At 65.3% G+C, this 111,603-nt stretch carries 104 protein-coding genes and 1 pseudogene (2 of these 105 only partly in view); 58 read left to right on the top strand and 47 right to left on the bottom strand.

Annotated elements, in window-relative coordinates; translation table 11 throughout:
• Positions 1-1,159 carry the 3' portion of an alpha-amylase family glycosyl hydrolase gene (locus BRSPCE3_RS31770; protein ID WP_244070408.1) on the top strand. It extends 449 nt beyond the left edge of the window, so the window shows 1,159 of its 1,608 coding nt (coding positions 450-1,608); the start codon falls outside the window, past its left edge; its stop codon occupies positions 1,157-1,159.
• On the opposite strand, the gene BRSPCE3_RS31765 is transcribed toward BRSPCE3_RS31770, so the two are convergent.
• Together BRSPCE3_RS31765 and BRSPCE3_RS31760 are read right to left on the bottom strand one after the other, a co-directional pair.
• Complete coding sequence (locus BRSPCE3_RS31765) at positions 1,156-2,844, bottom strand: alpha-amylase family protein (RefSeq protein WP_244070406.1); 1,689 nt, start codon at positions 2,842-2,844, stop codon at positions 1,156-1,158. The genes BRSPCE3_RS31770 and BRSPCE3_RS31765 overlap by 4 nt on opposite strands.
• Before the next feature lie 146 nt (positions 2,845-2,990).
• Complete coding sequence (locus BRSPCE3_RS31760; RefSeq protein WP_244070404.1) at positions 2,991-4,109, bottom strand: VWA domain-containing protein; 1,119 nt, start codon at positions 4,107-4,109, stop codon at positions 2,991-2,993.
• A gap of 145 nt (positions 4,110-4,254) precedes the next feature.
• Between BRSPCE3_RS31760 and BRSPCE3_RS31755 the strand changes: the two genes are divergently transcribed.
• Entirely contained in the window at positions 4,255-4,737 is a 483-nt protein-coding gene (locus BRSPCE3_RS31755) for an MmcB family DNA repair protein (protein ID WP_244070402.1), read from the top strand.
• 284 nt (positions 4,738-5,021) lie between these two features.
• Here BRSPCE3_RS31755 and BRSPCE3_RS31750 read toward each other — a convergent pair whose 3' ends face one another.
• Positions 5,022-5,576 (bottom strand): ActR/PrrA/RegA family redox response regulator transcription factor, encoded by a 555-nt coding sequence (locus BRSPCE3_RS31750; protein ID WP_016845514.1) that lies wholly within the window; start codon positions 5,574-5,576, stop codon positions 5,022-5,024.
• Between the two features lie 142 nt (positions 5,577-5,718).
• Entirely contained in the window at positions 5,719-7,032 is a 1,314-nt protein-coding gene (locus BRSPCE3_RS31745; protein ID WP_244070400.1) for an ActS/PrrB/RegB family redox-sensitive histidine kinase, read from the bottom strand.
• 105 nt (positions 7,033-7,137) lie between these two features.
• Here BRSPCE3_RS31745 and BRSPCE3_RS31740 point away from each other — a divergent pair, with 105 nt between their 5' ends.
• The 4 genes from BRSPCE3_RS31740 (at position 7,138) to BRSPCE3_RS31725 (ending at position 11,259) form a co-directional block, all read left to right on the top strand.
• Positions 7,138-7,944 (top strand): ABC transporter ATP-binding protein, encoded by an 807-nt coding sequence (locus BRSPCE3_RS31740; RefSeq protein ID WP_244070398.1) that lies wholly within the window; start codon positions 7,138-7,140, stop codon positions 7,942-7,944.
• Positions 7,941-8,765, top strand: coding sequence for an ABC transporter permease (locus BRSPCE3_RS31735; protein WP_244070396.1), 825 nt, complete (start codon positions 7,941-7,943; stop codon positions 8,763-8,765). The genes BRSPCE3_RS31740 and BRSPCE3_RS31735 overlap by 4 nt, the downstream gene beginning before the upstream one ends.
• Positions 8,766-8,892: 127 nt before the next feature.
• Positions 8,893-10,221, top strand: a complete 1,329-nt coding sequence (locus tag BRSPCE3_RS31730) for a polyhydroxyalkanoate depolymerase (RefSeq protein ID WP_244070394.1) — start codon at positions 8,893-8,895, stop codon at positions 10,219-10,221.
• 198 nt (positions 10,222-10,419) lie between these two features.
• Positions 10,420-11,259, top strand: a complete 840-nt coding sequence (locus tag BRSPCE3_RS31725) for a M48 family metallopeptidase (protein WP_244070392.1) — start codon at positions 10,420-10,422, stop codon at positions 11,257-11,259.
• A 306-nt stretch (positions 11,260-11,565) separates the two neighbouring features.
• On the opposite strand, the gene BRSPCE3_RS31720 is transcribed toward BRSPCE3_RS31725, so the two are convergent.
• Positions 11,566-13,833: a transglycosylase domain-containing protein gene (locus tag BRSPCE3_RS31720; RefSeq protein ID WP_244070391.1), complete on the bottom strand. Its 2,268-nt coding sequence runs from the start codon at positions 13,831-13,833 to the stop codon at positions 11,566-11,568.
• 139 nt (positions 13,834-13,972) lie between these two features.
• Here BRSPCE3_RS31720 and BRSPCE3_RS31715 point away from each other — a divergent pair, with 139 nt between their 5' ends.
• Positions 13,973-14,398 carry a DUF1330 domain-containing protein gene (locus BRSPCE3_RS31715; RefSeq protein ID WP_244070389.1) on the top strand — a complete coding sequence of 142 codons (426 nt, stop codon included), beginning with the start codon at positions 13,973-13,975 and terminating at the stop codon, positions 14,396-14,398.
• A gap of 203 nt (positions 14,399-14,601) precedes the next feature.
• Here BRSPCE3_RS31715 and BRSPCE3_RS31710 read toward each other — a convergent pair whose 3' ends face one another.
• The 3 genes from BRSPCE3_RS31710 to BRSPCE3_RS31700 all read right to left on the bottom strand — a co-directional run bounded on the left by BRSPCE3_RS31710 (position 14,602) and on the right by BRSPCE3_RS31700 (position 18,021).
• Positions 14,602-15,828, bottom strand: a complete 1,227-nt coding sequence (locus tag BRSPCE3_RS31710; RefSeq protein ID WP_244070387.1) for an ABC transporter substrate-binding protein — start codon at positions 15,826-15,828, stop codon at positions 14,602-14,604.
• 405 nt (positions 15,829-16,233) lie between these two features.
• Positions 16,234-17,454 carry an ABC transporter substrate-binding protein gene (locus tag BRSPCE3_RS31705; RefSeq protein WP_244070385.1) on the bottom strand — a complete coding sequence of 407 codons (1,221 nt, stop codon included), beginning with the start codon at positions 17,452-17,454 and terminating at the stop codon, positions 16,234-16,236.
• A gap of 204 nt (positions 17,455-17,658) precedes the next feature.
• On the bottom strand, positions 17,659-18,021 hold the full coding sequence (locus tag BRSPCE3_RS31700; protein WP_244070383.1) for a DUF1304 domain-containing protein: 363 nt from the start codon (positions 18,019-18,021) through the stop codon (positions 17,659-17,661).
• Positions 18,022-18,210: 189 nt separating this feature from the next.
• On the opposite strand from BRSPCE3_RS31700, the gene BRSPCE3_RS31695 reads away from it, so the two are divergent.
• Positions 18,211-18,735, top strand: coding sequence for a methylated-DNA--[protein]-cysteine S-methyltransferase (locus BRSPCE3_RS31695; protein WP_244070381.1), 525 nt, complete (start codon positions 18,211-18,213; stop codon positions 18,733-18,735).
• A gap of 352 nt (positions 18,736-19,087) precedes the next feature.
• Here the strand turns inward: BRSPCE3_RS31695 and BRSPCE3_RS31690 are convergent, their stop codons facing one another.
• The 4 genes from BRSPCE3_RS31690 to BRSPCE3_RS31675 all read right to left on the bottom strand — a co-directional run bounded on the left by BRSPCE3_RS31690 (position 19,088) and on the right by BRSPCE3_RS31675 (position 22,361).
• Positions 19,088-19,258 (bottom strand): hypothetical protein, encoded by a 171-nt coding sequence (locus BRSPCE3_RS31690; protein WP_244070379.1) that lies wholly within the window; start codon positions 19,256-19,258, stop codon positions 19,088-19,090.
• Between the two features lie 185 nt (positions 19,259-19,443).
• Positions 19,444-19,818 carry a response regulator transcription factor gene (locus BRSPCE3_RS31685; protein ID WP_244070377.1) on the bottom strand — a complete coding sequence of 125 codons (375 nt, stop codon included), beginning with the start codon at positions 19,816-19,818 and terminating at the stop codon, positions 19,444-19,446.
• A 108-nt stretch (positions 19,819-19,926) separates the two neighbouring features.
• On the bottom strand, positions 19,927-20,601 hold the full coding sequence (locus BRSPCE3_RS31680) for a response regulator transcription factor (protein ID WP_244070375.1): 675 nt from the start codon (positions 20,599-20,601) through the stop codon (positions 19,927-19,929).
• Positions 20,595-22,361, bottom strand: coding sequence for a PAS domain S-box protein (locus BRSPCE3_RS31675; protein WP_244070373.1), 1,767 nt, complete (start codon positions 22,359-22,361; stop codon positions 20,595-20,597). The genes BRSPCE3_RS31680 and BRSPCE3_RS31675 overlap by 7 nt, the downstream gene beginning before the upstream one ends.
• A gap of 414 nt (positions 22,362-22,775) precedes the next feature.
• On the opposite strand from BRSPCE3_RS31675, the gene BRSPCE3_RS31670 reads away from it, so the two are divergent.
• Positions 22,776-23,042 carry a hypothetical protein gene (locus tag BRSPCE3_RS31670; RefSeq protein WP_244070371.1) on the top strand — a complete coding sequence of 89 codons (267 nt, stop codon included), beginning with the start codon at positions 22,776-22,778 and terminating at the stop codon, positions 23,040-23,042.
• Between the two features lie 281 nt (positions 23,043-23,323).
• Here the strand turns inward: BRSPCE3_RS31670 and BRSPCE3_RS31665 are convergent, their stop codons facing one another.
• The gene (locus tag BRSPCE3_RS31665) at positions 23,324-26,116 is read right to left on the bottom strand and encodes a [protein-PII] uridylyltransferase (RefSeq protein ID WP_244070368.1); all 2,793 of its coding nucleotides are present in this window, start codon (positions 26,114-26,116) and stop codon (positions 23,324-23,326) included.
• 198 nt (positions 26,117-26,314) lie between these two features.
• Here BRSPCE3_RS31665 and BRSPCE3_RS31660 point away from each other — a divergent pair, with 198 nt between their 5' ends.
• From BRSPCE3_RS31660 to BRSPCE3_RS31640, 5 genes are all read left to right on the top strand, one after another.
• Positions 26,315-27,289 (top strand): aliphatic sulfonate ABC transporter substrate-binding protein, encoded by a 975-nt coding sequence (locus BRSPCE3_RS31660; RefSeq protein ID WP_244070366.1) that lies wholly within the window; start codon positions 26,315-26,317, stop codon positions 27,287-27,289.
• Between the two features lie 208 nt (positions 27,290-27,497).
• A complete protein-coding gene (locus BRSPCE3_RS31655; RefSeq protein WP_244070652.1) occupies positions 27,498-28,334 on the top strand; it encodes an ABC transporter permease in 837 nt (278 codons plus the stop codon).
• Positions 28,334-29,119 carry an ABC transporter ATP-binding protein gene (locus BRSPCE3_RS31650; RefSeq protein ID WP_244070364.1) on the top strand — a complete coding sequence of 262 codons (786 nt, stop codon included), beginning with the start codon at positions 28,334-28,336 and terminating at the stop codon, positions 29,117-29,119. The genes BRSPCE3_RS31655 and BRSPCE3_RS31650 overlap by 1 nt, the downstream gene beginning before the upstream one ends.
• 58 nt (positions 29,120-29,177) lie before the next feature.
• Complete coding sequence (locus BRSPCE3_RS31645; protein ID WP_100951020.1) at positions 29,178-29,687, top strand: OsmC family protein; 510 nt, start codon at positions 29,178-29,180, stop codon at positions 29,685-29,687.
• A 141-nt stretch (positions 29,688-29,828) separates the two neighbouring features.
• Positions 29,829-30,629 carry a hypothetical protein gene (locus BRSPCE3_RS31640; RefSeq protein WP_244070362.1) on the top strand — a complete coding sequence of 267 codons (801 nt, stop codon included), beginning with the start codon at positions 29,829-29,831 and terminating at the stop codon, positions 30,627-30,629.
• 191 nt (positions 30,630-30,820) lie between these two features.
• Here the strand turns inward: BRSPCE3_RS31640 and mutS are convergent, their stop codons facing one another.
• On the bottom strand, positions 30,821-33,547 hold the full coding sequence (gene mutS / locus BRSPCE3_RS31635; protein WP_244070361.1) for a DNA mismatch repair protein MutS: 2,727 nt from the start codon (positions 33,545-33,547) through the stop codon (positions 30,821-30,823).
• A gap of 314 nt (positions 33,548-33,861) precedes the next feature.
• Here mutS and pcaF point away from each other — a divergent pair, with 314 nt between their 5' ends.
• Positions 33,862-35,070, top strand: coding sequence for a 3-oxoadipyl-CoA thiolase (gene pcaF / locus BRSPCE3_RS31630; RefSeq protein ID WP_244070358.1), 1,209 nt, complete (start codon positions 33,862-33,864; stop codon positions 35,068-35,070).
• Between the two features lie 22 nt (positions 35,071-35,092).
• Here pcaF and BRSPCE3_RS31625 read toward each other — a convergent pair whose 3' ends face one another.
• Entirely contained in the window at positions 35,093-36,376 is a 1,284-nt protein-coding gene (locus BRSPCE3_RS31625; RefSeq protein WP_244070356.1) for an MFS transporter, read from the bottom strand.
• Between the two features lie 363 nt (positions 36,377-36,739).
• A complete protein-coding gene (locus BRSPCE3_RS31620; RefSeq protein WP_244070354.1) occupies positions 36,740-37,732 on the bottom strand; it encodes a LysR family transcriptional regulator in 993 nt (330 codons plus the stop codon).
• A 159-nt stretch (positions 37,733-37,891) separates the two neighbouring features.
• On the opposite strand from BRSPCE3_RS31620, the gene pcaH reads away from it, so the two are divergent.
• The 5 genes from pcaH (at position 37,892) to BRSPCE3_RS31595 (ending at position 41,023) form a co-directional block, all read left to right on the top strand.
• Positions 37,892-38,593 (top strand): protocatechuate 3,4-dioxygenase subunit beta, encoded by a 702-nt coding sequence (pcaH, locus tag BRSPCE3_RS31615; protein WP_244070352.1) that lies wholly within the window; start codon positions 37,892-37,894, stop codon positions 38,591-38,593.
• The gene (gene pcaG / locus BRSPCE3_RS31610; protein WP_244070350.1) at positions 38,594-39,193 is read left to right on the top strand and encodes a protocatechuate 3,4-dioxygenase subunit alpha; all 600 of its coding nucleotides are present in this window, start codon (positions 38,594-38,596) and stop codon (positions 39,191-39,193) included.
• A 154-nt stretch (positions 39,194-39,347) separates the two neighbouring features.
• Positions 39,348-39,671, top strand: coding sequence for a helix-turn-helix transcriptional regulator (locus BRSPCE3_RS31605; RefSeq protein ID WP_244070348.1), 324 nt, complete (start codon positions 39,348-39,350; stop codon positions 39,669-39,671).
• Positions 39,672-39,682: 11 nt separating this feature from the next.
• A complete protein-coding gene (locus BRSPCE3_RS31600; RefSeq protein ID WP_244070346.1) occupies positions 39,683-40,147 on the top strand; it encodes an SRPBCC domain-containing protein in 465 nt (154 codons plus the stop codon).
• Between the two features lie 21 nt (positions 40,148-40,168).
• The gene (locus BRSPCE3_RS31595; protein ID WP_244070343.1) at positions 40,169-41,023 is read left to right on the top strand and encodes a shikimate dehydrogenase; all 855 of its coding nucleotides are present in this window, start codon (positions 40,169-40,171) and stop codon (positions 41,021-41,023) included.
• Here BRSPCE3_RS31595 and BRSPCE3_RS31590 read toward each other — a convergent pair.
• On the bottom strand, positions 41,002-41,910 hold the full coding sequence (locus tag BRSPCE3_RS31590) for a LysR family transcriptional regulator (RefSeq protein ID WP_244070341.1): 909 nt from the start codon (positions 41,908-41,910) through the stop codon (positions 41,002-41,004). The genes BRSPCE3_RS31595 and BRSPCE3_RS31590 overlap by 22 nt on opposite strands.
• Before the next feature lie 99 nt (positions 41,911-42,009).
• On the opposite strand from BRSPCE3_RS31590, the gene BRSPCE3_RS31585 reads away from it, so the two are divergent.
• From BRSPCE3_RS31585 to BRSPCE3_RS31570, 4 genes are all read left to right on the top strand, one after another.
• The gene (locus tag BRSPCE3_RS31585) at positions 42,010-43,035 is read left to right on the top strand and encodes a polysaccharide deacetylase family protein (RefSeq protein WP_244070339.1); all 1,026 of its coding nucleotides are present in this window, start codon (positions 42,010-42,012) and stop codon (positions 43,033-43,035) included.
• Positions 43,036-43,050: 15 nt separating this feature from the next.
• Positions 43,051-43,440, top strand: a complete 390-nt coding sequence (locus tag BRSPCE3_RS31580; RefSeq protein WP_244070337.1) for a VOC family protein — start codon at positions 43,051-43,053, stop codon at positions 43,438-43,440.
• Positions 43,433-43,966 carry an ester cyclase gene (locus BRSPCE3_RS31575; protein ID WP_244070336.1) on the top strand — a complete coding sequence of 178 codons (534 nt, stop codon included), beginning with the start codon at positions 43,433-43,435 and terminating at the stop codon, positions 43,964-43,966. Before BRSPCE3_RS31580 ends, BRSPCE3_RS31575 begins: the two co-directional genes overlap by 8 nt.
• A gap of 100 nt (positions 43,967-44,066) precedes the next feature.
• Positions 44,067-45,236 (top strand): Gfo/Idh/MocA family protein, encoded by a 1,170-nt coding sequence (locus tag BRSPCE3_RS31570; protein WP_244070334.1) that lies wholly within the window; start codon positions 44,067-44,069, stop codon positions 45,234-45,236.
• Between the two features lie 271 nt (positions 45,237-45,507).
• Here the strand turns inward: BRSPCE3_RS31570 and BRSPCE3_RS31565 are convergent, their stop codons facing one another.
• The 4 genes from BRSPCE3_RS31565 to BRSPCE3_RS31550 form a co-directional block, all read right to left on the bottom strand.
• Positions 45,508-46,818, bottom strand: coding sequence for an ABC transporter substrate-binding protein (locus BRSPCE3_RS31565; protein ID WP_244070332.1), 1,311 nt, complete (start codon positions 46,816-46,818; stop codon positions 45,508-45,510).
• 191 nt (positions 46,819-47,009) lie between these two features.
• Complete coding sequence (locus BRSPCE3_RS31560) at positions 47,010-48,566, bottom strand: MDR family MFS transporter (protein ID WP_244070330.1); 1,557 nt, start codon at positions 48,564-48,566, stop codon at positions 47,010-47,012.
• A 6-nt stretch (positions 48,567-48,572) separates the two neighbouring features.
• Positions 48,573-49,739, bottom strand: a complete 1,167-nt coding sequence (locus BRSPCE3_RS31555; protein ID WP_244070328.1) for an HlyD family secretion protein — start codon at positions 49,737-49,739, stop codon at positions 48,573-48,575.
• Positions 49,732-50,211 (bottom strand): MarR family winged helix-turn-helix transcriptional regulator, encoded by a 480-nt coding sequence (locus BRSPCE3_RS31550; RefSeq protein WP_244070326.1) that lies wholly within the window; start codon positions 50,209-50,211, stop codon positions 49,732-49,734. Before BRSPCE3_RS31550 ends, BRSPCE3_RS31555 begins: the two co-directional genes overlap by 8 nt.
• A 169-nt stretch (positions 50,212-50,380) precedes the next feature.
• On the opposite strand from BRSPCE3_RS31550, the gene BRSPCE3_RS31545 reads away from it, so the two are divergent.
• From BRSPCE3_RS31545 to BRSPCE3_RS31535, 3 genes are all read left to right on the top strand, one after another.
• Complete coding sequence (locus BRSPCE3_RS31545) at positions 50,381-50,866, top strand: Fur family transcriptional regulator (RefSeq protein ID WP_028338147.1); 486 nt, start codon at positions 50,381-50,383, stop codon at positions 50,864-50,866.
• 322 nt (positions 50,867-51,188) lie between these two features.
• On the top strand, positions 51,189-52,145 hold the full coding sequence (locus tag BRSPCE3_RS31540; RefSeq protein WP_244070324.1) for a DMT family transporter: 957 nt from the start codon (positions 51,189-51,191) through the stop codon (positions 52,143-52,145).
• A gap of 106 nt (positions 52,146-52,251) precedes the next feature.
• On the top strand, positions 52,252-52,440 hold the full coding sequence (locus BRSPCE3_RS31535; protein WP_244070322.1) for a hypothetical protein: 189 nt from the start codon (positions 52,252-52,254) through the stop codon (positions 52,438-52,440).
• Between the two features lie 222 nt (positions 52,441-52,662).
• Here BRSPCE3_RS31535 and BRSPCE3_RS31530 read toward each other — a convergent pair whose 3' ends face one another.
• Positions 52,663-53,538: a sulfurtransferase gene (locus BRSPCE3_RS31530; protein ID WP_244070320.1), complete on the bottom strand. Its 876-nt coding sequence runs from the start codon at positions 53,536-53,538 to the stop codon at positions 52,663-52,665.
• A 259-nt stretch (positions 53,539-53,797) separates the two neighbouring features.
• Between BRSPCE3_RS31530 and ispG the strand changes: the two genes are divergently transcribed.
• The 7 genes from ispG to BRSPCE3_RS31495 all read left to right on the top strand — a co-directional run bounded on the left by ispG (position 53,798) and on the right by BRSPCE3_RS31495 (position 62,613).
• A complete protein-coding gene (gene ispG, locus BRSPCE3_RS31525) occupies positions 53,798-55,087 on the top strand; it encodes a flavodoxin-dependent (E)-4-hydroxy-3-methylbut-2-enyl-diphosphate synthase (RefSeq protein ID WP_244070318.1) in 1,290 nt (429 codons plus the stop codon).
• 242 nt (positions 55,088-55,329) lie between these two features.
• The gene (locus tag BRSPCE3_RS31520) at positions 55,330-56,223 is read left to right on the top strand and encodes a TauD/TfdA family dioxygenase (protein ID WP_244070316.1); all 894 of its coding nucleotides are present in this window, start codon (positions 55,330-55,332) and stop codon (positions 56,221-56,223) included.
• Between the two features lie 289 nt (positions 56,224-56,512).
• The gene (locus tag BRSPCE3_RS31515) at positions 56,513-58,759 is read left to right on the top strand and encodes a hypothetical protein (RefSeq protein WP_244070314.1); all 2,247 of its coding nucleotides are present in this window, start codon (positions 56,513-56,515) and stop codon (positions 58,757-58,759) included.
• A 73-nt stretch (positions 58,760-58,832) separates the two neighbouring features.
• On the top strand, positions 58,833-59,879 hold the full coding sequence (locus BRSPCE3_RS31510) for a TAXI family TRAP transporter solute-binding subunit (protein ID WP_244070312.1): 1,047 nt from the start codon (positions 58,833-58,835) through the stop codon (positions 59,877-59,879).
• The gene (locus tag BRSPCE3_RS31505; RefSeq protein WP_244070310.1) at positions 59,876-60,499 is read left to right on the top strand and encodes a hypothetical protein; all 624 of its coding nucleotides are present in this window, start codon (positions 59,876-59,878) and stop codon (positions 60,497-60,499) included. The genes BRSPCE3_RS31510 and BRSPCE3_RS31505 overlap by 4 nt, the downstream gene beginning before the upstream one ends.
• Before the next feature lie 38 nt (positions 60,500-60,537).
• On the top strand, positions 60,538-61,128 hold the full coding sequence (locus tag BRSPCE3_RS31500) for a hypothetical protein (RefSeq protein WP_375709988.1): 591 nt from the start codon (positions 60,538-60,540) through the stop codon (positions 61,126-61,128).
• A 144-nt stretch (positions 61,129-61,272) separates the two neighbouring features.
• Positions 61,273-62,613 carry a Rieske 2Fe-2S domain-containing protein gene (locus tag BRSPCE3_RS31495; protein ID WP_244070308.1) on the top strand — a complete coding sequence of 447 codons (1,341 nt, stop codon included), beginning with the start codon at positions 61,273-61,275 and terminating at the stop codon, positions 62,611-62,613.
• A 65-nt stretch (positions 62,614-62,678) separates the two neighbouring features.
• On the opposite strand, the gene BRSPCE3_RS31490 is transcribed toward BRSPCE3_RS31495, so the two are convergent.
• Together BRSPCE3_RS31490 and BRSPCE3_RS31485 are read right to left on the bottom strand one after the other, a co-directional pair.
• Complete coding sequence (locus BRSPCE3_RS31490; protein WP_244070306.1) at positions 62,679-64,286, bottom strand: Na+/H+ antiporter; 1,608 nt, start codon at positions 64,284-64,286, stop codon at positions 62,679-62,681.
• A 98-nt stretch (positions 64,287-64,384) separates the two neighbouring features.
• Positions 64,385-64,759 carry a nuclear transport factor 2 family protein gene (locus tag BRSPCE3_RS31485; protein WP_244070305.1) on the bottom strand — a complete coding sequence of 125 codons (375 nt, stop codon included), beginning with the start codon at positions 64,757-64,759 and terminating at the stop codon, positions 64,385-64,387.
• A 98-nt stretch (positions 64,760-64,857) separates the two neighbouring features.
• Here BRSPCE3_RS31485 and BRSPCE3_RS31480 point away from each other — a divergent pair, with 98 nt between their 5' ends.
• Positions 64,858-65,292, top strand: a complete 435-nt coding sequence (locus BRSPCE3_RS31480; RefSeq protein ID WP_244070303.1) for a GFA family protein — start codon at positions 64,858-64,860, stop codon at positions 65,290-65,292.
• 6 nt (positions 65,293-65,298) lie between these two features.
• Here the strand turns inward: BRSPCE3_RS31480 and BRSPCE3_RS31475 are convergent, their stop codons facing one another.
• Entirely contained in the window at positions 65,299-65,823 is a 525-nt protein-coding gene (locus tag BRSPCE3_RS31475) for a hypothetical protein (RefSeq protein ID WP_244070301.1), read from the bottom strand.
• A 120-nt stretch (positions 65,824-65,943) separates the two neighbouring features.
• On the opposite strand from BRSPCE3_RS31475, the gene BRSPCE3_RS31470 reads away from it, so the two are divergent.
• Positions 65,944-67,842 carry a caspase family protein gene (locus tag BRSPCE3_RS31470; protein WP_244070299.1) on the top strand — a complete coding sequence of 633 codons (1,899 nt, stop codon included), beginning with the start codon at positions 65,944-65,946 and terminating at the stop codon, positions 67,840-67,842.
• 10 nt (positions 67,843-67,852) lie between these two features.
• Here BRSPCE3_RS31470 and BRSPCE3_RS31465 read toward each other — a convergent pair whose 3' ends face one another.
• Together BRSPCE3_RS31465 and BRSPCE3_RS31460 are read right to left on the bottom strand one after the other, a co-directional pair.
• On the bottom strand, positions 67,853-68,533 hold the full coding sequence (locus BRSPCE3_RS31465) for a DUF1345 domain-containing protein (protein WP_244070297.1): 681 nt from the start codon (positions 68,531-68,533) through the stop codon (positions 67,853-67,855).
• A gap of 18 nt (positions 68,534-68,551) precedes the next feature.
• Positions 68,552-69,472: a polyprenyl synthetase family protein gene (locus BRSPCE3_RS31460; RefSeq protein ID WP_244070295.1), complete on the bottom strand. Its 921-nt coding sequence runs from the start codon at positions 69,470-69,472 to the stop codon at positions 68,552-68,554.
• Between the two features lie 200 nt (positions 69,473-69,672).
• On the opposite strand from BRSPCE3_RS31460, the gene mtgA reads away from it, so the two are divergent.
• The 4 genes from mtgA (at position 69,673) to BRSPCE3_RS31440 (ending at position 72,008) form a co-directional block, all read left to right on the top strand.
• A complete protein-coding gene (gene mtgA / locus BRSPCE3_RS31455) occupies positions 69,673-70,344 on the top strand; it encodes a monofunctional biosynthetic peptidoglycan transglycosylase (RefSeq protein ID WP_244070293.1) in 672 nt (223 codons plus the stop codon).
• A 157-nt stretch (positions 70,345-70,501) separates the two neighbouring features.
• Entirely contained in the window at positions 70,502-70,687 is a 186-nt protein-coding gene (gene rpmF, locus BRSPCE3_RS31450; RefSeq protein WP_021077536.1) for a 50S ribosomal protein L32, read from the top strand.
• Between the two features lie 201 nt (positions 70,688-70,888).
• A complete protein-coding gene (locus tag BRSPCE3_RS31445) occupies positions 70,889-71,518 on the top strand; it encodes a hypothetical protein (protein WP_244070291.1) in 630 nt (209 codons plus the stop codon).
• 19 nt (positions 71,519-71,537) lie between these two features.
• Positions 71,538-72,008, top strand: a complete 471-nt coding sequence (locus tag BRSPCE3_RS31440) for a nuclear transport factor 2 family protein (RefSeq protein WP_244070290.1) — start codon at positions 71,538-71,540, stop codon at positions 72,006-72,008.
• Between the two features lie 16 nt (positions 72,009-72,024).
• Here the strand turns inward: BRSPCE3_RS31440 and BRSPCE3_RS31435 are convergent, their stop codons facing one another.
• Positions 72,025-72,309: a hypothetical protein gene (locus BRSPCE3_RS31435; RefSeq protein WP_244070288.1), complete on the bottom strand. Its 285-nt coding sequence runs from the start codon at positions 72,307-72,309 to the stop codon at positions 72,025-72,027.
• A 219-nt stretch (positions 72,310-72,528) separates the two neighbouring features.
• Here BRSPCE3_RS31435 and BRSPCE3_RS31430 point away from each other — a divergent pair, with 219 nt between their 5' ends.
• From BRSPCE3_RS31430 to BRSPCE3_RS31405, 6 genes and pseudogenes are all read left to right on the top strand, one after another.
• The gene (locus BRSPCE3_RS31430; protein WP_244070287.1) at positions 72,529-74,220 is read left to right on the top strand and encodes a bifunctional diguanylate cyclase/phosphodiesterase; all 1,692 of its coding nucleotides are present in this window, start codon (positions 72,529-72,531) and stop codon (positions 74,218-74,220) included.
• Positions 74,221-74,557: 337 nt separating this feature from the next.
• Positions 74,558-75,451 (top strand): ABC transporter substrate-binding protein, encoded by an 894-nt coding sequence (locus BRSPCE3_RS31425; RefSeq protein ID WP_244070285.1) that lies wholly within the window; start codon positions 74,558-74,560, stop codon positions 75,449-75,451.
• 31 nt (positions 75,452-75,482) lie between these two features.
• Positions 75,483-77,093 carry an amino acid ABC transporter permease/ATP-binding protein gene (locus tag BRSPCE3_RS31420; RefSeq protein WP_244070283.1) on the top strand — a complete coding sequence of 537 codons (1,611 nt, stop codon included), beginning with the start codon at positions 75,483-75,485 and terminating at the stop codon, positions 77,091-77,093.
• Positions 77,094-77,133: 40 nt separating this feature from the next.
• Positions 77,134-78,375, top strand: a complete 1,242-nt coding sequence (locus BRSPCE3_RS31415) for an acetamidase/formamidase family protein (RefSeq protein WP_244070281.1) — start codon at positions 77,134-77,136, stop codon at positions 78,373-78,375.
• 82 nt (positions 78,376-78,457) lie between these two features.
• Positions 78,458-80,791 carry an acetamidase/formamidase family protein gene (locus BRSPCE3_RS31410; RefSeq protein ID WP_244070279.1) on the top strand — a complete coding sequence of 778 codons (2,334 nt, stop codon included), beginning with the start codon at positions 78,458-78,460 and terminating at the stop codon, positions 80,789-80,791.
• 31 nt (positions 80,792-80,822) lie between these two features.
• Positions 80,823-81,208, top strand: a pseudogene (locus BRSPCE3_RS31405) (RidA family protein).
• A 127-nt stretch (positions 81,209-81,335) separates the two neighbouring features.
• Here BRSPCE3_RS31405 and phaR read toward each other — a convergent pair.
• Complete coding sequence (gene phaR / locus BRSPCE3_RS31400) at positions 81,336-81,929, bottom strand: polyhydroxyalkanoate synthesis repressor PhaR (RefSeq protein WP_244070277.1); 594 nt, start codon at positions 81,927-81,929, stop codon at positions 81,336-81,338.
• A 313-nt stretch (positions 81,930-82,242) separates the two neighbouring features.
• Here phaR and BRSPCE3_RS31395 point away from each other — a divergent pair, with 313 nt between their 5' ends.
• From BRSPCE3_RS31395 to BRSPCE3_RS31385, 3 genes are all read left to right on the top strand, one after another.
• Positions 82,243-83,421: an acetyl-CoA C-acetyltransferase gene (locus BRSPCE3_RS31395; RefSeq protein WP_244070275.1), complete on the top strand. Its 1,179-nt coding sequence runs from the start codon at positions 82,243-82,245 to the stop codon at positions 83,419-83,421.
• A gap of 267 nt (positions 83,422-83,688) precedes the next feature.
• Complete coding sequence (gene phbB, locus BRSPCE3_RS31390; protein WP_050425845.1) at positions 83,689-84,414, top strand: acetoacetyl-CoA reductase; 726 nt, start codon at positions 83,689-83,691, stop codon at positions 84,412-84,414.
• 135 nt (positions 84,415-84,549) lie between these two features.
• Positions 84,550-85,416: a DMT family transporter gene (locus tag BRSPCE3_RS31385; RefSeq protein ID WP_244070273.1), complete on the top strand. Its 867-nt coding sequence runs from the start codon at positions 84,550-84,552 to the stop codon at positions 85,414-85,416.
• A 119-nt stretch (positions 85,417-85,535) separates the two neighbouring features.
• Here BRSPCE3_RS31385 and BRSPCE3_RS31380 read toward each other — a convergent pair whose 3' ends face one another.
• Together BRSPCE3_RS31380 and gloB are read right to left on the bottom strand one after the other, a co-directional pair.
• Positions 85,536-85,979: a cupin domain-containing protein gene (locus tag BRSPCE3_RS31380; RefSeq protein WP_244070271.1), complete on the bottom strand. Its 444-nt coding sequence runs from the start codon at positions 85,977-85,979 to the stop codon at positions 85,536-85,538.
• Positions 85,979-86,746, bottom strand: coding sequence for a hydroxyacylglutathione hydrolase (gene gloB / locus BRSPCE3_RS31375; protein ID WP_244070269.1), 768 nt, complete (start codon positions 86,744-86,746; stop codon positions 85,979-85,981). The genes BRSPCE3_RS31380 and gloB overlap by 1 nt, the downstream gene beginning before the upstream one ends.
• Positions 86,747-86,929: 183 nt before the next feature.
• Here gloB and BRSPCE3_RS31370 point away from each other — a divergent pair, with 183 nt between their 5' ends.
• Positions 86,930-87,679 carry a class I SAM-dependent methyltransferase gene (locus BRSPCE3_RS31370; RefSeq protein ID WP_244070267.1) on the top strand — a complete coding sequence of 250 codons (750 nt, stop codon included), beginning with the start codon at positions 86,930-86,932 and terminating at the stop codon, positions 87,677-87,679.
• Between the two features lie 45 nt (positions 87,680-87,724).
• On the opposite strand, the gene BRSPCE3_RS31365 is transcribed toward BRSPCE3_RS31370, so the two are convergent.
• Positions 87,725-88,504: a DUF4167 domain-containing protein gene (locus tag BRSPCE3_RS31365; RefSeq protein WP_244070265.1), complete on the bottom strand. Its 780-nt coding sequence runs from the start codon at positions 88,502-88,504 to the stop codon at positions 87,725-87,727.
• Positions 88,505-88,986: 482 nt separating this feature from the next.
• The gene (gene prmC, locus BRSPCE3_RS31360) at positions 88,987-89,874 is read right to left on the bottom strand and encodes a peptide chain release factor N(5)-glutamine methyltransferase (protein ID WP_244070263.1); all 888 of its coding nucleotides are present in this window, start codon (positions 89,872-89,874) and stop codon (positions 88,987-88,989) included.
• A gap of 104 nt (positions 89,875-89,978) precedes the next feature.
• Here prmC and BRSPCE3_RS31355 point away from each other — a divergent pair, with 104 nt between their 5' ends.
• On the top strand, positions 89,979-90,404 hold the full coding sequence (locus tag BRSPCE3_RS31355; RefSeq protein WP_244070647.1) for an HIT domain-containing protein: 426 nt from the start codon (positions 89,979-89,981) through the stop codon (positions 90,402-90,404).
• Here BRSPCE3_RS31355 and BRSPCE3_RS31350 read toward each other — a convergent pair.
• The 4 genes from BRSPCE3_RS31350 to BRSPCE3_RS31335 all read right to left on the bottom strand — a co-directional run bounded on the left by BRSPCE3_RS31350 (position 90,401) and on the right by BRSPCE3_RS31335 (position 95,302).
• Positions 90,401-91,099: an ABC transporter ATP-binding protein gene (locus BRSPCE3_RS31350; protein WP_244070261.1), complete on the bottom strand. Its 699-nt coding sequence runs from the start codon at positions 91,097-91,099 to the stop codon at positions 90,401-90,403. The genes BRSPCE3_RS31355 and BRSPCE3_RS31350 overlap by 4 nt on opposite strands.
• Positions 91,096-92,955, bottom strand: a complete 1,860-nt coding sequence (locus tag BRSPCE3_RS31345) for an ATP-binding cassette domain-containing protein (protein WP_244070259.1) — start codon at positions 92,953-92,955, stop codon at positions 91,096-91,098. Before BRSPCE3_RS31345 ends, BRSPCE3_RS31350 begins: the two co-directional genes overlap by 4 nt.
• Positions 92,956-92,968: 13 nt before the next feature.
• Positions 92,969-93,844, bottom strand: coding sequence for a branched-chain amino acid ABC transporter permease (locus BRSPCE3_RS31340; protein WP_244070257.1), 876 nt, complete (start codon positions 93,842-93,844; stop codon positions 92,969-92,971).
• A 102-nt stretch (positions 93,845-93,946) separates the two neighbouring features.
• Entirely contained in the window at positions 93,947-95,302 is a 1,356-nt protein-coding gene (locus tag BRSPCE3_RS31335) for a substrate-binding protein (protein ID WP_244070255.1), read from the bottom strand.
• A 292-nt stretch (positions 95,303-95,594) separates the two neighbouring features.
• On the opposite strand from BRSPCE3_RS31335, the gene BRSPCE3_RS31330 reads away from it, so the two are divergent.
• On the top strand, positions 95,595-96,035 hold the full coding sequence (locus BRSPCE3_RS31330) for a hypothetical protein (protein WP_244070253.1): 441 nt from the start codon (positions 95,595-95,597) through the stop codon (positions 96,033-96,035).
• Positions 96,036-96,176: 141 nt separating this feature from the next.
• Positions 96,177-96,644: a MarR family winged helix-turn-helix transcriptional regulator gene (locus tag BRSPCE3_RS31325; protein ID WP_244070251.1), complete on the top strand. Its 468-nt coding sequence runs from the start codon at positions 96,177-96,179 to the stop codon at positions 96,642-96,644.
• A gap of 32 nt (positions 96,645-96,676) precedes the next feature.
• On the opposite strand, the gene prfA is transcribed toward BRSPCE3_RS31325, so the two are convergent.
• The 3 genes from prfA to BRSPCE3_RS31310 form a co-directional block, all read right to left on the bottom strand.
• Positions 96,677-97,756: a peptide chain release factor 1 gene (prfA, locus tag BRSPCE3_RS31320; RefSeq protein ID WP_244070249.1), complete on the bottom strand. Its 1,080-nt coding sequence runs from the start codon at positions 97,754-97,756 to the stop codon at positions 96,677-96,679.
• A 56-nt stretch (positions 97,757-97,812) separates the two neighbouring features.
• On the bottom strand, positions 97,813-100,080 hold the full coding sequence (gene ptsP / locus BRSPCE3_RS31315; RefSeq protein WP_244070247.1) for a phosphoenolpyruvate--protein phosphotransferase: 2,268 nt from the start codon (positions 100,078-100,080) through the stop codon (positions 97,813-97,815).
• 422 nt (positions 100,081-100,502) lie between these two features.
• Positions 100,503-101,759, bottom strand: coding sequence for an aspartate kinase (locus tag BRSPCE3_RS31310; protein WP_244070245.1), 1,257 nt, complete (start codon positions 101,757-101,759; stop codon positions 100,503-100,505).
• Between the two features lie 222 nt (positions 101,760-101,981).
• On the opposite strand from BRSPCE3_RS31310, the gene BRSPCE3_RS31305 reads away from it, so the two are divergent.
• The 3 genes from BRSPCE3_RS31305 (at position 101,982) to BRSPCE3_RS31295 (ending at position 104,345) form a co-directional block, all read left to right on the top strand.
• A complete protein-coding gene (locus tag BRSPCE3_RS31305) occupies positions 101,982-102,449 on the top strand; it encodes a PH domain-containing protein (RefSeq protein ID WP_244070243.1) in 468 nt (155 codons plus the stop codon).
• 14 nt (positions 102,450-102,463) lie between these two features.
• Entirely contained in the window at positions 102,464-103,228 is a 765-nt protein-coding gene (ubiG, locus tag BRSPCE3_RS31300; RefSeq protein WP_244070241.1) for a bifunctional 2-polyprenyl-6-hydroxyphenol methylase/3-demethylubiquinol 3-O-methyltransferase UbiG, read from the top strand.
• 217 nt (positions 103,229-103,445) lie between these two features.
• Positions 103,446-104,345 carry a DMT family transporter gene (locus BRSPCE3_RS31295; protein ID WP_244070239.1) on the top strand — a complete coding sequence of 300 codons (900 nt, stop codon included), beginning with the start codon at positions 103,446-103,448 and terminating at the stop codon, positions 104,343-104,345.
• 59 nt (positions 104,346-104,404) lie between these two features.
• On the opposite strand, the gene BRSPCE3_RS31290 is transcribed toward BRSPCE3_RS31295, so the two are convergent.
• The 5 genes from BRSPCE3_RS31290 to BRSPCE3_RS31270 all read right to left on the bottom strand — a co-directional run bounded on the left by BRSPCE3_RS31290 (position 104,405) and on the right by BRSPCE3_RS31270 (position 107,424).
• Entirely contained in the window at positions 104,405-104,845 is a 441-nt protein-coding gene (locus BRSPCE3_RS31290; protein ID WP_244070237.1) for an EamA family transporter, read from the bottom strand.
• Between the two features lie 122 nt (positions 104,846-104,967).
• Positions 104,968-105,438 (bottom strand): DUF1178 family protein, encoded by a 471-nt coding sequence (locus tag BRSPCE3_RS31285; protein WP_244070235.1) that lies wholly within the window; start codon positions 105,436-105,438, stop codon positions 104,968-104,970.
• A complete protein-coding gene (locus BRSPCE3_RS31280; protein ID WP_244070233.1) occupies positions 105,435-106,313 on the bottom strand; it encodes a carbon-nitrogen hydrolase family protein in 879 nt (292 codons plus the stop codon). The genes BRSPCE3_RS31285 and BRSPCE3_RS31280 overlap by 4 nt, the downstream gene beginning before the upstream one ends.
• Complete coding sequence (gene grxC, locus BRSPCE3_RS31275) at positions 106,313-106,585, bottom strand: glutaredoxin 3 (protein WP_244070231.1); 273 nt, start codon at positions 106,583-106,585, stop codon at positions 106,313-106,315. The genes BRSPCE3_RS31280 and grxC overlap by 1 nt, the downstream gene beginning before the upstream one ends.
• Before the next feature lie 29 nt (positions 106,586-106,614).
• Positions 106,615-107,424 (bottom strand): ComF family protein, encoded by an 810-nt coding sequence (locus tag BRSPCE3_RS31270; RefSeq protein WP_244070229.1) that lies wholly within the window; start codon positions 107,422-107,424, stop codon positions 106,615-106,617.
• A gap of 77 nt (positions 107,425-107,501) precedes the next feature.
• Between BRSPCE3_RS31270 and BRSPCE3_RS31265 the strand changes: the two genes are divergently transcribed.
• Positions 107,502-108,374, top strand: coding sequence for a methyltransferase domain-containing protein (locus BRSPCE3_RS31265; RefSeq protein WP_244070227.1), 873 nt, complete (start codon positions 107,502-107,504; stop codon positions 108,372-108,374).
• 291 nt (positions 108,375-108,665) lie between these two features.
• Here the strand turns inward: BRSPCE3_RS31265 and BRSPCE3_RS31260 are convergent, their stop codons facing one another.
• On the bottom strand, positions 108,666-109,076 hold the full coding sequence (locus BRSPCE3_RS31260) for a (deoxy)nucleoside triphosphate pyrophosphohydrolase (RefSeq protein WP_244070225.1): 411 nt from the start codon (positions 109,074-109,076) through the stop codon (positions 108,666-108,668).
• Between the two features lie 170 nt (positions 109,077-109,246).
• Between BRSPCE3_RS31260 and BRSPCE3_RS31255 the strand changes: the two genes are divergently transcribed.
• Entirely contained in the window at positions 109,247-110,596 is a 1,350-nt protein-coding gene (locus BRSPCE3_RS31255) for a TadE/TadG family type IV pilus assembly protein (RefSeq protein ID WP_244070223.1), read from the top strand.
• A gap of 230 nt (positions 110,597-110,826) precedes the next feature.
• Here BRSPCE3_RS31255 and argJ read toward each other — a convergent pair whose 3' ends face one another.
• Positions 110,827-111,603 carry the 3' portion of a bifunctional glutamate N-acetyltransferase/amino-acid acetyltransferase ArgJ gene (gene argJ, locus BRSPCE3_RS31250; RefSeq protein WP_244070221.1) on the bottom strand. Its footprint extends 465 nt past the window's final position, so 777 of the gene's 1,242 nt are visible here — the last part of the coding sequence; the start codon falls outside the window, past its right edge — the gene reads right to left on this strand; its stop codon occupies positions 110,827-110,829.

The raw sequence follows: 111,603 nt of genomic DNA, 5'->3' as shown, positions 1-111,603 counted from the left end.
CAGCGCCTGGGCGTATGACGAGGCCTCAGGCCAATACTATTATCACGCCTTCCTCGCGCAGCAGCCCGATCTCAACTGGCGCAATCGCGAGGTCAGGGACGCGATCTACGACGTGATGCGTTTCTGGTTGCGCAAGGGCGTCGACGGCTTTCGTGTCGACGTGATCTGGCACCTGATCAAGGACGCCGAATTCCGCGACAACCCGCCGAACCCGCACTACCGCGAGGGTCGGCCGCCGCACGAGAAGGTGCTGACGCAGTATTCCACCGATCAGCTCGAGGTGCACGCCGTCATCACCGAGATGCGCGGAGTCACCGAGGAGTTCGACAACCGCGTGCTGATCGGCGAGATCTATCTGCCGCTGCACCGGCTGGTCGCCTATTACGGCAACGATCTGCGCGGCGCGCAGATGCCGTTCAACTTCGCACTGCTGTCGACCTTGTGGAGCGCGCGCGCCGTCGAGCAGATCATCGCCGACTATGAGAAGGCGCTGCCGCCGGGTGCGTGGCCGAACTGGGTGCTCGGCAACCACGACCGGCCGCGGGTGGCGAGCCGGGTGGGACCTGCGCAGGCGCCGGTCGCGGCGATGCTGCTGCTGACGTTGCGCGGCACGCCGACGCTCTATTACGGAGACGAGATCGGCATGCACCAGGTTGCGATCGCCCCTGGCGAGGTGCGCGATCCCTTCGAGAAAAATGTGCCTGGCATCGGCGTCGGCCGCGACGGCTGCCGCACCCCGATGCAATGGAGCGCCGAACGCTATGCCGGTTTCTCGACCGCGAAGCCGTGGCTGCCGCTGGCGCAGGATTTCGCACGCGACAATGTCGCAAGCCTCGAGGCAGATGGAGCGTCGATCCTCAACCTCTACAAGGCGCTGATCGCGTTGCGTCGAAAGTTGCCACAGCTCGTCCATGGCAGCTACGAGCCGGTGGCGGCGCACGGCGATGTGCTGCTCTACCGGCGGCGCAGCGTCGAGGGCGTCGCGGTGATCGCGCTGAATTTCGGCGCGGCGCCGGCCTCGGTCTCTTCCAGCGCGATCGGCTTCAGCAACGAGGTTCTGCTGTCGACCTTGATGGACCGGCAAGGCGAGAAGGTCGAAGGCGTGCTCGACCTGCGCGCCAATGAAGGCGTGATCCTCGGCCCGCATCAGGATGATTAGCGCGGCTTGCGGGGTTCGTTGGTATCGATATCGCTGCGCTTCAGCAGGTAGTCGAGCCCGCCGACCCTGTACCAGCGATAGCCGTAGGCCTCGATCAGAAGCTTGTGACGGCCATCGTCGGCGCGGCTGTGATCCTCGGTCAGGAGGTTGACCAGGAGATTGCCGGCGTCGTCAGGCAGCCCCACGTTGAACGATATCTCGAGCGGCTTTTCCGCGAAATTGTGCACGAACAGCACCGAGTTGTTGCGCCAGTCGTAACGAATGACCAGGACGGCCGGAGTTCGGCTGCTGATGACCTTGAAGTCTCCCCAGCCGATCTCGGGGACTTCCTTGCGCATGCGGATGATGCGTTCGGTCCAGTTCAGCATCGAATTCGGGTCGCGTCGCTGCTTGGCGGCGTTGACGTGTTGATAGCCATAGGGACCTTCGTCGATCACCGGCACACATGGCCGATCGCTCTCGGTGAAGCCACCATGCGGTTCGGTCGACCATTGCATCGGCGTGCGTGCGCAGGCGCGCTCGGGCAAGTCGAGATTGTCACCCATGCCGAGCTCGTCGCCGTAGCGGATCACGGGCGTGCCGGGCAGCGTGCACATCAGGCTGTAAGCGAGCTCCAGACGCCGGCGGTCGCCGCCCAGCATGGGCGCGAGGCGCCGACGGATGCCGCGGCCGTAGAGCTGCATGCTCTTGTCGGGACCGAACGCCTTGAACACCGTCTCGCGCTGCGCCTTGGTGAGGCGGCCGAGGTCGAGCTCGTCGTGGTTGCGCAGGAACAGGCCCCATTGCGCGGTCGGAGGCCGTGGCCTGGTCGCCGTCAATGCTTTCGCCAACGGCTTCGTATCGGCTGATGCCAGCGCGTAGAACAGATGCTGATTGACGTGGAAGTTGAACATCATCTGCATGCGGTCGCCGTCGCGCCCGAAATACTCCATGTCCGTCTCGGGCAGCACATTGGCTTCGGCGAGGATGATCGCGTTGCCCTGACGCCATTGCAGGAATTCGCGAAACGATCGCAGCATGTCATATTGCTCGACCGGCTTGCGCACCGAGCTGCCCTTGGTCGCGATCACGAAGGGCACGGCGTCCATGCGGAAGCCGGAGACGCCGAGCTGGATCCAGAATCCCATGATCTTGAGGATCTCGGCCTGCACGTGCGGGTTCGATGTGTTGAGGTCCGGCTGGAAATCGTAGAAGCGATGGAAGTACCAGGCACCGGCCTGCTTGTCGCGCGTCCAGGTCGATTTCTGGACGCCGGGAAACACCATGCCGGTGTTGGCGTTGGCGGGCTTCTTGTCGGACCAGACGTACCAGTCGCGGAAGGGCGAGTCCTTCGAGCTCCTCGCGGATTTGAACCAGGCGTGCTGATCCGAGGTGTGATTGACGACGAGGTCGATGATCACGCGGATGCCGCGTTGCCGGCAGCCATGGGTGAATTCGACAAAATCGCCCAGCGTGCCGTAGCGCGGATCGACGCCGTAATAGTCCGAAATGTCATAGCCGCCGTCCCTGTTGGGCGACGTCTGAAATGGCATCAGCCAGATCGTGGTGATGCCGAGCCCGTCCAGATAGTCCAGACGCCGCAGCAGGCCGCCGAAATCGCCAATGCCGTCGCCGTTGGCATCCATATAGGTGCCAACGGACAGGCAGTAGATCACGCCATTCTTGTACCAGAGGTCGTCGATCACCAGGCTGTCCTCTCCGGCGGGGCCGGGAGATAAGCGGCGAGGCGGCGACGGGTTCCTGCCCTGAGCGTCATCCCGCAAGCTGCGGGACGACGCGCGTGGGCCGCATTCCCGGGCCGTATTCCTGGGCCGTATTCCTGGACCGGCTGCTACCGCTTGATCTGCGCCTTCAACGTATCCTCGACCACGCGATCGAATGATGATGCCTTCGGTGCGCTCTTGCGGTGCTCGGCGACGTATTTGTCGCGCTTGGCGACCAGCGCGGCGAGCTTTTCGTTCAACGCCTTGCGCCGGGTGATCTGCTTGTCGACCTCGGCGCCGCGCGCCTCGGGCTTCATCGCGCGGAGATTGTCGGGCAGGTCCTCATCCCTGACCTTGGCGATCTCGTTGCGGCCGGCGGCGACGTCGGCGACCAGGTCGCCGTCGCCGGTGACTGCTTCCGACGTCGCCTTCGACCGCTTGTTGATGAAGCTTGCCATCTCCGAGGCGCGCGCCGGTGAAGCGGCGGCGACGCTTGCGAGCTGTTGGGTCTTGGATTCCGTGCGCTTCTGCAGCGCGCGCGGGCCGTAGGGAATCACGGTGCCGTTGATCTCGCGCTGCAGGATGATGATGTCATCGTCGAACGGCGTCTCGATCGTGACGATCTGGCCGCCATCCTGCGGGATCGGAATGAACTCGCCGTTGCCGTGTTGCGCGATATCGCGCCACACCCGCTCGGTATCCTGCGCGTTGCCGGCGAGCACGGCGTTGACGATGATGTCCTTCTGCTTGGCGACCGCGAGCGTGACCGGGTATTTGGTGTCCTGCGCATAGTCCATGTGCGGCGGGGCGTCGCCGACCAGGAACACGATGCGCGTGCCGTCGCGGCCCTGCGTCCACTGCATCTTGTTGACGGCGACATCGAGCGCCTCGTTGACGCTCTCCGGCCAGTCGCCGCCGCCGCGCGCCTTCAAGTCGAGCAGATTGCCGTAGAGATCCTGGATGTCGCGCGTCAGCTCGACTTTCTGGGTGACATAGTCGTCGCCGATGTCGCGATAGGCGACCAGGCCCATGCGGATATCGGCGTCGGGATTGGAATCGACGATCGCGGTCGCGATCGACCAGATCTTGCGCTTGGCGCCCTCGATCAATCCGCCCATCGAGCCCGTGGTGTCGAGCACGAACGCGACCTCGACCACGGGCTTGGCGATGGCGGAGGACAGTCCGGCTGTTAGCGGCAGGGTTGCGAGAGCGAAGACGAACGAGCGAAGTGTGATGCGTGACCGCATGGGTCTCTCCAGTGGTTTCGTCCCTCGGAACCAAAGTTCCACCGGCTTCGCGGTGGCTTGAGGCCGGAATCGCGGCGGCCTGGGTGCGAATTTGCGGCCGATTCCGGCGCTGCCGTTGGGTCATGGAATCGGATAATCTCCTTGGATGGAGTCGCCCGCCCGCCAGATCACGCTCGTGCCCGCGCCCGACCGACGCCAGTCGGAGACTGCGCTCGCGATCGCGCGCGGCACGGCGAGACTTCTGAGATCGCTGGGATTTTCCTGCATCAGCGAATTGCCGCTGCCGTCCGGCCGGCGGGCCGACCTGGTCGCGCTCAATGAACGCGGCGAGATCTGGATCGTCGAGATCAAGTCATCGATCGAGGATCTGCGCGCCGACCAGAAATGGCAGGACTACCGGATGCATTGCGATCGGCTGTTCTTCGCCTTCACGCAGGATCTGCCGTGCGAGATCTTCCCCGCCGACACCGGGCTGATCATCGCCGACGCCTATGGCGCGCATCTGCATTGCGAAGCGCCGGAGCATCGCCTGCCGGCCGCCACCCGCAAGGCGATGACGGTGCGGTTTGCGATGGCGGCAGCCCAGCGCATCAACCGCCTGGTCGATCCGCAGGGGCATGAGCTCTGAAGTGATCCGTCGTCCTGAGTGGAAGCGAGCCTCGAAGGATACACGCCCGGCCGGTGACCGACGACCGTTCGAGACGGCCGCTTCGCGACCTCCTCAGCGTGACGGTGTTTAAGTCGCAGAATGAGTCGAGCTACGTAGCCCGCATGAAGCGCAGCGCAATCCGGGTAAGCCTCCCCGCGGATGGTCCGTCCCGGATTTCGCTTCGTTTCATCCGGGCTACACGTATTTGCAAAAGCAAATGGCCGGGACGAGCCCGGCCATCGCGAAACCATATGAAACGTCGCTTAGCGCGGCGCGCGCTTGGCGAGGATGCGCTGCAGGGTGCGGCGGTGCATGTTGAGCCGGCGCGCGGTCTCCGAGACGTTGCGGTTGCACATCTCGTAGATGCGCTGGATGTGCTCCCAGCGTACGCGGTCCGCCGACATCGGGTTGGCCGGCAACTCGGACTTCTCGGTGCCGGTCGCGAGCAGCGCGGCGACGACGTCGTCGGCATCGGCGGGCTTCGAGAGATAGTCGACGGCGCCCATCTTCACCGCGGTCACGGCGGTGGCGATATTGCCGTAGCCGGTCAGCACGATCGCGCGCGCCTCGGGACGCTTGCGCTTCAACGCCGAGACGACGTCGAGGCCGTTGCCGTCGCCGAGCCGGAGGTCGACGACCGCGAAAGCGGGCGCGGCGCGGCCGATCTCGGCGAGACCATCGGACACTGTGTCGCATGACTTCACTGCGAAGCCGCGCGTCTCCATCGCGCGCGACAGGCGTTCCAGGAACGGCTTGTCGTCCTCGACAATGAGGAGCGAGCGGTCGGCATGGTCATTCAGTTCAGTGATGGCGTTCACGGTCCATTTTTCCCTGTGGCAGACACCCTATTATATGGGGGTCTACTGCGGCGCTGCCAAGGCAGCCGAAAGTCGCGTGCAACTCCAGGAAGAGCGATGCATCCGGTATGCCAGACTTGCGGTTAAGAACCATTCTTAGGAGTTAGGCTTCGTCGCCAGGTGCGGCTTCCTCGAAGCGTTCACGCGGCCAGACGATCTGCACCACGGCGCCGTGATCGGGGAACGGGCGATTGGTAAACGACACCTTGGCTCCGGTGCGTTCCAGCAGTGTCCTTGCGATGAAAACGCCCAAGCCCAGGCCGCCACGCGCGTTTTGGGCCTCATCCGCGCCCCGGCGGCGCGACAGATACGGCTCGCCGATCCGCTTCAGCATGTCAGGCGCGATGCCGGGGCCGTCGTCGGAGACCACGATCTCGATGGTTTCCGCGTTCCACCACGCGTTCACCTCGACGGTCTGGTGCGCGAAATCGACCGCATTTTCGAGAATGTTTCCGACGCCATAGAGGATCGCGGGATTGCGCGCGGCGACCGGTTCGTGCGTTGCTGCGACAGCAAGCCGCACCTTGATGTTGATGCCGAAATCGCGATGCGGTGCCACCGCCTCCTCGATCAGGGTCGACAGCTTCATGGTGTCGAACGGCGCACCGCTCGATGACAATTGCGCAATCTTGCTCAGGATGTCGCGGCAGCGCTGCGCCTGTTCGCGCACGGTCTTGAGGTCGCCGGTGATCGCCGGGTCATGCACCGTCTTCTCGAGCTCGCGCGAGATCAGGAAGATCGTCGACAGCGGCGTGCCGAGTTCGTGAGCCGCGGCGGCGGCGAGGCCGTCGAGCTGGGTCAGATGTTGCTCGCGCGTCAGCACCAGCTCGGTCGCAGCCAGCGCATCGGAGAGCTGGCGCGCCTCCTCGGTCACCTGGAATGCATAGAGGCTGGTGACGCCGATCGCGAGCAGGATCGAAAGCCAGACGCCGATCAGATAGATCGGCGGCAGCACCAAGGGATCGTCGGCGTCCCATGGCAGCGGCAGATGATAGAAGAACAGCGCCGAGGCGCAGGCGACCGCAAGGCAGCCGAGCGCAATCGTCAGCCGGATCGGCAACACCGTGGCCGAGATCAAGACCGGCGCCAGGAACAGGAACGAGAACGGGTTCTGCAAACCCCCGGTGAAATACAGGAGGCCACCGAGCTCGACGATGTTGAAGGCGAGCAGGGCCGCGGCGTAGGCCGGCTCCAGCCGCTGCATCGGGTTGAACGCGATCTGCAGCGCCAGATTGAGCAACGCCGAGAACGTCACGATGATGATGCAGGGCACGATCGGAACGTCGAATTCCAGCCCCTGGGCGACGATGAAGATCGCGACCAGCTGGCCGAGCGCGGCGAGCCAGCGCAGCCGCAGGATCGTATCCAGGCGGACATAGCGGCGAGGTTGGCTGAAATCGGAAGCGAAGTCGGTCATGTCTGGACTTTAGCTGTGCCGTGGGCGGCGCACAAATTCGCGACTTAGCGCATGGATGCGGGGCAAGCCTTGCGCTTATTGTCGCAATGGCTCAATGACGGCCATATGCAACAGCGCGGGACAGGTCAGGGACACGCGCCCGCGGCCGATCAGGACGGGTCGGCCGCGATCGACGTGGCGCACCTGGTCAAGGTCTACAAGACCACCCGCGCGATCGACGATATCTCGTTCCGCATCGCGCGCGGCAGCATCACCGGCCTGCTCGGCGGCAACGGCGCCGGCAAGACCACGACGATCGCGATGATCATGGGGCTGGTGCTGCCGACCTCGGGCAGCGTCAGCGTGCTGGGCGCGAAGATCCCCGAACAGCGTTATGACGTGCTCGGCCGGATGAATTTCGAGAGCCCCTATGTCGACATGCCGATGCGGCTCACCGTGCGGCAGAACCTGACGATTTTCGGCCGGCTCTATGCCGTGAAGCATCTGCGCGAGCGGATCGACCAGCTCGCGACCGATCTCGATCTCAAGGAATTTTTGGACCGCTCCAACGGCAAGCTCTCCGCGGGGCAGAAGACCCGCGTCGCGCTGGCGAAGGCGCTGATCAACGCGCCGGACCTGCTGCTGCTCGACGAGCCGACCGCGTCGCTCGATCCGGACACCGCAGACTGGGTCCGGCAGCATCTCGAAACATACCGAAAGACCCGTAACGCGACCATCCTGCTGGCCTCGCACAACATGCTGGAGGTCGAGCGGCTCTGCGACCGCGTCATCATCATGAAGCGCGGCAAGATCCAGGACGACGACAGCCCCGAGCGGATCATGGCGCGCTACAACCGCGACACGCTGGAGGAGGTGTTTCTCGATGTGGCGCGCGGCCGCCTCCGGGAGGGCGCGCCAGAGGGCACATCATGAGCGAGATCGTCAGCCATCACCAGCGCGGCATCTCACTGCATCGCATCAATGCGATGGTGCTGCGCTATTGGTATCTCCTGATGTCGTCATGGCCGCGGCTGCTGGAGCTGATCTACTGGCCGGCCTTGCAGATCATCACCTGGGGCTTCCTGCAGAATTACATCTCGCAGACATCCGGTTTCTTCGCCAGGGCGGGCGGCACGCTGATCGGCGCCGTGATCCTGTGGGACATCCTGTTCCGCGGCCAGCTCGGCTTCTCGATCTCGTTCCTCGAAGAGATGTGGGCGCGCAATCTCGGCAATCTGATGATGAGCCCGCTGAAGCCGATCGAATTCCTGCTTTCGCTGATGATCATGAGCCTGATCCGGCTCGCCATCGGCGTGATCCCGATGACGCTGCTGGCGCTGTTCTTTTTCGGCTTCAATTTCTACGCCATCGGGCTGCCGCTGATCGCGTTCTTCTGCAATCTGATCTTCACCAGCTGGTCGGTCGGCGTGTTCGCCTCGGGCCTCGTGCTGCGCAACGGGCTCGGCGCCGAGAGCATCGTCTGGACGCTGATGTTCGCGGTGATGCCGCTCGCCTGCATCTACTATCCGGTCGAGGTGCTGCCGGGCTGGCTGCAGATTGTCGCCTGGACGCTGCCGCCGACCTATGTGTTCGAGGGCATGCGGTCGCTGCTGATCGATCACGTGTTTCGCGCCGACCTGATGGCGTGGGCGCTGGCCATCAACGCTATCCTGTTCGCTGCCTCTTTTGCGGTCTTCCTTGCCCTTTTGCAGAGCGCCAAGCGCAACGGCTCACTGCTGTCAGGTGGTGAATAAATGTCACTTTCCCGTGGATTTTCGGCCTTTTAGCCCGATATCGACCCCACATTCAGCTCGCGGCGCATTGACGCATTGTTGCGCATTGGTCAGTATGCTGCGGCGCAAACAGGGGTCTGAGAATACAATGCCCATCGGTGAATTTGGCGGTGCCCCGCCACTAGCGGCGGAAGGCAGCCCGGCACTCACGACGCCGCTGTACTGGATGTATGAGATGGCGCATGCGTCGCTCAACCCCGCGCGCGCGGTGACCGACGCCACCAAGATCCTGTTTCAGAACCCGCTCAATCCGTGGTCGCACACCGAGTTCGGCAAATCGATTGCCGCCGGCTGCGAATTGTTCGAGCGCACCACGCGCCGCTACGGCAAGCCGGACTGGAACCTGCAGACCACCGAGGTCAACGGCATCCGCACCGCGGTCGAGGTGCGTACGGTCTGGGAGAAGCCGTTCTGCCGTCTGCTGCATTTCGATCGCAAGCTGACGCGCCCGCTGCGCTCGCCGCAGCCGCGCGTGCTGATCGTGGCGCCGATGTCCGGTCACTATGCGACGCTGCTGCGCGGCACGGTCGAGGCGTTCCTGCCGACGCATGAGGTCTACATCACCGATTGGGCCGATGCGCGCATGGTGCCGCTCGCGGCCGGCCGGTTCGATCTCGAGGACTACGTCGATTACCTGATCGAGATGCTGCACGCGCTCGGCGGCAACATGCACATCATCGCGGTGTGCCAGCCGTCGGTGCCTGTCGTCGCAGCGGTTTCCGTGATGGAAGCCAACAACGATCCGTTCGTGCCGCTGTCGATGACGCTGATGGGCGGCCCGATCGACACGAGGCGCAATCCCACCGCGGTCAACGATCTGGCTGCGGAGCGTGGTATCGATTGGTTCCGCAACAACGTCATCACCAAGGTGCCGTTTCCGCATCCGGGCGTGATGCGCGACGTCTATCCGGGCTTCCTGCAGCTCAACGGCTTCATCAGCATGAACCTGGATCGGCACATGGACGCGCACAAGGCGCTGTTCGCCAATCTGGTGAAGGGCGACGGCGATCTCGTCGACAAGCACCGTGAATTCTATGACGAATACCTCGCGGTGATGGATCTCACCGCCGAGTATTACCTGCAGACCGTCGACCTCGTGTTCGTCAAGCACGCGCTGCCGAAGGGCGAGATGATCCATCGCGGCAAGCCGGTCGATCCGTCGAAGATCCGCCGCGTCGCGCTGATGACGGTCGAAGGCGAGAAGGACGACATCTCCGGTCTCGGTCAGACCGAAGCGACGCATGCACTCTGCACCGCAATTCCGAACCATCGCCGCGTGCACTACGTGCAGAAGGGCGTCGGGCACTATGGCGTATTCAACGGCTCCCGGTTCCGCTCCGAAATCGTGCCGCGGATCTCCGATTTCATGGTCTCGGCGGCCAATACGCGGCTTTCCCTGGTCGCCGCGGCGGAATAGGTATCGCCCCGGCCGCGATTTTCGCGGTCGCACAAGCTGTTGATTTAGCTAAAAGAATCTCAAATCGGCCAAGGCTCAAGTGATGAATTTAATTTCATCTCTTGGGCCTTTTTCGCGACTTTGATTCATTAGAAAAATTCCGGTTCCGCCCCCTGCCGGTAGAGGTCAATTAACGGCCAACCCCTGTATATTGGGCAAATGATTTGTTTTTGCGCCGAGCGCTTTCCCTGGCGGCGGATATGGCAAAGTTCGGGCGAACTCCTGCTCCCCGGACTCTCAGAAATGGCTACTCGCGCGCTCCTCTATCGGCGGCCTGCCGAACCCGCGACCGTATTGGTCAGACACGGCTCCCAGTTTTTCACGGTCAGGTTGCGCCGGCACAGGCGCGCGCGCCGCTACACCCTCAGGATACATCCGACCGATCGTGAAGCGATCCTGACGATGCCGCCCCGCGGCACGATCATCGAGGCCAAGGAGTTCGCCAACGTCCATGGCGGCTGGATCGCCGCCCGTCTCGGCCGTTTGCCGAAGGCGGCACCGTTCCAGCCCGGCACCGTGGTGCCGCTGCGCGGCGTGCCGCATCGGCTGGTGCATCGCTCGGGCGAGCGCGGCACGGTGTGGACCGAGACGCGCGACAGCGGTGAGAAGATCCTTTGCGTCGCCGGCGGCGTCGAGCACATGGACCGCCGGGTGCATGACTTCCTCAAGCGCGAGGCGCGCAAGGACCTGCAGAAGGCGGCGCAGCTTCACGCCGCGGAACTCGGCGTGCGGGTGCGGCGGATCTCGATCCGCGACCAGTCCAGCCGCTGGGGTTCGTGCACCTCGGCCGGCTCGCTGTCGTTCTCGTGGCGGCTGATCCTGGCGCCGCCCTTCGTTCTTGATTACCTCGCTGCGCATGAGGTCGCCCATCTCGTCGAGATGAACCATTCGGCGCGGTTCTGGCGGGTGGTCGACAAGGTCTGCGCCTCGGTCACGCGCGCCAAGAACTGGCTCGACACCCACGGCAACGACCTGCACCGTTACGGGATCCAGGAGTAGGCGACGTTCTCGTCGCTCTGCCATCCCCGCGCACTTTCTCCGCCACCCATGCTGTCATCGCCCGCGAAAGCGGGCGATCCAGTCGTGTAGGATGGGTAGAGCGAGACGAAACCCATCAATTGATGTCCGCGGCACGAAGCTGAGGGGTTTCGCTGAGCTCTACCCAAGCTATGCCGCTGTCATCGTCCGCGCGGTACGTAGCCCGGATGGAGCGCAGCGTAATCCGGGGTAGCTTTCACCATTGCGCGAGTGGTCCCGGATTGCGCTGCGCTTCATCCGGGCTACGAGGCGGCGACGCGGCCGCGCCTACCGGAACAACCGATCCGCCAGCCAGCCATCCAGTCCCGCCGCGGCTTCCGGCCGCGCATTCGGGTTGGGCGGCGGCGCTGAGGCGCGGGCCGGCGTCGGAGGAGGCTGGCGATAATAGCCGCCGGATGGCACCGGCGCCGCTGGCGGCGCCTGCATCGGCGGTTGAATCTGCAGCGGTGCCGCCGGCGCTGACGGCGCCGATATCTGCGACGAGATCTGCATCAGGTTCGCTGGCCCCCAACTGCCCTGCGAGTTCGGGATTGCCGCCACCGGCACGCCCTGATGCGCTGATTTCATGAAACGGGTCCACACTTCCACCGGCAGGCCGCCGCCGGTCGCCTTCTTGGTCGGCGAGTTGTCGTCATTGCCGAGCCAGACGCCGGTGACGAGTTTTGCGGTATAGCCGATGAACCAGGCGTCGCGATAATCCTGGCTGGTGCCGGTCTTGCCGGCGGCGGTCCAGCCGGGGATCTCCGCCTTGCGCGCGGTGCCCGAGATCAGCGTCTCGCGCATCATCGTGTTCATCATCGCGTCGTAGCGCGGCTCGATCACCTGGTTGGGCGGATCGACCGGGCGATCGTAGAGCAGCTTGCCGGTACTGGTCTTGATCCTGGTCACCACATGCGGCGACACGGCGTAGCCGCCATTGGCAAACGGCGCATAGGCGCCGACCAGCTCGAGCACGGACACTTCCGAGGTGCCGAGCGCGATCGAGACGTTGGGCTCGAGTTTGGAGGAGATGCCGAGCCGGTGCGCGGTACGCACCACGTTCTTGGCGCCGACCTCGACGCCGAGCCGCACCGCGACCGTGTTCAGCGACATCGCCAGCGCCTGGGTCAGGGTCACCGAGCCGAAATATTCGTGGGTGTAGTTCTCCGGCTTCCAGCCCTTGATGTCGAGCGGCGCGTCGGTGCGGATGGTGTCCGGCGTCAGCCCGGCCTCGACCGCGGTGAGATAGACGAACGGCTTGAACGATGAGCCCGGCTGCCGCTTCGCGGTGACGGCGCGATTATACTGGCTCTCGGAATAGTTCCGGCCGCCGACCATCGCGCGCACTGCGCCGTCCGGCGTCATGGCCACCAGTGCGCCCTGGCTGACATTGAACTTCACGCTCTTGGCAGCGAGCTCGTCGATCACGGCGGCTTCGGCCACGTTTTGCAGCTTCGGATCGATCGTGGTCTGCACAATGATATCCTGATCGATCTGGCCGACCAGGTCGTCGAGCACTTCGCCGATCCAGTCGGCGACGTAGTTCACGGTGCCGGCACCGGCCGGCTTCACCGCGATCGACGGCTGGCCGATCGAGGCTTTTGCTTGGGCGTCGGTGATGAACTTGGCGTCGGCCATCGCAGCGAGCACGACCTGCGCGCGCTGCTCGGCGCCTTCGGGGTTGCGGTTCGGCGCCAGCCGCGACGGCGACTTGACGAGGCCCGCGAGCATCGCGGCTTCCGGCAAGGTCACGTTCTTCGCCGACTTGCCGAAATAGCGCTGCGCCGCGGCTTCGACGCCATAGGCGCCGGAGCCGAAATAGACCCGGTTGAGATAGAGCTCGAGGATCTCGTTCTTGGAATGCTTGCGCTCCAGCCACAGCGCGAGCTCGGCCTCCTGCAGCTTGCGCTGCATGGTGCGTTCCTGGGTCAGGAACAGGTTCTTGGCGAGCTGCTGGGTCAAGGTCGAGCCGCCCTGCGACACACCCCGATGCAGCAGGTTGGTCACCGCCGCCCGCAGGATGCCGACCGGGTCGACGCCGAAATGCGAATAGAAGCGGCGGTCCTCGATCGCGATGAAGGCCTTCGGCAGATAGGGCGGCAGATCCTTCAGCGCGATGTTGGCGCCGGCCATCTCGCCGCGCTGCGCCAGCACGCTGCCGTCGATGCCGACGATCTGGATCGTCGGCGGCCGCTTGGGAATTTCCAGCGACTGGATCGGTGGCAGATGCGCGCCGACCCACACCACGACACCGATCACGGCAATGCCGGCCCACAGGCCGAGCACCGCGGTCCAATAGAACAGCCGGCCGATGCCGAAGCCGCGCGACTTGCTGCGCCGCTTGCTGCCGCTGCGCGACGGGCGCGGCCTCTCGCTGCTGGACTCGCTGCCCTTGTCGATATTCTTGTCGATATTCTTGGGCTTCGATTTGGCAGGCTTGTCGTCGCCACCGCCGGGAACGCGATCGGAGGGCGATAGCCGGAGGTCGGCAAGCGCGGCCGGAAGCCCGAACAGCGGCTCCTTGCGCGCACCGCCTTTTTTACGTCCCCACGCCATCCGCAACGCTCACACCCTGACAGGGTCGCACGCTAGCGTTCCCGGTTTAAGGGGCGGTTACGCAAAGCTTAACGGGGGATTAGGAGGTGGGGCAGCGCGTGTTACATAGAGATGGAACAAGCGAAAAAAGGAGCACCGCATGGGCCATATCGATCCGACCAAGGACGTCTTCGCGCAATTCCGGGACAACAACCGGCCGGGCCCGATCCACATGCTCAACCTGGTGCGGTTGCGCGAATGGGCCGCCTATCCCGACGGCCGCAAGGCCACCGGCGCGGAGGCCTACGCCGCCTACGGCCGCGACAGCGGCCCGGTGTTCGAACGGCTCGGCGGCCGCATCGTCTGGCAAGGCCGCTTCGAGCTGATGCTGATCGGTCCGCAGGACGAGCGCTGGGATCACTGCTTCATCGCGGAGTATCCAAGCGTCGCCGCCTTCGTCGAGATGATCCGCGATCCCGCCTATCGCGAGGCGGTGAAGCATCGCCAGGCCGCGGTGGAGGATTCGCGGTTGATCCGCCACGCTGTGCTGCCGGTCGGCAAGAATTTCGGCGAGATTCCGGCGTGAGCGCGCAGCAAAGCGCGGTGGATATCGGTCATCCAGAGGAGCGCGCAGCGGCGTCTCGAAGGATGCACGGCCACAGTTGGGCCGTCGACCCTTCGAGACGCGCTGCGCGCTCCTCGGGGTGACGGTGACGGAGCTTCCATTGCCCCAAAAGCAAATCGGCGGCCCGGAGGCCGCCGATCGCAATTTCAAACCCGCGCGAACCGCTAGCCCGCCGGGCCGGCGTCCTCGAGGATCGGGCCGAACAGCTCCCAGCGCTCGCCGTTGAACTTCATCATCTGCAACTGCTTGTTGACGCGGTAGTCGTTCGGCGTGGTGTTGCCCTTGATGCCGGGCAGCGCCATGTCGAGGTCGACGTTCTTCAGATTGGTCGCCTGCTTCAGCACGTTGTCGCGGGTCAGCTCGTCGCCGCACTGCTTCAGCACATGCACCATCAGCTGGGCGGTCGAATAGCCGTAGGTGTTGAAGTTCGAGTTCTTGTCGCCGTCGGGATAATACTTGGCCATGAAGTCGAAATAGCGCTTCATGCCCGGATCGTCCTTCCACTGCGGATCGGCCGGATCCTTGCCGTAGTTGGTCGAGATCAGGCCCTTGGAGGCCTCCAGGCCCGCCGGCTGCAACACGGCGCCGACCGAGGTGGCGTTGATGTCGACGATGTGGATCGGATGCCAGCCGAGCTCGGCGATCTTCTTGATCGCCTGCGCCGCCTGCTTCGGCGTCGAGGCCGAGAAGAACAAGTCGGCGCCGGCATCCTTGATCTTGATGACCTGGGAATCGATGGTCGGGTCGGAGACCTCATAGGAGGCTTCGGCCACGATCATCTTGGCGGCCTTGTCGCCGAGGCCGGCCTTGATGCCGTTCAGGTAATCCTTGCCGAGGTCGTCGTTCTGATAGAGCACGCCGATCTTGGCGTTGGGATGCTCCTTGAGGATGTACTGGCCGTAGATGCGGCCTTCGACGAAGTAGTTCGGATTGAAGCCGAGCGTCCAGGGGAAGTTCTTCGGATCGGTGAATTTCGAGGCGCCGGTGGCGGCGAACAGCTGCGGCACCTTCTTGGCGTTGAGATATTTCTGCACGGCAGCGTTCGACGGCGTGCCGACGATCTGGAAGGTCAGGAGCACCTCGTCGCTCTCGACGAGCTTGCGCACCTGCTCGACCGCTTTCGGCGGCGAATAGGCGTCGTCATACTGGATCAAATTGATCTTGCGGCCGTTGATGCCGCCCTGATCGTTGATCATCTTGAAATAGGCCGCCTGGGTCTTGCCGATCGAGGCATAGGCGGAGGCCGGTCCGGAGAAGGGGACGGTCTGGCCGATCTTGATTTCGGTATCGCTCGCGCCGGGATCGTATTTCTTCTGCGCGGAGGCCGCCGTTGCTGACAGCGCGATCGCGAGCGCCGTTCCCGTGACCAGGTGGAAAATCCCGTTCCTCATAATGCTGTTTCCCTCACGTGACTGATGTTGGCCGATGATCTTGTCCGCGGGTTCAAGGTCCGCGGTCGCCATCGCTTGCGCCGGATACTGGAGGAACCGTTGCTGCGACGCAAGACGAGCGGTGCCGAAAAGGCGAGCAATTTCAGTCAACCAAAGTAGGGGGCGGTGCGAAAAGACGGGTGGGGCGAGGAGCGCCGAGTCCGCTTCACCTCGCCCCGCTCGCAGATGAGGGAGAGTCTCCGCGGCGGCAGCTGCTATCCAGCACTCTCAGCTGTCATCGCCCGCGAAGGCGGGCGATCCAGTATTCCAGAGGCATTAGTAATTGAGCCGATAGGCCGCTGCGTACTGGATCCCCGCATTCGCGGGGATGACAGCTGCGTGGGCGGCTTCGATGGGACGAAACCACTAACCCGCCGGGCCGGTGTCCTCGATGATCGGGCCGAACAGCTCCCAGCGCTCGCCGTTGAACTTCATCATCTGCATCTGCTTGTTGATGCGATAGTCGTTCGGCCCCGTGGTGATCGACATGCCCGGCAGCGCGAGCGACGGCACGAACTTCTTCAGGCTGGTCACCTGCTTCATCAGGTTCCCGCGGGTGAGGTCGTCGCCGCACTGCTTAAGCACCTGGATCAAGAGCTCGGCGGTCGAGTAGCCGTAGGTGTTGACCGTGTTGAGCTTGTCGCCTTCCGGATAATATTTGTCCATGAAGGCGAAATAGGCCTTCACGCCGGGATCGTCCTTCCATTGCGGGTCGGCGGGATCCTTGCCGTAATTGGTCGAGATGATGCCCTTGGAGATGTCGAGGCCGGCCGGCTTCAGCGTCGCCGACACCGGGCTCGCATTGATGTCGAGGATGTGCACCGGGTGCCAGTCGAGGTCCGCGACCTTGCGGATCGCCTGCGCCGCGAATTTCGGCGTCGACGCGTCGTAGAGCAGATCGACGCCGGCGGCCTTCAGCTTGACGATCTGGGAATCGACGGTCGGGTCGGTCAGTTCGTAGGACACTTCGGCGACGATCATGCTGGCGGCCTTGTCGCCGAGCCCGCTCTTCAGGCCGGCGATGTAGTCGCGGCCGAGATCGTCGTTCTGGTAGAAGATGCCGATCTTGGCGTTGGGGTGATTGGCCAGGATGTATTTGGCGTAGATGCGTCCCTCGGACTGGTAGTTCGGATTGAACGCGATGGTCCACGGCGCATTCTGCGGGTCGGAGAAGCGCGAGGCGCCGGTGGAGGCGAGCAGCTGCGGCACCTTCTTGGCATTCAGATATTTCTGCACGGCGGCATTTGATGGCGTGCCGATGATCTGGAAGGTGAACAGCACCTCGTCGCCCTCGACCAGCTTGCGCACCTGCTCGACCGCCTTGGGCGGCGAATAGGCGTCGTCATACTGGATCAGGTTCAGCTTGCGGCCGTTGATGCCGCCCTGATCGTTGATCATCTTCATGTAGGCCGCCTGGGTCTTGCCGATGCCGGCATAGGCGGATGCGGGGCCCGAGAACGGCACGGTCTGGCCGATCTTGATCTCGGTGTCGGTCGCGCCGATGTCGTATTTCTTCTGCGCGGCGGCCGATGTAACCGACAACGCGATGGCAAGCGCTGTCGCAGCGAGCAATTGCACGCTCCTCATGTCCGTGACCTCCCTGTTGCCGGTGATCTTGTCCGCAAGGCTCGGGCCGACGGATGTCACCGTTGCACGGGATGATGGAGGAACGGCAAGGGCATTGCAAGACGATGCCCCCTGCGCGCGATGTCGCGTTTGAGCATGATCCGGAAAAGTGCGAAGCGGTTTTCCGAGAGGATCATGCTCCAGAAAACAAAGCGCGCCCGCGCTTTAGGCCAGCCAGAGCAGCATCAGCGCGAGCGCAGCGGGAGCCGCCTGCACATAAAGGATGCGGCGGCTGACGGTGGCGGCGCCATAGGCACCGGCGACGATCACGCAGAGCAGGAAGAATGTCTTGATCTGGAACGCGAAGCCGGCATTGCCGTGCACCAGGCCCCAGATCAGTCCGGCGGCAAGGAAGCCGTTATAGAGCCCCTGATTGGCGGCGAGCACGGCGGACTCGGTTGCCTTCTCGATCGAGTTGCGGAAGGTCTTCAGCCCGAGCGGCTTGGTCCAGAGAAACATCTCGAGCACAAGGAAATAGATGTGCAGCGCGGCCACCACCGCGACCAGAACATTGGCAAGCAAAAGCATGATGCGGTCCCCCCAGAGCTTCGATTCTGATTGAATCAGAATCGAAGCTCAAGATTGTTGTTTTGACGCGTTTTCTTCACGCGAACCGGTGTCCACTTCGCTCGAAAACGCTCTAACCGGAATTCGGGTGGACGCTAGCACGCGGGCGGTCGATTGTATGCCGAGCGACCTGTTTCCAGAGCGACGACAATGGCCGACCGCAAGACCGCACAGACCTTCAACCTCGACCGCCTCGCGACCCCGATCGGCACGGCGCTGCTGGTGACCGATGACGGCGGCGTGCTGCGCGCGCTCGATTGGGACGACTATGAAGGGCGCATGCTCGACCTGCTGCGGCTGCACTATGGCACAGTGACCTTGCAAGACGGCGGCGCGCCGGCTGCGATGCGCAAGGCGCTCGGCGATTACTTCAAGGGCGATCTCGATCGGCTTGCGGATGTCGAGTGGCGCGTCGCCGGCACGCCGTTCCAGCAGAAGGTCTGGCACGCGCTGCCGACAATTCCACACGGCACCACCATGAGCTATGGCGCGCTGGCTGTGAGGCTGAAGTCGCCGAATGCGATGCGCGCGGTCGGCCACGCCAACGGCTCCAACCCGATCAGCGTCGTCGTGCCCTGCCACCGCCTGATCGGCGCCAATGGCTCGCTGGTCAAATATGGCGGTGGACTGGAACGCAAGCGCTGGCTGCTGCGCCACGAGGGCGTGGAGCTATAGCGGCGCATGTGAGCCGCGGTGCGGCGCTCAATCGAGATCCTCGCGAGGCATGTTGCGCAGATCACGCACGATATAGCAGAACACAATGAGCGAGGGCACCCACGCGAGGATCGCTCCTACCAGCATCGCATCGACTGTCGTCATGGGGACTCCCTTGGGTGTCGTCAGACCAGTTTTCGCGACGGGCCGCCGGTTCTGGAGGAAGGGTAGAGCCACTTCCAATAGGCCCTGTTGCGCTCCAGCTGCCGCTTGTAGATCTCCCGGCACTTGGTCGAGCAGAATTGCTCGAAATACCAGCTATGCCGGATCAACCCGAACGGTCGCTTGCATCCCGGATTCCCGCAACGGCCTGTCATGACGCGGCCTCCGCCTCCGCATTCGCGCGCCAAAGCCAGCGAATGAAGTTCTCCTGACCTTTGTAAAGGCAGAGGCGTCCGCAGTAGCGTTCACCGGCCGGATTGCGCAAACAGATGATCTTGGGCGCTTCGCCGTCACATTGGGCGCAGCGCGGTTCCGCACGCATGGCGACCTCCCTCCGAGAAATTGCCATTTGCCAGTCGAGAATGTTGGATGCTGTTTTCTGTCGTCGATCTTCCCGAGCGACGACGTGCGCGAAATCTCGCGCTCACGCCGCCGATCCGCAACCTGTCCAGATGTTTTGCGCCATCATCCTTGCGTATAGCCGGTCCGGTCATGGCTGGTCCGAACTCATTCGACGGGCGCCGTGCCGGGCTGAGCGAGGGCTACATCGAGGCATTTGATCAGCGCGTCGCCGTCGAAGGGCTTGATCAGAAAGCAGATCGCTCCTGCCTTCAGGGCCCGGACGCGATCGCTTTCGACGGAGAACGCCGTGACGAAGATGAACGGAAAGCGCCGTCCGCTGGCAATCAGGTGGCTCTGCAGGTCGAGCCCGCTCATGGCCGGCATCCTAACGTCGGCGATCACGCAGGATGTGTCATTCAGGTGCGGCGAGTGCAGGAATTCCTCAGCCGACGCGTAGGTCTCGACCGCGTAGCCCAGCGACCTGACGAGGTTGTCGGTCGCGGTGCGAACCGACAAGTCATCGTCGATGATCGATATCACTGGCGGGTTGGACAAGCGGGTTGTTCCTGGGGACGGGCGGCAAGTCCTGTGGTCCGTGCAATGCTGCAGGAGCACAGTGCGTCGCCAACCGGGCCCGGAGAATCATACTTAGGTTTGCGCCCCGCCGGATGCCGGCCCGACCCCGAGGATTTGCGCCATCCTGACCAGGTCAGGCAGCGATTTTGCCGCCATTTTCCGCATGATGTGCCCGCGGTGGATCTTGACCGTGATCTCGGCCACGCCGATCTCGGCGGCGACCTGCTTGTTCATCAGCCCCGCCGTGACGAGGGTCATCACCTGGCGCTCGCGCGGGGTCAGGGTCGCGAAGGCCGCCCGCAGGTTCGCCAGAACCTTGGCCTCACCGCGACGATTTCTGTCGCGCTCGATCGCCGTCGTGACCGCATCCAGCATGTCCTGGTCGCGGAACGGCTTGGTCAGGAAGTCGACAGCGCCGGCCTTCATCGCCCTGACCGTCATCGGGATATCGCCATGGCCGGTCATGAAGATGATCGGAATATGAATGTCGGCCCTCACCAGCTCCGCCTGAAAGTCGAGGCCGCTCACCCGGGGCAGCCTGATGTCCAGGATCAGGCAACTCGGGACGTTCGGCGGCTTGTGCTGCAGAAATTCGTGGGCCGATCCGAACGCCGCCGTGCGCAGGCCGACGGACCGGAACAGATTGCTCAATGCGTCCCGCACGGATGCGTCGTCGTCGACGACGAAGACGACCGGATCCTCGGCGTTTGCCAGCGCGGTTGGCGATGTCGCGCGTCCGGTCACCATGCCCGATCCTCTTGACCCAGCGGCAAGGTGAACTGGAACGTCGCGCCGTGACCGGTATTCGCGGCCACCGACAGACGGCCTCGATGGGCTTCGACGATCGAGCGGCAGATCGACAACCCCATTCCCATGCCGCTGGCCTTGGTGGTGTAGAAGGCATCGAACAGGCGTTCGGCGTTCTCGGTCGCGACCCCGACACCGCAGTCGGCGACCGTGACCACGATCTGCCCGGCCTCGTCATGGCGGGTCCGGATCACCAGCTCCCGCGGCCTGTCCGCGACCGGCTGCATCGCCTCGATGCCGTTGACGATCAGATTCAGGATGACTTGCTGCAGCTGGATGCGGTCGGCGACAACAGGGGGGAGTGCGGGCGCGAGGTCCAGCTGCAAGGACACATGGTGGCTCTGCAGCTGATGCTGCACCAGGCTGATGACCTCGTTGATCGCCTCATTGATATCGAGCGGCGCCCGCTGATCGGTGGTCTTGTTCGCCAGCGCGCGGACGCGCTGGATGATCTCGCCCGCCCGGTTGCCGTCGCTGATGATCGAGCGCACCGCTCCGCGGGCTTCGTTCAGATCGGGGGCTGCCCGGTTGAGCCACCGCAGGCAGGCCGCGGCGTTGGCGACCACGGCGGCAAGCGGCTGGTTCACCTCGTGGGCGATCGATGCGGCAAGCTCGCCGAGCGCCGTCACGCGCGTGACGTGCGCGAGGTTGGTCTGCGCTTCATGCAGTTCCGCTTCGGCCCGCTTGCGGGCGGTCACGTCGGTGACCGCTCCGATGAACTCGATGTCGCCCGCGAGGCTGGTCACCGCGTGCGCCCTGGCGTGGACATATTTGATCGTCCCATCCGGCATCAGCAATCGGTAGCCGTGCTCGAAGTCCTTGCCGTCGAGCGAGGCGCGGTCGATGGTCCGTTGCACGCGGCCGCGATCGTCCGGATGGATGCGCTGCAGGACCGTGTCATGCTTGAGGGACGGAACCCGGTCGAACGCGAAGATCCTGAACGTCTCTTCCGACCAGATGATCTCGCCGCTGGCGACGTGCCAGCCGAAGCTGCCGGTGTGGCTCAACCGCTGGGCTTCGGTCAGGTACATTTCACTCTGCTGCAGTGCATTTTCGGCCTGTTTGCGCTCGGTAATGTCCTCGCACGCGATCAGGACGATCAGTTGATCGTCCAGCCGCCGCACGGCCTTGGCATTTTCACGAACCCAGAGCCTCGAGCCGTCCTTGCGGACCTTGCGGATTTCCCAATTGTGGGTTTGGCCGATGTTGTCGAGGCACGCTGCGACGTTGCGCTGGACCATGGGGTGGTCTTCGGCGGCAAACACTCTCAGCACCGATTGTCCGAGCAGTTCGCTGACGGCGTAGCCGAGTTGCGCGGCGCCGAACGTGTTGACCGACAGCACGAGGCCCGTCGCGTCGACCATGAAGTACATGACCGGGTTGTGTTCGAACACCTCCTTCCACTGCGCTTCGCTATGGCGTAGGGCCTCCGTCGCGCGCTCTTCGCTGCCGGCGCGGCCGCGCAACATGGCTTCCAGCTGCCTGCTGGTGCGGCTCGCCACGCGCATCACCAGCAATGCGGCGGCGAGTGACGCGACGAGCAGCGCCAGGGCAATCAGATGGGCGGACGCCGCAGGCCGCGGGCCAAGCACCAGCCCAACGCAGGTTGCCGCCAAGGCCAGCACCATGCCGCCGAGCAGCCATTGCTCGGCGGACCAGGGCCTCGTGGTCGGGATGCGCATCATCGGCAGCACCAGCACTTGGCTATTCGGCACTTGGCTCCAGCACTCGGCTATTCAGCACTTGGCCGTCCAGCACTTCGCCGTCACGGGCGTGCGCTGCGTCGCTAGGTGACCGCTACCATCAGCGGCGACAACGTCGCCCTCCTAACAGGTTGCACATTAGCAGCTTTCTCGACGCCCGGACCGGATCATGCGGATCTTTTTGGCAGTCCACGCGCGGGGCATGGAGTCGCGCGGAAGGCGAATGCGCCGGACGTGCTCAGGTCCAGGTTGCGAATAAACCTAAGTATGTCGTTCCCATCCGAATGTAACGGCCGGATCAACCTCCGTTCAATGGCCCGTGCCATCGCGCTGACTACGCTTGCTGGGTAACTCGATGACGGTAGAGCTTTCCGGGGTTCAGCAATCGCCAATCAGCGACGGGAGATAGAAATGCCCAAGGCGCGCTTGCATTTGATCCTTTGCTCCGACGGCGTCGAGCACGAGGCAAGGGTTCACAGACGCGATCGCAGCTTCCAGCCTTCCGTCATCGATGGCGGCAAGCAAGCCGCCGATCCGCCGGCCGACACTTCCTGGATCGACCTGCTCGACGCCTTCGATTTGAGCGTGGTGCTCTGTCAGGCCAGCTACCTGGCCTTGCTCGGGGCGAGCCTGGCGGCGCTGCAGCTGCAACTGAACGTGCCGGATCCAGGATCGTAGCCCGCCCTGGATCTAGGTCCGGCAGGCTGCCGGGACCGGAAGCGCTGGCTGCTCACGCCTGGGTCGCGCAAAACGGGTCCGACAACAGCCTCCGTGAGAGCCCGGAATCCATTCCCCGTCTAGCCCCGGCCCTGATGGATTCCGGGCTCAGTTCCCTCCACGTCATTCCGGGGCTCGCGAAGCGAGAACCCGGAATCCATCGTGCCGCATGTGCTGCGGCTTGATGGATTCCCGGCTCGGCCCTGCGGGCCGCCCCGGAATGACGAGTGGAGGAGTCGGCCTCACGCCGCCGGCTTCGCCGCCTGGTCCTCGCTCGACAGCAGATGCAGCAGCGCGCTCTTGATCGCGGCCTGCCGGGTCGGCGCCGTGATCTGGGCGCCGAGCAGGTCGGTGACGTAGAACACGTCGCGGGCACGTTCGCCGAACGTCGCGACATGGGCGGATGCGATGTTGAGGTTGAGCTTCGAGATCGCGGTGGTGAGCTGGTAGAGCAGGCCGGGCCGGTCGAGGCCGGAGACCTCGATCACGGTGTAGCGGTCGGACCACTGGTTGTTGATCGTGACCTCGGGCTCGACGACGAACGGCCGCGCCTTGCTGCGCACCGCGCGCTTGGCCACCGCCTCGGGCAGCCTGAGCTTGCCCTCCAGCACGTGCTCGATCATCTCGCCGATTCTGGTGGCGCGGCGGCCCTCGTCTTCGTCGCGGTCGTATTCGCGCGAGATCGAGATGGTGTCGAGCGCGCGGCCGTCGGTCGTGGTGTAGATCTGCGCGTCGACGATGTTGGCGCCGGCCGACGCACAGGCGCCGGCGATGATCGACAGCAGCCAGGGATGGTCGGTCGCCAGGATCGTGAGCTCGGTGACGGCGCGGATCTCGTCGAAGCCGACATTGATCGCGAGCTTGTGGCCGGCCTGTTCGCTGGCTCGGATGAAGCGCGCCTGGCGGATCTTGCGCGGCAGCTCGACCTTGAGCCAGTAGGCCGGATAGTGCCGGCCGATATAGGCGTTGAGCTCGGTCTCCGGCCATTCGGTGAAGGCGCGGCGGAATTCGGCCTGCGCCACCGCGATGCGCTGGGCGCGATTGACCTCCGAGAAGCCGCCGGTCAGCACCGGCTCGGTCTCGTAATACAGCGTGCGCAGCAGCTGCGCCTTCCAGCCGTTCCAGACGCCGGGGCCGACGCCGCGGATGTCGGCGGTGGTCAGGATCGTGAGCAGCTTCATCTGCTCGACCGACTGCACCACGGCGGCGAAATTCTCGATCGTCTTGCGGTCCGACAGGTCGCGCGATTGCGCCACCGTCGACATCGTCAGGTGCTCCTCGATCAGCCACGCCACCAGTTCGGTGTCGGCGGCGGAGAAGCCGAGCCGCGGGCACAGCCGCCGCGCCACCTTGGCGCCGGCGATCGAATGGTCTTCCGGCCGGCCCTTGGCGATGTCGTGCAGCAGGGTGGCGATATAGATCACCGGGCGGTGCTCGGGACGGATCTTGCGGAACAGGTCGCTGGCGACCGTGAACTCCTCGTTGCCGCCGCGCTCGATGTCCTGCAGGAATCCGATGCAGCGGATCAGATGCTCGTCCACCGTATAATGGTGGTACATGTTGAACTGCATCATCGACACGATCTTGCCGAAGGCGCGGATGAAATGGCCGAGCACGCCGGTCTCGTTCATCCGACGCAGCACGGTTTCCGCGTTGTCAGAGGTCAGGATCTCCATGAACAGGCGGTTGGCTTCCTCGCTGTCGCGAAGCTGGGTGTTGATCAGCTTCAGCGAGCGCGTCACGGTGCGCATCGCGTCGGGATGGAAGGCGAGGTTGTTCTGCTGCGCGAGGCGGAAGATCCGGATCAGATTGACCGGGTCATGCTTGAAGACATCAGGCGCGGCGAGGTTGATGCGGTTGTTGTCGACGATGAAGTCGTCGCTGCCGTTAACCCGCCGCCGCTTGGTGCCGGGCCGCAGCCGCGCCACCATGCGGCTCAACACCGGCGCCGGCTTGTTGTGCTCCTCCTCGAGCTTGGCGCACAGGATCGCGGTGAGGTCGCCGACGTCTTTGGCGATCAGGAAGTAGTGCTTCATGAAGCGCTCGACGTCCTGCATGCCGGGATGCGACGTGTAGCCGAGCCGGACCGCGATCTCGCGCTGCATGTCGAACGAGAGCCGCTCCTCGGCGCGTCCGGCGAAGAAGTGCAGATTGCAGCGCACCGACCACAGGAAGTCGGCGCAGCGGCGGAAGGTGCGGTATTCCTGCGCGTCGAACACGCCGCGCTCCAGCAGCTCATCGGTCTCGCGCACGCGGTAGACGTATTTGGCGATCCAGAACAGCGTGTGCAGGTCGCGCAGGCCGCCCTTGCCGTCCTTGACGTTGGGCTCGACCAGATAGCGTGACTGGCCGGCGCGGCGATGCCGCTCCTCGCGCTCGGCGAGCTTTGCGGTGACGAACTCCGCCGCGGTGCCCTGCACCACCTCCTTGTCGAAGCGCTCGACCAGTTCGTCATAGAGCGGCTGGTCGCCGGTCAGGAACCGGGTCTCGAGGATCGCGGTGCGGATCGTCATGTCGCCGCGCGCCTGGCGGATCGATTCATCGACCGAGCGGGTGGCGTGGCCGACCTTCAACCCCATGTCCCACAGGCAATAGAGGATGGCTTCGGCGACCTGCTCGCCCCAGGCGGTCTGCTTGTAGGGCAGGATGAACAACAGATCGATGTCGGATTCCGGCGCCATCAGCCCGCGGCCATAGCCGCCGGTCGCGACCACGGCCATGCGCTCGGCGCCCGAGGGGATCGGCGAGTGGTAGAGATGCCGTGTCGCCGCCGCATAGAGGATGCGGATGATCTCGTCCTGCACGAAGCAGAGCCGTTCGGCGCAACGCCGGCCGTGGCGATCCTTCAGCAGCAGCGCCTGCGCGGTGGCGCGCGCCGCGATCAGCTCGGCCTTGAGCAGTTGCGCCATCGCGGCGCGGAACTGGTCCTCGCGGCCGGCATGCTGTTCGGCGAGTGCATTGACCGCCGCGGTGATCCGCTCGGTCTCGAAACGATCATCCGCTTCAGGGCGGACTTCGGCTACGACGCTGTCCATACGTTCATCCGATATCGGACGGAGCTGTTGCTGTCACGGACCAAAGTATAAGGACAGCAGCTCCATGCTCTCTCAATCGCGCTTTGCGCAAGATCGTTCTCGCGCCATCTCGTAAAGGGTAGAGATTTTCTCGTTGACCGCAAGGCTAACTCATTGAATTAAAAGACCGTTTATTAATCAACAGAAGGAGATCGACCAATGCAGAAATTTTCCCGGCGCGCTTTCGCGACGCTGCTCGCGGTCTCCACCTTGCTGCCCGGCGCGGCGCTTGCTGCGGACGCGCTGAAGGAGATCCGGATCGACTGGGCGACCTACAATCCGGTGTCGATGGTCCTGAAGCAGAAGGGCCTCTTGGAGAAGGAGTTCGCCAAGGACGGCATCAGCATCGTCTGGGTGCAGTCGGCCGGCTCCAACAAGGCGCTGGAATTCCTCAACGCCGGCTCGATCGATCTCGGCTCGACCGCGGGCTCGGCCGCTTTGGTCGCCCGGATCAACGGCAACCCGATCAAGTCGATCTATGTCTACTCGCGCCCGGAATGGACCGCGCTGGTCACCACCAAGGACTCCAAGATCGCCTCGGTCGCCGATCTCAAGGGCAAGCGCGTCGCGGTGACGCGCGGCACCGATCCGCACATCTTTCTGGTCCGCGCGCTGCTCGGCGCCGGCCTGACCGAGAAGGACATCACCCCGGTGCTGCTGCAGCACGCCGACGGCAAGACCGCGCTGATCCGCGGCGATGTCGACGCATGGGCCGGTCTCGACCCGATGATGGCGCAGGCCGAGGTCGAGGACGGTGCCAAGCTGTTCTACCGCAAGGCCGACGCCAACACCTGGGGCATCCTCAATGTCCGCGAGGCGTTTTTGAAAGCACATCCGGATATCGTTCGCCGCGTGCTCGCCACCTACGAGGAAGCGCGGAAATATTCGCTGGCCAATTATGACGAGCTGAAGAAGACCTTCATCGCGGTGACGAAACTGCCGGATGCCGTGGTCGACAAGCAGCTCAAGGAGCGCACCGAGCTGACCCACAGCCGGATCGGCACCCCGCAGCGGGAGTCGATTTTGGCCGCCGGCCTCGCGCTGCAGCAGGCCGGCGTGATGGATGCCAAGACCGACGTGAAGGCCGCGCTGGATTCGCTGATCGACGACCAGGTCCCGCTGCCGACCAACTAGCCACCGCTGCACCCTCTCCTCTTGTGGGAGAGGGTGGCTTCGCGCAGCGAAGCCGGGTGAGGGGTTTTCTCCACACGGCGCGATCTCGCAAGCCGAAAGAACCCCTCATCCGTCGCAAACTTCGTTTGCGACACCTTCTCCCACAAGGGGAGAAGGGAGGGGGCCCCCCACCTTGCATTCCCCGCGAAGAGTCGTTCTTGCTATGGCCATGACCGTTGACCTGCCCGCGCTGGAACAGACGGCCACGCCGGAGACCGCGTCGGCGCGGTGGTCGCGCCTTGCGCGGCCGGTGCTCGGGCTCGCGGTGCCGGTCACGCTCGCGCTGGGCTGGGAACTGGTGGTTGCATCAGGCTATTCCAACGGCCGCCTGGTGCCGCCGCCGTCGAAGGTGTTCGAGACCATCGTGGCGCTTGCCGGCAGCGGCGAGCTGTTGCGCCATATCCTGGCGACGCTGGGACGGGTCGGCGCGGGCTTTGCGCTCGGCGTCGTCGCCGGCACCATCATGGGTGCGATCTCCGGTTACTGGAATTTCGCGCGCCGGCTGCTCGATCCGACCGTACAGGCCTTGCGCGCGATCCCCTCGATTGCCTGGGTTCCGCTGTTCATCCTGTGGCTCGGCATTTTCGAGACCTCGAAGGTCGCGCTGATCGCGGTCGGCGTGTTCTTTCCGGTCTATCTCGGCGTGATGGGCGCGATCCTGTCGGTCGATCGCAAGGTGGTCGAGGTCGGCCGCGTGTTCCGCCTGTCCGGCTTTGCGATGATACGCCGTATCCTGCTGCCCGCGGTGCTGCCGGCCTATGTGGTGTCGCTGCGGGTCGGGCTCGGTTTGGGGTGGATGTTCGTGGTCGCCGCCGAATTCATGGGCGCCTCCGAGGGCCTCGGCTATCTCCTGACCGACGGCCAGCAGCTCGGCAAGCCGGCGCAGATCCTCGCCGCGATCGTGATCTTCGCGATCCTCGGCAAGACGACCGACTGGCTGATCGAGGTTGCCGCCGCGCCGCTGCTGCGCTGGCAGGACGCGTTCGGCGCGCGGGGAGGGCAGTGATGCTGGCGCTGAAAGAGGTCGGCAAGACCTATCCGAACGGTGTGCACGCGCTGGAGCGGTTCTCGGCCGAGATCGCGCCCGGCGAGATCATCGCGATCATCGGCGGCTCCGGGTGCGGCAAGTCGACCTTGCTGCGCGCCATCGCCGGCCTCGATCGCGCCTCTACCGGCAGCGTGACGCTCGACAATGCGCCGATCACATCGCCTCACGCCAAGATCGGCATCATCTTCCAGGAGCCGCGGCTGCTGCCCTGGCTCAGCGTCGCCGATAATATCGGCTTCGGCCTCGCCGATCTTCCGGCCGAGATCAGGCGCGAACGGGTGACGGCGGCGCTGGCCCGCGTCGGTCTCGCCGATAAGGCAGCCGCCTGGCCGCGCGAACTCTCCGGTGGACAGGCGCAGCGGGTCGCGATCGCCCGTGCGCTGGTGCCGCAGCCCGAAGTGCTGCTGCTCGACGAGCCGTTCTCGGCGCTCGATGCCTTCACGCGGCGCGATTTGCAGGACCATCTGCTCGATCTCTGGGCCGACGCGCGCCCGACCTTGATCCTGGTCACCCATGATGTCGACGAAGCCGTGGTGCTGGCCGATCGCGTCTTGGTGATGCGGCCGCGGCCGGGTCGGCTGTTCGAGGCGATCACCATCAATCTGGCGCGGCCGCGCGACCGCAAATCCGAGCTGTTCGACACCTTCAAGCGCCGCGTGCTAACCGCGCTCGACCGCTCGCTGGACCGGCAGGTGCGTGAGGTCACGGACAAATCCAGCGCCGGCGAGGCGATGTGGTGGTGACATCGGCGCGGTAAGGCCTTACATCGAGAGGCTAAGAAGAATAGCCGGGAGCAGACCCATGGACTCCGCCGAACTCCGCGCAATGCAGGCTCCGATCAAGGAGCGCTACAAAACCGACCCCCAGGCCGCCGTGATCACGTTGAAGGCCAAGGGCACGATCGACAACGAAAGCCTTTCCTGCAAGGTCGAAACCGGCCGCGCGCTCGCGGTCGCCGGCCTGCATCCCGCCACCGGCGGCTCCGGGCTCGAGCTCTGCTCCGGCGATATGCTGCTGGAAGCACTGGTCGCCTGCGCCGGCGTCACGCTGAAATCGGTCGCGACCGCCGTCGAGGTGCCGCTGAAGGTCGGCAACGTGTTCGCCGAGGGCGATCTCGATTTCCGCGGCACGCTCGGCGTCGACAAGGAGGCCCCGGTCGGCTTCCGCGAGATCCGTCTGCGCTTCGACGTCGGCACCGACGCGCCGCAGGACAAGCTCGATCTCTTGCTGAAACTCACCGAGCGCTATTGCGTGGTCTATCAGACCATCAAGAACGGCCCGAAGGTGTCGGTGACGATGCAGCGGGTCTAGCCGGATTTAATCGGTGTCGTCCCGGCGAAAGCCGGGACCCATACGCCGTGCCTTCTCGATTCAAGCTTCGCTGTCCAACGGCTTTCGCTCCCCACGAATAGTCGTTGTTATGGGTCCCGGCCTTCGCCGGGACGACACCCGATGTCCCCCGAACTCCACTTCATCCTGCTCCTCGTGCTGCGCATGGCGGTTGCGGCAGCGTTCGTGGTCAGCGCGTCGATCATCACGGAGCGGTCGGGGCCGGTGATCGGCGCATTGATCGCAACCCTGCCGATCTCGGCCGGGCCGTCCTATACCTTCCTCGCGCTCGACCATGACGCCGCCTTCATCGCCGAGGGCGCGCTGTCGAGCCTGCCGGTCAACGCCGCGACGATCTTCATGGGCCTCATTTATGCGGTGCTGGCGCAGCGTTTCAGCATGTGGATCAGCGCGGGGTCCGCGATCGCGTTGTGGCTCGTGCTCGGCACCATCATCCGTCAGTTCGCCTGGACGCTAACCGGCGGGCTGATCCTCAACGCCATCGCGTTTGCGATCTGCATTCCGCTGCTCAAGCCGTATCGGCACGTCGCCAAGATGCCGCTGATCGCGCGGCGCTGGTACGACATCCCGCTGCGCGCCGCGCTGGTGGCGAGCCTAGTCGGCACCGTCGTCACCGCGTCGACCTGGGTCGGTCCGCGCGTCACCGGCGTGATCGCGCTGTTTCCGATCGTGTTTTCCTCGATGATGCTGATCCTGCACCCGCGCATCGGCGGCCCCGCCACCGCCGCCGTGCTCGCCAACAGCGCCTGGGGCCTGCTCGGCTTCGGACTCGGCATCGCCGTGCTGCATGTCGCGGTCGCGCAATTCGGCTCAGCGATCGGGCTCTCGTGCGCGCTCGCCACCTGCATCGTGTGGAATCTGGCGCTGTGGCAACTCGGCCGGAGGAAAGCCGTGAAGGCGTAACCGCGTCATTGCGAGGAGCGCAGCGACGAAGCAATCCATCCTGCCGCGCATGTGGAGCGATGGATTGCTTCGCTTCGCTCGCAATGACGGGTGAGGCACCCGTAGCCCGGATGAAGCGCAGCGCAATCCGGGGGCAGTCGTGCAACGGAGAGAGTTTCCCGGATTTCGCTGCGCTGCATCCGGGCTACGGCCTACTGCTTCGGCAATTTCGCCCGCAACGCATACAGCGCGTCCAGCGCCTCGCGTGGCGACATCTCGTCGGGGTGCAGTGCTTTGACCGCTTCGATCAGCAGATCCGCTTCGCTCGGCGGCTTGTCCTCACTGGCGGCGCGGGAGGGGACGGCGAACAGCGGCAGGTCGTCGGCCAGAGCGCGCGCGGTCTGGCCGCGGTCCTGGGCCTCGAGTTTCGCCAGCACCGATTTGGCGCGCGTGATCACGGCGGGCGGCAGGCCGGCGAGCTTGGCGACCTGGATGCCGTAGGACCGGTCGGCGGAGCCCGGCAGCACCTCGTGCAGGAACACGACGTCGCCCTGCCACTCCTTGACCCGCACCGTGGCGTTGAACATCCGCGGCAGTTTCGCCGAGAGCGCCGTCAGCTCGTGGTAGTGGGTGGCAAAGAGGGTGCGGCAGCGATTGCTCTCGTGCAGGTGCTCGATCGCGGCCCAGGCAATCGACAGGCCGTCGAAGGTCGCGGTGCCGCGGCCGATCTCGTCGAGGATCACCAGCGACCGCTCGCTCGCCTGATTCAGGATCACGGCGGTCTCGACCATCTCGACCATGAAGGTCGAGCGTCCGCGCGCCAGATCGTCGGCGGCACCGACGCGCGAGAACAGCCGGTCGACGATGCCGAGCCGCGCCCGCGATGCCGGCACGTAGGAGCCGATCTGTGCCAAGAGTGCGATCAGCGCGTTCTGGCGCAGGAAGGTCGATTTACCCGCCATGTTCGGACCGGTGATCAGCCAGAGCTGGCCGGATTTCTGTCCCGGCGCCGGAGAGAGATCGCAGGCATTGGCGATGAACGGCTGGCCGTCGCGCTTCAGCGCTTGCTCGACCACCGGATGGCGGCCGCCCTCGATCGCGAAGCCGAGCGAGCCGTCGACATCGGGCCGCACGTAATTGTCGTCGATCGCAAGCTTCGCCAGCGAGGTCGCGACGTCGAGCATCGCAAAGGCATGCGCGGCGTTGCGCAGATCGTCGCTGGCGGCGAGCGCCATCGCACTGAGCCGCTCGAAGATCTCGAGCTCGAGATTGAGCGCGCGCTCGCCGGCATTGGCGATCTTGGCCTCGGTCTCGCCGAGCTCTGCCGTCGTGAATCGAACCTGTCCGGCCAGCGTCTGGCGATGGATGAAGGTCGCGTTCAGCGGCGGAGCGAACAGCTTGTCGCCGTGCTGCGCGGTGACCTCGACGAAATAGCCGAGCACGTTGTTGTGCCGGATCTTCAGCGTCTTGATGCCGGTATCCTCGGCGTAGCGCGCCTGCATCGCGGCGACGACCAGCCGCGAGGCGTCGCGCAGATTGCGGCTCTCGTCGAGCGCGGCTTCATAGCCTTCGCGGACGAAGCCGCCGTCGCGCTTGATCAGCGGCAGCTGCTCGGAGAGTGCGCGGGAAAACTCCTGTGCCAGATCGCGCGAGGGGCGCCGCAACGCCGCCATCACGGTCGACACCTCGGCCGGCGGATTGGCAAGCTGGGCCAGCAGCTCCAGCGCCTGGTCGGCGGCCAGGATGCCGTCGCGCAGGCTGGCGAGATCGCGCGGACCGCCGCGGCCGACCGAGAGCCGCGCCAGCGCGCGCGACATGTCGGGCGCCGCGCGCAGCACCGTCCTGACGTCCTCGCGCGCGGCGGAATCCGCGACGAAAGCCGAGACGGCATCGAGCCGTCGCGCGATCACGGCGACATCGGTGAGCGGTGCGGCAAGGCGCTGCGCCAACAGCCGCGAGCCGGCCGCGGTCACGGTGCAGTCGATCGCATCGAGCAGCGAGCCGCGGCGCTCGCCGCCGAGCGTGCGCGTCAGTTCGAGGTTGGCGCGGGTCGCCGGATCGATCGCCATCGTGGTGCCGGCGGCCTCGCGCGCCGGCGGCGACAGCGGTGGACGCTTGCCGACCTGGGTGCGGTCGATATAGGTGACGGCCGCCGCCGCCGCGGTCGCTTCCAGCCGCGACATCGCCGACAGGCCATCCATGGTCGCGACCGCGAAATAGTCGCACAGCCGCCGCTCCGCGGTGGCGCTGTCGAACACGTCGCGGGTCAGCGGCGTCACTGACGGCAGCTCGCGCAAGGTCGGCGCCAGTTCATTATCGCTGTACAGCGCATCGGTGACGATGGCCTCGTTCGGATTGATGCGCGCCAGCGTGGCCGCGAGCTCCGCGGTCGCGCACTCCGTCACCATGAATTCGGAGGTCGAGATGTCGATCCAGGCAAGGCCAAGGCGATCCGCGCCGGCCGAGCCGCGGGCGCGCGCGATCGCGATCAGGTAATTGTTGGTGCGGGCGTCGAGCAGATTGTCTTCAGTCAGGGTGCCCGGCGTCACCAACCGCACCACGCCGCGGCGGACCACGCTCTTGTTGCCGCGGGCTTTCGCCTCCGCGGGATTTTCGGTCTGCTCGCACACCGCGACGCGATGCCCGGCGCCGATCAGCCGATGCAGGTAGTCCTCGGAGCGCTCGACCGGCACGCCGCACATCGGGATGTCGATGCCCTGGTGCTTGCCGCGCTTGGTCAGCACGATGCCGAGCGTCTTCGAAGCGATCTCGGCGTCTTCGAAGAACAGCTCGTAGAAATCGCCCATCCGGTAGAACAGCAGCAGGCCGGGGTGGGCGGCCTTGATCTCCAGATACTGTTCCATCATCGGCGTGACGCGCGACGGCGCCTCGGCGGCGGTGGCTTCGGGCGGAACGGGGATCGGCTGCTGAATGGTCATCGAAGCGTTTTCAAGAGAAGTGGGCACCGGTTCGCGTGAAGAAAACGCGTCCAAAGAAGAATCTGGAGCCCGATTCTGATTTCATCAGAACCGTCAGGGCTCCAGGGGGCGAAAACTACAGAATTTCGCCATGCGGTCCTATCCGCGAAGGCGGAGTTTTCCACCCTGTCCACGGGGCCTTTATGACAGCCCTCACGGTAATGCGTGCAGGGCGCGCAGCCGCGTCAATTGACCTGCCGGGGGCACGCTCCTAAAACTCCCCCCAAGTTCCAGCCGATCCAGCGCCTAAGTCGCGGCATTCAGGGAGAGATTCAATGCGTGATGTGTTCATTTGCGATGCCGTCCGGACCCCGATCGGCCGTTTCGGCGGTTCGCTCGCCAAGGTGCGCGCCGACGATCTCGCCGCAGCCCCGATCAAGGCGCTGATGGCCAAGCACCCGACCATCAATTGGAACGAGGTCGACGAGGTCTATTTCGGCTGTGCCAACCAGGCCGGCGAGGACAACCGCAACGTGGCGCGCATGGCGCTCTTGCTCGCCGGTATGCCGGAGTCGGTTCCCGGCCAGACCCTGAACCGGCTCTGCGCCTCCGGCCTCGATGCGGTCGGCGCCGCGGGCCGTGCCATCCGCGCCGGCGAGATCGATTTCGCGATCGCTGGCGGCGTCGAATCGATGACGCGCGCGCCGTTCGTGATGGGCAAGGCCGCGGAAGCCTTCTCGCGCTCGTCCGATATCTACGACACCACGATCGGCTGGCGCTTCATCAATCCGCTGATGAAGGCGCAATACGGCGTCGATGCGATGCCGGAGACCGGCGAGAACGTCGCCGAGGAATTCCAGGTGTCGCGCGCCGATCAGGACGCAATGGCGATCCGCTCGCAGCAGCGCGCGGGCGCGGCGATCGCGTCGGGCTATTTCGCCGAGGAGATCGTGGCGGTCCAGGTGCCCGGCGGCAAGGCCGGTCCCATCACCGTCGACAAGGACGAGCATCCGCGTCCGGAGACCACGCTCGAAGGATTGGCAAAACTGAAGCCGATCGTACGCAATCCGGGCACGGTGACGGCGGGCAACGCGTCCGGCGTCAATGACGGCGCTGCCGCGATGATCCTTGCCTCGGAAGCCGCGGTGAAGAAGCACGGCCTGACGCCGCGTGCAAAAATCCTCGGCCTTGCCTCGGCCGCGGTGCCGCCGCGCATCATGGGCATCGGCCCGGTGCCGGCGACCAGGAAGCTGGTCGAGCGTCTCGGCATCAAGGTGTCGGACTTCGACCTGATTGAGCTCAATGAGGCCTTCGCCTCGCAGGGCATCGCCTGCCTGCGCCAGCTCGGCGTCAAGGAAGATGCCGATTTCGTCAATCCGCATGGCGGCGCGATCGCGCTCGGCCATCCGCTCGGCATGAGCGGCGCGCGGCTGGTGCTGACCGCCGTGCACGGCATGGAGAAGCGGGGCGGGAAGCTTGCCTTGGCCACCATGTGCGTCGGGGTCGGTCAGGGCGTTGCGGTCGCGATCGAGAAGCTGAACTAAAACGCGAAGCGGGTGGGCGCCATCAGGCGCCCACCTTGACCAGGTCGGTCTTCGTGACATCGGTCGCGACGAAGTCCGAGTAGGACGACAATTCGCGCCCCTTGGTTTCCGGAAGCAGCAGTGCCGCGAGCAGGACGATGCCGTAGGCGCCTGCGGCAAAGATGCCGATTGCGTTGCCCAGACCCAAAGCCGATGCGGCCATCCCGACCACCATCGGGAAGAAGGCGGCGAGCCCGCGGCCGACATTGTAGCAGAAGCCCTGCCCGGCAGCCCGCACCTCGGTCGGATACATCTCGGTCAGCAACGGGCCCATGCCGCTGAAAATCCCCGACGAGAAGAAGCCGAGCGGGAAGCCCAGCACCAGCATCATCGCATCCGACACCGGAAGGTGCGTGTAGGCGTAGACGACGGCGCCGGAGCCGATTGCAAATGCGATGAATCCGATCCGGCGGCCGAGCGCGTCATTAAGGTAGGCGCTGACGATGTAGCCGAAGAAGCTGCCGATCACGACCACCAGCAGATAGCTGAAGCTGCCGATCACCGTGATGTGGCGCTCGGCCTGCAGAAACGTCGGCAGCCATGTCGTGATCGCGTAGTAGCCGCCCTGCGCGCCGAGTGCGAGCAACGAGCAGCGCAGCGTGGTCCACCACAGATGGGGGCCGAAGATCGCCAGCGTGCCGGGCGTTGAGCCAACGTCCTTCCGGACCTTGGTGAAGGCTTCCGGCTCGTCGACATGGCGTCGAATGAAGAACGTCGAGATTGCCGGCAGGATTCCGATCAGGAACAGGCAGCGCCAGGCGTAGTCCTGGGGGAGCAAGGTCAGGATCAACGTCGCCAGAACGACGGCCAGTCCCCAGCCGGCTGCCCAGGAGCCCTGCACGAAGCCTACCACCTTGCCGCGATTGCGCGCGCTGACGACTTCACCGATCAGCACGGCGCCGGCGGCCCATTCGCCACCGAATCCCAATCCCTGAAGGCCACGGCAAACCAGCAGTCCCCAGAAGCCGGTGGTCAGACCGCACAGTGCGGTGAAGACGGCAAACCACAGCACGGTGATCTGCAGCGTTCTTACCCGCCCCAGCCTGTCTGCCATGATGCCGGCCAGCCAGCCGCCGACCGCCGAAAGCACCAGCGTGCTGGTCGCGATGGTGCCGGCCTCGGCTTTTGTAATGAACGAGATGCCGATCAGGACGGGTATCGCCATGCTGTAGATTTGGACATCGAGCGCGTCCAGTGCGTATCCGCCGAAGCAGGCCCAGAATGTGCGTCGGCCGTCCTTGCCGAGATCGGTGTACCATTCGAACATGTTGCCGTCCCCCATTGATGATTTGACCAAGAGCCTGAAATTCGCGCCCACCGGCCGGACGATTGCGTGCCGTTGGCGAGCAAGGGGATCAGCAAGCGTCGTCCGCGCCGAAAATGGCGCGTGGCCTGTCCGACAACAGATCCGGATTTCGTCAGCGAGTATCGAGGTGCGGCCGGCCGTCGCTCATTTGCGCGGAATTCGGCGGCACATCGTCGTGGTTTGAGCGTGCCGCCCCGATGGGAGGCTCTCGCTTCGATCAGCCCGCTCGAGGTGCCCCTGGCCATGCCAAATCTCCCTGGTGCAGAGAGACATCATCATGACCGGCTCGTGAAATTGGAAATCGTCTTTATGGATCACTGCTGATCAGCTTTCGTTATGACCCAGGATATCGCGGGCCAAAGCTGCAATTGCGCCGGGCAATCCCTCGCCGGAGGAGAGCCAGCAGGCAATGAAGTTCAGTTTCGGCAATTGGATGGTCGACGGCAGCAGTCGAAGCGTTCCGGATTCGATCTCGCTGCGGATCACCACGGCTGGAATGGCGGCGATCCCGATCCCGTGCTGCGCCAGGGAGACGATGGTTGCCAGCGAACTGTTGGGAAATATTCGCGCCACCGGCAAATGCGGATCCGCAAGCGCCGCAACCAGTTCGGCATAAGGCTGAGTGTTGTGGGCGTAAATCAGGATCGGCGTCGATCCGATGCTGGCGCGCGTCAGCGCCGCGCCGCCAACCTCGAGGCGAGGCGACGCGGCCCATGCCAGCTCGAGCGAGCAGATCGGGCGTTCCTGGGCAGTGATTTCTCCGCTCGGTCCGAGCATGAAGGCCAAGTCGATCTCGCCGCCACGCAGCGCTTCGCGCAGATTGGCGGACACATCGGTCTGCACGTTCGGGGTCACCCCGGGGTGCTCGACATGCAGACGGCGCAGCAGCTCCGGCAGCAGGATATGAACGATCGTCTCGGCGACGCCAATCCGTATCAGACCGCGCATGCCGTGTTGCTCGCTCAGCGTGGAGACGACATCGGCCTGCAGCGCCAGCATGCGCCGCGCCTGGTCGAACAAGGCTGCTCCGAGCGGCGTGAGTGCAGGCCGCAATCCGCGTTCGCGGACCAGAAGGCGGATGCCATACTCGGCCTCCAGCGTTGCGATCCGCGCCGATATCGCCGGCTGTGTCGTGTTCAATTTGGTCGCGGCACGCCCAAAGCCTCCGAGCTGCGCCACCCAGTAGAACGCCTCCAGCGTGCGGATATCGATCATGCGGGCAACACCCAATGCAGTGCGGAATAGAACACCACGTTGTTCCGGCAACGCAACATTCGTTCCAAGGGGCGGGACGCGGCCAGAAGCTTGCCTTGGCAACTATCGGCCCTGGCGGCTGCCGGTCGCCGCAGATCGCGTGTCGAAAAGTCCAATTAAGACAGCCTCTTGCGGGCATTAAAAACAGCCCTTCCCCGAATTGGTTGTGTCCGATAATGATCTGCGGCGAGGCGCGCTTGCGCGCCCGTGGAGGAATTCGCCATGACCTTGTTGTACCCGCTGCAATCGCTCGCAGCCCATCCGGCGCGGCTGTCGCCGGATTATCGCTCCACCGTGAAGCGCTCGCCGCAAAAGCCGTTGATCCCGATGCGGCACACGCTCTCGGAGTTGACCGGGCCGGTCTACGGCCATGAGACCGTGCGCGCGCACGACAACGATCTCACCATCCAGGCCAAGGGCGAGCCGCTCGGCGAGCGCATCATCGTGCACGGCCATGTGCGCGACGAGGACGGCCGCGGCGTGCCGAACACGCTGGTCGAGCTGTGGCAGGCCAATGCCTGCGGCCGCTACATCCATGTCGTCGACCAGCATCCGGCGCCGCTCGATCCCAACTTCACCGGCGCCGGCCGCACGCAGAGTGACGCCGACGGCTACTACAGGTTCATCACCATCAAGCCCGGCGCCTATCCATGGGGCAATCACCACAATGCATGGCGGCCCGCACATATCCACTTCTCCGTGTTCGGGCATTCCTTCGTCTCGCGTCTGGTCACGCAGATGTACTTCCCCGGCGATCCCTTGTTTCCGTTCGACCCGATCTTCAATTCGGTGACCGATGAGAAGGCGCGGGCGCGGATGATCTCGTCGTTCGATCTCGACAACACCAAGCCGGATTGGGCGCTGTGCTACCGCTTCGATATCGTGCTGCGCGGCCGCAACGCCACGCCGATGGAGACCAAATAAGTGTCGAACCAACGCCCTGATGGAGTTACCCCCTCGCAAACCGTCGGTCCCTATTTCAAGTACGGCCTGACGCCGAACGGCGAATACGAATGGAACGACGCCTTCACCAACAACCTGCTGACGCCTGATACATCCGGTGAGCGCATCCGGGTCGAGGGCAAGGTCTATGACGGCGACGGCGCCGTGATCCCGGATTGCATGCTGGAGATCTGGCAGGCCGACGCGCAGGGCCGCTTCTCTGATCCGCAGGATGCGCGCGCGCTGCCGAACTCCTCGTTCAAGGGTTTCGGCCGCGCCGGCACCGACAAGAGCGGCGCTTATTCGTTCGACACCATCAAGCCCGGCTCAGTGCCGGACGCCGACGGCAAGCCGCAGGCGCCGCACATCGTGCTCGCGGTGTTCGCGCGCGGCATGCTGCTGCATCTCTACACGCGGATCTATTTCGACGACGAAGCCGGCAACGCCGCCGATGCCGTGCTGGCGCTGGTGCCGGCCGATCGCCGCGCCACCCTGATCGCAAAGAAAGCCGGCGCCGGCGGCACCTACACCTTCGACGTCCATCTGCAGGGCGACAACGAGACGGTGTTCTTCGACGTCTAGCCGGCCACGACCGCGCGCCGTGAGCGGCGCGCAAACCCTGCATTGAAGAGACGACCGAAATCCGCTGCGCGCCTTCGCCGCAGCGGATTTCGTTTGACTATGCGCAGCTAGTTATATAACAATATAGTTATATAACTGAGACGAGATAAAAAGCATGGCCGACCTCGATGCCGCCTTCTCCGCACTCGCCGACCCGACCCGCCGGGCGATCCTGGCGCGTCTCGCGCTGGGCGAAGCGACTGTCATGGAGCTGGTCGAGCCGTTCGAGCTGACCCAGCCCGCGATCTCGCGCCATCTCAAGGTGCTCGAGGGCGCCGGCCTGATCGTGCGGCGCGTTGAAGGCACCAAGCGGCCGTGCCGGCTGGCGCCGACGGCGGTGGCCGAGATCGATCAATGGCTCGGCATGCTGCGCCGCGCGCTCGAAACCAACTACGACCGGCTGGACGGAGTGCTGGCCGCCATCAAGCCCGAGAAGTGAAAGGTATCTCCATGAGTAAGCTGACGCTGACGACCGAAGGCGACCGCTTTGTCGTCGTCACCAGGCGCTTCGCCGCGCCGCCCGAGGCGGTGTATCGCGCACACACCGAGCCGGAGCTGCTGCAGAAATGGCTGCTCGGTCCCGAAGGCTGGACCATGCCGGTGTGCGTCAGCGAGCTCAGGCCCGGCGGCAAGATCCGCTACGAATGGACCGACGGCAAGGGCGGCGGCTTTCATCTGACCGGAGAATACCTCGCGCTCGAACCGTTCAGCCGGATCGTGCATGTCGAGCGCATGCATCTGCCGGACCCGACGCCGGACAATCATGTCGAGACGCAGTTTGCGCCCGACGGCAGCGGCACGTTGATGACCATGCGGATGACATTGCCGGACGCCGAGACGCGCGCGGCGATGCTCGCGAGCGGCATGGAGCACGGCATGGAAGACAGCTATGCTCGGCTCGACCGCATGAGCTGAGCACCACTGACGTGAGGGACAATGCGCGATCGCTTCCTGACCGGTCTGATCGGGTATCCGATCGCGCATTCGGCGGCGCCTGCGATGCACGAAGCGGCTGGCGCTGCGCTCGGCGTCCACGTCCACTACCAGCTGATCGAGGTCAAGGGCGCCGGGCGCGACGAGCTGCGCGCGATGCTCGATGGCGTCAGGCGGCTCGGCTTCGCCGGCGTCAACGTCACCTTTCCCTACAAGGAAGCGGTCATCGATCTCATCGATGATCTCGCGCCGGATGCGCGCGCGATCAGCGCGGTCAACACCATCGTCGCCGATGGCGCGCGTCTGGTCGGGCACAACACCGATGCGACCGGCTTTGCGCGGGCGATCGAACCGCTGCTCGCGTCCGCGCCGCGCGGTCCGATCGCACTGATCGGTGCCGGCGGCGTCGGCAAGGCGATCGCCTTTGCGCTCGCCGGCCGCGGCGTCGCCGGGCTCAGGATCTTCGATGCCGACGCCGGCAAGGCCGCGCAGCTTGCGGCCCAATTGGCGGATCGCCACGCGGTCCACGCCAATAGCGTTGCGGCCGCGGTGGACGGTGCCACAGGTCTCGTCAATGCGACGCCGGTCGGCATGCTGCCGAACCGCGACATGCCGGTGCCGGATGCGCTGCTGCGCTCGTCGATGTGGGTCGCCGATGCGGTCTACACACCGCTCTGGACCCCGCTGCTGACCGCAGCCAAGGCGAAGGGCGCAAACGTGCTGACCGGACGCGACCTCGCGATCAACGCATCGGCCGATGCGTTCAAGCTGTTCACCGGATTGACGCCGCCGCATGAAGCGATGGCAAATGCGTTCGACGCCGTGATGGCTGCTCGCTACGCGCCGCCGGCCGCTTGAAACGCGGCCATGCGCTTCGAGATGGCGTCGAGGAACAGCCGCACGCGTGTCGGCATCTGCCGCCCTTGCGCGAACAGCGCGCAGACCGGCGCGGGATCGCTGCGCCAATCCGGCAGCACCTGCACCAGGCGTCCGGATGCGAGATCGGGCGCGACATCGACCCAGCTCTTCATGATCAGGCCGGCGCCATCGACGGCCCAGTCATGCGCGACCTCGCCATTGTCGCAACGCAGCCGCGACGACACGTCGATCTCGGCGATGCGGCCATCGCCGTGCGCCAGCCGCCACCGCGCCTCCGCGCCTCTGTTGTAGAGCAGGCAATTGTGCTGCGTGAGATCCGCGGGCGAGGCCGGCGCGCCGTGTCGCATGACATAGCCGGGTGAGGCCGCGATGATGCGGTGATTGTCGATCAGCTTGCGCATGATCAGGTCGGAATCGCGTGGCATGCCGATGCGGATCACGACGTCGATGCGCTCGTCGATCAGTTCGACCAGGCGGTCCGTGAGCATCAGCTCGACCGACATCTTCGGATGGGTCAGCGCGAGATCGCGGCAGACCGGACTGACATGGGCGCGGCCGAACGCAACCGTGGCGCTGACCCGCAGCACGCCCTGCGGCTCGACGCGGCCATGCGCCAGTGCGGCCTCCGCTTCATCGACCTCGGCGAGGATGCGCTGCGCCCGGTCGAACAGCCTTTGCCCCTCCTCGGTGAGCGCGAGGTGGCGCGTGCTGCGCACGATCAGGCTGGTGTCGGTCCGCCTTTCCAGCGTCGCGAGCCGCTTGCTGACGACGCTCAGCGCGATGCCCATCTCGCGCCCGGCGGCGGACAGGCTGCCGGTGGCGACGATCTTCACGAAGGTCCGAAGCTCGGTGATGTCGTCCAGCACGATTTATTTCCGAAAAGTGGAGAATATATCCATCTTGCGGAGGATAATACTCAAAACGGAAAGAGAATAGGTTGATTTCCATCAGCAAGGAGATCAGCCATGACCCAGTCTTCCTCCACCCACCTCAGCCGCCGCGAAACCCTCCAGGCCGTCACAGCCGCCGGAGCCCTCGCTGCCGCCGGGCTCACCGCGGCCCAGCCGGCGAAGGCCGCATCCGAGACCCAGACCTCACCCAACGCCGGCGGCTTCTGGCCCAACGGCGCGCGCCTCGCGGTCAGCCTGTCCCTGATGTTCGAAGGCGGCGGGCAGCCGATCTCCGGTGCCGGCGGCGTCATCCCTGATCCGATCGAGAAGGGTGTGCCTGACCTGCCGACCAATGCGTTCTTCGCCTACGGCCACTACGAGGGAATCCCGCGCCTGCTCGACCTGATGGACAAGCACGGCATCAAGCTGTCGTCCTTCATGATCGGCAAGGCGGTCGAGACCTCGCCCGACATCGCCAGGGAGATCGTGCGTCGCGGCCATGAGGCCGCCGCGCATGGCCGGATCTGGAGCAACTCGTACCAGTTGCCGAAGGATCAGGAGAAGCGCTTCATCGCCGACAGCGTCGAGACCATCCAGAAGATCACGGGACAGACGCCGATCGGCTGGAACGCGTACTGGATGCGCAACTCGGTTCACATCCTGGAGACGTTGCAGGATCTCGGCTTCCTCTATCACATCGACGAGCCGAGCCATGACGAACCGTTCATCGTGCCGGTGCGCGGCAAGGATTTCGTCACCGTGCCCTACACGATGCACATGAACGACATCGTCTCGTTCCCGTTCCAGGGCTGGAATCCGGCTGCCTACGAGCAGGCGCTGAAGGACGAATTCGACCAGCTTTACGAGGAAGGCGCGAAGCGGCGGCGAATGATGGTGATCAGCCTGCACGACCGCATCTCCGGCCATGCCGGCCGTGCCCGGGTGCTCGATCGCTTCCTGTCCTATGCCAAGAGCAAGGGCGACGTCTGGTTCGCGCGCAAGGACGAGATCGCCCGCTATGCGCTGGCCAATCGCGCCAACACGCCGGTGATCCAGCGCGCTTCGCCCAGCGTGACCGGCTTGCCCGGACCGACGGCCTGATCGCGGGAGGCATCGATGCTCGACCACGTCACCCTGCGCACCAGCGATCTGGAAGGCACCCGCGCCTTCCTCGAAAATCTCCTCGACGTGAAGCCGGGCTATCGCCCCGGCTTCGCCTTCCCCGGCTATTGGCTCTATGCCGACGGCGAGCCGGTGGTGCATCTGATCCCGGGCGAGGGCACGCGCAACGATCCGCGCGGCGAAACCATCGATCATGTCGGCTTCCGGCTCGAGGGCTATGAGGCCTACCGCCACAAGGTCGAGACGCTCGCCATTCCCTATTCCACGATGGACCTGCCGGAGCTCGGCGAGCGCCGGTTGTTCGTCCGCACACCGACAGGCATCCTGCTCGAACTGGTGTTTCGCGAGCGCGAGGCCGCAACGAGGAGCAAAGACCATGCGTAATGTTTTGGCCGCCACAGCGTTTGCCATGGCAGCGTTGCTCGCGGCGCCGGCAAGCGCCGACGAGGTGAAGATCGACGATCTCGTCGTCGCGACCACCGCCCCGGCGGCCGGGTCCGATGCCACGGTCGCAGCCGCGAAGGCGTTCTACCAATTCTGGAACAGTGGCGACGAGGCCGTGTTGAAGCGTGCGATCGCGGACAATTTCGTCGATCACACCCTGCCGGCCGGCCGCCCGCAGGGACCGCAAGGCCCGGCTTTCGCCTCGAAGAATTTCCGTGCCGCAGTGCCGGACCTCTCGGTCGAAGTGGTCAAGATGATCGTGGCCGGCGATTACGTCACCGTGCACATGCAGTTCCGCGGCCATTTCAGCGGCAGCTTCGGTGCGACCAAGGGCAGCGGCCAGGCAATCGATTTCATCGCCACCGATTTGATCAAGGTCACAGGCGGCCACGTCACCGACAACTGGCATATCGAGGACAATCTGACCCTGCTCTCCAAAATGGGCGTCGCCAAGCTTACGCAGTGATGCCGCGGCGGCAGACGATTTTCTGCCGCCGGATGCATCGACCGGCCGGACCGCTCCGCTATGATGGGTGCCTGTCCCCGCGACTTCAGAGGCATCCTTCATGACAAAAATCAGGATCGGTCTGGCCGGCTGCGGCTTCGTGTCGGAGCTGCATATGTATGCCTATCGGCGGGTCTATGGCATCGATGTCGAGGTGCGGGCGGTCGCGGCGCGCGGCGATCATGTGGTCGAGTTCGCGCGCAAGCATGGAATCCCGAACGCCTATCGCAGCTTCGTCGAGCTGGTCGCCGACGCTGATATCGACGTCATCGACATCTGCACGCCGCCGAACCTGCATGCCGCGATGATCGTCGAGGCCATGCAGGCCGGCAAGCACGTGATCTGCGAGAAGCCGTTCAGCGGCTATTTCGGCCGCGAGGGCGACAAGGCGCCGATCGGCAGGCACGTCCCGAAGGCCGTGATGTACCAGCGCGTGATGGAGGAGATGGAGACGACCCGCGCTGCGATTGCGAAAACCGGAAAGCTCTTCATGTATGCCGAGGACTGGATCTACGCGCCCGCGGTGGCCAAGACCGCGGAGATCATCCGCACCACGCGCGACAAGATCCTGTTCATGAAGGGCGAGGAGAGCCATTCCGGCTCGCATGCGGCGCATGCCGCCGAGTGGGCGATGACCGGCGGCGGCTCGCTGGTCCGGATGGGCTGCCATCCGCTGTCGGCGGTGCTTTATCTCAAGCAGGTCGAGGCCCGGGCGCGGGGGGAGACGATTGCGGTTGCGAGCGTCACCTGCGACGTCGGCAATGTCACGGCCGGCCTCAAGCCGGAGGAGCGCGCCTACATCAAGGCCAACCCGGTCGATGTCGAGGATTGGGGCACGCTGACCGTGACCTTCTCCGACGGCACCAAGGCCACGGTGTTTTCCGGCGACATGATCATGGGCGGCGTACGCAACCTGATCGAGACCTATACCTCAGGCGGCTCGCTGTTCGCCAACATCACGCCGAACACGCATCTGACGAGCTACCAGACCTCCGAGGAGAAGCTCGCCTCGGTCTACATCACCGAGAAGGTCGATCGTAAAACCGGCTGGCAATATGTCTGCCTCGAGGAGGAATGGACCCGCGGCTATCTGCAGGAGATCCAGGATTTCATGGAGTGCGTCGCGACCGGCCGGCAGCCGCTCGCCGATCTCGCGCTGGCCTATGAGACGACGAAAGTGAATTACGCCGGCTATTGGGCCGCGGACGAGGGGCGGCGGGTGGTGCTTTAGCCCGGCCTGCGTCTTCTCCCTTCTCCCCTTGTGGGAGAAAATGGCGCGCAGAGCGCGCCGGATGAGGGGTTGCTTCCGCGAACTCAATCGCTCGAAGAATTCGCGGAGAGAGACCCCGCACCCGGATCGCATCTTGCGATGCGATCCGACCTCTCCCACACGCAAGTCGGGCTTGCCCGACTTGCGCAGCTTCATGGTGCGCAACCGTGGTGAACCTCGGTTGCGTGGGAGAGGTGCACCGCCGCTGCGGCTCGATTACTTCGTCGTCGACCTACGCCCCGTACACCGAGCCCTTCGGCAGCGGAAACACCGGATCCTGCGTCCGGATGTTGGTCGGCCATACCACGGTGATCCGCTCGCCGGCGTTCTGCATCACGACCGGCGTCGAGCGCTCGTTCTGGCCGGACATCGGCGTATCCGGCGGATAGAATTTCACGCCATAGCCCTGGATGGTGCCGCCCGGCGGGATGTCGACGTCGAGTGCCGCCTTGCGGATCGCCTCGGGATCGAAGCCGCCGTACTTCTCCTTGGCGACCGGCAGCACGTTGTTGAGCAGCACCCAGGTCTGGTTGAAGCCCATCGAGCAGTGCGGCGGCACTTCGGTGGCGCTGGTCTTCTCGCGATAGCGCGCCACCATCACCTTGGTGAGGTCGCCGACCCCGGGCGCCAGCTTGGCGGGATCGAGCAGCTGCGCCGGAACCGGATCGATGTTGCAGAAATTGTCGATGTCGGCACCGAAGGTGGTGCGCAGCTTGTCGAGCTGGCTGTAGCCGGCGCCGGCGCCGAACAGCATCTTGAACTTCAGCCCGCTCTCGCGCGCCTGGCGCAGGAACAGCGTGATGTCGGGGTTGTAGCCGGCGTGCGAGATGATGTCGGCCTTGGCGCGTTTCAGCTTGGTCACCAGCACCGAGAGGTCGGGCGCGGAGGCCGAATAGCCCTCCTTGAGCACGACCTGCAGCCCGGCTTCCTTGGCGAAGGTCTCGTCCGCGGCGGCGACGCCGACGCCATAGGGGCCGTCCTCATGGATCAGCGCGACCTTGACGTCCTTCGGCTCCATGCCGAGCCTGGCCTTGGCGTGCTCGGCGAGGAAGCCGCCGAAGGCCTGGCCGTATTGGTCGGAATGGATCTGCGCGCGGAACACGTATCGCAGGTTCTTGTCCTTGAACACGGCGGTCGAGACCGCAGTCGTGATCCAGAGGATGCGCTTCTGCTGTTCGACCTTGGCGGCGAGCGGCACCGCGTGCGAGCTTGCGAACACGCCGTTGAGGATGTCGACCTTCTCCTGGTCGATCAGCCGATTGGCCTCGTTGATCGCCACGTCGGGCTTGCTCTGGGAATCGACGTTGACCGGCGCGATCTTGTACTTGCCGCCGACGCCGCCCTTCTCGTTGACGAGATCGATTGCGATCTGCGTGCCGATCGAGGAGGCGACCGAGCCGCCGGCGGCAAACGGACCGGTCAGGTCGTAGATCACACCGATCCGGACCGTCTCGGCCTGCGCCTGCGCGCGTGTCCAATCGAAGCTGAAAGCAGCGGCGGCAGCCGCTGAAGTCTTCAGCAGCGTCCTGCGTGAAGTCGGCATCGCGTCCTCCCCTGAAACCGCCAGTTGTGTGACGGGCATTTATTTTTCGCGGAGTATTGGGAGGCGAGGTCGGAAAGTCAACGCGATTGCGGCGGCGGCGTCTTGCGCTTTCGGAGGGGTGAGCGGAGTTCTCTCCCTCGTCATTCCGGGGCGCGCCTCTCGGCGCGAGCCCCGGAATGACGAAAGGAAACCTACTCCATCACCGCGGCATGATCCGGCGCCGCCGACTGCGAGCGCAGCGTGGCCTTGGTCGAGCCGATCATCAGCGCGAGCGGGATCGAGACCAGGATGAACAGCATCACCAGCTGGTAGTCGTGCGAGAACGCGATGATCTGCGACTGCGCCGCCACCATCCTGTCGGCCATCGCGCGGCCGGCATCGGTGTTGAGGTTGATCATGCCGGACACGTCGGGCATCTGCAGCGCATGGTTGAACGGGTTGATCTGCTCCGACAGCTTGGCGTAGATCCGCCGCCCGCCTTCGGTGAGCTGCGCGATCACGATCGAGATGCCGACCGAACTGGCGACGTTGCGGAACAGCGTCAGCATCGAGGTGCCGTCGGTGCGCAGATGGCCCGGCAGCGTCAGGAACGCCACCGTCGACAGCGGCACGAACACGAGGCCGAAGCCAAAGCCCTGGATCACGCTGACGACGATGATCTCGCTCGCCTGCGTCATGTCGGTCCAGCCGGTCATCTGGAACAGCGAGGCCGCGGTCAGTGCCAGTCCGGAGACGATCAGCGTGCGCGCCTCGATATAGCGCATCAGGCGGCCGACCAGCATCATCGCGACGAAGGTGCCGGCGCCCCGGGTTGCCAGCAACAGGCCCGCGGTAATGATCGGATAGCCGACCACGTTCTGCAGATAGGGCGATGACAGCGCCATGGTCGAGTACAGCACGAGGCCCATCACCGTCATGAACACCACGCCGCCGAGGAAGTTCCTGTCCTTGAAGATCGCGAACTGGATGAATGGTCGGTCCGTCGTCAGCGAATGGGCAAAGAAGAAGTAGGTGCCGACCGCAGCGATGATGAACTCGATCATGATTTCGTTGGATTCCAGCCAGCCGAGCTGTTCGCCGCGGTCGAGCGCGAGCTGCAGCGAGCCGATCGCGACCGCGAGCGCGCCGAAGCCGAACCAGTCGAAGCGCAGCTCGTGATCCTGCTTGGTTTCGTCCATGAACACCGCAAGGCCGAGCACGGTGATGGCGCCGAACGGCAAATTGACGAAGAACACCCAGTGCCAGGAATAGGTCTCGGTCAGCCAGGCGCCGAGCGAGGGTCCCATGATCGGGCCCATCATCACGCCCATGCCCCAGATCGACATCGCCTTGGCGCGCTCATGCAGCGCGTAGGAGTCGAGCATCACCGCCTGCGACAGCGGCACCAGCGCCGCGCCGAACACGCCCTGCAGCAGTCGGAACAGCACCATCTGGTTGATGTCCTGCGCCAGGCCGCACAGCACCGAGGCGAGGGTGAAGCCGGCCGAGCAGATGATGAAGATGCGCTTGCGGCCGTAGCGGTTGGCGATCCAGCCCACGGGCGCGGTCATGATCGCGGCCGCGACGATGTAGGAGGTCAGCACCCAGTTGATCTGGTCCTGCGAGGCCGACAGCGAGCCCTGCATATAGGGCAGTGCGACGTTGGCGATCGTGGTGTCGAGCGCCTGCATGATCGTCGCGGTCATCGCGCAAATCGTCACCATGTTCCGGCGCAGGCCGGGCACGGCGGATGGTGACGGTGCATTCATCGCGACTTAGTCCTGATGATCCGGATGCGCCGAGGCCGACGACAGCCCGAGCAGACTGGCCAGGCTGCGGCGGTGGTTGGTGTCGATCGTCGCGTAGACGCTCATGCCGGCCTTCAGCTTCTTCACGAACGGATCGTTCTCGTCGAAGTAGATCCGCACCGGCACGCGCTGCACCACCTTGACGAAATTGCCGGTGGCGTTCTGCGGCGGCAGGATCGCGAATTGCGCGCCGGTGCCCGGCGACAGCGAGCCGATCTTGCCCTTGAACCGATGGTTCGGGAACGCGTCGACATCGAGCTCGACCGGCTGGCCGACCGCGACATAGGTGAAGTCGCTTTCCTTCGGATTGGCGTCGACCCAGGGATGGTCGACGTCGATCACCGAGAACACCGGCGCGCCGGCGGTGACGAAGCGGCCGAGCTGGATCTGGTCGACCTGGGTCGCCACGCCGTCCATCGGCGCGCGCAGCACGGTGTGATCGAGATTGCGCTGGGCATCGTCGAGCTTGGCCTTGGCCTGGGCATAGGGCGGGAATTGCTCGATCGGCAGGTCGACGTCGCCGAGCAACTGGGTCTTGTCCTTCGAGATCTGCTGCTTGATGTACTGTGCCAGGCTCTCGGCGGTCACCTGCGCGTTGGCCGCATTGTCGAGGTCGAGCTGCGAGCCGAAATTCTGCTTTGCGAGCGTCGACTTGCGCTCGACGTCGCGCTTCTTCAATTCGATGCTCTGCTGGGCGAAGTCCAGCATCCTGGTGTTGATCTTGATGTTGTCGACCAGCGTGTCATAGGTGGTCTTGGTCTGGTCGAGCGCGGCCTTGGCCTGCGCGACCGCGAGGCGGAACGGCACCGGATCGATCTCGAACAGCTCGTCGCCCTTCCTGACGTGCTGGCCCTCCTTGACGACGATCTTGTCGATCTTGCCGGAGATCTCGGGCGTGATCAGCACCTTCTGGGCGCCGACATAGGCGTCGTCGGTGCCGACATAGCGGCCGCCGTTGAGATAGAACACGATGCCGCCGATCGCAGCGATGGTCGGCAGCACCACCAGCAGCAGCAGGCGGCGATAGCGCCGCAGGCCGGCCATCAGCCGACGGCGCGGCGCGCGGCTGGCCTTGCCCGCCGGCGCTGGCTCGCTCTTTAGCTCTGGCGCCAGCTTGAGGACGGGTTCAGCCATAGCGTTGTTCCTTTCGGGAGGGCTCGCCGGCTGGGCTTTGGATGGCATTGCGAACGTTTTCCTTGATCGATTCCAATTGGGTGAGCAGGCGATGCGCGTCAGCCGGGCTGATGCCCTCGAGCGCGGTCGCGGTGAGTTCGGAGCGCAGGCCGGCCAGCTTGCCGAGCAGCGGGCGCGCGGCCTTCTTCAGATAGAGGCGGTTGACGCGGCGGTCATTGTCGTCGCTGCGGCGCTCGATCCAGCCATTGTCGCAGAGCTTGTCGATCATCCGCGTCAGCGTGATCGGCTGCATCTCGAGCAGCTCGGCGAGCTCGGTCTGCTTCAGCCCTTCCTGGCGTTCGACTTTCGACAGCACCGCCCATTGCGCCCGGGTGATGCCGTAGCGCGCGGCCTCCTTGTCGGCATAGACGCGGATCAGCCGGAACAATTCGCCCAGCGTAAACATGAACTCCGTATCCACGGAACCGCGCATCGATGCTGCCTCCATAAGCTTGGCATATAATAAGCTTGCTTATGATTTCTGCATGCCGGGTTAACGGGAGGCTGCCCCGCACCGCGGACATGGCTGCAAGGCAGCGGACGACCGGGCATGACCGGGCCGGGCTATGGGAACGGGCGCAGAAATGCTACATATCCGGGCAATGAGCCTGGCCAAGCCGACATTTCCCGCCCCCGACCACGATCACGGCCGCTGCGCCGCGGACGCGATGGCGCATGCCGAGCAGGTGTGTGCGCGCCGTGGCCAGAAATTCACCCCGATCCGGCGTCAGGTGCTGCAGGCGCTGCTGTCGAGCCATCGCCCGCTCGGCGCCTATGAGGTGATCGACGAGCTGGCCAAGACCATGCCGCGGCCGGCACCGATTACCGTCTATCGCGCGCTCGACTTCCTGATGGAGAACGGCCTCGTGCATCGCATCGAGAGCCGCAACGCCTTCCTCGCCTGCGCCCACGACCATGACGAGACCTCGATGGTAGCGTTTTTGATCTGCGACCATTGCGGCTCGGTCGGCGAAATCCCCGCCGCCCCCGTCGCGCAAAGCCTGACCGCGGCGGCGCGGGCCTCGGGCTTCATCCCGAAGCTCTCCGTGGTCGAGATCGCCGGCACCTGCGCGCATTGCCAGAAATGATTGTTCTTGTCCGCGACACTTCTCCGTCAGTGCGCGGATCGAAGCGACGAAGCCATCAGCTCGCAATGATGTTGGAGGCAAGTTCCCCCTTACACCCTCCCCTGGAGGGGGAGGGTCGACACACGTTGAGCGCAGCGAAATGTGTGTCGGGGTGGGGTGACGGTCTATCGTATCGGAAGCCGTCCGTGAGGAGAGATCACCCCACCCCGGTGCACATTTCGCTGCGCTCCATGCGCACCGACCCTCCCCCTCCAGGGGAGGGTGGGCAGCAAATGAGCATCCGCTAGAACAACAACGGCAGCAAGCCGGTCCGCGAGGAAACATGTCGACCCAAGCGATCTCCGCCAGCGTTTCGAGGCCCGTCAGCGTCGGCCATGGGCTGCCGCCCGGCGCCATCGCATTGATGCTGATGCTGTGCGTGAGCTGGGGCTTCAACCAGCTCGCGGTCAAGCTCGCGCTGCCCGACGTGCCGCCGATGCTGCAGGCGTTGATCCGCTCCTCGGGCGCGCTGCCGGTGATGCTGCTCGTCGGCTGGCTGCGCGGCGTCAAGTTCTTCGAACGCGACGGCACGCTCGTCCCCGGCATCATCGCCGGCCTGATGTTCGGCTGCGAGTTCGTGCTGATCTTCACCGGCCTCGTCTTCACCTCGGCCTCGCGCGCCTCGGTCTTTCTCTACACCGCGCCGTTCTTCGTCGCGCTCGGCTCGCACCAGTTCCTCGGTGAGCGTCTCTCCACCGTGCAGTGGAGCGGACTGGCGCTGAGCTTCGCCGGCGTCGCGCTTGCGATCGGCGTGCCGCAGCCCAACGTCGATGCCAGGGTGCTGCTCGGCGACCTCATGGTGGTCGGCGGCGGCGCGCTATGGGCGGCAACCACGCTGGTCGCCAAGGGCACCAGCCTGCGCAAGGCGGCGCCGGAAAAGGCGCTCGGCTACCAGGTCGCGATCTCGATTCCGATCCTCGGCCTCGCTGCCTGGATCGCGGGCGAGCGCATCGAGCATGTGCCGAGCGCGCTGTCGATCTCGCTGCTCGCCTATCAGGCGGTCTGGGTGGTGGGCTGCACCTTCGTGATCTGGTTTGCGATGGTGAAGACCTATTCGGCGAGCAAGCTGTCGGCCTTCACCTTCGTCACGCCGCTGTTCGGCGTGGTCGCGGCCTATTTCATCATGCACGACACGCTGACCCCGGTATTCGGCGTCGCCGCGCTGTTCGTGATCGCGGGGCTCTATCTCGTCAACAAACCCGACCCGAAGGTGACGCCGGACCCGAACGTGCCGGCGTGAGCCACGCCCGCAAGGCGAAGCCCGCGGTCCGATATTGATCTACATCAACACGGTCACCAACGATCCGTGAAGCCTCCGACGCGAGAGATGCCGTGGAGGCGCGCTGATGCGAATCGATGCCACCGATGCAATCGAAGCCGGAATCCGGTCCGCATTCACCGCATATTCCAGAGAGGATGATCCGGACTGGCGCAGCTCGTGCTGGATCAAGCCGGATGAGTGCTCCCATCTGGCAAGGAGCATTTTGAAGGAATTGGCGGCCAGAGGATTTGAGATCGTCAAGAAGCCGGCTTGACCGTCTCGAGACCCGGACAATTCATTGTCGCGAGAATGCGGATGTTTGACTCACAAGTGGCGCAACGAATTCAGTGTCGTCCCGGCGCAGGCCGGGACCCATAGCCACCGTAGGTGATTGTTGCGCGACGCCGGGGCCACAGCTTTCCTCACCAATCCAATCCTGTGGTTATGGGTCCCGGCCTGCGCCGGGACGACGTGAGGAGAGAGCTGTCGTGGCCCACTACCCCGTCTCGATCGGCAACTCCGCGTCCTTCGCCCATTCGCCCATCGAGCCGTCATAGAGCGTGAGATTGTCGTAGCCGAGCCGGTGCAGCTGGAACAGGTCGATGGTCGCGGAGATGCCGCCGCCGCAATAGGCGACGACGCGCTTGTCCTTGGTGATGCCCTGCGCGGCGAAGGTGGCTTCGGCTTCATCCAGCGGCACGAACGTCTTGGCCTTCGGATCGATCAAGCTTGCCGCCGGCACGCTGACGCTGCCGGGGATGCGGCCGGGCCGGCCGTAGCGGCTTGGTTCGAGTCCCCTGTAGAACTGCGGACCGAGCGCATTGACGATGACGGTGTCGCCCTCGGTGGTCGCGGCGAGCACGTCATGCTTGTCGACGAACATCCCCTCTCGCGGCCGCGCCGGAAAGGTGGCCGGCGGATAGCCGCCGGCAAGCCCGGTCTCGATGTCGCGGGCCTCGGCGGTCCATTTGTCGATGCCACCGTCGAGCACCGCGGCACCCTCGAAGCCGAGCGAGCGCAGCATCCACCAGAACCGCGTCGCCCACATCGCAGTCCCGATCGAATACAGCACTACGCGGCTGTTGGCCGAGATGCCGTGGCGGCCGAACGCGGCCTCGAGCTGCGCCGTCGGCGGCATCATGAAGCGGAGGTCGGTATGGGGATCGGAGAATTCGGCCTGCAAATCCAGGAAATTGGCGCCCGGGATATGGCCGGCCTCGAAGGTCTGGCGGCCGGAGACGACGACATAGGGAATGTTGCTCCCCGCAGGGGCCGGCTCCAGATAGGTCGTGCAATCGAACAGGCGGAGATCCGGCCGGGTCAGGATGTCGGCGAGTTCCGCCGTGGTGATCAGCTCGCTATGGCCGGCCATGTCACGCCCTCCCGGTCTGTGTTTAACGGGATGCTAAGATGCGCCAAGTCACATGAAAAGCCGTCACTTTGCCCTTTGATTCACCCCAATTCGGCCCAATATAGCTGTCCATGCAGGACGCCGCTGCATGGCTTGCGTTTGGCCTCAATCGGCGCCATAAGCTGTTGAATTCACTCCGAAACATCACCGTTTGGCCCGCCTTGCGCGAGGCCCATCGCCCCCTTGGTGAATGTCACCAAAACCTGATATTCGAGACGCCATGAACAAGCCCGAGATTTTGCTGCAAGACGACGTCGCCGGTCCCGCAGCACGGCACAAAACCACGCAGGTCATGGTCGGCAACGTCGCCGTTGGCGGCGGCGCGCCGATCGTCGTGCAGTCGATGACCAACACCGACACCGCCGACGTCGATGGCACCATCGCCCAGGTCGCCGCGCTCTCCCGCGCCGGCTCCGAGATGGTGCGCATCACCGTCGACCGCGAGGAAGCCGCGGCCGCCGTGCCGCATATCCGTGACGGCCTGCGCAAGCGCGGCATCACGACGCCGCTGATCGGCGACTTCCATTATATCGGCCACAAGCTGCTCGCCGAGTATCCGGCCTGCGCCGAGGCGCTCGACAAGTACCGCATCAATCCCGGCAATGTCGGCTTCAAGAACAAGCGCGACACCCAGTTCGCCGACATCATCGAGATCGCCAACAAGAACAACAAGCCGGTGCGCATCGGCGCCAATTGGGGCTCGCTCGACCAGGAGCTGCTCACCAAGCTGATGGACGAGAACACGGCGTCGGCCAATCCGCGCGACGCGCGTGCGGTGACGCGCGAGGCGATGGTGCAGTCGGCGCTGCTGTCGGCGGCGCGCGCGCAAGAGCTCGGCATGCCGAAGAACAAGATCATCCTGTCGGCCAAGGTGTCGGCCGTGCAGGACCTGATCGCGGTCTATCAGGAAGTCGTGCGCCGCTCGGATTACGCGATCCATCTCGGCCTCACCGAGGCCGGCATGGGCTCGAAGGGCATCGTGGCCTCCTCGGCTGCGCTTGGCATCCTGCTGCAGCAGGGCATCGGCGATACCATCCGTATCTCGCTGACGCCAGAGCCCGGCGGCGATCGCACGCTGGAAGTGCAGGTCGCGCAGGAATTGCTGCAGACCATGGGCTTCCGGACCTTCGTGCCGCTGGTCGCGGCCTGCCCGGGCTGCGGCCGCACCACCTCGACCACGTTCCAGGAGCTGGCGCGCTCGATCCAGGATTTCATCCGCGACGAGATGCCGGCCTGGAAGACCAGGTATCCGGGCGTCGAAGAGCTCAACGTCGCGGTCATGGGCTGCATCGTCAACGGCCCCGGTGAATCCAAGCACGCCAATATCGGCATCTCGCTGCCCGGCACCGGCGAAGCACCGGCCGCGCCCGTGTTCGTCGACGGCAAGAAGTTCCGCACCCTGCGCGGTCCGGGCATCGCCGCCGACTTCAAGGCGCTGGTGATCGACTATATCGACCAGAAATACGGCGCCGGCGCCAAGGTGCCGGAGACGGCGGGCGCCGCGGAGTAACTGCACTCCGCTCGTCACCCACATTCAATCGTCGTCCCTGCGAAAGCAGGGACCCATAACCACCGGCGGTGGTTGTGGCGCGAGATGTGGGTGACCAGTCTTCGCAAAACAAAATCCTGTGGTTATGGGTCCCGGATCTGCGCTGCGCTTGTCCGGGACGACGGGTATGTTTGTGGCGCGGATTGCGCTTCTGCCGATGCGCGCTACCATGGCTCCAATCAAGAACGATCGGGAGACCGCCCATGAGCTCGCTGTCCGGCAAGCAGGGTCCGCGCTACCGCCACCTCGCCGACCAATCCGAGCCCTATGAGACCATCGCCGTCGAGAAGCTGACGCCGATCATCGGTGCGGAAATCTCCGGCGTCGATATCGGCAGGCTGGTCGGCGACGATGCGCGCTCCAACCGCCAGATGGACGAGATCCATCGCGCGCTCGCCGAAAACCTCGTCATCTTCTTCCGAGACCAGCACATCAGCCCGGACCAGCATCTCGCCTTCGGCCGCAAGTTCGGCGAGCTGCACGTGCACCCCGTCGCGCCCAATGAGGGCGATCCGGCGCTGATGAAGATCCATGCCGACAAGGACTCACCGCGCGCCAATGGCGAGGGCTGGCACACCGACGTGTCCTGCGACCTCGAGCCGCCGATGGGCTCGATCCTCTACATCAAGCAGTGCCCGCCGCGCGGCGGCGACACGCTGTTCGCCAACATGTACGCCGCCTATGAGGCGCTGTCGGATCGCATGAAGGCCTATCTCGACGGCATGACCGCGCTGCATGACGGCGAGCAGACTTATCGCGGCCTGTACGCCAATTACGGCGTCGCCGACAAACGCGAATATCCCCGCGCCGAGCATCCGGTGGTCCGCACCCATCCGGTGACCGGCAAGAAGTCGCTCTACGTCAATCGCGGCTTCACCCGCTTCATCGTCGGCATCCCGCGCGACGAGAGCGACGCGATGCTCGCCTATCTCTACCAGCATGCCGAGAACCCGCTGTTCCAGTGCCGCTTCCGCTGGAGCGAGAACGCGATCGCGTTCTGGGACAATCGCTGCGCCCAGCATCGCGCGATGTGGGATTACTGGCCGCACACCCGCTCCGGCACCCGCGTCACCGTGAAGGGCGAACGGCCGGTGTGAGTGCGGCTCGCGCCGTCGCGCCGGGCGCACCTGAGCCCGATCCCGTCAGCCTCGCCCCAAGCCTCGTCCCCAGACTCGTCCTAATGCCGCGCGGTTGGGGTAATCCATGCGGGGCATAGTATCCGTGAGCCGGTGAGCCCTATGATACCGCATCAGAATGGGCGTTATCACCATGCGACAGGTGATACTGGGCGCGCGGAGTGCCGGCTTGCGCGTCAAATCGGATCAGGTGCCATCTTCGCCGGGGACGATACGTCCGGCGGCTTCTCTATGGTTCGCAGCAACTCTTGTGCTGACGTGTCTTTCGGATACGGGCGACGGAGCGCGCGCGCAGTCCAGCGGCATTGCCGGCAATCCCCCGCAGCTTGCACAAGCCAAGACGATCGCTGCGGGTGACGCCGGTCCAGCCAAGGACCAGGCGCAAAGCGCGGAAGGGCTCGCCCGCGAACTCGCGACAGCGCGGCAAGATATCGAATTGCTGCAGGGCTTGCTGACCAAGGAACGCGAGAATTCGGTTCGGGTCGAGAATGCTCTGCAGAGCGAAGCCGAAAAACTCAGAAAGTCGCTGAAGGAGGTGCCGCAAGGCAGCGCCGGGGACTTGCAGCGGTCGCTGCGAGACGAGCGTGGGCGAGCCGCGCAGTTGGAGCAGGAGCTGGCGGTTGCTCGCCTCGATGTCGACAAGTTGGCCGCACTGCTGGTCAAGGCAAACGACGAGACGGCGAAGCTGAAGCAGGCGTCGCAAGGCGGCGCGGCGGACGTGCAGAAGTCGCTGGGGCAGGAACGCGAGCGGGCGGCGCAGCTGGAGAAGGACCTCGCGGCGTCGCGTCGCGACGTGGAAACGCAGACAGCGTTGGCGGCCAAGGCGGGCGATGAAGCGACGAAGCTGAAGCAGGCGTCGCAAGGCAGCGCGGCGGACCTGCAGAAGTCGCTGGGGCAAGAACGCGAGCGGGCGACGAAGTTGGAGAAGGACCTTGCGGCGGCGCGTCGTGACGTGGAGACGCAAACCGCGCTGGCGGCCAAAGCAGGCGATGAGGCGGCGAAGCTGAAGCAGGCCTCGCAAGGCGGCGCGGCGGACATGCAGAAGTCGCTGGGGCAGGAGCGGGAGCGCGCCGCGAAACTGGAGAAGGACCTCGCGGCGTCGCGTCGCGACGTGGAAACACAAACCGCGCTGGCGGCCAAGGCCAGCGATGAGGCGGCGAAGCTGAAGCAGGCGTCGCAAAGCGGCGCAGCGGACCTGCAGAAGTCGCTCACCCAGGAGCGCGAGCGGGCGGCGCGGCTGGAGAAGGACCTCGCGGCGGCACGTCGTGACGCGGAAACGCAAACCGCGCTGGCGGCCAAGGCCAGCGATGAAGCGGCGAAGCTGAAGCAGGCCTCGCAAGGCGGCGCGTCGGACGTGCAGAAGTCGCTGGCCCAGGAGCATGAGCGAGCCGCGAAACTGGAGAAGGACCTCGCGTCGGCGCATCGCGACGTGGAAACGCAAACCGCACTGGCGGCCAAGGCCAGCGATGAGACGGCGAAGCTGAAACAGGCCTCGCAAAGTGGCGTAGCGGACTCGCAGAAGTCGCTGGAGAAGGAGCACGAGCGGGCGGCGCGGCTGGAACTCGACATCGCGGCGGCGCGCCGGGACGTCGAAATACAGTCAGCGGCGACGGCCAAGGCGAGCGACGAATTGGCCAAGCTGAAGCAGGCAACGGACGCCGGCGCTGCGGAACTGCGTCGATCGATGCAGAAGGAGCGTGAGCGGGGCGAAGCACTGGCGCAGGATCTCGCAGCGGCGCGCAGCAAGGTCTACGCCTACGAGGCCCAGGCGGCAAAGGCCGGCGACGAGGCGGCACAGCGCAAGAAGGCGGAGTCAGCCGAAGCCGCCGAGTTGCGGCAATCGCTGCAGCGCGAGCAGCAGCGGGCCGAACAATTGGCGCGTGATCTTGCAACCAAGAGCCGCGAACTCGATGCGCAGGCCGAGCGGGTCGCCGCAGCGAACGCGCAAGCCGTCAACGCGAAACAAGCCGGGGAGAAGGTCGCGGCCGAGCAGCGCGGCCTGCTGCAGAAGGAGCACGGCAGGGCCGAACAGTTGGAGCGGGATCTTGCATTGGCACGCCGCGACGTCGCTGCGGCCGCCGCAAAAGTGCCGCCCGTCGCGGTGGCCACCACCGGCAACGCTGGCCGGGCCGTGCAGGAGGAGCCGGCCAGTGCGCCGGCGAAGCCAACCGAGGTCCGGGCTGCAGCGCCGCGAACCACGGGCAATGTCGAGGTCGTTCCCGACGACAGCGCGCAGGAGGCGAGACTGCTGGCGCGGGCGCGGCTGCTGCTGGAGCGGGGAGATATCGGTGGTGCGCGGAGCGTGCTGGAACGGGTCGCCGAGGCGGGCAGTGCCCAGGCCAGCTTCGCGCTCGCGGAAACCTACGATCCGCTGACCCTCTCGAACTGGGGAACGTATGGAACGCGCGGCGATGCAGCCAAGGCGCGCGATCTCTACGCCAGGGCGCAGGCCGGTGGAATCAAGGAGGCAAAGGCGCGGTTCGAGGCGCTGCGTTGATCGAACGATCCTTGCAGCCAGGATGGCAGCAAGAACGAACGTGCTGACGGATGTCGTGCAAAGGAGTTGCCCGATGAAAAGGTTGACTGGATTGTGCCGGCTGTTGCTGCTGGCGGCCCTGATGTCGTTGCTCCCGGCGCTACCGCCGCCCCCGGCGGACGCGCGGCCGCAACAAGACCGGCCGCACAAGGCTCATCTGATCCGGACCGTGCCGCCCCAGCCCAGGCCCGAGGCTCTGGCCATCAATGCCTGGACCGTGGGTCTCGCCGGCGGCCTGCTCGAGGGCGCGCCGATCCGCCTCGCCGCCGAGATGGCCCGCGTGGTCGATGACGGCGACAATCTGCACGTGCTGCCGGTGGTGACGCGCGGGCCCGTGGAGAACCTGAACTCGCTGCTGTATCTGCGCGGCATCGATGCTGCGATCATCAATTCCGACGCGCTGGAGGAATACAAGAGCCAGGTGCCGGACATCCAGCGGCGGATCACCTACGTGCTGAATCTGTTTCCGTCCGAGCTGCATGTCTTCGTCCGGCCGGAGATCAAGAGCCTGGCCGACCTCGCCGGCAAGAAGGTGAACTTCAACAGCCAGGGCACCGCCGCATCCTATTCGGGGCCGCTGATCTTCAGCCGGCTCGGTGTCGACGTTGAGAAGACGTTCATTCCGCACCAGGTCGCGCTCGAGCAGATGCGGAAGGGCGAAATGGCGGCCGTCGTCTTCATTACCTCGAAGCCGGTCGATGCCTTTGTCAAAGGCAAGTTTGACGCGGGCTTCAAGTTCCTGCCGGTCCCCTATGACAGCAAGTTCGAGGACTATTATCTGCCGTCAACGCTCGATGCCGCCGATTACCCGAATCTGATCAAGCAGGGTGATCGCGTGGCCACCCTCGCCGTGCCGACCGCTCTCGTCGCCTTCAACTGGCCGGCCAACTCCAACCGCTTCGAGCGTGTTGCGCGCTTCGTCGATCATCTGTTCTCGCGGATCGACAAGCTGCAGGCACCGGGCTTCGACCCGAAGTGGAAATCGATCAACCTCGGCGCAACGGTGCCCGGTCTCGCGCGCTTTCCTGCGGCACAGGCGTGGCTCGACCGCCAGTCGGCGACGGCACGGGCATCGCAATGACCAGGATCGCCGCCCCGCTTCTTGCGGCAAGCGCCGTCGTCAACGGCGTTGCCCTGGCGCAGGGGGTGGGAGATCCCATGGCGCAGCTGCGCGCCTGTTCGGAGCTGCAACGCGAAGCGCGTCTGGAGTGCCTCGACAGGCTGTCGCATGCCGGCGAACCGGCTCGCCGCGAAGCGTCGAAGGCGAATAACTGGACGATCAGCGAGACGATGTCTCCGGTCGACTATTCACCGATCGCCACCGCGACGACATCAGACTCGGTCGATTCGTCCATGAAGCTGTCGATCCGCTGTCGCGGCGGCCGGACCGAATTGTCCTTCGCCGGGCCCGCGATCTCGGGCCGGGGCGACAGCTATGTGATCTCCTATCGTGTCAACGACGGTCAGCCGGTGCAGGTCGCGGCAGCCGTGCCGGCGGCTGGTTCCGGCGTCGCCGTCGTTGGCGATGCGGTTCGCCTGTTGCAATCGCTTCCCGATAACGCGGTCCTCGCCGTGCACCTTTCGCGCGGTGCCGGGGCTGCCCAGGACGCAACATTCTCGCTCGCGGGGCTGGACGCGATGCGCGCGAAGATGGCCGCGGTCTGCAAATGGCCGCTGGCTGTGGCAAGGCCCGGCAATTGAAAAGGAAGTTCGCCGATTTTTCGAGATGGAGGTACCTGATGTTTAATTTCGAATCGATTGCGAAGTTTGTTGCGATTGGCGCCGTCGCCGTGCTGGCTTCCACGTCGTTGGCGGTGGCCCAGCACAAATACTGGGCGCCGAACGAGCAGTCCGCTACGGATGGGGCGAGTGCTCCGAAATCCCAGAGGTCGCGCGCCGCGGCCGAAATGCGCAAGCGCTCCGCCTATGCGCGCATGCATGATCCGGCGGAGCCGAAAGGGAAGGAGCATCGTCTGATCCTGCAGGTGAACAGCAATGATCCGGCCGCGATGAATCTCACGCTCAACAACGCAACGAACGTGGCCGAATACTACAAAGGCCTCGGCGAAAAGGTGAAGATCGAGGTGGTCACCTTCGGCCCGGGCCTGCACATGCTCCGCGAGGATACGTCGCCGGTGAAGGCTCGCATCGAGGAAATGGCCCTCAGTTCACCCGAGGTGTCGTTCAAGGCGTGCGGCAACACCCAGGAGAAGATGCAGAAGGCCGAGAACAAGTCGATCCCCATCATCAAGCAGGCGGATGTCGTGAAGTCCGGCGTCGTGCGCGTGATGGAACTGCAGGAGAAGGGATGGGCCTACGTGAAGCCGTGAGCCGGACGGCCGGTCTGGCTTGATTCCACTGCGCGGGCGCGGCTTGCGGGACAGCGCCGCCGGCCGCGCCGGCATTCGCATTGACGCCGCGCATCCGCTACGCCAAGCTCCGGGAAAATCAAAAACAACTCCCGGGGAAATGCCATGCTCCGCGCCGAAGACAACAAATTCCTCACCGAATCGGGTGCCGGAACGGGAATGGGCGAATTGCTGCGCCGGTTCTGGATCCCGGTGCTGCTGTCGGAGGAGTTGCCGGAACCCGACAGCGACCCCAAGAAGATCGTTGTCATGGGCGAGGAGCTGCTGGCCTTCCGCGACTCACGCGGCGTGGTCGGAATCATCGATCAATACTGCCCGCATCGCGGCGCCAATCTCTGGCTCGGCCGCAACGAGGAATGCGGCATCCGCTGCGTCTACCACGGCTGGAAGTTCGACACCGACGGCCGCTGCGTCGACATGCCGACGTCCTATCCGGACCTCAACGCCAAGGATCTGATCCGCATCAAGTCCTATCCGGTGCGCGAATGGGGCGAGATGATCTGGGCCTATATGGGCCCGGTCGAGGCGATACCGGAACTGCCGGCGCTGGAGATGGCGCTGCTGCCGGCCTCGCACCGCTTCGTCACCAAGAAGTGGCAGGACTGCAACTGGGTGCAGGCGGTGGAAGGCTCGATCGACACCGCGCATTTCACCTTCGCGCATCTCTCCTTCGAGAAGGAGGAGAACGAGATCCTCGACATCAAGAGGCATTTCGTCAACCCGCTGACCCGGGTCGCGACCGACCACATGCGCTGGATCGCCGAGGATCCGCGGCCGGTCATCAAGATCAATCCGCATGACGCCGGCCTGACGGTCGCCGGCGGACGGCTCACCGGCAGCGACAACATCTATTGGCGCATCGCCCAGTTCCTGATGCCGTTCCACAGCTACGCGCCGAGCTCGATGCCGGGCGAGAACATGTTCGGCCAGACCTTCGTGCCGGTCACCGACACCAATTGCTGGATCTACACCTATGCGTGGAATCCGGACCGGCCGCTGACCGATGCCGAGCGGGAGGGTTTCGCCAACGGCAATGGCGTGATGGCGGTGGTCGACGAGAACTACGTGCCGCTGCGCAACAAGGCGAACGACTATCTGATCGACCGCAAGCTGCAGCGGACCAAGAGCTACACCGGCATCAAGGGCGTCTCCGAGCAGGACGCCGCGGTGCAGGACAGCCAGGGCCCGATCGCCGACCGCACCCGCGAGCATCTCGGTCCGACGGATCTCGGCATCATGCACTTCCGCAAGCTGGTGATGGAGGCGGCCCGCGCACTGCAAAACGGCGAGGCGCCGCCGCACGTCAAGCACCAGGATCGCTACACCGTGCGCTCCGGCGCCTGCGTCACCAGCAAGACCAAGGACCTCACCGCCGTGATGATCGAACGGTTCGGCGACCCCGCGGGCTTCGTCGGCGGTCCCGGGCAGAACGCTGCGGCGGAGTGATCACCATTGTCGTCCCGGCCTTCGCCGGGACGACGTGTGGAGCGATACCGCGCGCTGCACGCGCGCTACAACGGTATCCTGCGATACTCGCGGTTGGAGAGGCTCGCTTCCTCCAGATCCAGGTCGCGCTCGATGCGCCGCCGCGTTTCGTCGGTGATCTTGCCGTCGCGCAGCAGCATATGGATGAACTTGCGCTCGGAGGAGATCAGCTCGCGCGTCAGCGCAGTGCCGGTGGCGGAGACGTCGTGCTTGTCGGGATCGAGCGCATCAGGCAGCTGGTTGATGCGGATCTCGTGCCGCGAACGCAGCAGCTTGACGACCTCGTCGGAGAGCTCGCGGTCGTCGGTGATGGCGTCGAGCGATTTCAGCGCCGCGTTCAGCGCGTCGCGCCGCGCGGTGATCTCCTGCTCGTGCTCGGCGATGTGCTCGCTGCGTCCGTCCTTGGCGAGGCCGAGCCAGCGCACCACCGGCGGCAGCGTGAGGCCGAGCCCGACCAGCGTTACGAAGATCACGCCGAAGGCGACGAACAGGATCAGGTCGCGATACGGGAAGGCGTCGCCGCTCGGGAGCGTCAGCGGCAGCGCCAGCGCCGCGGCGAGCGAGACCGCGCCGCGCACGCCGGTGAAGGCGACCACGAACACCGCCCGCCACGACGGCAGCGGATCGCGCTCGCGCACCCGGCGGCTGATCCAGCGCGGCAGATAGGTGCCGGGAAACACCCAGACGAAGCGCGCGACGATCACGATGACGGCGACCAGCACGGTCGCGGTCAGGATGTCGTGCAGCGGGAACGCCTTCGACTTCTCGTACAGCGAGCGCATCTGGAAGCCGGTCAGGAGGAACAGCAGGCCCTCGATCAGATAGATGATCAAGTCCCAGAAGAAGATGCCCTGCAGGCGCGTCGCGGCCGAGATCAGCAGCGGTCCGTTCCAGCTCATATAGAGCCCGCAGGCGACGGTTGAGATCACACCGCTGCCGCCGAAATGCTCGGGGATCCAGTAGGCGAGATAGGGCGTGATCAGCGACAGCGTGATCTCGACCTGCGGATCCCTGGCGCGGCGGCGCGCGCGCAGGCTGAGCCAGCCGACCGCGGTGCCGAACGCGATCTCGCCGGCCACGATGACGAAGAAGGTGCCGGTCGCCTTCGGCAGCGAGAACAGCCCGGTGGTGATGGCGGCCAGCGCGAAGCGATAGAGGATCAGCGCGGTCGCATCATTGGCAAGCCCCTCGCCCTCCAGCACCACCAGGATGCGGCGGGGCATGCCGAGCTTGCGCGCGATCGCCAGCGGCGCGACCACGTCCGGCGGTGCGACGATCGCCCCAAGCAGGAAGCCGATGCTCCATGGCAGCCCGATCAGATAGTGGGTCGCGGCCGCGACCATGAAGGCGGTGAAGATCACGCAGCCGACCGAGAGCAGGATGATCGGCCGCAGATTGGCCTTGAACTCGCGCCAGCTCATCGCGACGCTCGCCGAATAGATCAGCGGCGGCAGCACCACCAGCAGCACGAGCTCGGGCGGCAGTTCCAGCGACGGCATGCCCGGCACGAAGGCCAGCACGATGCCGACCAGCAGCAGCAGGATCGCCGGCGCGATATCGGTTCGCCGTGCAACCAGGGCGGTTCCCGCAAGCACGCCGAGCAAAGTGAGAAAGATCTGAAATTTGGCTTCCATGACGGGCTCAATTCGCCCGGAAACCAGCGCCAGTCAATGCGGTCCGGCCGGAGCCGGACCGCTGGGTCATGTCACAATGTGATCGCGGGGGCCGCCGGTCAGTCCCGCACGTCGTAGCGGTACGACTTCGAGACGATCTGCCAGCCATCGGCGAGCTTCATCGCCACCAGATAGTCGGTGAAGTAGCGCGGCGGCAGCTGGCAGCGCACCTTGATGAAGGCGGTGTGGTCGTCGGATCGGTCGATGGTGACGATGAAATCCTCGCGCGGCTTGCCTTCGGCCTTCGCCGACGGCCGCTTGCGCACCAAAGCGAGCCAGTCCGGCACGCTGAGGACCTTGAGCTCGCCCCTGTCCACCCAGCGCAGGTCGGCACTGGGGTGAAAGGCGGTCGCAAGCTTGTCGGCGTTGCTCTCGTAGAGGCCGTCGAAATAGGTTTGCACGACGTTTTCGACGCTGGATCGTTCCTGACTCATTGGTTAGTCCTCCCGGCAGGATTTGACTGCTAGGATTTAGCCATGAACCGCCGGATTGCGCCATGGCCGGTGGCAAAATTCCGCGTGAGGAGTGAGTTGTGACCGCATCTGCAAATTCGAACGAAACGATCCTGATCGGCGAATGCTTCTGCCGCGACGTGCGCTACGAGGTGGCCGATGCGTTCGGCTATGCGCTGAATTGTCACTGCTCGAATTGCCGGCGCACCACCGGATCGGCATTCAAGCCGTTCGCGGGCATCGTGCGCGAGAAATTCGCAGTCGTTGGTGGTGCCGATCGTCTGCTCATTTATGGCGACGAGCTCACCCACGACGCGCATTGCGGCCGCTGCGGGTCGCTGCTCTATTCGCAGGTTCGTAACGGCGCCTATGTCCATGTCACGATGGGTACGCTGCGCGACGCGCCGACGATCCGGCCGAGCGCGCATATCTTCGTCGGCTCCAAGGCACCCTGGTACGAGATACGCGACGACCTGCCGCAATATCAGGAACACGTGACGCAAGGCGGGGAATAAGTCCGCTCAAGGCAAGTTCTTGTCCTGAGTTTGGTCCGCCTGGACCGCTGACGTCTCGGACGGCCCCAGCGAGAAGGCGAGCACGACGTTGTCGGCGCGCTGCTTGAACTCCTTGCCGACCGCGGCGCGCGCGGCGTCGGCGAGTTCATGCAATGGTTTGTCCTGCAGCAGGCTGGGAAAGGTGACGGTGACCGACGTGAGCCGCCCATTGCGCCAGTTGAACCCGACCGCCGGTTTGACCCCGACCATCGCAACCAGATCGTTCTCCACGGCCCTGGCGTGCTTGAAGCCGTCGAACACGGCGTCGACCAGGCCGCAGCCTGCGGCGCAGCCGGCCAGCAGCACGGCGGTGAGGAGGTTTCGCGCCACGCTGCCGATCGTGCCGGACCGGGCGGATGGAACCGCTGCGCTTGTGCCCTGCATGACGTCCTCCGGGAGTTTGTTCTGGTTGCCCGGATCGTGCCCGAAATGTCGCGCCCGGCCAATTGCGAACCGGCGCTGGTTTGCGCCGACTAACAGGGAGGATGGCATGCGCGCCGCGGGCTTTCGGATGGTGAGGCGCCTCACAAAGCCCGGCAGTGCTTTCTGGTAGTCGGAGCTGACGTGCTAGGACATGCCGGATATTGGAAGTCAGGTCCTGGAAGTGTCGCCATGATTGGGTCTGGGCTGTTGAAATTGAATCGATTGCTGCTCGCCGTCGCAGCCTTGCTGCTGATCGCCTGCCAGCCGGCCTTCGCCGAGAAGCGCGTGGCGCTGGTGCTCGGCAATTCGGCCTACAGGAACACCGCGCCGCTGGCCAACCCGGTCAACGATGCCTCGGTGATGGCCACGACGCTGAAGACTGCGGGCTTCGACGTGGTCGACTTCCGCAAGGACCTGCCTGCGGTCGAAACCCGCCGCGCGCTGCGCGAATTCGCCGACCTCGCCCGCGATGCCGATATCGCGCTGGTCTACTATGCCGGCCACGGCATCGAGGTCGACGGCGCCAATTACCTGATCCCGGTCGACGCCAGGCTGGAGCGCGACACCGACGTCTATGACGAGGCGTTCTCGCTCGACCGCATCCTGGTCGCGATCGAGCCCGCCAGGCGACTGCGGCTGGTGATCCTCGATGCCTGCCGCGACAATCCGTTTGCCAAGACCATGAAGCGGACGCTGGCGACAAGGGCGATCGGGCAGGGGCTCGCCAAGGTCGAGCCGACCAGTCCGAATGTGCTGATCGCCTATTCGGCCAAGGCCGGCTCCACCGCGGCCGACGGCGACGGCAAGAACAGCCCGTTCACGATCGCGCTGTCCAAGTTCCTGCCGACCCCCGGCCTCGATGTCCGCCGCGCCTTCGGCTATGTCCGCGACGAGGTGCTGAAGACCACCAACAACCGCCAGGAGCCGTTCGTCTATGGCTCGCTCGGCGGCGAGGACGTGCCGCTGGTGCCGGCCCTGGCCAAGCCGGCGCCTGCCGCCGCTGCCGCACCCGCGGCCCCGGTACCGACGCCGCAATCCGAGGCCCGCCGCGATTACGAGCTGGCGCTGCAGATCGGCAACAGGAACGCGATGAACGCGTTCCTGGCCCAATACCCGAGTGGCTATTACGCCAACCTCGCCAGGCTGCAGCTCGAGAAGTTCACCGCCGAGGACGCGCGCATCGCCGCCACTGAGAGGGCGCGTCAGGCCGAGCAGGAGCGCGCGCGGCTCGCCGCCGAGGGCGCGCAGAAGGCGCAGCAGGCCAAGGCCGAGGCCGACGCCAGGGCGGCCGAAGCGGCGCGCCTTGCGGCCGAACGGGCCAAGCAGGTGGCGCAGGAACAGGCCGCGGCCGCCGAGCAGAAACGGCAGGCGGATGCCGCGCTCGCCGATCGTGCCGCCGCCAAGCCGGCCGCCGACCAAGCGGCAACACCAGCAGTGGTCGCGCCGCCGGCACCGCCCGAGAAGACCACGGCCGTCGCCGCACTGGCCACCGGGTCGCCCGAGGCCGATGTCGTCAAATCGGTGCAGACCGAATTGCGCCGCGTCGGCTGCCTGACCGGCGCCGTCGACGGCGACTGGAATGCCGCGTCGCAGCGCTCGCTGACGCTGTTCAACCGCTATGCCGGCACCAAGCTCGAGATCAAGACCGCGAACGTCGACACGCTCGATGCCGTCAAGCTGAAGCAGTCCCGCGTCTGCCCGCTGGTCTGCGAGCACGGCTACAAGGCTGACGGCGATCGCTGCAGCAGGATCGTGTGCGCCGAGGGCTCGTTGCTCAACGACGACAATGAGTGCGAGAAGCGGCGCGAGCGGAAACCGGTTGCCAAGCGCGACGGCGACGAACGGCCGTCGCGCCGCGAGCGCGAACGCGCATACCACCCGCAGCGCGAGCAGGGCGAGCCGCAGGTCCCGTCGGCGGCAATTCCGCGCCCGCAGAAGCGCGCAAGGGCGGAAGGCGGCGGCGGCGGTGGTGGCCAGATCATGTGCGACGCCTATCTGTGCCGTCCGGTCCGGCACGGCTGCCATCTCGAATACCGCGGCGGCGGCGGCCCCGGCGGCAACGTCGGCAATGTCGAGGTCTGCAACTAGCGCGGCGCGGCTAGATCGCGCTCGCGGCGATGTTGACCATCAGGGCCAGCAGGGCGGTGTTGAACACGAACGAGATGATGCCGTGCACCGTTGCGGTGCGGCGGATGATCTTGTCGGTGATGCCGACGTCGGAGACCTGCGCGGTCATGCCGATCACGAACGAGAAATAGACGAAGTCCCAGTAATCGGCGTCGGCATGCGCGTCGCCGCTCGGAAATTGCAGTCCGCCGGGCGTCTTGCCGCGGTAGAATTCATGGGCGTAGTGCAGCGCGAATGCGGTGTGGACCACGGCCCATGACAGCGTGATGGTGACGATCGCCACCGCGAGGCCAGCCGCGCTGCCCTTCGACGCGCCGAGCTCGAATACGATGGCCAGCAGACTTGCCAGCGCCCCGAACGCGGTCAGCAGCAGGATCAGGAAACGGCCGTCGTCCTGCAGGATGGCGCTGCGCTTGATGTGGGCGACGCCACAGCGCAGCATCATCACATAGGCCAGCACGAGATACAGCGCGGCGAAAGCGTCCCAGCCCACCAGCAGGCGGGTGACGAGGCGCGGCGCGTCCGGCGCCAGCAGGGCAGCGACGACGCCGACCGCGAGCGAGCCGAAGGTGCGCGGCCGGCCCACCACCATGCGGACCGGCAGCGGCAGCTTGCGGAAACGAACAAGGCCGTCGTCGAGCTCCTTGTTCATGTCCCGCGCTGCTTTCGGCTAGTTCTTTCGCTCTGCGACGAAGCGGGCTGCCGCGCGCAGCACGTCGCCCCGATCGCCGAACACCGACAGCGCGGCGTCGGCACGCGCCAAGAGGTCGCGCACGCGCTGCTTGGCGCCGTCGATGCCGAGCTGGGTGACGAAGGTGGTCTTGCCGAGCGCCGCGTCGGCGCCGGCCGGCTTGCCGAGCGCGGCGGCGTCGCCCTCGACGTCGAGCAGATCGTCGGCGATCTGGAAGGCTTCGCCGAGCGCTTTGCCGTAATCGTCGAGCGCCTGGTATTCCTTCTCGGAGGCCTGGCCCAGGATCGCGCCGGCGATGCAGCCGAAGCGGAGCAGCGCGCCGGTCTTCATCTGCTGCAGCCGCGCGACGTCGACCGGCTCGCGGTCGCCGAAGCGGCCTTCGCCGGCGAGGTCGAGGATCTGGCCGCCGGCCATGCCGCCGACGCCGGAGGCGCGCGCCAGCGCGCGGGTCAAGAGCAGGCGCACCTGCGCGTCCTTGTGGATCGCATCGCGGGTGATGATGTCGAAGGCGATCGTCAGCAGCGCGTCGCCGGCAAGGATCGCGGTGGCGTCGTCATAGGCCTTGTGCAGGGTCGGGCGGCCGCGGCGCAGATCGGAATTGTCCATCGCCGGCAGATCGTCGTGGATCAGCGAGTAGCAGTGGATGCATTCGAGCGCGGCGCCCACCAGCAGCGCGGAGTCACGCGGGATGCCGAACACCGCAGCGCTCTCGACCGCCAGGAACGGCCGCAGCCGCTTGCCGCCGCCGAGGCTCGAATAGCGCATCGCCTCGATCAGCCGCTTCGGGCGCACGATCTCGTCGCTCTCGGTCGCATCGGACAGCAGTTTGGCGAGCAGGGCTTCGGTATCCTCCGCGGTCTGGTCCAGCCGCTTGGAAAACTCTGCAGTACCGGTCGTCATTAAGAATTGCTCCAGATCGATTTTCGGCCGGACAATCGTTGATGGGATCGGCTTCGTCAATTCCACCCTGCGACGGATTGCGCCTTAAAAGTGCTGGAAAAACCGTGAATTATCCCTCAGACGTCTGATGGCGCCGGCCGTGTTCTGGCGGGCGGGTCCCAAATCCTTCCTTGGAACGGTCCTCCCCGGAAACCTCAGCTTTGCGCATTGTCCGGATTTTATTGCTGGTTTTGCTGGGCTTGCTGTTGCTGCCGTATCTGGTGACGCCGTTCTATCGGACCGGCCAGCCGGTTTCGGCCCTGATGGCATGGCGGACCCTGCGCGGGGCCCCGGTGACGCGGCATTGGGTCGATTTCGGCGCCATGTCGCCCTCGCTGCCACGGTCCGTGGTCGGCTCCGAGGACGCCCATTTCTGCAAGCACCGGGGTGTCGATTGGGGCGCGCTGCGCGAGGCGCTGGACGACGCCGAGGATGGCGAGGTGGCCCGCGGCGGCTCGACCATCACCCAGCAGGTGGCCAAGAACCTGTTCCTGTGGTCCGGCCGCAGCGTGATCCGCAAGGGGCTGGAACTGCCGCTGGCGCTCTGGATCGATCTCGTGCTGCCCAAGCAGCGGATCCTCGAAATCTACCTCAATATCGCGGAAATGGGCCCATCCGGGCAGTTTGGCGCCGAGGCCGGTGCCCAATATGCCTTCGGCCGGTCCGCGGCGGGGCTGTCACCGCGCGAGGCGGCGCTGTTGGCGGCAATCCTGCCGAATCCGGTCAAAAGGAGCGCCCGGAACCCAGGCCCGGGGGTGCGCAGGCTGGCCGGCACCTACATGGCCCGGGCCAATACCGTGAGCCGTTGCTGGCACGAAAATCGCGGTTCCTGAGGGCGATTTCGGGCGCATTTTGCCTGATCGGACCCTAGATTTACGTTGGCCCTTCCTCTATAAGCGCGGCCTTACCGGCATCGCAGCTTGCGCTTCGAAGCGCTGAGCCCGTCCGCATTTCGGACGATGCCTCCGCAACACCCTAGAGGACACCGTCATGGCCGTTCCCAGAAGAAAAACCTCGCCGTCGCGCCGTGGCATGCGCCGTTCGGCCGATGCGATCAAGACCCCGACCTATGTCGAGGACAAGGACTCCGGCGAACTGCGCCGTCCGCACCACCTCGACCTGAAGACCGGCATGTACAAGGGCCGCCAGGTCCTGAAGGCCAAGAAAGAGTCCTGATCGGACCTTCGGCTGTCGCGCCGCTGGCGGGAGCATGATCCGGAAAAGCGCCTAGCGGCTATCCGGACATATCATCCCGCAATCAAGACGGCGCTGCGCCCGAATTCGGCCAACGAGTGCGGTCAAGACGGGCGCGTCCGCGGCGAAGCCAGTGAGCATCGCCGCATTGCTGGTTCTCCCTGAAATAAGGCGCAAGCCCCGATGGTCGGTTTTCCGCTGCTGCTCGTTCCGCTCGCGGTCTACAACATCATCGCCTTCCTGATGCCCGGCGTGTCCTTCACGGACCCGCTGATCAGGCTGACATTGCTGTCGGGCGAAGTGTGGCAGATCACGCTGAGCGACATGCTGCTCGCCGCCGGCGTGCTGCTGTTGCTGCTCGAGGTGATCAAGGGCGCGCGCCCCGGCGCGAAATATCTCACTGATCATCTGCTGTCGCTGATCGTGTTCGGCGCCGCCGCCGCCGAATTCGTGCTCTGGCCGAAATTCGGCAATTCGACCTATGGCCTGCTCACGCTGCTTGCGCTGGTCGATTTCATTTCCGGAATTGCGTTGCGCACCCGCCGCCGTGCGGTGGCCGCTGCGCCAGTGCCTGCGCCGGTCAGCAAATCGCAGCCCGAGGCGCCGCAACCTGCGCCGGCACCCGCGCCACGTCCTGAGCCTGCGCCCGTTGCCGCACCGGCGCCTGCCGCGCCGCCGCCGGCCGCACCCGTTCCTCCGGCGACATCGGTCGCGGAATCGGTGTTGGCCGATCAATCCGCGCCGAAGCCGACCGTCGCCTCGCCGGATTTGCAGCCGGGCGGCCAGCCCCCGTCGGACCCGCCGCAGCGCTAGACACCGTTCGAGGACGATCATGAGCGCAGAAACAGCTCTTCCGATCGCCGATCCGACGACGACCCGATCGATCTTCGACTGGCTGGAACGGTTCGCCGCCTGCGTCAGGGCGGTCGACTATGCTGCTGCCCGCCCGTTCTGGCATTCGGACATCATCTCGTTCGGCACCTATCAGGAATTGATCCACGGCCGCACGCGCTGGACCGAGATGCAGTGGGACAACGTCTGGCCCCGCACCGCGGATTTCGCCTTCGATCTCGAACACACCGAGGTGCTGGTCAGCGCCGACGGCGGCATGGCGACGGTGATCACGCCGTGGACCAGCACCGGCTTCCATCCGGACGGCAGCCGCTTCGACCGGCCGGGGCGGGCCACGATCATTCTGGCGCGGCAGGCCGACGGACGCTGGCTCGGCATCCATTCCCACATGTCGCTACGCCGCGGCGTGCCGCAGGACAGCCACGGCAATCGGCCCGTCAAGGCCCGCTGACCATCGTGATGATGAGCTAGATGATCTGCCTTGTGCGCCGCGCGACGCTGCGGCGTTCGTCGACATGCGGGCCGTAGGCGCTCTGCGCATCGGCCAATGAGCCACGCCGCAGCCCGCGCGTCTGCGGTTCGTGCGCGGCGGTTGCGATCAGGTGAGCCAGAAATGAAGGGTCCCCATGGGGCAGCGGGATCTTGGGCGCCCAATGGGTGGTCACGGTCAGCGGCACCAGCGCCGTGCCGGTCACCCCGGCCGTGTCGGTGAACTCGCCGTCCTGCACCTCTGATTGATCGAACTCGAGCATCGCCTGCGACCCGTTGGAGCGTCATAGTTTGGGACGTCGCGTCCCGCTGCAACACCCTCATGGCAAGGGTCATGCCCGCCATCCCCAGTTCGTTCCGCGGCAGTCGAAAACGTGGTTTCCAGATTATTTATCAACTTCTCCTAGCGTTGGATTCACCGGAACCACTATCTTGAGAGCGTACAGAATCACCGGGTGCCGTCCCAAATCGAGACATGTTCGATGCTCCCTGTCCCGCCAGCTGCCAGCATCCTCGCCTCGCTCGGCCAAGCGACTTTCGCTTGGGACCTGGCGAGCGACGCGATTGCCTGGAGCGACAATGCGGCGACGGTCTTCCCGGATATCCCCCTCGTGGCGCTGGCGAGCGGCGCCGAACTCGCCAAGCTGATCGAGCCACAGCGCTCGGTTCGATCGGATGCGCTCGGCCAGTCCGTGCCGGTGCGGAGCGGCGAGGGCGTGCCCTACCGAATCGAATATGGCGTGCGGGCCGTCACCTCGGCGCCGGTGATCTGGATCGAGGAGACCGGCTGCTGGTTTGCCGGCGCCGACGGCAGGCCGTCGCACGTGCAGGGCGTCGTCCGCGTCAACAATGAACGCCACGCCCGCGACGAGCAGCTGCTGAAATTGTCGCGGCACGATCCGCTGACCAACGAGCTCAACCGCACCCATCTGGTCGCCTCGCTCGCCGAGGCGATGGAGGAGTGCGCGCGCTTCCGCACCTCCTGCGCCTTCATGCTGATCGGCATCGATCATTTGGCGCGGGTCAACGATGCCTTCGGCTTCGATGTCGCGGATGCCGTCATCGCCGAGGTCGCGAAACGAATTCGTGCGCGGCTGCGCAGCGGCGACATGCTCGGCCGCTTCTCCGGCAACAAGTTCGGCTTGATCCTGCGCAACTGCACCGTCGACGACACCAATGTCGCGGCCGAGCGCTTCCTCGCCGCGGTGCGCGACGAGGTGGTGCCGACCAAGTCCGGCCCGGTGTCGGTGACCGCTTCGATCGGCGCCGTCACCATCCCGCGCCATGCCAAGTCGGCGGAGGAGGCGGTCAATCGCGCCCAGGAGACGCTGGACGCCGCCAAGAACCGCCGCGCCGGATCGTTCGCGCTGTGGAAGCCGAATGTCGAGCGCGACGCGCAGCGCCGGGTCAACATCCGCGTCACCGACGAGATCGTCACCGCACTGAACGAGCGCCGCATCGTGATCGGCTTCGAGCCGGTGGTCGAGGCGCGCTCGCGGCAGCCTGCGTTCTACGAGTGCCTGGTTCGCATGGAGCAGGACGACGGCCGCGCGCTGCTCGCGCCCGATATCGTGCCGGTCGCAGAAAGGCTCGGCCTGATCCGGCTGGTCGATCATCGCGTGCTGGAGCTTGCGATCGCCGAGCTTGCGGCAGCCCCCGGCGTGCAGCTCAGCCTCAACATCTCGCCGGATACCACCATGGACCCGGACTGGTGGGCCACCATCGAATCCTTGATGCGGGCGCATCCCGGCGTCGGCGAGCGGCTGATCGTCGAGATCACCGAGACGGTCGCGATCCAGGACATCGACGACGTCCGCGGCTTCGTCACCCGGCTGAAGAACTTCGGCAGCCGGATCGCGATCGACGATTTCGGCGCCGGCTACACCTCGTTCCGCAATCTGCGCAAGCTCGGCGTCGATATCGTCAAGATCGATGGTGCCTTCGTGCAGAACATCGTGCGTTCGGCCGACGACCGCGCCTTCGTGCAGACCCTGATCGACCTCGCGCGCCGTCTCGAGATCAAGACCGTCGCCGAATGGGTGCAGGACGAAGAAGCCGCCGTGATGCTGCGCGAATGGGGCTGCGACTTCATCCAGGGCCGCCTGATCGGCCTCGCCTCGCCGGACCGGCCGTGGAACGCGCCGGCGGAGAAGATCGTCCCCGCGACGGGGTGATTCACAATCGTCAATCAAGCTACCGGCGTCGTCCCGGCGTAGGCCGGGACCCATACGCCGCGGCTTCTCGATAGGGCGACCTGGCAGACGCCTTATTCAAACAATCGACATTTGTGGTTATGGGCCCCGGCTTTCGCCGGGGCGACAGCTGCATCGAGCGGCGCGCTCAGCCCCCGACCGCCGCTGCTCAAAATATGAGCGCGTCGTGCCCAAGGTTTGGCGGCAGTTCATCCAATTTATTGTGCGTCCCCAGACAAGTTTTCCGCCGGAGACCGCCGTTTACTTCTTCGAGGTTTGGACCGTGGCTTGCGCCATGACAACGTCGAAAGAGGATCGAATGGTCACGTTATCTTTTCCGCGCACGTACAAACTCATCCATATCGCGGCGCTCGGTGCACTGCTCGTCGTGGGCGTCGGTGCGCCGACCATCGCCAGGGCAGCCGCGCCGGCCGCCTGTGCCGAACTGCAGGCAAAATATCCGGACTGGAAGGGCAAGACCCTCGTCAACGCGATCAATCCGCATACGCCGGGCTACGAGTCGATCGATCCGAAGGATCCGAACAAATATGTCGGCTTCGATATCGATCTCGGCGAGCAGATCGGCGAATGTCTCGGTTTCAAGCTGACCTACAAGGCGGTGACCTTCGCCGCACTGCTGACCACGCTGTCCAGCGGCCAGGCCGACATCGTGATCTCCGACATCTACGCTACCGAAGAGCGGGCCAAGGCGGCCGACTTCATCACCTATTCGAAGGTGTTCGACGGCGTACTGGTCGCCAAGGGCAATCCGAAGAAGATAACCGGCATCAATACCTCGATGTGCGGCGCGGCGGCGGCCGAGAACACCGGCTACGTCGAAGTTCCGCTGATCCAGGCGCTGGTGGGCGAGTGCAAGAAGGAAGGCAAGGCTGAGCCGACCATTCAGCTCTACGACAACAACGCCAACTGCATTCAGGCGATCCTGGCCGGGCGCGCCGACACCTATGTCAACGACGTCAACACTGTCGACAATGCGGTGAAGGCCTATCCGGACAAGCTCGAAAAGGCGATCGCGGTGACGATCCCGTACAAGGTCGGCATCGCCGTGCCCAAGGACAAGCCGGCCTTCCGCGATGCCGTGAAGGCGGCGCTGACCGAGATCTACAAATCCGGCGATCAGCTCGCGCTGCTGAAGAAGTGGAATCTCGATCCGGAGAACCTGATCGAACCCGGCCTGCTGATGGTCAAGTAGGCCCGGTACCGGCAGAAGGACGACATGCTCGATGGAGCTGTTCCTCCACTATCTGACCATGCCGTACATGATCGAGGGCATCCAGGCGACCTTGCAGGTCACGGCCCTCGGTCTGCTCGGCGGCCTGGTGCTCGGTGTGATCCTGGCGTGGATGCAGCTCAGCCGCTTCAAGGCGCTGGCGTCCTTTGCCCGGGTCTACACCGTGATCTTTCGCGGCACGCCGCTGATCCTGCAGATGGTGTTCGCCTATAACGCCCTGCCGCAGATCGGCATCAAGCTCCCCGCCATTCTCGCCGCCGGCCTCGCGCTGGCCTGCAACGAGGCTCCATTCATCGCCGAGATGCTGCGCTCCGGCGTGCTCGGCGTCGATCGCGGCCAGGTGCTGGCCGGGCAGGCGCTCGGCATGACGCCGGGCGTCCTGATGCGCAGGATCATCGCGCCGCAGGCGATCCGCTCGATGATCCCCGCCTTCGGCAACGAGACCGTCAGCGCGCTGAAGAATTCGTCGCTGGCGTCGGTGATCGCCGTGCAGGAGCTGACGTTGCGTTCGACCCAGATGGCGTCGGCCACGTTCGATTTCTTCTCGATCTTCTTCGCCTCCGGCCTGATCTATCTGTTCCTCACCGCGGCAATCGCCGGCATTCAGCTGTTCCTCGAATGGCTGTTCGATCTCGACCGCGCATCGAGGCAGATCAAGCTGCTGCGGCTGATGCCGTGGTATCGCGCGCAGGGGCTCGATGATCGCTCGGCTGCGGCGGGGGATGCGCCACCCGAGATATTGCCCGATGCCGGTGTCGCCGAACTGCCGCCGCCGCGTGCGCTGTCCGAGCGCGTCGATCGCGCCAAGCGCAGCGAGATCCTGAAGCGGAATAATGTCGCCGTCGATGTCGCCGCGCTGCGCAAGAGCTATGACAAGCAAATGGTGCTCGCCGGCGTCGATCTCACGGTGCGGATCGGCGAGGTGATCGCGCTGCTCGGGCCGTCCGGCTCCGGCAAGAGCACGCTGCTTCGCTGTATCAACAATCTCGAACTCTGGAACGAGGGCAGCATCAAGGTCGGCGGCCGCCGGCTCGGCTTCAGCGATCGCGGCAAGGCGCTGTCGCCGCGACTGCTGGCGCAGGCGCGGGCCGAGGTCGGCGTCGGCATGGTGTTCCAGCAGTTCAACCTGTTCGGCCACCTCACCGCGAAAGAGAACATCGCCGGACCGCTGCGCTGGGTGCATGGCGTGTCGCGGATCGATGCGGATCGCCGGGCGGCCGAGCTGCTCGGGCGCGTCGGCCTCAGCCACCGCGCCGATGCGCTGCCGCGGCATCTCTCCGGCGGCCAGCAGCAGCGCGTCGCCATCGCCCGTGCGATCGCGCCGAATCCCAGCGTGCTGTTGCTGGATGAGCCGACTTCCGCGCTCGATCCCGAACTCGTCAATGAGGTCCTCGAAGTGATCCGCCGTCTCGCGGTGGAAGACGGCCTCACCATGATCATTTCAACCCATCAACTGCGTTTCGCCAGTGAAGTCGCCGATCGCGTGGTGCTGCTGGCGGACGGCGCGATCGTCGAGGAGGGGCCGGCCGACGAGGTGCTGAGCAACCCGCGCAATCCGGTCGCGCAGCGTTTCCTCAATGCCATGGAGGCCGAGGTCGCATGAATAGAAGCTTTGCCGTTTCCAGCCGCGTGAGGGACTCTGCGTGAAACATCATCTGCTGCCGGTATCTGCCAAGACGGTGCATTGGGGCTATTTCAGCAAGGTCGTGGCGCCGGCGTTGACGCTGAAGTCCGGCGACCGCGCCACCATCGAGACGTTGACGCATCATGCCAATGACGATTACGAGCGCATGATCGAGGGCGATCCGGGTGCCGAGAGCGTGTTCAAATGGACGCGCGAGCACAAGGCCGTGGTGCGGCGCGGATCGGGACCTGTCGAAGGGCCGTTCATCCGCGGCTCCGGCGAAGGCGTCGGCGTGCATCTGCTGACCGGTCCGGTGGCGATCGAAGGCGCCGAGCCGGGCGACGTGCTGGAGGTTCGCATTCTCGACGTGCGTCCGCGGCCGGCCTGCAAGGCCTGCCATGCCGGCAAATGCTTCGGCTCCAACGTCGCGGCCAATTGGGGCTTTCACTATCACGACCTGATCGAGGAGCCGAAGCCGCGCGAGGTGGTGACGATCTTCGAGCTCGATACGTCGGGCGAGCCTTTCGCCAGGGCGGTCTACAATTATGTCTGGACGCCGCAGACCGATCCTGACGGCATCGTGCACCCGACCATCGACTATCCCGGCGTGCGCGTCGATCACGCCACCGTCGTCAAGCGCGAGAATGTCCTGAGCAATGTCCGGGTGCCGGCCCGGCTGCATTTCGGCACCATGGGCCTCGCGCCGTCGGAACAGGATTTCGTCTCCTCGATCCCGCCGAGCTATACCGGCGGCAATATCGACGACTGGCGTGTCGGCAAGGGTGCCAGGATGTTCTATCCGGTCGCGGTGCCCGGTGGGTTCTTCTCGGTCGGTGATCCGCATGCCGCGCAGGGGGACAGCGAGCTCGGCGGCACGGCGATCGAGACCTCGCTCACCGGCGATTTCGAATTCATCCTGCACAAGCATCGCGATCTCGGCGGCACGCAGCTCGAAGGCCTGACGCATCCGATGCTGGAAACCCCCGACGCCTGGTCGGTCTACGGCTTCACCTACCCGAACTATCTCGCCGAGCTCGGCGCCAATGCGCAGCTCGAAATCGCCAATCACTCGAGCCTCGACCGCGCCATGCGCGACGCGTTCCGCAAGATGCGGCGCTTCCTGATGACGGTGCACAAGCTCAGCGAGGACGAGGCGATCTCGCTGATGTCGGTGGGGGCGGATTTCGGCGTGACGCAGGTGGTCGATGCCAATTGGGGCGTGCATGGCACCATCCGCAAGAACGTGTTCCGGTGTGACTGATCACACGAGGATCACTGAGCAGGACGCGTCGCCCTTCGGGATGGCACGGAGATTGCTTCGCTTCGACCATAAAGGCCGATGCATGAGGTTGCGTCCGTTCACGAGTGAATCCTACTCCGAAGGCGACCGCCCCGAGGCGTGGCGGGACGTCCTGGCGTCGGTCGGCTTGCAGCCGACGGCCGCCACGAGCACCCATGCCGGCCATGCCATCGCGGTGCGGCGCAGCTTTCAGGGCGTGACCCTGGCGAGGCTTTCGGCCGGACCGCAATCGGTGTCGCCGCGCACGGATGTCGTGGCCGATCATCCGCTGGTGCTCCTGCCGCTCGAAGACGGCGTGGCGCTGAAGACCACCGCCGGTTATCAGATCGTCGTGGCGCGGCATCTTCTCCTGCTGCCGCGCGGCGGGGACTGGAGCGTGTCGTTCCAGCGCGAGATGCGCGCGGTGGTGCTGTCGGTGACATCAGAGCCGGCGCATCGCCACCGCGCCACGATGCAAGGCGGCGAAATGCGGGTGCTGCAGCCCGGTGGCTTTGGCGGCGTGTTCGCGCAGATGATGGAGCTCGCCGCGAACGATCTCGACGCGCTGTCCGATGTCGAATGGACCGCGCTGGCGCGCAGTCTCGCCGATCTGCTGCCGGCCCTCATGCCTCAGCACAGCGAGACGGCCAGCGATCGCAGCGGCGGCGCTTCCAGGGCCGCGACGCTGCATCGGCTGTGCCAGACCGTCGAACGCAGCCTCGATGATCCCGATCTGACGCCGGTGAAGATCGCCAGCGCCGAGGGCATTTCCGAACGCTATCTGCAAAAGCTGTTCGAGGGGGCCGGCACCAGTTTCACGCACTATTTGCGCGAACGGCGGCTGCAGCGCACCTCGGCCGATCTGTCGAATCCCGCCGAGGCGCATCGTTCGATTTCAGAGATCGCGTTCCGCGTCGGCTTTAACGACTCTGCGCATTTCAGCCGCGCGTTTCGCCAGCGCTTCGGCCTGTCGCCGCGCGAATTCCGCCAGCATGAAACCGAGCGGCAGAGCGCATCCGCAGCGACGGAGCAGCGCGGCTGGCCTCAGCAAGCGCTGGCGCAACTGTGCAACGGGCGTGCGGCCCTGGTGCGCAAGACGGCTGCGCCGTTCAACGCGCATGATCTGGAGATCGCCGACGCACCGCGCCATCATCATCTCGCGGCCGATGCCTCGCGCGTGCATTGGGGCTATTTCAGCCATTCGCTGCCGCCGCAAATCGAGATCGGCTCCGGCGACACCATCACCATCGAGACGCTGACCCAGCATGCCTCCGATGATCCCGCGCGCATGATCAAGGGCGATCCCGGCGCCGAGAGCGTGTTCCACTGGACGCGCGACCGGAAGAACGTCGATCGCCGCGGCGCCGGTCCGCTCGATGCCTCGATCTATGGCCGCGGCGCCGGCGAGGGATTTGGCGTGCACATTTGCACCGGGCCGGTGGCCGTGAAGGACGCCGAGCCGGGCGACGTGCTGGAGATCCGCATCCTCGACATCGTGCCGCGCGCGAGCCGCAATCCGGAGTTCGAGGGCCGCGTGTTCGGCAGCAGCGTCGCGGCCTGGTGGGGCTATCACTACAAGGAATTCCTCGCCGAGCAGAACGCCCATGAGGCGGTGACGATCTACGAGATCGTCGACGACGATGATGAGCCGTATGCGCGTGCGCTGTATTCCTATCGCTGGGAGCCGCAGACCGATCCGTTCGGGACGCTGCACAGGACCTACGACTATCCGGGTATTCCGATCCCGCCGTCATCGGTGCGGCGCCGCCACGACGTGCTCGACGGCATCCGCATTCCGCTGCGTCCGCATTTCGGCGTCATTGCGCTGGCGCCGCGCGAGGCCGAACTCGTCGATTCCGTCCCGCCCGCATATTTCGGCGGCAATCTCGACAATTGGCGGCTCGGCAAGGGCTCGACCATCTATCTGCCGGTGTCGGTGCCGGGTGCGCTGCTGTCGGTCGGCGATCCCCACGCCGCACAGGGTGACGGCGAACTCGGCGGCACCGCGATCGAATGTTCGATGACCGGCACCTTCCAAATCATCCTGCACAAGAAGAACGAGCTGACCAATCAGCCCTTCGCCGATCTGACCTATCCGCTGATCGAGACCGAGGCCGACTGGGTGCTGATGGGCTTCAGCCATCCCAACTATCTCGCCGAATTCGGCGCCAAGGGGCAGAGCGAGGTCTATGCCACCTCGTCGCTCGATCTCGCGATGAAGGATGCGTTCCGCAAGATGCGGCGCTTCCTGATGAACATCAAAGGCCTCACCGAGGACGAGGCGATCGCGCTGATGTCGGTGGCGGTGGATTTCGGCGTGACCCAGGTGGTGGACGGCAATTGGGGCGTCCATGCCATTCTCAGCAAGCGCGTGTTCGATCACGCGCCGCAAAACTAGGGCATGATCCGGAGCAGGCGAGGAGACGTCGTTGCAGTTTCACATGATATCCGGCGGCCCGAAGCCGGTCGCGCCGTTCAGCCACGCGTCGAGACCGACGGCTTCGTGTTCGTCACCGGCCAGATGCCGGATACGCCGGCAGCACCGGGCGTATTGCCCGACGGGATCGTGGCGCAGACCCGCGCGGTGATGGAGAACCTGCGCGTGGTGCTGGCGGGCCTCGATCTCGGCTTCGAGCATATCGTGATGTCGCGGATCTATCTGACGCGCTTCAAGGAGGACTATGCGGCGATGAACGAGACCTATCGCAGCTACTTCCCGCCCGACCGGCTGCCGGCGCGCACCTGCGTCGGCGTCACCGGTCTCGCCTATGATGCGCTGATCGAAATCGATCTGGTCTGCCGCCGGCCGGCATAGACGCGTCTGCGAGGGCACGCGTGATCAAGCGGCGACCGCCTGACGCCGGCGAGAGCCGCCGTCAGGATATCTGAAAAGCGATAACGGCTTGAGGCCCGGCCGACGGCCAAAGGATCTGGAACGAGACCTACTCGTCCTTCTTCGCCGGCTGCGACATGCGCTCGAGACGTTCCTGCATGTCCTTCATCTGGCGGCGAAGGTCGTCGATGTTGCCGTCGTCGGGCGTGGGCTCCGGCACCTTCTCGGGCTCGGCGCCGCCGCCGCGCTGCGGCACGAACGGCTTGAACATCGAGAAGGTCTGCTGGAACAGCTCCATGTTGCGGCGGACCTGTTCCTCCAGGGGCGCGAACGGCGTCCCGCTCAGGGCGCCGGCGATCTGCTTGCGAAATCGCTCTTGTTCCCGGGTCAACGTATCGATCGACTGCTCGAGATATTTCGGCACCACCATCTGCATGCTGTCGCCGTAGAACCGGATCAGCTGCCGGAGGAAGGTGGTCGGCAGCAGATTCTGGCCGGCCTTGTTCTCCTGCTCGAAGATGATTTGCGCGAGCACGGAGCGGGTGATGTCGTCACCTGTCTTGGCGTCATAGACGAGGAAATCCTCGCCTTCCTTCACCATCGCCGCGAGATCCTCGAGCGTCACATAGGTGCTCGTACCGGTATTATAGAGCCGCCGGTTCGCGTATTTCTTGATCGTGGTCGGTTGTTCAGATTTTGCCATGGGCTCTCACTTCAACACCGAAGAACCTGGACCCGGACGGCATCGCCGCAGGGCTAAATGCAACGCATCGCAGCAAAGGTAAGCATTTTCAAAGCCGTTCGGCTACCGTTTTGTGCTTTGCGGTTAATTCCAAAGCATAGGATTTGCTCAGGAATGTGCCAAGGGCGCCATTTTGAGTGCGCCGCGGCGCGTTTTGCGTGACAGTTCGATTGACATGTCTCGACGAGGTTTACAGGATAGTCGTCAAGAGACAGGCCCGCCAAACCGGCCGCCCGCCGTCGAGAAACCCAGCGACAACCCATAGGAGATGTCCATGTCAGACGATGTCGTCATCGTCAGCGCCGCCCGCACCCCCGTCGGTAGCTTCAACGGCGCGTTCGCCACCACGCCGGCCCACGATCTCGGCGCGATCGCCATCAAGGCGGCGCTGGAGCGTGCCGGCGTCGAGGGTGGTCAGGTCTCCGAAGTCATCATGGGCCAGATCCTCACCGCGGCCCAGGGCCAGAACCCGGCCCGCCAGGCCTCGATCGCGGCCGGCATCCCGGTGGAAAGCCCGGCCTGGGGCGTCAACCAGCTCTGCGGCTCGGGCCTGCGCACGGTGGCGCTCGGCTACCAGGCGCTGCTCAACGGCGATTCCTCCATCGTCGTCGCCGGCGGCCAGGAATCCATGAGCATGGCCCCGCACGCGCAATATCTGCGCGGCGGCGTCAAGATGGGCGACCTTCAGTTGATCGACACCATGATCAAGGACGGCCTGTGGGATGCCTTCAACGGCTACCACATGGGCAACACCGCCGAGAACGTCGCCAAGCAGTACCAGATCACCCGTTCGCAGCAGGACGAGTTCGCGGTCGGCTCGCAGAACAAGGCCGAGGCGGCGCAGAAGGCCGGCAAGTTCAAGGACGAGATCGTCCCGGTCACCATCAAGTCCCGCAAGGGCGACATCGTGGTCGACGCCGACGAATATCCGCGCCATGGCGCGACGATCGATGCGATGGCCAAGCTCCGCGCGGCCTTCGAGAAGGACGGCACCGTGACCGCCGGCAACGCCTCGGGCATCAATGACGGCGCCGCTGCCGTGGTGCTGATGACCGCCAAGGAAGCCGCCAAGCAGGGCAAGAAGGTGCTCGCCCGCATCGTCTCGTGGGGCCAGGCCGGCGTCGACCCCAAGATCATGGGCACCGGTCCGATCCCCGCCTCGCGTAGCGCGCTGAAGAAGGCCGGCTGGAACATCGCCGACCTCGACCTGATCGAGGCCAACGAGGCGTTCGCCGCGCAGGCCTGCGCCGTCAACAAGGACCTCGGCTGGGATCCGGCCAAGGTCAACGTCAATGGCGGCGCGATCGCGATCGGCCATCCGGTCGGCGCCTCCGGTGCGCGCGTGCTGGTGACGCTGCTGCACGAGATGCAGAAGCGCGATGCCAAGAAGGGCCTCGCGACGCTGTGCATCGGCGGCGGCATGGGCATCGCTATGTGCGTTGCACGCGACTGAACAAAAGGCAGCGAGGTCGGTTAGGTGATGAAAAGATCATCTGTCAACCACGGCGCGAGCTGATAGAAAAGATGCCCGGCTTTGTGCCGGGCATTTTTGTTTCGGGAGCATGATCCGGAAAAGTGTGAAGCGGTTTTCCGAAAGGATCATGCTCAAAAAGGGAGCTAAAGCGCGATGACGATTCGACCCAATCTCATCGCGCTTTGTTGAGTGAGTGCGGAGACCGGAGCGATCCGGTTATAAAAGACGGCCAAGGAGGAGACGGACATGGCACGTGTTGCATTGGTGACGGGCGGAACGCGGGGCATTGGAGCTGCGATCAGCAAGGCGCTGAAAGCGGCGGGCTACAAGGTGGCGGCAAGCTATGCCGGCAATGACGCCGCGGCGGAGAAGTTCAAGGCGGAGAGCGGGATTCCCGTCTACAAGTGGGACGTCTCCTCGTTTGACGCCTGCGCGGCCGGCGTCAAGCAGGTCGAGGCCGATCTCGGGCCGGTCGACGTGCTGGTCAACAATGCCGGCATCACCAAGGATACCGCGTTCCACAAGATGACGCTCGAGCAGTGGAATGCCGTGATCAACACCAATCTCGGCTCGCTGTTCAACATGACGCGGCAGGTGATCGAGGGCATGCGCGCCCGCAAGTTCGGCCGCGTCATCTCGATCTCCTCGATCAACGGCCAGAAGGGCCAGTTCGGCCAGGTCAACTACTCGGCGGCAAAGGCCGGCGACATCGGCTTCACCAAGGCCCTGGCGCTGGAGAATGCCAAGGGCGGCATCACCGTCAACGTGATCTGCCCGGGCTACATCAACACCGAGATGGTGCAGGCGGTGCCGAAGGACGTGCTCGAGAAGAACGTGATCCCGCAGATTCCGGTCAACCGGCTCGGCGAACCCGAGGAGATCGCGCGCGCGGTCGTGTTCCTCGCCGCCGACGATGCCGGCTTCATCACCGGCTCGACCCTGACCGTGAACGGCGGCCAGTATCACGCCTGACGCGGGAAGCGTCGTCGCGTCGCAGGCGCCATCAATCAAGTCGTGATGCCCGGCCTTGTGCCGGGCATTTTCGTCGTTACAACCGCGAGGCGCGAAGAAGACGCGGCCGGCGCGGCCACGACGGAATGTATCGAGATGACGACCCGAACTGCCACCCTTGTCGGACTGACCGCCATCCTGATGTGGTCGCTGCTGTCGGTCATGACGGTCGCGACCGGGGCGATCCCGGCGTTCCAGCTCGCCGCCATGACCTTTGCGATCGGCGCTGTGGTCGCGTTCGCAAGCTTCCTCTTTCGTCCCGAGGCCTTCGGCGCATTGAAGCAGCCGCTGGTTGCCTGGGCCGTCGGCGTCGGCGGGCTGTTCGGCTATCACGCGCTGTATTTCCTGGCGCTGCGTTTCGCGCCGCCGGCCGAGGCCGGCCTGCTCAACTATCTCTGGCCGCTGCTGATCGTGCTGTTCTCCTCGCTGCTGCCGGGCGAGCGGTTGGCGGTCCATCACATCGTCGGCGCGCTGCTTGGCCTTGTTGGCACCGTGCTGCTGTTCGCCGGCAACACCGGCAACTTTGCGAGAGAGCAGATCCCAGGCTTCGCGGCGGCCTTCGTCGCGGCGTTCGTCTGGGCTGCCTATTCGGTGATGTCGCGCCGGCTCAAGGCGGTGCCGACGGATGCGGTGGCGGGCTTTTGCCTCGCGACGGCGGTGCTTGCCGCGTCGGTGCACATGATGGTGGAAACCACGGTGTGGCCCGCGACGCCGCTGCAATGGCTGGCGGTCGTGGCACTCGGCATCGGTCCGGTGGGCGCGGCGTTCTTTGCCTGGGACATCGGCATGAAGCGCGGCGACATCCGCGTGCTCGGCGCCGCCTCCTACGCCACGCCGCTGCTCTCGACCGCGTTCCTGATTGCTGCGGGATTCGCCAAGCCGAGCGCCAACATCGCCATCGCCGCGATCCTGATTGCCGGCGGCGGGCTGATTGCGGCGAAGGATATGGTGCTGCGGAAGTAGGGTCGGAAGAGCGAAGCCTGCTTCACCGTCACCCTGAGGAGGCCGCAACGCGGCCGTCTCGAAGGGTCGACGGCCCGACTGTGGCCGATTCATCCTTCGAGACGCGCCTGCGGCGCTCCTCAGGATGACAGGGAAGCAGGCTCCCAGTTCCTCGGCGCCAGCTCGAACTTCGAAAACTCGAATCCCGGCGCTACGGTGCAGCCGACCAGCGTCCAGTCGCCGCTGCTCTCGGCGGCCTGCCAGGCGCCGGCCGGCACGATCGCCTGCGGCTGTTGGCCGCTGATGACGTCAGGCCCGAGCGTGATCGCGCGCTGCGGCTCACCGTCCTGCGCGATCCGCAGCGTCAGCGGCGCGCCGGCGTAATAGTGCCACATCTCGACCGCGTCGATGCGGTGCCAGTGCGAGCGCTCGCCGCGCGCGAGCAGGAAGTAGATCGCGGTCGAATGCGCGCGTCCACTGGCGTCGCAGCGCGCATCGCGAAACGTCTCGCGATAATGCCCGCCTTCGGGATGCGGCTGCAGCGCGAGCCGCGCGATGATGTCGGCAGCGGAGAGCTGTGACATCACGACTTGTTCTTGCGCTCGCGCAGTTCGCCGAACACCAGCGCCGGGTCGGCGCCCTTCATGTGCAGCTTGGCCGCGACAACGGGCTCGTCGGCGCGCAGGAACACGTTGGCCTTCTTCTCGTCGCCGAGCAGCACCGGAATCGTCGGCTTGTCCTCGGCGCGCAGCTTTGTGACTTCCTCGGCGCGGGCCTGCAACGCCGGATTGTCAGGCTCGATGGTGAGCGCGAACTTCACGTTGGAGGCGGTGTATTCATGGCCGCAATACAGACGAAAATCGTCCGGCAGCGAGCGAAGCTTCAAGAGCGAATCCCACATCATGGGATAGGTGCCCTCGAACACCCGGCCGCAGCCGATCGAGAACAGCGTGTCGGCGGCGAACACCGCCTTCTCGCCGTCGAACACATAGGAGATATGGTCGAGCGTATGGCCGGGGGTTTCGACCACGCGAGCCAACAGGCTGCCGACCTTGATGACGTCGGCATTGGCGGCGCGCAGATCGACATTGGCGATCTTGGCCGACTGGTCGTGCGGGGCGACGACGCGGCAACCGTATTTCTGCTTCAGCTCGGCGACGCCGCCGACATGGTCGCCATGATGATGGGTGATCAGGATGTCGGTCAGCGTCCAGCCTTCGCGCTCCAGCGCCTTGATGATCGGGCCGGCTTCCGGCGCGTCGATCGATGCCGTCGCCTTGGTCGCGGGATCGTGGATCAGGTACCCGAAATTGTCGGTGAGGCAGCTGAAGGTGCGAATTTCGGCGGTCATGATATCTCCACGAACAAACGGGACGGACAGGTCAGAGCATGATCTATTCGAAAAACCGGTGCAGACTTTTCCAGATCATGCTCTTAACGCGCCCAATATAGGGGTGAAATATGGCGTTAACGCTCCGGCGGCAACGCAAATTTCCGCGCCCCCCGGCAGCGAGCGGCATGTTAGGCTGGCATCATGGACGTCATCGACCTCCGCGACTTCTATTCGCAGCGCCTCGGCATCGTGGCGCGGCAGCTGATCAACCGCGGCATTCGCGCGCGGTGGCCGAATGCGGAGGGTCAGCGCGTGCTCGGCCTCGGCTATCCGACGCCCTATCTCGGCCTGTTCCGTGATACCTGCGAGCGCTGCATCGCCTTCATGCCGGCGGCCCAGGGCGTGCTGAAATGGCCGACCGGGCGGCCGGCGCTGGCGACCCTGATCGACGAATTCTCGATGCCGCTGCCGGATGCCGCGGTCGACCGCGTGTTGCTGGTGCACGCGCTGGAGATGTCCGACGATCCGGAGCGGCTGCTGCGCGAGGTGTGGCGGGTGCTGTCGCCGTCAGGGCGGCTGATCGCGATCATCCCGAACCGCCGCGGCGTCTGGACCCGCACCGATGCGACGCCGTTCGGCCATGGCCGGCCCTACTCGCGGGCGCAGATCACCCAGCTGTTGCGGCAGACCTGGTTCACGCCGTCGTCATGGGGCGAGGCGCTGTTCATGCCGCCGGTGCAGGGCAGCTGGTTTCTGCGCTCGGCGATGGCGTGGGAGCGCGCCGGCGCCGCGCTGTCGATGCCGTTCGCCGGCGTGCATATCGTGGAAGCGAGCAAGCAGGTCTATCGCGCAATCCCGGCGCGCCGCGAACGCCCGCAGCTGATCCCGTCCTTGCGTCCGGTGCTGGTGCCGTCCTCGACGGCGACGCGCAAATCGAGTCACGCGGAGTGATGAACGCACCCTCCCCCTCCAGGGGAGGGTGGCCGCACAGTTGCGTTACTCGTTGCCCGGATTGAAGTCGTCGCTCGGCGCCGGCTGCGTCGCCATGTCGGCGCGCGGACCGTGCGGACGGCGGCGGCGGCGCGGGAAGCGCTCGCTGCGTTCGCCACGTTCTGCGCCGCCATTGCTGGCTTCATAGGCGCCGCCATTGACCTGCGGCTGCGCGCCGCCGGTGATGAACGAGGGCAGGCGATCGACGCCGGCATCGGCCATCGCGGGCTGCGGCTGGTTCTGCGGTTGCGGCTGGTATTGCGGCTGCGGACGATGCTCGCGCTCACGATGTTCGCGCGGCTGCTGCTCACGCGGCTGCTGATCACGCTCGCGATGCTCGCGCGGCTGCTGCTGCTCGCGCTGGTACGGCTGCTGGCCGTTCTCGCGCGCGAAGGGTTGCTGCTGCTGCGGCACGAAGCCCGGCTCCTGGCCGAAGCTCGAATAGCCGTCGCCGTCGTCGTCTTCGGTCGCGACCGGCTCAGCGTCGGGGCGCGGCTGCTGCTGGTTCTGCCGGAATTGCTCCTGCGCGGCGGCGATGATCCGGTAATAGTGCTCGGCGTGCTGGTAGTAGTTCTCGGCCGCCACCGGATCGCCGGAGGAGCGTGCATCGCGTGCCAGCTGGACGTATTTCTCGGCCACGTGGGAGGCCGTGCCGCGGATCTTGATGTCGGGTCCGTTGGATTCATACACCCGTGTCAGGGGATTCTGGCCGCGCCGGTTATTGTTGTTGTTATTGTTGTTATTATTCCGGTTGCGCATCCGCTTGTTATTCTGACCGTTTCTCATCTGTCGCCTTTTATTCCAGCCCTGAAGTTATTGCAGTCCACAGTGCGATTCTCAGAAGTCCGATTCTCAAAAGTCCAATTCCCAGAGTCCGATTCGGCGCGCGCCTAGGCGCACGGAATCGCAGTACCGTTCGAAGTGGCTTCGATGTTGCCGACCATCGCGTTCAGCAAAGACGCGTTCCCCAACCGCCGCCGGCAAAGTCCGCCAGCGACCAAATCATTCCGCCCGTTGAGACAGGCCCAGTTCTCGTGCGTAAGTCTTCAAGCGCAATAACAGGCTTTCGTTCGCTTGGCGGTCAGAGCAGCACAGCTTCGGCTATTGCGCTCAATGAGACCTGCGTTCCTGGAACCTTTCGATCGGCGGGCTCTGCTGAACCCTGGTCATCACCCGTAACGATTACGGGGCCAGCACCGATGTTGTGCCCGGAACGTAGTCGTTCCCGGGGGATAATCCAAGAGGTTTTTTTGCGTTCCAATAGGACTTTATCGGGGCGGCCGGCGCCCCGAAACGGCCCTCGGAATGCCCCCCAGATCGGCCCTGGGCCGACCCGTTGGGGATAACCCGGAAGCCGTCATCAGCGCTTCAACGTCGGCACTTTGGCCCTGTCCAACTTCCACAACCAGTAATCCACCCGGGACCAAAAGACCCGCAGATTGCGAAATCAGCGCACGGTAGGCATCGAGCCCGTCGGCGCCGCCGTCCAGCGCCGCGCGCGGGTCATGCGCGCGCACCTCGATGTCGAGACCGGCGATGTCGGCCGAGGGGATGTAGGGCGGATTGGACACGATCAGGTCGAACGCGCCGGCCAGGCCGCTAGCATAGTCGCATGCGATAAAGGTCGTGCGCTGGCTCAGTCCCAGTTCGGCGGCGTTGCGGCGCGCGGTCTGCAGCGCCTCCGTCGAGATGTCGGTGGCGAAGCCATGCGCGTTCGGCAGTTCCGAGAGCAGCGCCAGCAGGATCGCGCCGGAACCGGTGCCGAGATCGGCGATCCGCAACGCGCGCCCGACGGCGCCATCGGCCTGCAGCAGTTCGAGCGCGCGCTCGACCACGGTCTCGGTGTCGGGGCGCGGCACCAGCGTCGCGGCGGACAGATGCAGCGGCAGTCCCCAGAACTCCTTGATGCCGAGAATGCGCGCGACCGGTTCGCCGGCGAGGCGGCGCTGCGCGAGGCCCTCCAGGCGATCCGCTTCGTCCTTCGTCAGGATGCGCTGGGCGCCGGTCACCATGCCGGTCAGATCGAGCCCCAGTGCGGCGCCGACCAGCAGCCGCGCGTCGAGCTCGGCCGCGTCGTGGCCAGCCGCCTTCAGGCGCGCGGCGAGGCTGCGCCTGATCGTCTCGACGGTCTGGCCATGTTCGGCGAATGCGCTCATCGCGCGTTGTTAGCCGATGGTCGATGCGGCGTCGATATCGCTTGCGCCCTTTGCTGCCGGCGCGCACGGTCGACGCCTCGATGATCGATCCGGACCGCGCCACCATGACCGGCTATGACGACCAGAATATCTTCGCCAAAATCCTGCGCGGCGAGATCCCGAGCTTCAAGGTTGACGAGACCGACCGCACCTTCGCATTCCTCGACATCATGCCGCGCTCGCCGGGGCATACCTTGGTGATTCCGAAGGCGCCCGCGCGCGGCATCCTTGATATCGCGGAGGACGATCTTGCCGCGGTGGCGCGGACGGCGAAGCGCATCGCGATCGCCGCGATGAAGGCGTTTGCCGCCGACGGCATCATCATCCAGCAGTTCAGCGAGCCTGCCAGCGGTCAGGTGGTGTTCCACCTGCATATGCATGTGATGCCGGTGAAGGCCGGCGTCGCCCTGCTGCCCGCGCAGACCGTCAAGGCGGAGATGGACGTGCTCGCCGATCATGCCAGACGCATGATCGCGGCGCTTGCAGGCTAGACGCCGAGATAGCGTTGCAGGACCTCGGGCTGCGCCTTGATCTCCTGCGCCGGCCCTTCATGGACGATGTGCCCGTTGTTGATGATGTAGATGCGCTGCGCCAGTGCCAGCGTCGCGGCGAGGTTCTGCTCCACCAGCACGATGGTCTGTCCGGCCTCGGCGAGGTCGCGGCACGCCTTCATCAGGTCGCGCACGATCACCGGCGCCAGTCCCTCGAACGGCTCGTCGAGCAGGATGATCTTGGGATCGCGCACCAGCGCGCGCGCGATTGCCAGCATCTGCTGCTCGCCGCCGGACAGATCGGTGCCGCGGTTGCCGCGCCGTTCCCGCAGCCGCGGGAACATTTCGTAGATGCGGTCGAGCGGCCAGCGCTGCGAGGCGGTCAGGCCCGCGATCACCAGGTTCTCCTCGACGCTCAGGCTGCCGAAGATGCGGCGCTCCTCGTGGACCAGCTGCATGCCGGCCTGCGCGATCTTGTGGCTCTTCTTGCCGGCGATATCGACGCCGTCGAACTTCACCGAGCCCCGGCGCGGGGTGACCACGCCCATCAGGCTCTTCAACGTCGTGCTCTTGCCGGCGCCGTTGCGGCCGAGCAGCGCCACCACTTCGTTGCGCTCGACCCGCATCGAGACGTCGAACAGGATGTGCGAATCGCCGTAGTAGCTGTTCAGTCCGTTGACTTCGAGCAGGCTCATGCGGCGAGCACTCCATGCACGCCGCCAAGATAGGCTTCCTGGACGGTCGAATTGTTCTTGATCTCTTCCGGCGTCCCTTCGACCAGCACGCGGCCCTCCTGCAGCACGGTGACGCGCTCGGCGAGCTCGAACAACGCATCCATGTCGTGATCGATGATGATCATGGTGCGGCCCTGGCTGATCGACTTCAACAGCTTCACGGTCTCGACGCGTTCGCGCGGGCTCATGCCGGCCAGCGGCTCGTCGAGCAGCAGCAGGCTCGGCGACGTCGCCAGCGCCAGCCCGATCTCCAGCCGCCGTTTCTCGCCATAGGCGAGCTCGGCGACCGGCGTATCGGGCCGCGAGGCGAGATTGACCAGCTCCAGCGTGTGCTGCACGCGCTCGGTGAGGCCGGGGATGCTGTCGATGCTGCGGAACAGATCGAGCTTGAACTTGCCGCGAAGCCCCGATAGCGCCGCGATCACCAGATTCTCGCGCACCGTGAGCCCGGCGAACAGCTGGTTGACCTGGTAGCTCTTGGTCAGGCCGAGCTGGCAGACGTCGGTGACGTTCATGCCGGTGATGTCGCGGCCCTCGAACAGGATGGTGCCGGAGGTCGGGTGCACCTCGCAGGTCAGCATCTTGAAGAAGGTCGACTTGCCGGCGCCGTTCGGGCCGATGATGCCGCGCAGCTCGCCGTGATTGACGGTGAAGTCGATGTCGCTGTTGGCAAGCAGGCCGCCATAGCGCTTGGTCAGGCCTTTGGCCTGGAGGATTGGACCGGTCGGTCCGCCCTCGGGGCGGGCCCGCACAGGCGTCGGCGCAGCGTCGGCGACCGCGGCGTGCGGCGCGCTTGCGACGGCGGCTACCTCCGGCTCGCTCTCCTCCGGCTCGCGGGCGCCGCGCTGTCCGGTCAGCAGATCAGACAGATCGGCGAGGCCGCCGATGATGCCGCGGCGCAGGAAGCAGACCAGCAGCACGAACACGACGCCGAGCACGAGCTTCCAGGCCGCGCCGAGCCCGAGCGCCGCCTGCAGGAAATCCTGCAGCGACAGCCACACCGCGGCGCCGACCAGCGGCCCGAACAATGTGCCGCGGCCGCCGATCGCGGTCTGCATCACGAGCTGGCCCGACGTGTCGAAGGTGAATGCGTCGGGCGGCATGAAGGCCTGCAGCACGCCGAGCAGCCCGCCGGCAAAGCCGGCATAGGCGGCGGCGATTACGAAGGCGGTCAGCTTGTAGCCGTGGATGTTGTGGCCGACCGCAGTCGCGCGCAGTGGATTGTCTCTGATGGCACTGAACACGGCGCCGACCGGCGAGCGCACGATGCGCAGCGCGATCACGACGCCGATGAAGTAGCACAGCGCCAGGAACTGGTAGAGCGACCAGCCGGTGGTGAAATGCAGCGTGGTGAAGCCGAGATTGAAGCTCGGGGTCGGCACGCCCGGCAGCCCGTTCTCGCCGCCGGTGAAGTCCGACAGCGGATTGAACTCGACGAAGAAGAACACCTCCGCGATCGCGACCGTGATCATCGCGAAGTAGATGCCGGTACGGCGCAGCGCGATCAGGCCGATCAGGTAGCCGGCGGCGGCGGCCGCGATCATGCCGATGACGAGCGCGAGCACCACGTTCGGAAAGCCGGCGCGGGTCAGCAGCCAGGCGGCGACGAAGCCGCCGGTGCCGTAGAATGCCGACTGACCGAACGACAGCAGGCCGGTGAAGCCGAACAGGATGTCGAAGCCAAGCCCGAACAGGCCCCAGACCAGGATCCGGTTCACCGTGTTGGGTGCGAAGCCGAACCACGGCAGCACGAAGGGTGCGACGATCAGGCCCGCGGCCGTCAGGAGTTCGATCAGATATGGGCGCTGTTTCAGCATTTCAGATCCGTCGTCATTCGCGGCCCTGCGTGCCGAGCAGGCCGTGCGGTCGGAGCACGAGCACGAGCGTCATCGCCGCGAACAGCATGACGTAGGCGTAACCGGGGTTGAACATCGAGGTGATGCTGATGATCTCGCCGGCGATCAATCCGCCGAGGATGGCGCCGGGAAACGAGCCGACGCCGCCGATCACCACCACCACGAAGGTCTCGACCAGGATGTCGTCGCCGACCCCTGGCGTCAGCGACACCACCGGCGCATTGATGATGCCGGCAAAGCCCGCGGCCATCGCGCCGATGCCGAACACGATCATGAAGACGCGGTAGACGTTGATGCCGAGCGAATCGACCATCACCGAATCCTCGATGCCGGCGCGCACGATCATGCCGAGCCGGGTGCGGTACAGGATCAGGAACAGCCCGCCGAGCGCGACCGCGACGATGCCGACCACCGCGAGCCGGTAGGTCGGGTAGAACAGGAAGCCGAGCGAGGTGATGCCCTGCAGCAGCGCCGGCGGCGGCGCCACCTGCGACTGGCTGGTGAAGATCAGCCGCACGATCTCGACGAAGCAGATGCCGAGCCCGAACGTCACCAGCAGCTGGTCCTCATGCGGGCGATGGTAGAAGTGGCGGATGATGATCCGCTCCATCGCCACCCCGAGCAGCATCACGAACAGCGATCCGGCAATGACGGCGAGAATGAACGAGCCGGTGTAGGAATAGGTCACGTAACCGGCGTAGCCGCCGATCATGAACATGGCGCCGTGGGCGAGGTTGAGCACCCCGAGGGTGCCGTAGATGATCGTCAGCCCGGAGCTGATCAGCGCGAGCAGCGCGCCGAGCGCCAGCCCGTTGAACAGTTGCGAGACGAAATTTGGCCAGTTGATCATGGCGTGCGTTCAGTTGGCCCGATTAAGAGAAAGCATGTCGACACAAAGCGGCGCCGCGGGTCAGGTCGCCCCGCCCACGGCGCCGAGTCTTTCCCATGTTAATCAGGTGTAGTCGCCGAGATGGCAGCCGAACGCATCCGGCTTCTGCATCAGGCCGTCGCCGGGGACGATCTCGACCACCTCGTAATAGTCCTCCTTGTTCTTCATCTCCTTTTCCATCTTGCCGCGGACGATGATGACGGGACGGACGCACTGGTGATCTTCGGGGCGATAGTGCACGTCGCCGACCAGCGACGGCAGCGTCTCGCCCTTCTCGTAGGCCTTGATGACGTCGGGCGGATAGAAGCTGCCGGCTTCCTCGACCATGCGGGCCCAGTGCGCGAAGCTGACATAGGCGTTCTCGGCGCCCCATTCCGGCTTGTAGCCGAACTTCTTCTCGAAGGTCTCGTTGAACATCTTGGCCAGCGGATACTTGTCCTCGATGGTCCACCAATAGTCGGTCGCGGCGTAGACGCCCTGCATCAGGCCGCCGGTCTCGCGCGCGATGAACGGCACCTGGTAGGGCACCACGAGCTTCATCTTGTCGAGCACGCCGAACTGCTTGGCCTGCTGCGTCGACAGCACGGCGTCGTGGCCCCAGTTGACGTTGATCAGCACGTCGGCGCCGGAATTGGCGACATTGAGCAGGTACGACGAATAGTCCGGCGCGCCGAGCGGCGACACCTGGTTGGTGACCGTGGTCCAGCCCGCGCCGGCGAGGAAGTCCTGCATCGATTTGGTGACGGTGTGGCCGTAGGTGTAGTCGGGCGTCAGGTACGCGGCCTTCTTGTTCTTGCCGAACTGCTTGATCAGCACCGGCGCGATCGCCGCCGCCGCGGTCTGGCCGAAGAAGTTCTGGCGGAAGCCGTAACGCACGCAATCCTTGCCGGTGGTGTCGTTGGAGCCGGAGATGCCGCAGACGAAGATCACCTTCTCGCGCTGCGCCAGCTTGTTCAGCGCGACCGCGACCGCGCTCGAGGTGCCGCCGGTGATCATCACCGCCTTGTTCTCCGAGATGAAGCGCTGCTGCGCCTGCACCGCCTCGTTCGGCTTCGCCGCGGAATCCGCCACGCCGAATTTCAGCTCCTTGCCGAGCACGCCCTTTGAGGTCTTCGGCGAGATCTTCTTGATCAGCTCGTGGCCGCTGTTGATGTGCTCGATCGCGAGCTGGTAGCCCTTCAGCTCATCCTCGCCCTGCACCGCATAGGTGCCGGTGCGCGGCACCGAGATGCCGATGAAGGCCGAGGAGCCTGACGTGCCGGCGGGAAAGGTGCCGATCGCCGGATGGTCCTCGGCGAATGCCTGCGATGCGATCGAAGCCGGCAGCACGGTGCCGCCGATCAGGCCTGCGCCGGCCTGCAGCAGGGTGCGACGCGAGACGTTCGGTGTTCTGCCCGGCCGGAAATCCTTGGTGCTCATCGCTTACTATCCTCCAATTATATTGATTGTTGGCGCGCATGTTCATTGGCCGCCGGATCGGATCGATCGGCGGCAGGATGCGCCGGCTGCGCTGGAGCAGCCCGTCACAGCTACAATTCCCCACCGGGATATTTAGTCAATGTCACCTTTCGTCGAATCATATCGGTCTACGATGGAATTAATGTCGGTCTACGATACATCGAGGGTTTACCGCCCGGGTTCGGGTCCTGTAAATGAGGGGGCGATGATCCAGGAGCCGTCAAATCGCACCGCAACCGCCGCAGAGCACGCCGTGACCGAAGACGGCGGCGCCGAGCCGTCGAGCGGCCTGAGCATCCGCGCGCTCAACGTCCTGAAGGAGCTGGCGGTCGAGCTGCTCGACGAGGTGCCGCCGAAGCTCGGCTGGACGCCGCCGGACGATCTGTTGCGCCTGCTCACTGCGCGCCATCTTGCGACCGCGCGGAATTGCGGGCGGCAGACCATGCGCGAGATCATCGACTGGGCCGAGACGCGCGGGATCTCGATTCCCTCACCGCATCATACCGGCAAGTCGCTGTCGGAGGTCTGGGGCGGGCTGGTCGAGCGGGCCTCGGCCGGGCATCTGACCAAGAGCGAGATCACCGAAGCGCTGGAGAAGTCGATCCGCCGCAGGAGCCCGCGGATTCCGGTCGCCTTCCAGATCGTCCTGCTGAAGATCCTGAGCTCGAGCTATGATCACTGGCCGCAGCCGTGATGTCGCCCCGCGCTGCCCGATCGTCAAACCGTCGAAACATGGGTGCAAAGGCTGCCGGTAGGATGGTCCGTCCGGCGCGGGCTTGGTAGCGTTGCCCGGCTTCCGCCATCAGGCGGAGCGAGCCAGCAGCGAGACCACGGAATGCCTCAAGCCAAGCAGCGACAACCGGCAGTCGGAGCCACGAAACGCAAGTCGGCGGCCGTGACGGTGGACTACCGGGCGCTGGCGCAGTTTCGCTTCGAGCTACGAACGTTTCTCGCATTCAGCGAGGAGGGAGCCCGGAAGGCCGGATTGACGCCGCAGCAGCATCAGGCGCTGCTCGGGATCAAGGGTTTCGTCGAGCCAGGCCCTCCGAGCGTCGGTGACATCGCGCGATTCCTGCTGATACGGCACCATTCCGCGGTCGAATTGATGAATCGCATGGCCAAGCTCGGGCTGGTCAGCCGGGTGACCGATCCCGTGGACGGCAGGCGGGTTCAGCTCAGGCTGACGGCGAAGGGTGAGCAAAAGCTCCTGGCGGTCTCGAAGAAGAACATCGAGGAACTCCGCCGTGCCGCGAGCCCGGCGTTGCGCCGCCTGCTGCGGTCCTCTCCGCCCGCCGAGACCTGAACGGCACGTTCGGCGGCGAATGACGGCGCCGCTCAGGCCGCCGCGCCCTGTGCGGCGAGCTGCGCGGCCTGGTGCTCGGTGGTCAGCGCGTCGATCAGTTCGCCTAAGCTTTCGCCCGCGATCACCTGCGGCAGCTTGTAGAGCGTCAGGTTGATGCGGTGGTCGGTGACGCGTCCTTGCGGGAAATTATAGGTGCGGATGCGCTCGCTCCGGTCGCCGGAGCCGACCTTCTCCTTGCGGTCGGCGGAGCGCGCGGCCTCGACGCGCTGGCGCTCGGCGTCGTAGATGCGCGAGCGCAGGATGTTCATCGCCGACGCCCGGTTCTTATGCTGCGAGCGGCTGTCCTGCATCATCACCACGATGCCGGTCGGCAGATGGGTGATGCGGATCGCCGATTCGGTCTTGTTGACGTGCTGGCCGCCGGCGCCGCCGGCGCGCATGGTCTCGATCCGCAGATCGTCGTTCTTGATGTCGACATCGACATCCTCGACTTCGGGCAGCACCGCGACGGTCGCGGCCGAGGTGTGGATGCGGCCCTGGGTCTCGGTGTCGGGCACGCGCTGCACCCGGTGCACGCCGGATTCGAACTTCAGCTTGGCGAAGGCGCCGCGGCCCTGCACCTCGGCGATGATTTCCTTGTAGCCGCCGACGGTGCCTTCGCTCGCCGAGATCACCTCGACCTTCCAGCCCTGCAGCGCCGCGAAGCGCTCATACATCCGGAACAGGTCGCCGGCGAACAGCGAGGCCTCGTCGCCGCCGGTGCCGGCGCGGATTTCCAGCACCACGTTGCGGTCGTCCATCGCGTCCTTCGGCAACAGCGCGATGCGGATCTGCTGCTCGAGATCGCCGATCCGCACCTGCAAGGTCTCGAGCTCGGCTTCCGCCATGCTGCGCATCTCGGCGTCAGTCCCCGCATCGGCCAGCATCGCCTCGGTGTCGGTGAGCTCCGACCGGGCGGCGCGATAGAGCTTGACGGCATCGATCAGCGGATTGAGCTCGGCGAGCTCGCGGGTGATCGCAACATAGCGATCGGACTTGACGTCGCGGAGCAGCTCGGCCTCGAGCGAGGCGTGATGGGCGAGCAGGACGTCGAGTTTGGCTTCGGGTAGCATGGCGGTATCTCGAATTTGCGGAAAGCGCGAAGGGTGGCGAGGCGACGGCAGCGTCGCTACAAGGCCAGCCCCTCGGTTTCCGCAAACTTGGTCAGCGCCGCGCGGATCGAGACGCTGCCGACCGGCGCGTCCAGCAGCGGGTTGATCATCGCCTCGGCCTTCTTGGCGTCGAGGTCGAGGATCATCGCCTTGACCGGGCCGTGCGCGGTTGCCGACAGCGACAGCGAGCGGTAGCCGAGCGCGATCAGCGCCAGCGCCCCGATCGGCTTGGACGCCATCTCGCCGCACAGCGAGGCGGCTTTCTTGGCGGTCCTGGCCTTGCGCACGATGTCGCGCAGTGCGCGCATGATCGGCGCCGACAGGATGTCGAAGCGCTCGGAGACCTTGGCGTTGCCGCGGTCGACCGCGAACAGGAACTGGAACAGATCGTTGGAGCCGACCGAGACGAAATCGACCTTCTCCAGCAATTCGTCGAGCTGGTAGAGCAGCGCGGGCACCTCGACCATGGTGCCGATATCGATGCGCTCGGGCAGCGAATGGCCGTGCTGGCGCAGATAGGTCAGTTCGCGCTCGACGATCGCCTTGGCCTGATCGAACTCGGCGATGTCGGAGATCATCGGGAACATGATCTTCAGCGCGCGGCCGCCGCCGGCACGCAGCAGCGCGCGGATCTGGCCGCGCAGCAGGCCGGGGCGATCGAGGCCGAGCCGGATCGCGCGCCAGCCCAGCGCGGGATTCTCCTCGACCACGGTCTCCATATAGGGCAGCGCCTTGTCGCCGCCGATGTCGAGCGTGCGGAAGGTGACGGGCTTGGCGCCCGCGGCGTCGAGCACGGTGCGGTACAGCGCGAGCTGGTCGCTCGAGCGCGGCAGATTCGGGCTCACCATGAACTGCAATTCGGTGCGGAACAGGCCGATGCCGGCGCTGCCGGTGTCCTCGATATGCGGCAGGTCGATGGTCAGGCCGGCATTGATCAGGAGCTCGATCGGCTGGCCGTCCTTGGTCACGCAAGGCTTGTCGCGCAGCGCCGAATATTGCGCCTGCCGCCGCGCCCGGAACCGGACGCGCTCGGCATAGGCGGATTCGATCTCGGCGGAGGGGCGGACATAGATCTCGCCGGAAATGCCGTCGACGATGATGGCATCGCCCGGATCGGCGATGCCGGGCGCGTTCGGCACCTCGCCGACCGCGGGAATGCCGAGCGCGCGCGCCACGATCGAGACGTGGGAATTCGCGGTGCCTTCCTCCAGCACCAGGCCGCGCAGCCGCTTGCGGTCATAGTCGAGCAGCGCCGCGGGACCCATCGCGCGGGCGATCAGGATGGCGTTGTCGGGCAGCTGCTCGCGCGACGGCGCGTGGTCCTGGCCGACCAATTGGCGCATCAGGCGATGGCCGAGATCCTCGAGGTCGTGCAGGCGGTCGCGCAGATAAGGATCGGTCGAGCGCAGCATGCGCGCGCGGGTGTCGGACTGCACGCGTTCGACGGCGGCTTCGGCGGTGAGGCCGGTGGCGACCGCCTCATGCAGCTTGTGCGACCAGCCCTGGTCGTTGGCGAACATGCGGTAGGCTTCCAGCACCTCGCGGTGCTCGCCGCCGTCGGCGACGTCGCCGCGCTCCAGCATGCGGTCGAGATCGGCGCGCAAATTCGCCAGCGCGGTGTCGAGCCGCTTGACCTCCTTCGGCAGGTCCTCGGCGATGTAGTTGGTGATGACGACGCGCGGCTCGTGCAGCACGACATGGCCGAGCGCGATGCCGTCGGAGAGCACCGCGCCGGTCTTGTGCAGCGAGTGCCGCGCGGCGGGCTCGGCGCCGGGCTGCGCCAGCGCGGCAAGCTCGCCGGAGGCGATCATCTCCGCCAGCACCATGGCGGTGGTCTGCAGCGCCTCGACCTCTTCCTCGACATAGGTGCGCTTGGCGCGGTTCTGCACCACCAGCACGCCGAGCGTGTTGCCGGCGCGCAGGATCGGCACGCCGAGGAACGAGTGGTAGGCCTCTTCGCCGGTCTCCGGGCGGTAAGCGAAGGCCGGGTGACTCTGGGCGTCGGACAGATTGAGCGGCGTCGCCTCGCTGGCGACGAGGCCGACCAGGCCTTCATGCGCGCTCAGCACGGTGCGGTGCACGGCGTCGCGGTTCAGACCTTCGGTGGCGTAGAGTTCGAGGGTGTTGTCGATGCGCAGCACGTAGCAGGAGCAGACCTCGGCCACCATGTTGGCCGCGATCAGCACCACGATCTTGTCGAGGCGCTCCTGGGCGGAGACTTGCTCCGCCATGGTTTCGCGGAGCCGTCTCAACAGGATGCGTGGGCCTCCCGACGCGCTCCGCATAGGCTTCAGTCCCTCCCCACGAGGCCGGCGCACCGGTGCGGCCGGCCGCTGGCGCAAAACTCGTCAAAAACAACAATTTTAGTCATTCGGTGTCGCCGCTCGCGCCAGTTCCCGCCGATTCGGGATCACTAAACTGTGCCACAGTTTGCGACAGCCTACCTGACTGGCCGTATAGCCAATCGAGGCTCGCTTTGCCAAGCAAAACGCCTGCCAGTAGCAAATAACGTCTGCGTCAGCCCAATGCTGCGCCCGCTAAGAGAAATTCTAACTCCGGGATGTGGGTACCGGAGGCGGCCAATGCCCCTCGTCATTCCGGGGCTCGCGAAGCGAGAGCCTGGAATCCATTCATCCACGGAACCTGCGGCCCGACGGATTCCGGGCTCCCGCTTCACGGGCCCCGGAATGACGGTGGAGAGAAAGCCCTACGCCTGGTCCAGCCCGTACAGCGTGTGCAGCGTGCGCACCGCAAGCTCGGTATAGGCGGCGTCGATCAGCACCGAGAACTTGATCTCGGAGGTGGTGATGGCGCGGATGTTGATGTTGCGCTCGGCCAGCGCCTTGAATGCCTTGGCCGCGACGCCGGCATGGCTGCGCATGCCGCTGCCGATCACCGAGACCTTGGCGACGTCGGTCTCGGTGTCGAGCCTGGCGTAGCCGATCTTGGCCTTGGCGGAGGTAATGGTGTCCTTGGCGCGGTTATAGTCGGTGGCCGGCACGGTGAAGGTGAGGTCGGTGGTCTTGCCGTCCTCCGACACGTTCTGCACGATCATGTCGACGTTGATGTTGGCGTCCGCGAGCGGCCCGAAGATCGCCGCGGCGACGCCCGGCTTGTCCTCGATCTGGCGCACGGAGATCTGGGCTTCGTCCTTGGAGAAGGCGATGCCGGTGACGACGTGCATTTCCATGATTTCCTCCTCGCTGCAGATCAGCGTGCCCGGCGGCTGGTTGGCGTGCGGGTCGATATCCTCTGGCTTGTCGAAGCTGGAGCGCACGAAGATCGGCATGTTGTGCACCATGCCGAGTTCCACCGAGCGAACCTGCAGCACCTTGGCGCCCTGCGAGGCCAGCTCCAGCATGTCCTCGAACGCGATCTTGTCGAGCCGGCGCGCCTTCGGCACCACGCGGGGGTCGGTGGTGTAGACGCCGTCGACATCGGTGTAGATGTCGCAGCGGTCGGCCTTCAGCGCGGCCGCGATCGCCACCGCCGAGGTGTCCGAGCCGCCGCGGCCGAGCGTGGTGATGCGGCCGGTATCGGGATTGATGCCCTGGAAGCCGGCGATCACCGCGACTTCCTTGCGCTCCTTGAAGCGGGTGACGATCTCGGTGCCGTCGATATCGAGGATGCGTGCCGAGGCGTGCGCGTCCGAGGTCTTGATCGGGATCTGCCAGCCCTGCCAGGAGCGGGCCTGGATGCCGATGCCCTGCAGCACGATCGCGAGCAGGCCCGAGGTGACCTGTTCGCCGGAGGCGACCACGGCGTCATATTCGCGCGCATCGTGCATCGGCGAGGACTCGGTGCACCAGGCCACCAGCTCGTTGGTCTTGCCGGACATCGCCGAGACGACGACGGCGACCTCGTGGCCCGCGTCGACCTCGCGCTTCACATGCTGCGCGACGTTGCGGATACGATCGATATTGGCGACGGACGTACCGCCGAATTTCATCACGAGGCGGCCCATGACGACGCGTCTATTCCTTTAAGAGGATAAGTAGGTTAACCCACGCCGAAAACCGCAAGCGCGGGCACCGAAAGGCGCGTATACATAGCGCCGCGCCCGGGGGCAAGCCGGTTGGTAGGGGGCCGCCGGGGTCCTTTGGGGGTGTTTTGACCGGTTGCGGGCGGGTTGTGGCGCAAGGGTAACTCAGGGCGTAACTCGGGGCTGGCTCGAAGGCGGGATTGGATGGGACGCTATATCGACGAGATCCTGCAGCCCGGCGAGAAGGTGCTGTACTCCACCAATGCGCACTGGATGTTCTATCTGCCGGCGATCGGGGCCTGGATCGTGGTGCTGGCGCTCTTGATCCTGTCGCGGTTCACGACGGTCGACGGCCTGGTGCTGGCCTGCCTGGCGGCCGCCGCCGTGGTTGCGGTGGCGGCGCTGTACTGGACCGCCGCGGCCTGGTTCCATCGCTGGACCACCGAGACCGACGTCACCAATTTCCGCGTGGTGCACAAGTCTGGCTTCATCAAGCGGCGCACCTTCGAGATGAGCCTCGACAAGGTCGAGAGCGTCGACGTCAACCAGAGCATCATGGGGCGCCTGCTCAATTATGGCGACGTCACCATCCGCGGTGTCGGCGAGGGCATCGAGATCATCAAGACCATCGCCTCGCCGCTGTCGTTCCGCAATTCGATCACCGCGCGATAGGGGCGCGCGCAATCATGGCCACGCAAACAACGCTTTCAAACGCAAACGCCTCCGCAAGCTCGGTCGATCCGGCCGAGATCGCAAAATTCTCAAAACTGTCGGATGAATGGTGGGATCCGCGCGGCAAGATGGCGCCGCTGCACAAGATCAATCCGCTGCGCCTGACCTATATCCGCGACGCCGCCTGCCGCAAATTCGAGCGCAACGCCAAGAGCCTGAACTGCCTGTCCGGCCTGCGTCTGCTCGACATCGGCTGCGGCGCCGGCCTGCTGTGCGAGCCGTTCACGCGGCTCGGGGCCCAGGTGATCGGCATCGATCCCTCCGCCACCAACATCGCGGCCGCGAAGCTGCATGCCGACAAGGGCCATCTGTCGATCGACTACCGCTGCACCACGATCGAGGACATGGACGTGCGCGAGCGCTTCGACATCGTGCTGGCGATGGAGGTGGTCGAGCACGTCGTCGACGTCGGCGCCTTCGTCAAGCGCTGCGCCGCGATGCTCAAACCCGGCGGGCTGATGGTGGTCTCGACGCTGAACCGCAACTGGAAGAGTTTCGCGCTGGCGATCGTCGGCGCCGAATATGTGCTGCGCTGGCTGCCGCGCGGCACCCATGAGTGGAGCAAGTTCGTCACCCCCGCCGAGCTCGAGCGCTATCTCGGCGACGTCAACCTCACCGTCACCGAGCAGGCCGGCGTGGTCTACAACCCGCTCGCCGACAAATGGAGCGTCTCGTCCGACATGGACGTGAACTACATGGTGGTGGCGGAGGAGGTGTAGGTCTTCGTCTCGCTCGGCTTGCGTAGCCCGGATGGAGCGCAGCGCAATCCGGGGCCGGTTCGTCCGCGGTTGGGGTGATCCCGGATTGCGCTTCGCTTCATCCGGGCTACGGCAAATTCGCTGATCGTGCGCAATCCAGTCATGCGCCCACTCGGTTGACCGCATGCGTTGTGCCGGGCACGTTGCCCGCGTACTCCCGCCTCGGCCCTTTTCCCGCATGTTCACGATCGCCTCGCTCTGGATTCCCTTCACCATCGTCGCTGCGTTCGGGCAGGTGGCGCGCAATGCGATGCAGCGGCATCTGACCGGGCCGCTCGGGACCTGGGGCGCGACCAATATCCGCTTCCTGTTCGGCCTGCCGTTCTCGGTGGTGTTCTTCGCGCTGGCGGTGCTGCTGACCGGAGATCGGGTGCCGTGGCCGGCATCGTCGTTCTGGCCATGGCTGCTGTCCGGCGCGCTCAGCCAGATCGTCGGCACCGGTTTCATGCTGCTGGCGATGAACGACCGCTCCTTCGTGGTGACCACGGCCTATATGAAGACCGAGGCGATCCAGACCGCGATCTTCGGCTTCATCTTTCTCGGCGACCATCTCACGGCGCCCAAGGTGATCGCGATCGTGATCGCCACGGTCGGCGTCGTCATCACCGCGCTGCGGCCTGGCGGGCAAAAGAGCTTTGCCGATCTGCGCCCGACCGTGCTCGGCCTCGGCGCCGCCGCGGTGTTCGCGATCTCGGCGGTGAGCTTTCGCGGCGCGATCATTGCCGTGCCCGGCGTCTCGTTTGTCACCGCGGCCTCCTACACGCTGATGTGGAGCCTGTTCGTCCAGACGCTGATCCTGTCGGTCTATCTGCTGCTGCGCGCGCCCGACGTGCTGCGGAAGATTCTCGGCCTGTGGCGGCCCTCGATGTTCGCGGGCTTCATGGGCGCGTTCTCCTCGCAATTCTGGTTCCTGGCGTTCGCGCTCACCGCGGCCGCCAATGTGCGCACGCTGGCGCTGATCGAGGTGCTGTTCGCGCAGGGCGTGGCATATGTCTCGCTCAAGCAGCCGTTCTCGCTGCGCGAGGTGTTCGGCATCGTCCTGATCGTGATCGGCGTCGCGCTGCTGATCGCCGCTTAGACTCCTGTCTGACGCGTTTTCTTCACGCGAACCGGTGCCCACTTCGCTCGAAAACGCTATTACCCCTTCACGGCAATGAGCACCGCGCCGGCCGAGATCAGCGCGATCCCGATCCAGCCATAGGCCGAGGGGCGCTCGCCGAGGAAGACGGCGCCGAACAGCGCCACCAGCACGACGCTGAGCTTGTCGATCGGCGCGACGAGTGTGGCCGGTCCGAGCTTGAGCGCGCGGAAATAGCAGATCCACGACGCGCCGGTGCCGAGCCCCGACAGCAACAGGAACAGCCAGGTCTTGCCCGAGATCGGTCCGGCCTGGGTGAATTGGCCGGTTGCGAACAGGATGGCCGACAGCGTGATCAGCACGATCACGGTGCGGATCAGGGTGGCGAGATCGGAGTTGATGCCCTCGACGCCGACCTTGGCGAAGATCGCGGTCAATGCCGCGAAGACGGCGGAAAGAAATGCCCAGACCTGCCAGGAGGAAAAGGTGTCAGGAGCCATTTACTCTCTCCCGTCATTCCGGGGCGCGCGAAGCGTGAGCCCGGAATCCATTTCAACGCTGGACTTGCGGCCTGATGGATTCCGGGCTCTCGCTTCGCGAGCCCCGGAATGACGAGAGAGCGTCAATTCCGGTCTTCCGGCAGTGTCGGCAGCGGCGAGACCTCGACGCCCTCGTCGATCAGCGCGCGCGCCTCCTCGGGCGAGGCTTCGCCATAGATCGGCCGGTGCTCGATATCGCCGTAATGCATCTTGCGGGCCTCGTTCGGGAACCGCTCGCCGACATTGTCGGCATTCTTCACGATATGGTCGCGCAGTTCCTTCAGCTTGCTGCGCAGCTCGCGCTCCTGCGCCATCATCAGCGACGTCGATTCGCCGGGCGCCGCCTCGGCGGGAGCGGCCGGCGCCGGCTGGGCCGGCTCGCGGCCCTGCTTGCCGATGACCTGGGGCGCCATGATTGCCCGTTCGACCTTGTCAGAGCCGCAGACCGGGCAATCGATCAGGTGACGCCGCTCCTGCGATTCATAGGCCGAGGAGCTCTGGAACCAGCTCTCGAACTGATGACCTTGCTCGCAGCGCAGCGTGTAGCGGATCATGCCGAACCCCGGACCAGGTGCAGATGCTCCGGGCCCGCCTTGGGGTCGGCAATGCCGAAACGCCTGCCATGCTGCAGCGAAGGAATGGTCTTGCGTGCGGTCTCGACCTTGGCGGGATCGATCTCGGCCAGGAATACGCCGGGCTCGACGCCGCCCTCGGCGAGGATCTCGCCCCAGGGGTCGATGATCAGCGAATGGCCGAAGGTCTCGCGCTTGTTCTCATGCAGGCCGGCCTGCGCGGCGGCGAACACGAAGCAGCCGGTCTCGATGGCGCGGGCGCGCAGCAGCGTGTGCCAATGCGCTTCGCCGGTCTTGCGGGTGAAGGCGGAGGGCACGGTGAGGAACGAGGCGCCGGCTTCGGCAAGCGCGCGATACAGCGCCGGGAAGCGCACGTCGTAGCAGATCGTGAGGCCAATCCGGCCCCAGGGCAGGTCGGAGATCACGGCGGTCTCGCCGGGCTGGTAATTGGCCGATTCGCGGTAGCTCTCGCCGCCCGGCAGATCGATGTCGAACATGTGGATCTTGTCGTAGCTCGCGAGCACATTGCCCTCGGGCCCGATCAGGAACGAGCGGTTGACCGCCTTCTCCGGCGAGAACCGCAGCGCCAGCGAGCCGATATGCAGATGGATCTTCAGCTCAGTGGCGAGCGCGCGATACGCCTTCAGCGACTTGTCGTCCTCTTCGCTCGCCAAGTGCTCGAACAGCGCCTTGCGGTTCAGCTGCATCATGTTGCTGACTTCGGGTGTCAGCACGTATTTGGCGCCCTGCGCCGCCGCCTCGCGGATCAGCTGCGTACCCTGTTCCAGGCTCGGCTCCGGCAACAGCCCGGTGCGCATCTGCACCATCGCGGCGGTGAAGGGTGTGTGCTCGGCCATCAGGCGCCGCCTCCGTTGCTGAGCATGCCGTCGAGCTTGCCCTCGCGATCGAGTGCGTAGAGCTCGTCGCAGCCGCCGACATGGGTCTTGCCGATGAAGATCTGCGGGAAGGTCGTCCCGGCGCCGGCGCGACTGTACATCTCGTCGCGGTAGGCAGGGTTGCTGGCGACGCTCAATTCGGTGAACGCGGCGTTCTTGCGCGTCAGCAGCGATTTGGCCGCGGTGCAATAACCGCAGCCCGGGCGGGTGTAGATTTCAATGGCAGCGGTCATGGTGTGCTCGGTTGAACCAGAATACCGGATTATATGGGAGCGCGGTGCTGCTCGACAACCCGGGCGAACACCAGCACGTCGACCTGCGCGGCTTTGGCGCGCAGCAATGCCCGCGCGCAGGCATCCACTGTCGCTCCCGAGGTCAGGACGTCGTCGACCAGGATCACGCGGCGGCCCTGGATCTCAGCCTTGCGTTCATCGGTGACCCCGAATGCGCCCTGCACATTGCTGGCGCGGTCCTTGCGCGACAGCCCGATCTGCTGCTCGGTGGCGCGGGTACGCCGCAGCGCCTCGGAGACCATTTTGACGCCGCTCTGGCGCGCAATCACCTTGGCGAGCGCTCCGGACTGGTTGTAGCGCCGGCTCCAGCCGCGCCGCCAATGCAGCGGAACCGGCACCAGCATGTCGGCATCCCCCAGCAATTCCTGCCCCGCGCGCGCCATCCAGCGGCCCATTGTCGGCGCCAGATCGGTGCGATCCTGGTATTTCAATGCGTGCACCAGCGTGCGCGCGACGTCGTCATAGCGCACCGCGGCCCGGGCGCGCTGGTAGGCCGGCGGATTGGCGATCGCCTCCATCGACAGCAGTTCGGGACCTGGATCGTAGACGAAGGGAATGCCGAGCCGCGGGCAGAACGGCGGCGCGATGAACGACAATTTGGCCCAACAGGCCGCGCAGACGCCCTCGCCATGAACCGGCTCGCGGCAGGACACGCACAGCGTCGGCAGGGCGACGTCGAGTACCAGTCGCGCGGTGCGCAGCCATGCACCCCCGACCGCGCCGAGCGCGCGCTGAAAGTGTCCGGCAATGGAGCGTGTCGGTGATGCCTCGGCGTCCATGGTGGTAAGGCTAGCGCCACGGTGGGCGCGGCTCAAGGCGCATTGCCTGCGGCGGCGGTCCGGCGTAACCAGCGCCCATGGCACCGAACCCGCCCACGGCTCCCATCCTGTTCGATCGCGCCTTGCTCGGTGCGCGGCTGGCGCGCGCGCAGGCCGCGGGGGCGGCGACGTTCCTGCTCGAGCGCGCCAGCGAGGACATGGCGGACCGCTTGCAGGCGGTGTCGCGCAGCTTTGCGGCGGCGGCCGATGTCTGGACGCCGGGTGACGGGCTCGCGGACGTCCTGCGCAAGCGGGTCGCCGCGGTCGATGCGATCGGTTTCGCTGAGGTGGAAGCGCTCGGCCTGGCGCCGGAGTCGCGTGATCTCGTGGTCTCCGCGCTCGCCCTTCAGTTCGTCAACGATCTGCCGGGCGTGCTGGCGCAGATCCGCCGGGCGCTGAAGCCGGATGGGCTGTTGCTCGCTTCGATGCTCGGCGGCGACACGCTGACCGAGCTCAGGCAAAGCTTCGCCGCCGCGGAAGCGGAATGCGAGGGCGGCGTGTCGCCGCGGGTCGCGCCGTTTGCCGACCTGCGCGACATCGGCGCGCTGCTGCAGCGGGCCGGTTTTGCCCTCCCTGTCACCGACGTCGATCGCGTCGTGGTGCGCTACGCCAGCGCCTTTGCTTTGATGCAGGACTTGAGGCGCATGGGCGCCACCAACGTGCTGCGCGAGCGCCGTCACGGCCCGACCCGCCGCGCCACCATGCTGCGGATGGCGCAGATCTACGCCGAGCGCTTCGCCGATCCCGACGGCCGCATCCGCGCCACCTTCGACATCGTCTGGCTGTCCGGCTGGGCGCCGCATGAGAGCCAGCAAAAGCCGCTCAAGCCCGGCTCGGCTAAAGCGAGTTTGGAGGCGGCGGTGAAGGCTTCATCCTCCCCTGGAGGGGGAGGATCGACGCGAATGAAATGAGCGGCGAGGTGGGGTGACAGTCTTTCAACTCGAACAGTGCCCGTGTCGAGAGACCGTCACCCCACCTCGATCCGCATTCCGCTGCGCTGCATGCGGATCGATCCTCCCCCTCCAGGGGAGGATGAAGAGATCACTGCACGATTTCGGAATAATGGAATAATGCCGGTGAGTTGCCCGACGTGTCAAGTGGCCTGGTGGACCGGCCCGGCCACCGCCGGCTACTGTGCATGGGGTTGTTTTCGATATTTCGGCTAGCCGCACCTCCCGCGCAAGCCGGAGGGGCGAAGCAGATCACAGCAGCAGATCCATCAGATGCGGCAGCAGCGGGATGTCCGCCGGCGGCATCGGGTAGTCGCGCAGCTTGTTGGGTCGGACCCAGGCGAGGTTCTGGCCCTCGCGCGCCACCGCGATGCCCTCCCAGCGGCGGCAGATGTAGAGCGGCATCAGGAGATGGAAGGTCTCGTAGGCGTGGCTGGCGAAGGTCAGCGGCGCGAGGCACGGCTCGCTCACGGTGATGCCGATCTCCTCGTGCAGCTCGCGGATCAGGGTCTGCTCCGGCCGCTCGCCGGGCTCGATCTTGCCGCCGGGGAATTCCCACAGGCCCGCCAGCGCCTTGCCTGCGGGGCGCTGTGCCAGCAGCACGCGCTTGTCGGCGTCGACCAGCGCGCAGGCGACGACGAGGGTCAGCTTGATGTCAGCCATGTGGCAGGAATGTCCTTGTCAGCTTCAAGCTTTCATTAACCAGCAACGCGCCATCAGCCAAACGATTTGTATCCGCACGCCTTTCTGCGATCGCGATAAGCCGGCCTTAATTCGCATCCGGCAAGGTGAAGGTTCTTATCTGCCTATCATTTTCTTTGTCGACATAACCCATGCGCACCCTGATCCGGACCCTCAGCCGTTTCCGCCGCGATCGCTCCGGCAACATCGCAATGACCTTTGGCCTCGCCATACTGCCGCTTGTCGTCGCGGTCGGATGCGCGGTCGACTACTCCCGCGCCAACCAGATCCGCAGCAAGCTGATGTCCGCCGCCGACGCGGCGAGCGTCGGCTCGATCGCCAAGGCATCGCCCGGCTTCATCGCGGCCGGCGCCATGACGTCGGACGGCGAGATCTCGGCGGGCGAAACCGATGCGAAGAAGATATTCAACGGCAACATCTTCAACCAGAACGGCTTCACGCTGACCAACGTGACGCCCACCATGACCAAGAGCGGCGGCACGATAACCTCGAAGGTGCAATTCACCGCCGACGTGCCGACCATGTTCTTGGGCGTGATAGGGCAGAGCAAGATGAGCGTCAGCGGCACGTCGACCTCGACCGCGAACATGCCGCTCTATGTCGATTTCTATCTGCTGCTCGACAATTCGCCGTCGATGGGCGTCGGCGCCACGCCGACGGACGTCACCAAGCTGGTCACCGCCACCACCGGCAACAGCTTCAAGCCGAACGACCAATGCGCCTTCGCCTGCCATGACTACAACGACCCGAACAACTACTACAATCTGGCGAAATCGCTTGGCGTGACGACGCGGATCGACGTGCTGCGCAGCGCGACCCAGCAGTTGATGGATACCGCGGCGGCGACCCAGACCTATTCGAGCCAGTTCCGCATGGCGATCTACGACTTCGGCGCGTCCTCGAAGACCTATGGCCTGCGCAGCTTGTTCTCGCTGTCGTCAAGCCTGTCGAGCGCGAAGTCGGCGGCCGGCAACATCGATCTGATGGGCGTCTACGGCAACAATGATGCCTACACCGCGGACAAGGACAGCCAGTTCAGCACGATTTTCCCGCAAATCAACAACGCGATCGCCAATTCGGGCGACGGCACGTCGTCGGCGCCGCTCAAATATCTGTTCTTCGTTTCCGACGGGGTTGCCGACGAGCCGAATGCAAGCTGCCTGAAGCCGATCACCGGCGGCAATCGCTGCCAGTCGCCGATCAATCCGGCGCTCTGCGACGTGATCAAGAAGCGCAACATCAAGATCGCGGTGCTCTACACTACCTATCTGCAGCTGCCGACCAACAACTGGTACATGACCTGGATCGATCCGTTCAACCAGGGCCCGTTCGGCCCGTCGCCGAACAGCCAGATCGCGCAGAACATGCAGGCCTGCGCCTCGCCGGGCTTCTACTTCGAGGTCAGCCCGACGCAAGGCATCGCGGACGCGATGAACGCATTGTTCAAGAAGGCGATCGCCGACGCGCGGATCTCGAGCTGACGACTTATCCCCGTCACCCTGAGGAGGCCGCGTAGCGGCCGTCTCGAAGGGTCGACGGCCCGGCTGGCCGTGCATCCTTCGAGACGCGCGCAGGAACGCGCTTCTCAGGATGACGGGACTCACACCGTCATTGCGAGCGAAGCGAAGCAATCCATCTGCCCGCATGCTCGGACGGATGGATTGCTTCGTCGCTTCGCTCCTCGCGATGACGGAGGTGATTGGGAAGCCGATTACGACCGGTAGTCGCCGTTGATCGTGACGTATTCCTTGGTGAGGTCGCAGGTCAGCACGCGGTCTTTCGCCTTGCCGAGGCCGAGCGCGACCTTGATCTGGATCTTCGGCGCCTTCATTGCCTCTGAGACCTCCTTCTCATTGTAGGACGGATCGCGCGCGCCGCTCTTGGCGACGCGGATGCCGTTGAAGGAGATCGAGAGCTTGTCGCGGTTGGCGGGCTCGCCGGCCTTGCCGACCGCCATCACCACGCGGCCCCAATTGGCGTCCTCGCCGGCGATCGCGGTCTTCACCAGCGGCGAATTGGCGATCGACATCGCGATCTTGCGCGCCGACGGCTTTGTCGTCGCGCCCTCGACCACCACCTCGACCAGCTTGCGGGCGCCTTCGCCGTCGCGCGCGACCTGCTCGGAGAGGTTGGCAAGGATTTGCTGGAACACCTTGGTGAAGGCCTTGAGGCGCGGATCGCTGGCGCGCGAGATCTTCGGCGCGCCGTTGGCGGCCGCAGCGCCGGTCGCAAACGCGAGCAGCGTGTCCGAGGTCGAGGTATCGCCGTCGATGGTCAGCGCATTGAAGGTGTCCTCGACGCCGGCCTTGAGCAGCGATTGCAGCACGCCGGCCGACAGCGGCGCGTCGGTGAAGATGAAGGACAGCATGGTCGCCATGTCGGGCATGATCATGCCGGCGCCCTTGGCCATGCCGTTGATCGTCACCTTGGCCTTGCCGAGCTTCACCGTCGCGGTGGCGACCTTCGGGAAGGTGTCGGTGGTCATGAT

This window comes from Bradyrhizobium sp. Ce-3 (assembly GCF_022835695.1).
GTDB lineage: Bacteria > Pseudomonadota > Alphaproteobacteria > Rhizobiales > Xanthobacteraceae > Bradyrhizobium.
This window is presented reverse-complemented; position numbering and strand designations above follow the sequence as displayed.

Bases quoted from the DNA above. Each gene is read 5' to 3' on its own strand.
- BRSPCE3_RS31760 (WP_244070404.1), bottom strand. From the start codon at position 4,109: ATGCGGTCACGCATCACACTTCGCTCGTTCGTCTTCGCTCTCGCAACC.
- BRSPCE3_RS31755 (WP_244070402.1), top strand. From the start codon at position 4,255: ATGGAGTCGCCCGCCCGCCAGATCACGCTCGTGCCCGCGCCCGACCGA.
- BRSPCE3_RS31745 (WP_244070400.1), bottom strand. From the start codon at position 7,032: ATGACCGACTTCGCTTCCGATTTCAGCCAACCTCGCCGCTATGTCCGC.
- BRSPCE3_RS31740 (WP_244070398.1), top strand. From the start codon at position 7,138: ATGCAACAGCGCGGGACAGGTCAGGGACACGCGCCCGCGGCCGATCAG.
- BRSPCE3_RS31735 (WP_244070396.1), top strand. From the start codon at position 7,941: ATGAGCGAGATCGTCAGCCATCACCAGCGCGGCATCTCACTGCATCGC.
- BRSPCE3_RS31730 (WP_244070394.1), top strand. From the start codon at position 8,893: ATGCCCATCGGTGAATTTGGCGGTGCCCCGCCACTAGCGGCGGAAGGC.
- BRSPCE3_RS31725 (WP_244070392.1), top strand. From the start codon at position 10,420: ATGATTTGTTTTTGCGCCGAGCGCTTTCCCTGGCGGCGGATATGGCAA.
- BRSPCE3_RS31720 (WP_244070391.1), bottom strand. From the start codon at position 13,833: ATGGCGTGGGGACGTAAAAAAGGCGGTGCGCGCAAGGAGCCGCTGTTC.
- BRSPCE3_RS31715 (WP_244070389.1), top strand. From the start codon at position 13,973: ATGGGCCATATCGATCCGACCAAGGACGTCTTCGCGCAATTCCGGGAC.
- BRSPCE3_RS31710 (WP_244070387.1), bottom strand. From the start codon at position 15,828: ATGAGGAACGGGATTTTCCACCTGGTCACGGGAACGGCGCTCGCGATC.
- BRSPCE3_RS31705 (WP_244070385.1), bottom strand. From the start codon at position 17,454: ATGAGGAGCGTGCAATTGCTCGCTGCGACAGCGCTTGCCATCGCGTTG.
- BRSPCE3_RS31700 (WP_244070383.1), bottom strand. From the start codon at position 18,021: ATGCTTTTGCTTGCCAATGTTCTGGTCGCGGTGGTGGCCGCGCTGCAC.
- BRSPCE3_RS31695 (WP_244070381.1), top strand. From the start codon at position 18,211: ATGGCCGACCGCAAGACCGCACAGACCTTCAACCTCGACCGCCTCGCG.
- BRSPCE3_RS31690 (WP_244070379.1), bottom strand. From the start codon at position 19,258: ATGCGTGCGGAACCGCGCTGCGCCCAATGTGACGGCGAAGCGCCCAAG.
- BRSPCE3_RS31680 (WP_244070375.1), bottom strand. From the start codon at position 20,601: ATGGTGACCGGACGCGCGACATCGCCAACCGCGCTGGCAAACGCCGAG.
- BRSPCE3_RS31670 (WP_244070371.1), top strand. From the start codon at position 22,776: ATGCCCAAGGCGCGCTTGCATTTGATCCTTTGCTCCGACGGCGTCGAG.
- BRSPCE3_RS31665 (WP_244070368.1), bottom strand. From the start codon at position 26,116: ATGGACAGCGTCGTAGCCGAAGTCCGCCCTGAAGCGGATGATCGTTTC.
- BRSPCE3_RS31660 (WP_244070366.1), top strand. From the start codon at position 26,315: ATGCAGAAATTTTCCCGGCGCGCTTTCGCGACGCTGCTCGCGGTCTCC.
- BRSPCE3_RS31655 (WP_244070652.1), top strand. From the start codon at position 27,498: ATGACCGTTGACCTGCCCGCGCTGGAACAGACGGCCACGCCGGAGACC.
- BRSPCE3_RS31650 (WP_244070364.1), top strand. From the start codon at position 28,334: ATGCTGGCGCTGAAAGAGGTCGGCAAGACCTATCCGAACGGTGTGCAC.
- BRSPCE3_RS31645 (WP_100951020.1), top strand. From the start codon at position 29,178: ATGGACTCCGCCGAACTCCGCGCAATGCAGGCTCCGATCAAGGAGCGC.
- BRSPCE3_RS31640 (WP_244070362.1), top strand. From the start codon at position 29,829: ATGTCCCCCGAACTCCACTTCATCCTGCTCCTCGTGCTGCGCATGGCG.
- mutS (WP_244070361.1), bottom strand. From the start codon at position 33,547: ATGACCATTCAGCAGCCGATCCCCGTTCCGCCCGAAGCCACCGCCGCC.
- pcaF (WP_244070358.1), top strand. From the start codon at position 33,862: ATGCGTGATGTGTTCATTTGCGATGCCGTCCGGACCCCGATCGGCCGT.
- BRSPCE3_RS31625 (WP_244070356.1), bottom strand. From the start codon at position 36,376: ATGTTCGAATGGTACACCGATCTCGGCAAGGACGGCCGACGCACATTC.
- pcaH (WP_244070352.1), top strand. From the start codon at position 37,892: ATGACCTTGTTGTACCCGCTGCAATCGCTCGCAGCCCATCCGGCGCGG.
- BRSPCE3_RS31605 (WP_244070348.1), top strand. From the start codon at position 39,348: ATGGCCGACCTCGATGCCGCCTTCTCCGCACTCGCCGACCCGACCCGC.
- BRSPCE3_RS31600 (WP_244070346.1), top strand. From the start codon at position 39,683: ATGAGTAAGCTGACGCTGACGACCGAAGGCGACCGCTTTGTCGTCGTC.
- BRSPCE3_RS31595 (WP_244070343.1), top strand. From the start codon at position 40,169: ATGCGCGATCGCTTCCTGACCGGTCTGATCGGGTATCCGATCGCGCAT.
- BRSPCE3_RS31585 (WP_244070339.1), top strand. From the start codon at position 42,010: ATGACCCAGTCTTCCTCCACCCACCTCAGCCGCCGCGAAACCCTCCAG.
- BRSPCE3_RS31580 (WP_244070337.1), top strand. From the start codon at position 43,051: ATGCTCGACCACGTCACCCTGCGCACCAGCGATCTGGAAGGCACCCGC.
- BRSPCE3_RS31575 (WP_244070336.1), top strand. From the start codon at position 43,433: ATGCGTAATGTTTTGGCCGCCACAGCGTTTGCCATGGCAGCGTTGCTC.
- BRSPCE3_RS31570 (WP_244070334.1), top strand. From the start codon at position 44,067: ATGACAAAAATCAGGATCGGTCTGGCCGGCTGCGGCTTCGTGTCGGAG.
- BRSPCE3_RS31565 (WP_244070332.1), bottom strand. From the start codon at position 46,818: ATGCCGACTTCACGCAGGACGCTGCTGAAGACTTCAGCGGCTGCCGCC.
- BRSPCE3_RS31560 (WP_244070330.1), bottom strand. From the start codon at position 48,566: ATGAATGCACCGTCACCATCCGCCGTGCCCGGCCTGCGCCGGAACATG.
- BRSPCE3_RS31555 (WP_244070328.1), bottom strand. From the start codon at position 49,739: ATGGCTGAACCCGTCCTCAAGCTGGCGCCAGAGCTAAAGAGCGAGCCA.
- BRSPCE3_RS31550 (WP_244070326.1), bottom strand. From the start codon at position 50,211: ATGCGCGGTTCCGTGGATACGGAGTTCATGTTTACGCTGGGCGAATTG.
- BRSPCE3_RS31545 (WP_028338147.1), top strand. From the start codon at position 50,381: ATGAGCCTGGCCAAGCCGACATTTCCCGCCCCCGACCACGATCACGGC.
- BRSPCE3_RS31540 (WP_244070324.1), top strand. From the start codon at position 51,189: ATGTCGACCCAAGCGATCTCCGCCAGCGTTTCGAGGCCCGTCAGCGTC.
- BRSPCE3_RS31535 (WP_244070322.1), top strand. From the start codon at position 52,252: ATGCGAATCGATGCCACCGATGCAATCGAAGCCGGAATCCGGTCCGCA.
- BRSPCE3_RS31530 (WP_244070320.1), bottom strand. From the start codon at position 53,538: ATGGCCGGCCATAGCGAGCTGATCACCACGGCGGAACTCGCCGACATC.
- ispG (WP_244070318.1), top strand. From the start codon at position 53,798: ATGAACAAGCCCGAGATTTTGCTGCAAGACGACGTCGCCGGTCCCGCA.
- BRSPCE3_RS31520 (WP_244070316.1), top strand. From the start codon at position 55,330: ATGAGCTCGCTGTCCGGCAAGCAGGGTCCGCGCTACCGCCACCTCGCC.
- BRSPCE3_RS31510 (WP_244070312.1), top strand. From the start codon at position 58,833: ATGAAAAGGTTGACTGGATTGTGCCGGCTGTTGCTGCTGGCGGCCCTG.
- BRSPCE3_RS31505 (WP_244070310.1), top strand. From the start codon at position 59,876: ATGACCAGGATCGCCGCCCCGCTTCTTGCGGCAAGCGCCGTCGTCAAC.
- BRSPCE3_RS31500 (WP_375709988.1), top strand. From the start codon at position 60,538: ATGTTTAATTTCGAATCGATTGCGAAGTTTGTTGCGATTGGCGCCGTC.
- BRSPCE3_RS31495 (WP_244070308.1), top strand. From the start codon at position 61,273: ATGCTCCGCGCCGAAGACAACAAATTCCTCACCGAATCGGGTGCCGGA.
- BRSPCE3_RS31490 (WP_244070306.1), bottom strand. From the start codon at position 64,286: ATGGAAGCCAAATTTCAGATCTTTCTCACTTTGCTCGGCGTGCTTGCG.
- BRSPCE3_RS31485 (WP_244070305.1), bottom strand. From the start codon at position 64,759: ATGAGTCAGGAACGATCCAGCGTCGAAAACGTCGTGCAAACCTATTTC.
- BRSPCE3_RS31475 (WP_244070301.1), bottom strand. From the start codon at position 65,823: ATGCCATCCTCCCTGTTAGTCGGCGCAAACCAGCGCCGGTTCGCAATT.
- BRSPCE3_RS31470 (WP_244070299.1), top strand. From the start codon at position 65,944: ATGATTGGGTCTGGGCTGTTGAAATTGAATCGATTGCTGCTCGCCGTC.
- BRSPCE3_RS31465 (WP_244070297.1), bottom strand. From the start codon at position 68,533: ATGAACAAGGAGCTCGACGACGGCCTTGTTCGTTTCCGCAAGCTGCCG.
- BRSPCE3_RS31460 (WP_244070295.1), bottom strand. From the start codon at position 69,472: ATGACGACCGGTACTGCAGAGTTTTCCAAGCGGCTGGACCAGACCGCG.
- rpmF (WP_021077536.1), top strand. From the start codon at position 70,502: ATGGCCGTTCCCAGAAGAAAAACCTCGCCGTCGCGCCGTGGCATGCGC.
- BRSPCE3_RS31445 (WP_244070291.1), top strand. From the start codon at position 70,889: ATGGTCGGTTTTCCGCTGCTGCTCGTTCCGCTCGCGGTCTACAACATC.
- BRSPCE3_RS31440 (WP_244070290.1), top strand. From the start codon at position 71,538: ATGAGCGCAGAAACAGCTCTTCCGATCGCCGATCCGACGACGACCCGA.
- BRSPCE3_RS31435 (WP_244070288.1), bottom strand. From the start codon at position 72,309: ATGCTCGAGTTCGATCAATCAGAGGTGCAGGACGGCGAGTTCACCGAC.
- BRSPCE3_RS31430 (WP_244070287.1), top strand. From the start codon at position 72,529: ATGCTCCCTGTCCCGCCAGCTGCCAGCATCCTCGCCTCGCTCGGCCAA.
- BRSPCE3_RS31425 (WP_244070285.1), top strand. From the start codon at position 74,558: ATGGTCACGTTATCTTTTCCGCGCACGTACAAACTCATCCATATCGCG.
- BRSPCE3_RS31420 (WP_244070283.1), top strand. From the start codon at position 75,483: ATGGAGCTGTTCCTCCACTATCTGACCATGCCGTACATGATCGAGGGC.
- BRSPCE3_RS31410 (WP_244070279.1), top strand. From the start codon at position 78,458: ATGAGGTTGCGTCCGTTCACGAGTGAATCCTACTCCGAAGGCGACCGC.
- phaR (WP_244070277.1), bottom strand. From the start codon at position 81,929: ATGGCAAAATCTGAACAACCGACCACGATCAAGAAATACGCGAACCGG.
- BRSPCE3_RS31395 (WP_244070275.1), top strand. From the start codon at position 82,243: ATGTCAGACGATGTCGTCATCGTCAGCGCCGCCCGCACCCCCGTCGGT.
- phbB (WP_050425845.1), top strand. From the start codon at position 83,689: ATGGCACGTGTTGCATTGGTGACGGGCGGAACGCGGGGCATTGGAGCT.
- BRSPCE3_RS31385 (WP_244070273.1), top strand. From the start codon at position 84,550: ATGACGACCCGAACTGCCACCCTTGTCGGACTGACCGCCATCCTGATG.
- BRSPCE3_RS31380 (WP_244070271.1), bottom strand. From the start codon at position 85,979: ATGTCACAGCTCTCCGCTGCCGACATCATCGCGCGGCTCGCGCTGCAG.
- gloB (WP_244070269.1), bottom strand. From the start codon at position 86,746: ATGACCGCCGAAATTCGCACCTTCAGCTGCCTCACCGACAATTTCGGG.
- BRSPCE3_RS31370 (WP_244070267.1), top strand. From the start codon at position 86,930: ATGGACGTCATCGACCTCCGCGACTTCTATTCGCAGCGCCTCGGCATC.
- BRSPCE3_RS31365 (WP_244070265.1), bottom strand. From the start codon at position 88,504: ATGAGAAACGGTCAGAATAACAAGCGGATGCGCAACCGGAATAATAAC.
- prmC (WP_244070263.1), bottom strand. From the start codon at position 89,874: ATGAGCGCATTCGCCGAACATGGCCAGACCGTCGAGACGATCAGGCGC.
- BRSPCE3_RS31355 (WP_244070647.1), top strand. From the start codon at position 89,979: ATGACCGGCTATGACGACCAGAATATCTTCGCCAAAATCCTGCGCGGC.
- BRSPCE3_RS31350 (WP_244070261.1), bottom strand. From the start codon at position 91,099: ATGAGCCTGCTCGAAGTCAACGGACTGAACAGCTACTACGGCGATTCG.
- BRSPCE3_RS31345 (WP_244070259.1), bottom strand. From the start codon at position 92,955: ATGCTGAAACAGCGCCCATATCTGATCGAACTCCTGACGGCCGCGGGC.
- BRSPCE3_RS31340 (WP_244070257.1), bottom strand. From the start codon at position 93,844: ATGATCAACTGGCCAAATTTCGTCTCGCAACTGTTCAACGGGCTGGCG.
- BRSPCE3_RS31335 (WP_244070255.1), bottom strand. From the start codon at position 95,302: ATGAGCACCAAGGATTTCCGGCCGGGCAGAACACCGAACGTCTCGCGT.
- BRSPCE3_RS31325 (WP_244070251.1), top strand. From the start codon at position 96,177: ATGCCTCAAGCCAAGCAGCGACAACCGGCAGTCGGAGCCACGAAACGC.
- prfA (WP_244070249.1), bottom strand. From the start codon at position 97,756: ATGCTACCCGAAGCCAAACTCGACGTCCTGCTCGCCCATCACGCCTCG.
- ptsP (WP_244070247.1), bottom strand. From the start codon at position 100,080: ATGCGGAGCGCGTCGGGAGGCCCACGCATCCTGTTGAGACGGCTCCGC.
- BRSPCE3_RS31310 (WP_244070245.1), bottom strand. From the start codon at position 101,759: ATGGGCCGCCTCGTGATGAAATTCGGCGGTACGTCCGTCGCCAATATC.
- BRSPCE3_RS31305 (WP_244070243.1), top strand. From the start codon at position 101,982: ATGGGACGCTATATCGACGAGATCCTGCAGCCCGGCGAGAAGGTGCTG.
- ubiG (WP_244070241.1), top strand. From the start codon at position 102,464: ATGGCCACGCAAACAACGCTTTCAAACGCAAACGCCTCCGCAAGCTCG.
- BRSPCE3_RS31295 (WP_244070239.1), top strand. From the start codon at position 103,446: ATGTTCACGATCGCCTCGCTCTGGATTCCCTTCACCATCGTCGCTGCG.
- BRSPCE3_RS31290 (WP_244070237.1), bottom strand. From the start codon at position 104,845: ATGGCTCCTGACACCTTTTCCTCCTGGCAGGTCTGGGCATTTCTTTCC.
- BRSPCE3_RS31285 (WP_244070235.1), bottom strand. From the start codon at position 105,438: ATGATCCGCTACACGCTGCGCTGCGAGCAAGGTCATCAGTTCGAGAGC.
- BRSPCE3_RS31280 (WP_244070233.1), bottom strand. From the start codon at position 106,313: ATGGCCGAGCACACACCCTTCACCGCCGCGATGGTGCAGATGCGCACC.
- grxC (WP_244070231.1), bottom strand. From the start codon at position 106,585: ATGACCGCTGCCATTGAAATCTACACCCGCCCGGGCTGCGGTTATTGC.
- BRSPCE3_RS31270 (WP_244070229.1), bottom strand. From the start codon at position 107,424: ATGGACGCCGAGGCATCACCGACACGCTCCATTGCCGGACACTTTCAG.
- BRSPCE3_RS31265 (WP_244070227.1), top strand. From the start codon at position 107,502: ATGGCACCGAACCCGCCCACGGCTCCCATCCTGTTCGATCGCGCCTTG.
- BRSPCE3_RS31260 (WP_244070225.1), bottom strand. From the start codon at position 109,076: ATGGCTGACATCAAGCTGACCCTCGTCGTCGCCTGCGCGCTGGTCGAC.
- BRSPCE3_RS31255 (WP_244070223.1), top strand. From the start codon at position 109,247: ATGCGCACCCTGATCCGGACCCTCAGCCGTTTCCGCCGCGATCGCTCC.